This is a genomic window from Brachybacterium sp. AG952 (assembly GCF_004362645.1).
Lineage (GTDB): Bacteria > Actinomycetota > Actinomycetes > Actinomycetales > Dermabacteraceae > Brachybacterium > Brachybacterium conglomeratum.
On record NZ_SNXV01000004.1, the window covers coordinates 55127 to 167528 of the forward strand.

Sequence of the window (112402 nt, forward strand, 5' to 3'; positions counted from 1 at the left end):
CCGTCGGCGTCGAGCAGGCAGTGCGCGAGACGCACCTCGGTCGGGGCGGCGGCGGTGGGCAGCGACATGCCCCGACTCTACGGCCCCGCCGGGTCAGCCCCGCTCGCGCAGCGTCACGGTCCGGGTCTTCCCGTCGGCGGTGGTGATCTGCGCACGCACCTCGGGGTGGGGGTCGGAGTCGTCCTCGATCGGCCACCAGGCGGCGAAGCGACCTTCGGCGAGACTCGCCTCGACCGGCCCTGCGCCGGTCTCGAGCACCACCCGTGTCACGTCCTCCCCGACGTCGCCGGCGACCGACGTGGATCCGTGGGCCTGCCACCCGTTCTGCAGCATGGCCTCCTGGAACGTGGTCATCACGACGGTCACGGCGACGTCTCCGGCCGCCGGGGGCGCAGCACCCGGCTCGGTCAGCGAGGTCATCCCTCCGGTCGGCTCCTGCCCGTCGGTCAGGGTCGCGGTGCACAGCAGCTCGCGGCCCTGGTCGTCGACGCCGAGGACCAGGGTGGTGTCCCCGCGCCGCTCCTGCAGGACCGGTCGGAGCGCGGAGGACTCGACCTGCCACCACTGCACGCACTGCTGCGCCCCGGGAGCATCGGCGGGAACGGCATCCCCGACCGGTGTCCATGTCGCGGAAGCCGTCGTGGGCCGCAGGATGTCGATGCCGACCACGCCCGTCGTCACCACCAGAGTCGCCGCGGCGACGGCGACCAGCCCGGCGCGCCATCGCGTACGTCGAGGACGGCCGACGAGCGGGCGGGCCCCGACGGCAGGACGGTCGCCGACAGACGGGTGATCGGAGCGGTCGCCGCTGTCGCGCGGGGTGGCGAGGATCCTCCGGAGATCCGCATCGGCCCGTGCCGGGAGTCCGTCGCCTGTCGGCGGTGCTGGGTCGAGCTCTCGCAGGGTGTTCTCGAGCATCGTGGTCCTCATGAGGTCGCCTCCCAGGCGGTATCGGCACGGTGTGCGGTGCGGTCAGCGGCGGTACGGGGGCTCGACGGCGGGCCGTCCTCCACGAGGCGACGGAGCCGTCGCCTCGCCCGCGACAGTCGCAGCCGGTAGGCGACGGGGGTGATGCCGAGGACCTGAGCAGCCTGCGCCGAGGTGAGTCCGTCGAGGACGGCGAGGGCGATGACCTCCTGCTCGGTCGCCGGCAGGTGCCGCCAGGAGCGGCCGACGTCGAGCCGCAGGGTCGCCGAGTCGTCGTTCCCCTGCCCGAACCGCGCGCCATGGTCCGCGAGCCGCACACCGAGCGCATCGCGGCGACGCACTCCGCGCCGCGAGTTGGCGAGCGTCCCCCGGGCGATGCCGAACAGCCAGGCCCGGGCGTCGCCGGCGTCCTCAGGCAGGTCCTCGAATCGCCGCCAGGCGACCAGGAAAGCCTCCGCGACGACGTCCTCCGCACCCTCGTCCCCGTGTCGGCGGCGGACGAAGCGGAGGACGTCGCAGTACGTGCCGTCGAACAGGGCGGTGAATCGCTGCTCGGGATCATGACTCTGCGGTGTGCTCACGTCCCTCTCCTGTCCGGCACCGGCGCCGGTGTGTCAGAGCCCGACCCTACGACTGCGCCGCCCTCAGCTTTTGTGAGACCACGACTCATATCGGGGCGCACATGAGTCCTCACGGCAGCAAAAGCTCCGCGGCCGGGCTCGTGGAGGCGGCCAGGCGGCGAGGGCATCGACCTGACGGCGAGAGCGACGGCCGGCCGACGGACGGCGTCACCCCGGCGGCGGAGCCGACCTCGTCGGAGCTCGCCCCGCGCGACGACGCGCCGCGCCTCCCGTCAGGGAGACGCGGCGCGTCGTCGTGTGCGGCGGGGTCGCGGCCGTACGGGTCGAGCTCAGGCGCCCTGGTGACCGGCGAAGGTGTCGGGGTCCGGGCCCTGGCGGCCGGGGGCGCCCTTGTCGAGGGCGGCGATGTTCGCGATCTCGTCATCGGTGAGCGTGAGCTCGAGGGAGGCGAGGTTCGCGGCGATCCGCTCGGGGGTGACGGACTTCGAGATCACCACGTTGCCGAGCGCGAGGTTCCAGGCGAGCAGCACCTGGGCGGCGCTCACGCCGTGCGCCTCGGCGACGGCGGTGACCACGGGGTCCTCGAGCTCGCCGCCGCCCTGGCCCAGCGGCGACCAGGCCTCGGTGACGATGCCCTTCTCGGCGTGGAAGGCGCGCAGCTCAGCGTTGCCGAGGTACGGGTGGACCTCGATCTGGTTGAGGACGGGCAGCACGCCGGTCTCGGCCTCGATCGTCTCGAGGTCCTCGCGGCGGAAGTTCGAGACGCCGATGGAGCGGATCCGGCCCTGCTCCTTGAGCTCCACGAGCGCCTTCCAGGTCTCCAGGGCCAGGCCCTTGGAGGGGGCGGGCCAGTGGATGAGGTAGAGGTCGAGCTCGTCGAGGCCCAGGTCCTCCATGGTCGCGTCGAAGGAGCGCAGGGTCGCGTCGCGGCCCTGGTCCTGGTTGGGGACCTTCGAGGTCACGAAGACCTCGTCGCGCGGGAGGCCGGCGGCCTTCAGGGCCTGGCCCACGCCGGCCTCGTTGTTGTAGCCGCGGGCGGTGTCGACGTGGCGGTAGCCGGCCTCGAGGGCCTTGACGACGACGTCGGCGGCGACCTCGTTCTCGACCTGCCACACGCCGTAGCCGAGCTGCGGGATGGAGCGGCCGTCGTGGAAGTCGATGCGGGGCGAGGTGGTCATGCTGCTCCTTGCTCTCGGGTCGCGGCGGACTCGACCGCCGCTGGACACTCCTACCAGGCTATCGCCCGCTCAGCCGCGGCACACCCCGAGGCTGAACGGCCGGGAGCCGGGGTCCTGCTCGAGCCAGCGGGCGAGCTCGGGCGGGTGGACGACGTGCTCGCCGAGCCGGTCCAGCGCCAGCCAGGCGGTGCCGGCCTGGCCGGGGTCCGGCTCGGTGCCCTCCCCGGGCTCCTCCCCCTCGGCCAGGCCGCACCAGTAGGCGACGTTGACCTGGTGGAACGGCGGGATCGGGGAGCCGTCGACCATGCGTCGGTCCATCATGATCTCGAACAGGCAGGCGGGCTGGTGCACCTCGACCTCGGCGCCGATCTCCTCGCGGCACTCGCGCACCATCGCCGCGGCCTGGTCCTCGCCGTGCTCCTGACCGCCGCCGGGCAGGGCGAACACCTCCTGACCGTCCGGTTCCAGGTAGCGGTTCATCAGCACCTGCCCCTCGCGGACGATCAGCGCCTTCACTCCCAGCCTGGGGCTCCTCATGCGAGCTCCTCCTCGTCCTCGGCCCGTCCCAGCAGCGCCTCGGCCCGTGCCCTCAGCGTCTCGGCGTCCTCGGCCTCGAGCAGCGCGGCGACCGCCTGCTCGTCCTGCAGCAGGGCCATCAGGCGCTGCAGGGCGGCGAGGTGCTCGCGCGCGTCGGTCAGCAGCGGCATGGCCAGCAGCTGCACCGGGACCTGGCCGCCGCCGGCCCCCATCTCCCCGAAGGCGACGGGGCGGGCGAGGGTCGCGAGCGCCAGGCCCGGGACGAGCACGTGCTCGGGGTCGGCGTGCGGGATCGCGGTGGGGATCGGGGTGGGCAGGCCCGTCGGGTAGCGCTGCTCGCGCGCCTGCAGCGCCTCGGGGAAGCCCTCGGTGACGGCGCCGTCGTCCAGCAGGTGCCCGGCGAGGGTGCGCAGCGCGTCGGCCGCGTCGGCCGCTTCGAGACGGGCGAGGACGAGGCTCAGCGCGAGCGGTGCGCGGGGCGTGCGCGGATCTGTGCTCATGGTTCCTCCCGGACGGCGACCCCCTGATTCTGGCACCCGTCGGCGCTCGCCTGCGTACGCTGGGCTCGTTCCGTCCGGCGCGTCCCGCGCCGCCGCCCGCCAGGAGAGACCATGCCCGCCCCTCGAGACACCGCCCTCGTGGTGCGCGCGGCGCGCCTCTATCACGAGCAGGGCCGCTCGCAGACGGAGGTGGCGAAGGAGCTGGGGCTGTCCCGCTCGAACGTCTCGCGGATCCTCTCCCAGGCCCGGGAGCGCGGGATCGTCGAGATCACGATCCACGACCCCGACGGTCCGCCGCGCCGCGACGAGGCGCTCGAGGCGGCGCTGCGGGCGACGTTCTCGCTGCGGGAGGCGCATGTGGTCTCCGCGCCGCGGGCCTCGGCGATGGAGTCCGTCGCGCGGCAGGGCGCGGCGCTGATCGCGGAGCGCGCGGGACGGGTGCGCAGCCTCGGCGTCTCCTGGGGGCAGACCGTCCAGAGCGTCGTCGCCGCCCTGGACTCCCTCCGCCCCCGGCCGACGCCGACGGTGCTGCCGCTGGTGGGCGGGCACAGCGCCCTGGACCAGTTCGACTCCGGCGAGTCCGTGCTGCGGGTGCTCGCCTCCCGACTCGGGGCGACGCCGCGGACGCTCTACGCCCCGGCGGTGCTGGAGTCCGCGACGGCGGTCGCGACGCTGCGGGCGGAGTCCTCGATCCGCACCGTGCTGGAGGCGGCCGCGCAGGTCGAGCTCGCGGTGGTGGGCATCGGCTCGCTCGGCGTGCACTCCTCCCCGCACGTGCTGGACCTGATGGCGCTCGGCGAGGAGGAGCGCGAGGCCTTCGAGGCGCAGCGCCCGGTGGGCGACGTGTGCGGCCGGTTCGTGGACGCCGAGGGGATCCCGCTCGGGGCGCCGACGGATCAGCGGGTGCTCGCGGTGACCTTCTCGGAGCTGCTGCGGATCCCGGAGGTCCTCGGCGTCGCGGCCGGGGAGGAGAAGGCGCCCGGGGTGGTGGGGGTGCTGCGCAGCGGCGCGATCCACACCCTGGTGGTGGACGTCGACCTCGCCCGCGAAGTGCTCGCGCTCAGATCCCGCTCCTGATCAGATCCCGCCCTTGAGCACGCGCTCGAAGCGGGCGGTGAGCTCGGCGTCGACGGGCAGCTCGTGCTCGTCGAGGTGGGTGATCGGGGCGGCGAGTCGGGTGGAGGACAGCAGCCAGGCGCCATCCGAGCCCTTCACGTCCTCGATGGTCATGAGCTCCTCGCCGGAGGCGAGGCCCTGCTGCTCGCGCAGCCATGCGAAGAGGGTCGCGACGGCGGTGCCGGCGAGCACGCCGGCGCTCGCGGGAGTGGTGAGGAAGGTGTCGCCGCGGCGCACGAGCAGGGTGGAGGTGGGGCCCTCGAGGGCGTAGCCGTCGCTGGAGACGAAGAGGACGTCGGCGGCGCCGCGTCGCTTCGCCTCGCGCACCGCGGCCATGTTCACGGCGTAGCTGAGGGTCTTCGCGCCCTGCAGCAGCCAGGGGCTGGTCTCCGCGGCGGTGGTGGCCAGGCCCCGGTCCAGCACGGCCACCTTCATCCCGGCCCGGTACGGGCTCCAGTCGTCGGAGGCCTTGGCGTGGATCCAGCAGGTGGGCGTGCCGGTGCCCTCGACGCCGCGGGTGTACATGACGCGCACGCTGAGCTCGGCGACGCTCTCGTGGGCGGCGATCGCGGCGTCGACCGCCTCGGCGAGCAGCGCCAGGTCCGGGGCGGGCAGGTCGATCATCTCGGCGCTGCGGGCGAGGCGGGCGAGGTGGGGGCCGACGTTGACGGGGCTGCCGTCGAAGGCGCCGATGGTCTCGAAGACGCCGTCGCCGCGGGTGGCGACGAGGTCGGTGACGGAGAGCTGCGGGACCGTGGGGTCGGCGAGGCGGTAGCCGGGTCCGCCGCCCGACGGGTCTCCGGTCGCGCCGGGGACGAGCACGAGCACCGGGGCGGGGGTACGGGGGCTGGTCGCGGTCATGTCACTGCTCCTTCACGGGGCCCGCCGGGGTGCGGAGCCGTCTCACCAGGGTAGACCTGCCGCGCCGACGGCTCAGTCCCAGCCGATCCCCTCGCCGATCGCCGAGGCGCCGCGCGGGCTCGACGCGCCGCCGCCGGTGCCGCCGCCGAGCATCTCCCCGATCATGGCCACCAGCCGCTCGAACAGGGTGCCCGGCTCCTCCGCGCCGGGCGCCTCGAGCCGACCCGCGGGCAGCGCTCCGGCGGTCTGCGCCGGGCCGTCCACGAGGCCCTGCAGGCCCATCGCACCACCGGCCGCGACGCTCTCACCGGCGCTCTCGCCGGCACCGCCGCCCGAGGCCTCCGCACCGCCGGCCCCCTCGGCGCCGCCGCCGGACCCGCCGCCCGACGACGACCCGCCGCCGGCACCGCCGCCGGACTCACCTTCGGCCCCACCGGACGCGGACTCCCCCGCACCGCTCGAGGCCCCGCCGGAACCACCAGTGCTCTCGGAGCTCGCGCCGGAGTCGCCGGCGCTCTCGGAGCCGGACTCGGCACCAGCACCCCCGCCGGCCTCCCCGCCGCCGGACCCCTCACCCAGACGCCCCTCCTCCCCGATCAGGTTCCCGAGCCCGCCGCCGGCGCCGAGCCCGGCCAGCAGCTCCTCGAGGAGCATGCCGAGGGCGAGTCCGCGCAGGACGAGATCGGCGAGCAGCCCGCCGAGCAGGCTCCCGAGGAAGGCGCCGAGCAGCGCGGCCCGCCCCTCGAGGGTGGCGAGCGCCTCGCGCAGCAAGTCGGCGAAGCGGCCCGCGGGCCCGCTCCCGCCGCCGAGCAGGTCCCGCAGCATCCCCTGCGCCATCCGCGCCATGTCCGCGAGGAACTCTCCGGGGCTCGACCAGGGGCCGCCGAAGCTGTCGGGGCTCGAGGCGGCCTCCTGCTCCTCGGCGTGCTGGGCGAGGCGTCGCGCCTGCTGGCGCAGCTCGAGGCCGCGGTCCTGGAGACCGGGGCGCACGCTCCCGGACCAGTCGGCGCGGAACCGCTCGGCGTCCTCCCCCACCCACTCGACGGTGTCGATCACCGCGGAGAGCCGCCCCTCGAGCTCGTCGAGCAGCTCCGCGCGCCGGGCGCAGACCGCGCCCATCGTCCGCAGGGCCTCGGCGTCCGCCCCCCAGAATCCGTTCATGCCTCCCCGTTCCCCTCGCTGTCCCCGTGTCGCAGTCCCCGCCTCGTGCCTCCCCGGGCACGCCCCCGAACCTATGCGTCCCGGGGCTCCCCCGCCATGGGGAGGACTCCCCATCCCGGCCGGGATCAGCGGGGGCACCACCAGGACTCACTCGCCGGCGGCGAGCTCCCGCACCCAGTCCGGGACCCGGTCCGCGCCCACCCGTCCCACGAGCGCGCAGGCGTAGTCCGCGTCGATGCCGCCGAGCCCGTCGAAGTCGCCCGGGTCGTGGTCGTAGACGAGGTCGGCGCCGAGCGCGATCCTGTCGGGGTCCTCGGGCGGTCGCGTGGCGTCCAGGCGCAGGGACACGAAGGCCTGGCGCTGCTCGGCGGTGCAGTGCTGGAGCGCATCCAGCAGCAGCGTGATCTGCGAGTCGGCGGCGAAGACGCTGTCCCCGCCGCGGGAGGTCCCGTCGCGGTCGGTGATCACGAGGCGCCCGGCCCACTCCTCGCCGTGCGGGAGGAAGGCCGCGCCCACGTGCCGCCACTGCTCGGTGAGGTCGAGCGAGCTCAGCAGCACGGTCGCGAGATCCCGGGTCAGGGCGCCCTGGCGCTCCATCGGCGAGGGCGCCGACGGGGGCTGCGCGGCCGGGTCCTGCGGGGTGGGCGGCTGGCTCATGGTGCTCCTTCTCGCGTCGACGGCCCCGCTCAGCGGGGGAAGGTCGCGCCCTCAGGGTAGTTGGGCAGGTGGTCCTCGACGATCTGCTCGCCGTCCTCGTGGAGGCGCACGTCGTAGCCGGAGGGGACGTACTCCCACGGCTCGCTGTCGTGCTCGGGGCCGACGCCGGCGGGCTGCTCCTCGCCCCAGTCGATGCGGGTCTCGTAGGAGTAGGAGCGGTCCTCGTCGGAGATCCCGTCGGCCATGAGGCTCTCGTAGGTGTAGATGGTGTCCTGGCCGCTGCGGGCCTGGTTCACCTCGTCCCACTGGCGGGTGTAGTTGATCTCCTCGCGGATCCCGCCGAGCTGCCGGGCCAGGACGTGCCCGGCGTTGAACTCGACCGGCTCGGAGGTGCCGTCCCCGCTCATGTCCCAGCGCTCGGCGATCGTGGACTGGATCGCCTGGGAGCGGGCCATCTCGCGGTCGACGACGACGTCGGGCACGTACAGGTGCTCGGTGCGGCCCAGCTCGTCGGTGCGGTAGTAGGCCTGCTCGTTGACGTGGTACGTCGCATCCGGCAGGGTCTCGCGCAGGTTCGGGTTCATCGTCTCGCCGCCGCCCTCGGCCTCGACGTACTCGATCCGTCCCTCGTCGTCGGTGTAGTAGGTGCCGTGCTCGCCGACGTCGTAGCGGGTGTCGGGCTCGAGCGTGATCGGCGTGCCGTCCTCGTCGAGGCCGAAGGGCTCGTCCGCGCCGTCGGGGGCGAGGGCGTGGTCCGCGTCGACCTCGATGCGGTGCGCGGTCTCGGGCGGGGCGAGCTCCATGCCCGTCTCCGGGAAGGCGAGCGGGCTCTCCCCGACGGCGGCGGAGGCGTCGGCGGCGCCGAGCGGCGCATGCGCCGCCATCAGCCGGATCCCGCCCTCGGCCCCCGGCAGCGGTCCCTCGGAGAGGCCCCCGGCCAGGCCCGGCGGCGGAGCCGCCCCTGCGCCGCCCGGGACGCCCGGGCCACCCGGGCCGCCCGACGCCCCGTCCTGCTCCTCGGCCTGCCCGGCGAGCTCCGCCGCCTCGCCGCGCAGCGCGCCGATGCGGGCGTGCAGCCCGGTGCGCACGTGACCGGCCCAGTCGGCGCGGAAGGCGTCGGCGTCCGGGCCCTGCCAGCGGGCGCCGCCGACGATCCCGTCGAGCTGCGCGGTCAGCTGCTCGAGCCGCTCCGCACCGCCGCCGACGGCGCGGCCGAGGGCGCGCAGCGCCTCGGTGTCGGCCCCCAGGAATCCCGCCATGTCGTTCCCCGCTCCCCCGCCGCTCCCCTGGTCGCCCTCACGCTAGGGACGGGGGTCGGGGGCGGGAATGGGGAGTTCTCCCCATCGTGCGCGGGGAGGCGAGATGTTCGCCCGGCGGTCACCTGGGCGTCATCGCGCGCCCGGCTCAGCCGCCGTGGACGGCGAGCACGAGGCCGTGCTCGCGCCAGCCCAGGTGCATCTCGAGCGGGTCCCCGTCGGTCTCGACCTCCATCGGGTCCACGCGGGTGCCGAGCGCGGCGCCGCGCAGGTCGGCGAGCGCGAGCGCATCGTCCGCCTCCCCCGCGGCGGGGGCGACGAGCTCCGCCTCGGGCACGTCCTCGACCATGCCGAGGATCGCGGCGAAGAGGTGGGCGTCCATGAGCTGCTCGGCGGCGTCGGTGCGCGCGGTCTCCGTGTCGTCCTCGGCGGGGCCGCGGGAGGAGAGCTCGGCAAGGGTCGCCTCGAGCGCATCGGTGAAGAGGCCCAGGTAGGTGGGCAGGTCCGGGGCGGCGAGCTGCAGGGCGAGGTCCTCGCCGATGCCGTAGACCGCACCGGGGGTCCCGTTCTCGTCGAGGGTCAGCACCACGGCGGTGTCCGGGGTCTCGTAGAGGGGGTAGTAGCTGGTCGCCTCGCCCAGCAGCGTGTACGGGCCGACGTCGGTGCGGTTCTCGACCAGCAGGGTCAGCACAGGCAGGTCGCGCAGGGTGATCCCGCCGAGCTCGTCGACGAGCTGCTCGAGGGCGGGCGGCGGATCGGCGGCGACCTCCTCCTCGGTGACGGCGAGGCCGGGCACCATGGCGACGTCCTGCTCGTGGACGGTGACGAGGGAGGCCAGGCGGTCCAGGACCGGGCGCAGCGGGGCGATCGGCAGCACCTCGGCGCCATCGGGCCAGGGCAGGGAGGTGTTCATCGGCGTGCTCACCCGCCCAGTCTGTCACGCGCCGCCGGGCCGGATCCTGCTCTCGAGCGCGTCGATGTACAGGTCACCGGCCTGGGACTGGGCGATCAGCTCCCGCGCGGCGGGCACCGAGTCCCAGGTGTTCCACAGCAGCACGCCCTCGACCACGCCCTCGTCGAGGTAGTGGACCACCGCGGCCCGGTGCTCCTCGTCCCACACCTCGCGCATCTCGAGGGAGCTGTCCAGGCGGCCCACCGCCTCGTAGCCGTCGTCGAAGAGGTCGGAGAAGAACAGCGGGGTGTGCGTGTACTCCTCCCGCTCCTCCTCAGGGCGGGTCATGTTCGCGCCCGCGACCGCGCCGGAGGCCTCGGCGTGGTCGACGTGCTCGACGTGGCGCCGTCCCAGCAGCGCGTCGTCGTAGAGCACCACGTCCCCGGCCGCGAAGACGTCCGGGGAGCTCGTGCGCAGGTGCGGGTCGACGACCACGTACCCGCGGTCGGTGAAGATCCCGGCGTGCTCGGCGAGGGTGGTCGCGGGCTGCGCGCCGAGGCCGAGCACGACCGCGTCGGCCGTGAGGGTCTCGCGGTTCGCGGCGTGCAGGGTGAGGGTCGCGTCGGCGGAGATCCCGGCGAGGCGGAAGCCGCCGACCAGCTCGATGCCGTGCTCGGTGAAGACCTGCTCGAGGTGGGAGGTGAGGGAGTCCGGGAGCATGTGCTCGAGGATCCTGGTCCCGCCGTGGGCGAGGGTGACCTCGGCGCCGGTGCGGGTGAGCGCCGCGGCGATCTCGGTGCCGAGGAACCCGCCGCCGACGACGACCACGCGGGCGCCGTCGGTCGCGAGGGTGCGCAGGTGGCGGTAGTCGCCGACGGTGCGCAGGCTCAGCACGCGGGAGTCGTGCACGCCGGGCAGGTGGCGGTGCGAGGAGCCGGTGGCCAGCAGCGCCTTGCGGTAGTGGACCCGCTGGCCGCGCGCGGTGACCGCGGTGTGCGAGGCGGGCAGCAGCTCGGTGACGAGGGTCGAGGTGAACAGCTCCGCCCCGGTCGCCGCCGCGGTGCCGAGGTCCTGGCTGTCCGGGTCGGGGTCCTCGCCGGTCCACAGGTCCTTGGAGAGCGCCGGCCGATACACGGGGGCGTGCGGATCCGCGGAGAGGATCGCGATGCTCGCGTCCTCGTCGGCCTCCCGGATCGCCCGGGCGGCGGCGTCCGCGGCGATGCCCCCGCCGATGATCAGGTGGTCGTAGCTGTCCTTCAGGTCCGACATCGGAGCCTCCTTCGGCGGGCGCTCCTCGATGAGCGCTGGTCTCGCTGTCCACCACGGTAAGCCCGTCCCCGGATGTGCGCCATCTCCCGCGGGGCGGATGGGCCCTGCCGCACCGCGCCCGCACGTGCTTGGATGAGCGGGCACACCCGTCAGGACCGGAGGTCACCCCATGGGACGCGAGATCGGCAGCACCGAGTACACCCGTTCCCAGCGCACCCGCTATCGGCGGGAGCTGCGCCGGAATCTCGACCTCTTCGAGACCTTCCTGGACACGGCCGAGTTCGTGGACGAGGGGACGGTGGGCGTCGAGCTGGAGATGAACCTCGCCGACCGCGACTCGATGGCCCCGGCGCTGATCGCGGACACCCTGCTGGAGGACCTCGACGACGAGCAGTACGTCCACGAGATCGGGCGGTTCAACCTCGAGGCGAACCTCCCGGTGACCCATCCGGAGGGGACTGGGCTGCGCGAGCTGGAGACGGCGCTCGGCGCCGCCGTCGACCGGGCCGACGCGGCGGCGCAGGCCCGCGGGGCGCGCGTGGTGCCCGTCGGCCATCTGCCCACGATCTCCGAGGATCTCTTCGCCGACGAGGCGTGGCGCGCCCCGGGTGCCCGCTACGAGGCGCTGGAGTCCAGCGTGATGGAGGCCCGCGGCGAGGAGATCACCCTGCGGATCGAGGGCGAGGGCCGGGGTGTGGACACCACCTTCGACTCGATCGCGCCGGAGAGCGCGTGCACCTCGATGCAGCTGCACCTGCAGGTGCCGCCGGAGCAGTTCGCGGCCGCCTGGAACGCGGCGCAGGCGATCGCCGGACCGCAGGTCGCGCTCGCCGCGAACTCCCCGTTCCTGCTGGGCAGGCGGCTGTGGCACGAGACCCGCATCCCCACCTTCGTGCAGGCCCTGGACACGCGCCCGCCCGAGTACGCGGCGCAGGGAGTGCGGCCGCGGGTGTGGTTCGGGGAGCGCTGGATCACCTCGATGTTCGACCTCTTCGAGGAGAACGTGCGCCTGTTCCCGGCGCTGATCCCCGAGTCGCGGGAGATGGCGGAGGAGCCGCTGCTGACCGAGGGCCACTCCCCCCGCCTGCACGAGCTGATGCTCCACAACGGCACCGTGTGGCGCTGGAACCGACCGATCTACGATCCCGGCACCGACGTGCCCCACCTGCGGCTGGAGAACCGTCTGCTGCCGGCCGGCCCGACCGCCGCGGACATGGCCGCGAACGCCGCGTTCTTCTACGGCATCGTCCGCTCGCTGGTGCACGAGCGGCGGCCGCTGTGGTCGCGGATGAGCTTCGAGCAGGCCGACGAGTCCTTCCAGCAGTGCGCCCGCTGGGGCCTGGAAGCGCGGGTGCGCTGGCCGAAGGTGGGCCGGGTGCGGGTCGCGGACCTCCTCCAGGAGCACCTGATCCCGCAGGCGATGCAGGGGCTGCGCGAGCTCGGCGCCGACGCGCAGGTGATCGCCCGCTACCAGGAGATCCTCACCGAGCGCGCCCGCACGGGCCGCAACGGCGCCCGCTGGCAGATCGACACCGTCACCTCGCTCGAGCTGCGCGGCGGCACCCGCGAGCAGGCGCTCGCGGAGATGACCCGCCTCTATCGCGCCGCCGTCGACTCGGGCGAGCCGGTGCACGCCTGGCAGGTCCCGGCGCGCCAGCGGGGCTGACGGCCGGCACGACCACCAGGCGTCCACATCTCGGACGGCCGTCTCACAGGGCAGTACAGTGCTCCCATGAGCACCCAGACCCCGTCCCCCGCGCCCGCGAGCACCGCGCGCGCCTCGGAGGACCGCTCCGCGCGCATCGCGGTGACGATCTTCCCCGCCCTGATCCTCGTCGCCGCGGCGATCGGCTTCTTCGCCCCGCCCGTCGGCCAGGCCCTCGCGCCGTTCACGAGCATCTACCTGGGCATCATCATGTTCGCGATGGGGCTGACGCTCACCCTCCCGGACTTCGGGCTGGTCGTGCGCCGCCCGCTGCCGGTGCTCATCGGCGTGGTCGCCCAGTACGTGATCATGCCGCTGATCGGGCTCGGGGTCTCGCTGCTGCTGCAGCTGCCGCCCGAGCTGGCCGTCGGCGTGATCCTCGTGGGCTGCGCCCCCGGCGGCACCAGCTCGAACGTGATCTGCTACCTCGCGAAGGCGGACACCGCCCTGTCGGTGACGATGACCTCGATCTCGACCCTGCTCGCCCCGCTGTTCACCCCGCTGCTGACCCTGTGGCTCGCCGGCTCGTACCTCCCCGTGGACGCGGGTTCGATGGCGCTGTCGATCGTGCAGATGGTGCTGATCCCGGTGATCGGCGGCCTGGTGGTGCGCCTGATCGCCGGGAGGCTCGTGGACCGGGTCCTGCCGGCCCTGCCGTGGGTCTCCGTCGCCGGCATCTCGCTGGTCGTCGTCTCGGTGGTCTCGGGCTCGACCGAGGCGATCGTCTCCGCCGGCGCGATCGTGCTGCTGGCCGTGGTGCTACACAACGGCCTCGGCTACCTGCTGGGCTACTGGGGCGCCCGCCTGCTGCGCCAGGGCGAGCGCGCCGCCCGCACCACCTCCGTCGAGGTCGGGATGCAGAACTCGGGCCTCGCCGCGACGCTCGCCGCGGCATCGTTCAGCCCCGCCGCCGCGCTGCCGGCCGCGATCTTCTCGATCTGGCACAACCTCTCCGGCGCGGTGCTGGCGATGTACTACCGCCGCAGCGCCGATCGCCACCAGGTCGACCCGGCCTGATCCACGGGCGGGTCGAGCGTCTCAGCGCGACTCGTCCCGCAGGTCCTTCGGCAGCGTCGCCCGTGCGCTGCCGGTGCGGGCCGGCAGCGTCCCGGCATCGGGCGCCGTGTCGGGCTCGACCTCCTCGACGTCCTCGTAGATGTCGCTCATGACCGGCACCTCGGAGGTGTACGTCGGCTCGACGACGTAGTCGTCGGTGTCGAACTCGTCGTCCTCCTCGCGCCGCTCGTACTCCTCCGGCGGCAGCACCTGCGCCCATTCGCGGGTGCGGATCTGCGGCAGCTCGCCCGCGTCCTCCCGCAGCGCGCGCAGCAGGGCGTACATCTGGAACCAGCCCATGACGAAGAACGGCAGGCCCACGAGGATGATCGTGGACTGCAGTGCGGTCAGCCCGTCCTCGCCGGAGAACACCAGCAGCGTCGCGGTGATCAGCCCGATCGCGACGCCCCAGAAGATGCGCTGGCCGAGCGGGTTGTAGTCCTCGTGGCCGTTGGCCATCGAGTCGGTGACCAGGGCCGCGGAGTCCACGGAGGTGACGAAGAAGATCACCACCACGATGATCGCGATCACCGAGACGAAGAACGCGGCCGGGTAGTTGTCCAGGAACGCGAACAGCGCGCCGGGGATGTCCCCGTCGCCCACGACGCGGTCCACGAGCCCGCCCTCGCCGCGCAGCTCGATGTCGAAGCTCGCGTAGCCGAAGATCCCGAACCAGATCACGGAGAAACCGGCCGGCACCGCGAGCACGCCCGAGACGAACTGGCGGATGGTGCGGCCCCTGGAGATGCGGGCGATGAAGATGCCCACGAAGGGCGACCAGGTGATGGTCCAGGCCCAGTAGAAGACGGTCCAGGTGTTCTGCCAGCCGGAGTCGGCCTGGGTGTCGTTCCACAGCGCCAGCTCGGGCAGAGCGACGAGATAGTTGCCGAAGGACTCCAGGGTCCCCTTCAGGATGAACAGGGTCGAGCCGCCGGCGACCAGCACGAACAGCAGCAGCAGCACGGCCATGACGATGTTGAGGTTGGAGAGGACCTTGATCCCCTTCTCCAGGCCGAGGGACACGGAGATCAGCGCCAGCCCGCTGACCACGCCGATGATGACGAGGTTCCAGACCGCGTTCTCCGGGACCCCGAACAGCTGGTTGAGGCCGCCGTTGATCTGCAGGGTGCCCAGGCCCACCGAGACCGCGACGCCGAAGACGGTGCCGATGATCGCGATGATGTCGATGATCTTGCCGATCGGCCCGTGAATGCCCTCGCCGAGCAGCGGCTGGAAGATCGAGCTCACGCGCGGGGGCAGGTTCCGCTTGTGGATGAAGTAGGCGAAGCACAGGGCGGGCAGGGTGAAGATCGCCCAGGTGTGCAGCGTGAAGTGGTAGTACGTGAAGTTCATGGCGTCCCGGGCGGCGGCCCAGGTGCCGGCCTCGAGGCCGAGCTCGGTGGCGCGCGGCGGGTCGCCGAAGTGGCTGATCGGCTCGGCGACGCCCCAGAACATCAGGATCGAGCCGATCCCGGCGGCGAAGAGCATCGCGAACCAGGCCGTGCCGGAGTGCTCGGGCGGCTCGTCGTCGGGGCCGAGCTTGACGCGGCCGAAGCGACCGGCCGCGATGAAGATCAGGAACGCCAGGAACACGGTGACGCCCAGGATGTAGAACCATCCGAGGTTGGTCATCAGCCATTGCGAGGCGCTGTCGGTCGCCGCCCCCATCGGCTCGGTGAAGGCGATCGTGGCGATCACGAAGGCGAGGATGATCGCCGCCGAGCCGAAGAAGATCGCGGGGGAAGTGCGCAGTCGCAGCGCGTCGTGGAGTCTCGTCAGCACTGTGCTCGTCTCCTCGTCGGACGGCACCGTCGCTCGGATCTCGCTCATCGGTCGTGCCGCCGCAGGGTGGGCTGGTCGTCGGACGCTCACCAGTATGGCGGAGCCACTGGCCCCGGGGGCGATTTCCCGCAGCGCCCTCGCAGCGTCCGCAGCCTCGGGTCCGACGGGGAGTCCTCCCCATCGCGCCCCGCCCGACCCCGGGATAGCGTGGTCCACGACGCTCCCGGCAGAGGTGGAGGACCTTCATGAGCACCCCGTACGGCATGCCGCCGACCCCGCCGACCGGAGCGCCCCCGCTCCCGCCGGCGAAGAGCCGGACCCCGCTGTACATCGCGCTGGCCTGCGGCTGCGTGCTCGTGCTGCTCCTCGTCCTCGGCGGCGCCGGACTCGGCTTCTATCTCCTCGGCCAGGACGGCGGCGAGGAGCCGACATCGCCCCCGAGCTCGATCGTGGACCCTCCCCCGAGCGAGGACCCCTCCGACGATCCGACCGACGACCCGAGCTCGCCCACCTCGGAGGCGCCCACCGAGATCGAGACCGACCAGCCGGTGGACAAGCCCACCGAGGGCCCGTCGGCCGATGCCACCTCGCCGAGCGACGAGATCTTCACGCTGACGGTCTCGAAGCCCGAGGAGGGGACCACCCTCGAGCTGGGCGGCGAGACGAAGACACCGGAGAACGACAAGTTCATCGGCGTGGCGGTGACGATCGAGAACAGCAGCTCCACGTCCATCGGGCTCGACACCGACCGCTTCCGCCTCTACGACGACTCCGGCACGGAGATCAACATCCGCTACGGCGCCTTCTCGACCTCCGGCCCGGAGATCCCTGCCGGCGAGGAGGCCGAGGCGCAGCTGTACGCCGACGTCCCCGAGGACACGGTGCTCGCGGAGATCAGCTACACCGACGAGGTCGGCACCGGCGGCCAGGAGTTCCGCGTCCCCGTCGGCGGCTGAGAGCGCACCACCGCCACCACCACGACCAGCGGCGCGCGGCGAGCATTCCGCGATCGCCTTCGACCGACTGGTCCGACTGCTGCGTCTGCTCGGGCACGCCAGCTTCTCGATCCTGGATGCGACGCAGGTCAGCGAGGACTCCGGGCCGCCCGGAGCCCCGATTACCAGGGAATGAACAGCCTCGGCACAGTGCTTTTCCCGGCAGCGCGTGTTCACTGTTCTCAACGCGTCACCGGAGGACCCGCTGACTGAGGAGGAGGCGGGATCCGCTGATCCGGGACGCGGGGGAAAGGGATGGCCCCGGCTCGTGGGGACGAGCCGGGGCACTTTCCTGTCCGGGGGTATTCCGCTCCGGCGCCGCCCTCGCCGTGAGCGCTCTCAGCGCCGCAGGTCGATGCCGAAGACGCGTCGTATCTGCGCGACGGCGTGTCGGGTGAAGCGGCGGTCCGAGGGGGTCGAGGCGAAGGGCAGCACGAGGCCGGGATGGTCGGGATGCGTGACGCGGCCGTGCGTCGCCCCGGGGGTGATGACGAACCCTGCCTGCTGCATGCGGCCCAGCAGCTCGCGGCGCGAGGTGGGGTGGCGCGTGCCCTGCCCGCCGCGGGTGGAGGGGCCGGCGGCGTCCTCGGCGATGTCGAGCGCGGGCTCGTACTCGTCGGGGCGCACGCTGAGCGCGTAGCGGGCGGAGAACAGGCCGATCACGGCGTTGTCCGCGCGGCGCACCTGCACGACGAGGTCGCCGCGGAGGAAGTGGTCGCTGGTCCCGGCGTCGGCGGTCCAGGCGTCCTCGGGGTCGGCGACGGCCTGCACGATCCGCTCGCCGTCGGCCCCGGTCACGCCGACGGCGCGGATGTCCTCGTCGCGGATCCGCAGGGGCCGGGGCAGCGGTCGCGGATCGTCCGCGTCGAGCGTGTGCACGGCGTCGCTCGGAGCGGCCGACGCGGCCCGCGGCAGCTCGACCGTCCGGGCCCGTCGGCGCGGCAGCGGGGCGGAGGGCAGGTCGGCCCGCTCGGGCCGGGCGCCCGGCTCGGGCCGGCGCCCCGGCACGGCGGTCCAGTCCACGGGCCGCACGGAGCGGGCGGGGTCCCTGCGTCCGGCGAGCGCCTTCGGACTCGGGACGGGTCGCTCGGGCCTGCTCGCCATCTCGTCCCCTCCCCTGCGCGCTCGTGACCGCCCGACTGCCGGGCTCCCCCGATGGTGCCACGAGGGCGCCGGTCCGCTAGCGTGTCGCCCGTCTCGTCCCGTCCTGCCGTGAGGATCCCCGTGGCCGTCACCGTCGCCCGCCGTTCCCGCTCCGCACGCTTCGCCGCCGTGCTGGCCGCCGTGCTCCTCGCCGCCGGGTGCAGCGGCTCCCCCGAAGAGGAGGGCTCCTCCCCCGCCGCCCAGGGCACGACCGCCGAGGAGCCCGCCGCCTCGGACGGGGACGACTCCGCCGGGGACGACTCCGCCGGGGGCGCCTCCGACGAGGGCGGGAAGACCGCGGCCGTCGTGCCGCAGGAGTCCTATGAGGTCACGCCCGCACCGGAGGGCTTCGTCCCGCCGGAGCCCTGCACGGGCGAGGGCGCCTTCTACGCGGAGCTGGGAGGGGAGGCGAACCCCGGCATGCCCGAGCGCGGCGGGGAGTCCCTGACCGTCTCCCTCGAGAGCATCGAGGGCGACAGCGCGCAGCTCATGGCGCAGGTCGGCGACAGCCCCGCCCGGGAGATCGGACCGATCACCCTGGGCGAGACCGTCGCCGTGGACCTGTGGACGCTGTCGGTGACGAGCGTGTGCGCCGACTCCGAGCAGGTCGAGTTCGACCTGATCGACTGAGGCTGGATCTCGTCACCGGTGGATGATGGGGGCATGACGGACCGCTCCCCTGCCCCGCACCGCTTCGACCTGGACGTCGTCGGGGCGGGGCTGCCCGTCACCGCGGCACGGGAGGAGCTCGGGGCCGCGGCGCGGACGGGCGCGATGGTGGTCACCGCCCCGCCCGGCACGGGCAAGACGACACTGGTGCCGCCTCTGGTCGCGAACCTCGTCGGCGGACTGACCCTGGTCACCCAGCCGCGCCGGGTGGCGGTGCGCGCGGCCGCCCGCCGTCTCGCCTCCCTCGACGGCAGCCCGCTCGGCGGCCCCGTCGGCTTCACGGTCCGCGGCGGGCGGACGGTCGGGAAGGGCACGGCCGTCGAGATGCTCACCCCGGGCGTGCTGCTGCGACGCCTCCTGGCCGATCCGGAGCTGCCGGGCGTCTCGGCGGTGGTGCTCGACGAGGTCCACGAGCGCTCCCTGGAGACGGACCTGCTGCTGGGGATGCTCGCCGAGACGCGGCAGCTGCGGGAGGACCTGCTGGTCGGGGCGATGTCGGCGACGCTCGATGCGCGGGCGGTCGCGGAGGTGCTGGACGGCGCGGCGATCGTGGAGGTGCCGAGCGCCCTGCACCCTCTGCGCACCGAGCACGCCCCCTCCCCGTCCCCGCGCCTGGACGCCCGCGGCGTCACCCGCGAGTTCCTGGACCATCTCGCCCGCACCGCGGCCCGCGCGCAGCGGGAGGAGGGCTGCGACGCGCTGGTCTTCGTGCCCGGCGGCCGCGAGGTCGACGAGACGGTCGCCCGCCTGCAGGGACTCGTCGACGGGGTCGAGGTCCTCCCGCTCCACGGCCGGCTGCCCGCCGCCCAGCAGGACCGCGCGACCGGCGGCCGCCGCCCCGGGGAGCCGCCCCGGATCGTGGTCTCCACGGCGCTCGCGGAGTCGTCCCTCACGGTGCCCGGGGTGCATCTGGTGGTCGATGCGGGGCTGTCCCGCGAGGTGCGGCGGGATCGCGGGCGGGACATGTCGGGCCTGGTCACGGTCAGCGCCTCGCGGGCCGCGATCGAGCAGCGCGCCGGCCGTGCCGCCCGTCAGGGCCCGGGCCGGGCGGTGCGGGTGTTCTCCGAGGCGGAGCTCGCGGGGATGCCGGCCCAGTCCCCGCCGGAGATCACCGCCGCGGACCTCACCGATGCGGCGCTCTGGCTCGCCTGCTGGGGGACGCCGCGCGGGCAGGGCCTGCCGCTGCTGACCCCGCCGCCGGCCGCGGAGATCCGCGCCGCCGAGGAGACGCTGCGGGCGCTGGGCCTGGTCGACGAGGAGGGCCGCCCCACCCCGGCCGGTCGCCGCACCGCGAAGCTCCCGGTCGGGGTGCGCGAGGCGCGGGCCCTGCTCGCGGGCGGGCCGTCGGCCGCCGAGGTCGTCGCCGTGGTCTCCGACGACCACCGCCCCACGGGCGCCGATCTCCCCCGCCTCCTCGCCGATCTCCGCGCCGGCCGAGCCCCCGGCGCCGAGCGCTGGCGCCGAGAGCGCGACCGCCTGACGCGCCTCGCCGGCTCCTCGGGCGGGAGCGCCTCCCCCGGCGCGGTCCTCGCCCTCGCCCGCCCGGAGCGGATCGCCCGCCGGGTGGGCGACGGCTCGCGATCCTATCTCCTCGCCTCCGGCACGCGGGCGGCCCTGCCCGAGGGCAGCGGCCTGCTCGGCGCGCAGTGGCTCGCGGTCTGGGAGGTGCAGCGCGCGGAGGGGCGGGCCGCCGACGGTACGGGCGCGGTGATCCGTGCCGCCGCCCCGCTCACGGAGGACGAGGCCCTCGACCTCGGCGCCGGTCTGCTCGTCGAGGAGCGCACGGCGAGGCTCGAGAACGGCACCGTCCGTGCCCGCCGCCGGCGTGCACTCGGCGCGATCGAGCTGTCCTCCACCCCGGTCGCGACGACGGCCGAGGACACGGTCCCCGCGGTGCTCTCCGCGGTCGGCGAGAGGGGCCTGGAGGCGCTGACCTGGTCGGACACCGCCCGCAGCCTGCGAGGCCGGCTCGCCCTGATCCACCGCGAGCTCGGTGACCCGTGGCCGGCGATGGACGAGGACGCACTCCTGGCCACCCTCGAGACCTGGTTCGCCCCGCACGTGCGGACCCGCCTGGACGGCATCGACCTGGTCTCGGCGCTGCGCACCCTGCTGCCCTGGCCGGAGGCGTCCGAGCTCGACGCCCTCGCCCCCGAACGGCTCCCCGTCCCCTCAGGATCCACCGCCCGGATCGACTATCCCGCGCCGGATGAGGAGGGCGGCCGGCCCGTCGTCGCGGTGAAGCTGCAGGAGCTGTTCGGCCTCGCCGAGACGCCGCGGCTGGTGCGGGGCAGGGTGCCGGTGCTCTTCCACCTGCTCTCCCCGGCCCGTCGGCCGCTCGCCGTCACGGACGACCTGCGCTCCTTCTGGGACGGGCCGTACCGGGAGGTGCGCAAGGAGATGCGGGGCCGCTATCCGAAGCATCCCTGGCCGGAGGATCCGTGGACGGCGCCGGCCACCGCGCGGACCACGGCGCGGCTCAGGTCGAGCTGACCGTAGTGACCACGGTGGCCGCGGCGAGCGCCGCGGTCATGTCGTCCACGACCCGCTTCACGGCCGTCGCGGCGGGGCTGTCGATCTCGAGGGCCTCGATCCGCTGATCGAGCTCACGACGGGAGAGGCCGGGCAGGTCGTCCTTGAGGATCCGGTGGGCGATCCCGAGGGCGCGCAGGATCTCCAGCAGCAGCCCGTCCTGCAGGGAGGCGCGGGAGGGGTCCTCGACGGCGGCGGCGAGACGGGCGCGCAGCGCGGTCTCGAGCTCGTCGTCGTGCGTGGGCCAGGTGGTGGTGAACCAGCCGTCCTTGCGCTGCACGGCGCCGACGGCGGCGTAGCCCTCGCCGATCACCTCGGTGAGGTTCATCATGCGGTGGCCGATCGCGGACTTCAGCGACTTCCCCTCGAGCTCGGCGAGCGCGCCCAGGGCCTGGTCGAGGACGGGCAGGTCGGTGGGCTCGGTGGAGAGCACCTGCACCTTCGGACTGCGCTCCTCGGTCAGCGCGATCCGCTCGCGCAGGGCGAGCTCGGCGATCGCGGCGGCGGCGAGGGCCTGGGTGCGGTACGAGGTCGAGTCCTGCCGACCGGCGTCGTTGGTCAGCAGCAGGAACAGCTCTCCGGGGATCGTGTGCGTCGTCATGACCCCACCCTTCCAGGCGCGCCGCCGCACCGGATCCGACGATCGTCGCACCCCGCCCCTGCTCCCGGGTGGGATCCAGCGGGCCTCTGGCACCATGAGGACCATGCGTCTGATCCGGACCCCGTCCCGCCTGTACCGTCTGCTGGCCCTGGCCGAGATGGTCACCTGGACCCTGCTGCTGCTCGGCATGCTGCTGAAGTACGCGCTGCAGGTCACCGAGGTGGGGGTGCGGATCGGCGGGAGCCTGCACGGCTTCGTGTTCCTGTCCTATGTGGTGGTGACGGTGCTGGTCGCGGTCGATCAGCGCTGGAGCCTCGGGCGCCTGGCGATGGGGCTGGGCTCCGCCCTGGTCCCCTATCTCACCGTCCCCTTCGAGCGCTGGGCGCACCGGAAGGGCATGCTCGGGGACAGCTGGCGGCTGCGCGAGGACGCCCCGCGCTCGTTCCCGGAGAAGGTGGTCGCCCTCGCGCTGCGCCGGCCGCTGCTCGCGGGCCTGATCGCGATCATCGCGGTCGCGGTGGTGTTCTCGGTGCTGCTGCAGCTGGGCCCGCCCACGGAGTGGTTCGCCTGATCGGCGCGGCGAACGGGGTCAGCGCGGCCTGATCAGCGGGTCGATCTGCACGCTCCCGCCGCCGCGGAGGTGCAGCCGGCCAAGGTGCGTGACGGGCGTCGCCTCCGCCAGGCGCGGCACCTGCGGCTGATCCGGCTCCGGCGGCAGCGCCTCCCCGAAGCACACCCCGCAGCCCAGCATTCCGACGGCCTGCGCACGCCGCGCCTCCCAGTCGAGCTGCGCCTCCTGCGAGGCGCGGATCCAGGGGCCGCCGACGGGCCGGCAGGGCCCGCAGCCGTCCTCGCCCTGCAGCGGGCACTGCGCGGGCCGGGCCGTGACCTGCAGCGGGAGCCCCTCCAGCACGGGGACCCGCGGGTCCGCGCCGGTGGGGTGGACGTCGAGCCCGTCCGGCCCGATCCGCAGCACCGCCACCTGTCCGAGCTCCCGCGCGGCCGCCAGCGCGCTCTCGAGCGCCTGGTCGGGATGTGCGCCCAGCAGGTCCTCGCGCGTCGCGACGGCCGGCTCGAACCACTCCCGGCGAGGGCCGACGAGCGCTCCGCGCCCCACGATCCCGCCCCTCGCCCGCAGCGCCGCCGCCACGGCGGGGACGCGGAACCAGCCCCAGCGCGGGGAGAGCGGACGCCGCCGAGGAGCGCCGATCGGAGCCCCGACCTCCGCCCCTTCCCGGCTGGGACGGGCCGGCGCAGCGCTCTCGCCCTGCACCGCCTCGGCCGGTCGCCGGCCGGACAGGTCGCCGACCAGCCCCACGCCATCTCCGTCCACCGGCAGCACGGGCCCGAGAGCGGGCACCACCAGCCACGCGTGCTCGAGCTCGAGCGGCGGACGCGCGGCGAGCGTGCGGCGCACCGTCTCCCGCGCCGGCGGCACCGTCGGCTCCCTCCGCCGGAAGCCGGGCTCGTCCTCCGAGACCTCGACCGCGGGCGACCCGTCTTCCACCCGTGCCGTCACCGCCCCGACCCCGGGCAGGGACAGCTCGATGAGCTGGTCGCGCCAGGTCGCCGCGTGGTCGTCGAGATGCATGCGAATCACCTTCCGAGAAGGGCCCGCAGAGGACCCGAGCCGTCTGACCGGATGGGCGGACGCCCCCGGCCGGGTCTTCCTCGACGGGCACCGGGTTCGGTTCCGGTTGCCGCGCGGCCTCTGTCGAGGGAGTCCGGCCGCGTCTCGTGACCCGTCGGCGACGGTAGCGCGGGGGTGCGACAGCCGACGGCCGGGCTCGTAGACTCCTGGGGTGCGGTGCCACCACTTCGACTCCGGCGCGTGCAGGTCCTGCACGCTGCTGGACCTCCCCCGCCCGCGGCAGCTCGCCCGCGGCCGTGAGCGCGTCGAGCAGCTGCTCGCCCCGCATCTCGCGCCGGGCACGATCTGGTCGGAGCCGATCGTCGGCGCGGAGCAGGGCTTCCGCGCCCGCGGGAAGATGGCCGTCGGCGGCACGGCCCAGGCACCTCTGCTGACCCTGCCCGGGCAGTCCGCGGGCACCGACCTGTGCGACTGCCCCCTCTACCCGGACGGGGTCGAGGAGGTGCTCGAGGGGGCGAAGGCCCTGATCCGTCGGGCGCAGATCCCGCCCTATGACGTCGCCCGCCGCCGCGGCGAGATCAAGAACGTGCTGGTCACCAGCTCTCCGGACGGGGAGCACCTGCTCCGCTTCGTGCTGCGCAGCACCGCGGCGCTGGAGCGGCTGCGCGAGCACCTGCCGCGGCTGCTCGAGGCGCATCCCTCGGTCGTGTCGGTCAGCGCGAACATCCACCCCGAGCACACCACGCGCGTCGAGGGCGAGGAGGAGATCCCGCTGGCCGGGGCCGGTCGTCTCGCCGTGCGCACCGGGGACGTCACGCTGTACTCCCGCCCGCAGTCCTTCCTGCAGACCCACACCGAGGTCGCCGGCGCCCTGTACCGCCAGGGCGCGGAGTGGGCGGGCGAGATCGCGGGGACGCAGGAAGACCAGGAGACGGGCCCCGGCCTGCGGATCTGGGACCTGTACTGCGGCCTCGGCGGCTTCGCCCTGCATCTCGCCCGCGCCCTCCCCGCCTCCCGGGTCACCGGGGTGGAGGTCTCCGCCCAGGCGATCGACGGGGCGCGCGAGGGGGCGGAGGCCGCGGGCGCCGACGTCCGCTTCCTCGCGGCCGACGCGACCGCGTGGGCGATCGAGGAGGCCGCCGGTCCCGCAGGCCCGCCCGATATCGTCGTGGTGAACCCGCCGCGCCGCGGCCTCGGGCCGGAGCTCGCCGGCTGGCTCGAGCGCTCCGGGGTCCGCGACGTCCTCTACTCCAGCTGCAATCCGGCGAGCCTGGCCGACGACCTCGCCACGATGCCCTCGCTGCGCATCGTCGCCGGCCGCTACGTCGACATGTTCCCCCACACCGAGCACGCCGAGGTGATCGTGCGTCTGCGACGCATCGCCCCCGGCGAGGAAGGCCTCTCATGACTCCTACCCCCACCGCCCAGCTGACCGCCGTGACCCGCACCGTCACCCCTGCGAAGAACGGGAACACGGTCGCGCTCTCCCAGACCCTCGACGCCGCCCCGGAGCAGCTGTGGGAGGCGCTGACCACGGCCGAGCGGCTCGCCCGCTGGTTCGGCACCGCCAGCGGCGACGTGGTCCCCGGCGGGCGCTACGAGCTGCCCGAGATGGAGACCAGCGGCCGCCTGGTCGAGGTCGAGCCGCCCCGCCGCCTACTGCTGACCTGGGAGTACGGGAAGAGCTCGAGCGATCTGGAGCTGCTGATCACCGCTGCGGGAGAAGGCGCGGACGGCGGGGGCAGCATCCTCACCCTGCGCCACACCGTCCCCGCCGACGCGCACTGGGCGACCTTCGGCCCCGCCGCGACCGGCTGCGGCTGGGATGCGGCGCTGTACGCGCTGGCCCAGCACCTCGAGGATCCGGGCAAGGACCTGATGCGTCGCCTGGGCAGCTTCGCCGGCTCCCCCGAGGGCGCGGAGTTCACGCGCGCCACGGCGGATGCCTGGTACGAGGCGCACGTCGCCGGGGGCGCGGACCGCAAGCCCGCCCGCAAGGCCTCGGTGCGCACCGCCGCCGCCTATCTCGGCGAGGAGATCGAGACCGAGTGAGCGCCTTCGTGGAGGTGCTCTCCCTCGGCGGCACCATCTTCATGACCGAGGACGCCCGCGGCGAGAGCGCCCGCCCGGACGACGACGCGGGGGCGCGGCTGCTCGCCGCCGTCGGCGGGGACGTCGAGCTGCGACCCCGAGCGCTCGCGAACATCTCCTCCTCCGATGTGCGCCCCCACCACCTGCGCGCCGTGCTGGAGAGTGCGCGAGCCGCGGTCGATTCCGGCGCGGCCGGCGTGGTGCTCACCCACGGCACCGACACCCTCGAGGAGACGGCGTTCCTGCTCGACCGGTTCTGGGACCGGGAGGCGCCGCTGGTGGTGACCGGGGCGATGCGTCCGGCGAGCGCGCCCGGCGCCGACGGGCCCGCGAACCTCCGCGACGCGGTCCGCGCGGCGACCGCCCCGTCGGCCCGCGGCCTGGGCGTGCTGGTCGTGTTCGACGCCCACGCGCATCTCGCGGACCGGGTCGTGAAGGCCTCCTCCCGCGGGGTCTCGGCCTTCGCCTCGGAGCCCTCGGGGCCGCTCGCGATCGTCGGCGCGGAGGACCTGCGCCTCCTCCATCTCCCCCTGCCGCGTCCGACCCGTTCCGGCGGACTCCCGCCGGACCGCTTCCCGGCGGTGCCGCTGCTCACCGCGGGCCTCGACGAGGACCTCGCGCTGCTGGACCATCTCCCCGCCGAGGCGCTGGCGGGACTGGTGGTCGACGGGGTCGGGATGGGGCACGTCTCCCCCGCCGCGATGCCGCGTCTGCGCCGTCTGCTGGGCGAGGGGGTGCCTGTCGTGGTCGCGGCGCGGCCCTTCGGCGGCGGCACCTCCACGCACCACTACGGCTATCCCGGCTCCGAGGTGGACCTGCTGGACGCGGGCGCCGTGATGGCCGGGCTGCTGCCCGCCCCGAAGGCCCGCCTGCTGCTGCAGGTGCTGCTGGCCTCCGGGGCGTCGGCCGACGGGATCCGTGCGGCCTTCGAGGCCTACGCCTCCTGAGGCACCGCCTCCTGAAGCACAGGCGCCGGCCGCAGGATCTCCTCGACCACGCGTCCGTCGGCGTCCGGGATCTCGAGGCCGAGCAAGTGCGCGAAGGTGACGGCCTCGTCGGTGACGGTGCAGCGGGTGATGCGGCGCCCGGTCTCGATGCTGGGCCCGGTCATCGCGAACACGGCCTGGATGTCCTGCTCGGGGAGGTGTCCGTGCTGGGAGAGCAGGAACTCGTACTCGGCATCGAAGCGGTCGATCAGCCAGCGGCCGTCCCAGAGGTTCTGGAAGGCGGTGCCGCTGACCCCTTCGAGGATGCCGAGGAAGGGGCCTGACCAGCCGTAGTCCTCGTGCATATCGGTCAGCGGGTGGAAGGCCTGGACGGGCACCTCGGGGTCGGCGACCCAGTCCTCGACCAGGGCGAGCACCTTCTCGCGAGTGGTCTCGTCGGCCTCGGGGTGCAGGTGGAGCTGGCCCGTGAGGCCGCAGCCGTGCACCCAGGCGTCCCAGCTGCTGACCTCGCCGTCAGCGTCGAGGCGCACGAAGCCCTGCCGGGCCAGGAGCGCGTTGGCACGCAGTACGCGCCCCACCTCGACGTGGCCGTGGTCGGAGACGATCGCGATGTCGGTCTCGGCGGCGGTGCCGGCGTCCTCGAGGGCGGCGAGGAGCTCGCCGAGCCAGCCGTCGACCCGCTCGAACGCCTCCTTGACCTCGGCGGTGAAGCGGCCGGTGGCGTGCCGGGCGGAGTCGACGTCGACGAGGTGGAGGAAGAGCACGTCGGGAGCGTCGGTGCGGAGGATGTCGGCGGCGACGGCGGTGTTGAAGCGGCCGAAGCGGTGCTTGCGGTCCCAGCCGATCTCTTGCGCATGGCGGTCGACGTACTCGCGGCCGCGCGGGGTGGCGGCCTCGCGCAGCACGGCGAGGGTGGGCTCGAGGCCGGCGCGGTCCCAGATCTCGGGGACGGCGATGTCGAGCGAGGGCGACCAGCCGGTGGCGGGCCAGCCGACGGCGGCGGTGCTCAGGCCCTGCTCCTTCGCGAGGTCGAAGAGGGTGGGGCAGGCGATGTCGCGGGCGTCCCAGAACCAGTCGGGGATCCGCTCCCCGGGAGTGACCTTCTCGTTGGCGTAGATGCCGTGGCCGTCGGCGGTGCGGCCGGTGGTCTGCGAGGTGTGGTTCGGGTAGGTGACGGACGGGTAGATCGCCTCGGCGCTGCCCCAGCTGCCCTCGAGGATCCGGGCGAAGTGCGGGAGGGTGCGGGCGAAGGGCACGTCCACGACGCTCATCGCGTCGACGGAGATGACCAGGAGGCGTCGTCGGGGGCGGGCGGTCTCGGTCATGGCGGGGCTCCTCCGGGCAGGTGATCGTGGCGCCCTCACGCTAGGAGGCGCTCGTCTCCGCCTCCGGTCGCGGCGGTGAACCGCGGGCGAACAGCACGGTCGGCGCCGTTCATGGTCGACCTGGCGCCGCGGCGGGAGCGGCGCCGTCAGAACGGCGGGTGGTCCACGTCGAGCGGCGGCCCTGGCGGGATGATGCGGCGCTTCGTCCGCACCCTGGTGAACTCGTCCTCGAGCTGAATCTCGGCGAGATGGTCCTCGGCCTCGTCGAGGGCTCGACAGCGGGGCTCGTCGGGTCCTCGCTGCCTGGCCTCCCGGGAGCGGCGGTGGGTCCGCTCGGCCTGGGCGAGGCGGCGGGTCATGCGCGGGGTGAGCAGATCGGTGTTCTCCGCGGTGCGCACCCGGAGGTCCTGCTCGAGCTGCCAGGTCGTGACCAGCGGTTCGGCGCTGGTGCTGCGGTCCCCGCGGTCGGGGTCGTCCTGGGGATCCCTGGCGGGGTCGATCAGCCCGGCGGTCTTGAGCTGGTGGTGGCGCCGGCACAGCCGGTGGAGGTTCCAGAGGGAGGTCGGGCCGCCGCGGGCGGGATCGTGGTGGTCGTACTCGATGATGTGGTCGTCCTCCGCGGCGAGCGCGGTGGGGCGGGTGCATCCGGGCGCCGCGCAGACGGGGTGGCGCAGCCGCAGCTGCATGCGCTGCTGCGCGTCGGGCCGGTAGGTGTCGATCCGGGCGGGGAGGTGGGTGCCGCAGACCGGGTCGGTGAGGATCCGGTACCAGACGGAGGAGGTCGCGGCGAGGTCCCGGGCGAGGTCGGCCGGGATGGGGGTGAGCCCGTCGAGCATCGCCGGGGAGTCGTCCATCCCGAGCAGGGTCGTCACGGGCACGGTGACGAGGATCTTGAACGGCTGCGCGGTCTCCTCGACCGGGTCGAGGTCGAGCATGGTGCGGGTGAGGATCGCGTAGCGCAGGGCCGACAGGCTGAGGGGGCGCTCCCGGTCGCGGACGTCGCCGTCGAGGTCGAAGGGGATCGGCTCCTCCTCCCCTGCCTCGAGCGCGACGCGCTGGGCGCGCTGGACGGCGCGGGCGCTCGCGTCGAGCCGCAGTCCGAGGCTGCGGATCTCGGGGATCGGGCCGGTGATCGTGATCCAGGCGACGCCCTGCTCGGAGTCGACCCCGTCGATCCGCACCTCGCGCGCCTCGCGCGGCGGCTTCAGCTCGTTCCCGACGGAGGCCACGGCCAGTCGCACCTGGGCCTCGAAGGTGCTGCGGGGGATCGAGGGGATCTCCACGCCGGCCAGGTGCTCGTCGACCAGGCGGATCTGGTCCGCGTCGAGCCGTCGCACCTGGCGCAGCAGGAAGCGGTGGTAGTCCTCCGGCAGATCGCCGGCCTCGAGATGCGCGAACATCCTGGGCAGGTCGACGACGGCGTGGTGGGCGTCGCGGATCTGTGAGGTGGCCTGCGTGATGGAGCAGCGCAGTCCCACGGCGACCTTCATCGCGGTCATGTCCGCGTCGATCAGCGAGCCCGCGTTGTCCGGGTCGATGGCGAAGAAGTCCGCGAGATGGCGGAGGCGGCGGGCGTGGAGCTGCGCCTCCTCTCGCATGAGGGAGTGGAGCGCGAGCACGCGGCCGGCGTTCTTCCCCTCGATACCGCCGACCTCCTCGAGGATCAGCTCCTCGGTGAGCTCCCGCCGGGCGCGCAAGCGCCATTCGCGCGCGGGACGGGCGGGAGCGGTGGGGTCGGCGGCCGGGTCGACGGCGGGGCGGTTGTCCGGGTCGGCCGCAGGACCGGCGGTGGGGTCAGCGGCGGGGTCAGCGGCGGAGCTGGGGCTCGACGGGCCCGGCACCGAGGAGGCATCGCTCGACGAGGACTGTCGCGCGGTCTCGGACGATGATGCGTCGCGGCGCGCGTTCTCGTCCTCGATGTCGTCGAACTCCCCCACTGCCGCCACCTCCCTGCTGTCCGGGCACTCACCGATGAGCGCTTCTTCGAATACCTCGACACTACCGCCTGCATGTCCACTTCAGAAGCCCCGGAGAAAAATGGGGATCAATCTGTGGATAACCACCCCGTGGGGAGGCAAGGTCACTGTGGATCAGCCCTCCGCGCGACGATCGAGCAGGGACTCATCCACCGGAACAGGCCTCTTCGTGGACGGTGGCGTTCGCATGTCACACCCTCCTGCTAGGCGCACTACCTGCACGATCCCCGGTTCGACGGCGACCGAGCCGGCGCCGAGGGCGGACCCTCGAGACGCACCGAACGTCATGCGCCTGGAGCACGGGAGGGCAGGCGACGGGCTGAAGGAGGCGGCGAACAGAAGGAATGGACGACAATCCCGCCGAATACACCGAAATCTCGACTGAACCAGCGAGCTGACATTCATCGATTCTCGTCAACTCCACCTGACGTCGTGACGAAAGTCGGATCCCGAGGACGCAGACAGGGTCCTCGGCGGTGCCGGCGCAGCACGGCGTCGACCGCTCCCGGCATCAGCGGATCGTCGTCGGCCGCACATCCCCGTCGGCCTCACCGCGCCGAGCCCCTCCACGACGCAGAGCGCCCCTCCGTGATCACACGGAGGGGCGCAGGGGCGAGACCCGGCGACGCCGGCTCGTCAGTCAAGCGGTTGTCACACGGACCCAGCCCTCAGGCCGAAAGGCACAGGCAGAAAGGGTGTCCCGCAGGGTCGAGGTAGACGCGGAAGCTGCCGGAGGCGGAGGGCTGGTGCTCGTGGACGGTCGCGCCGAGGGCGAGTGCCCGGGGTTCGGCGCGGTCGATGTCGGTGACGGAGAGGTCGAGGTGGAACTGCTGGGGGTGGTCGCCGTCGGGCCAGGTGGGGCGGCGGAAGTCCGCCACCTTCTGGAAGGCGAGGGAGGCCTCGCCGTCGGGGTCGTCCTCGCTGCGACGGCCGCGGGGCGGCACCAGCTCCGCCCAGTCGGAGTCGCTGCCCTCCTCGACCCGCCAGCCGAGCAGCTTCGCGTAGAAGGTGGCCAGTTGGAGGGCGTCGGGGCAGTCGAGGACGGTGAGGTCGAGGGTGGGGATGACGGGCTCTGTGTCCAGGTCTTCCATCATGGGGCCACCGTAGGAGCACGGGCCCCGTAGGGGAAGCACATCGCGCGTGTCCGCGCGGTCTCCTCCCGCGTGTCCGCGCACAGCGTCATCGCCGGATCGCCACTGCGCGCACGACGGTGACAGACTGGGGGCATACGTCGTGCGATATCGACCGTCGAAAGGTGAACTGATGACCATTCCCGCCGATCCGGCTCCTTCCCTGCAGGACTACTCCCACCCCGAGCGGCTCGTGACCACGCAGTGGCTCGCGGACCGGCTCGCCGCGGGCGAGACCGAGGGGCTCGTGGTCGTCGAGTCCGACGAGGACGTGCTGCTCTACGAAACCGGGCACATCCCCGGCGCGGTGAAGATCGACTGGCACCTCGACCTCAACGACCCGGTCACCCGCGACTACGTCGACGGCGAGGGCTTCGCGAAGCTCATGGACGCCTCCGGCATCACCCGCGAGACCACCGTGGTGATCTACGGCGACAAGTCGAACTGGTGGGCCGCCTACGCGCTGTGGGTGTTCAGTCTGTTCGGCCACGAGGACGTGCGCCTGCTCGACGGCGGCCGCGCCGCCTGGGAGGCCGAGGGCCGCGAGATGACGACCTCGACCGAGGGCCGCCCCGCTCCGACCAGCGGCTACCCCGTCATCGAGCGCGAGGACGCCCCGATCCGCGCCTACCGTGAGGATGTGCTGGACTTCCTCGGCGGGCCGCTGATCGACGTGCGCTCCCCGCAGGAGTACTCCGGTGAGCGCACCCACATGCCCGACTACCCGCAGGAGGGCACCGTGCGCGGCGGCCATATCCCCACCGCGCGCTCGGTGCCGTGGGCCCGCGCCGCCGCGGAGGACGGCCGCTTCAAGCCCCGCGCGGAGCTCGAGGCGATCTACCAGGGCGAGCTCGGCTTCGAGACCGGGACGCCGACGGTCGTGTACTGCCGCATCGGCGAGCGCTCCGCGCACACCTGGTTCGTGCTCACCCACCTGCTCGGCTTCGACTCGGTGCGCAACTACGACGGCTCCTGGACCGAGTGGGGCAACGGCGTGCGCCTGCCGATCGCGCAGGGTACCGAGCCCGGCGAGGTCCCCGCCCGATGAGCCCGACGCACAGCGCCGACGCCGCGACCTCCGCGCTGCCCGAGGGCTTCGCGGAGATCGCCGACGACTTCCACGCGCTCGGCGGGAAGGATCGCCTGCAGCTGCTGCTGGAGTTCTCGCAGGGCCTGCCCGAGCTGCCCGAGCGCTACTCCGAGCACCCGGAGCTGCTCGAGCCGGTGCCCGAGTGCCAGTCCCCGATCTTCCTGGCCACGGAGGTGGAGGGGCAGGGTCGTGAAGCGACCGCGCACCTGTTCTTCTCCGCCCCGCCGGAGGCGCCGACGACGCGCGGCTTCGCCGCGATCCTCGCCGAGGCCCTCGACGGGCGCACCGTGGGCGAGGTGCTGGACACCCCGGACACGGTCACCGGCGAGCTGGGCCTGGCCGAGGTGGTCAGCCCGCTGCGCCTGAACGGCATGTCGGGGATGCTCGCGCGGATCAAGCGCCAGCTCTCCGAGAAGGCCGGGGTCTGAGCCGGCCCCTCCCACTGCACTGCGGCGCCGTCCCCGAGGGGGCGGCGCCGCAGTGCGTCGAGGGGGACGGCGCGCCGGCTTGCCGACGGGCTCGACCGATGGGTCCGGCCGGTGGACCCGGCCGACAGGGCCGGCCGATGGGCCCGACCGACGCCCGATCAGTCCGATCGCGGGTCGTGCACGGTCTGCTCGGCAGCGCGGTGCTCGCCGGACTGCTGCCCGCCCGAACGCTGGTCCCGGGCCCGGTCCGCGGCGCTCCGCGCCTCCCCGCCCCGCACATCCTCGCCGTCGGCCCCTCGGCCGTAGCGCTCGAAGGCGCGGCCGGCACCGCTGCGCAGGGCGCCGAGGGCGGCACGACCGGCCTCGGCGCGGGCGTGGTCCATCGCCGAGCGGGCGCGCTGCGAGAGGGCCTCGCGGGCAGCGGCGCCGACACCGCTCGCGCCGCTCCCCGCCCCACCGGCCGTCCCGGCACCCGTCCCGGCTCCGTGCGCGGTGCCCGCGCGTTCGGGGGCGAGGCCGCTCGCGATCCGGTTGTGGCGCTCACGGGCGCTGCGCAGCTCGAGCGGCACCCGCACCAGGCGCACCAGCGCGCTGCGCATGTCCTCGCGGATCTGCCTCTCGTGCCGGTCGAGATAGGCGTCGAGGTCGCGCTCCTCGTCGCGCAGCAGGAAGGCGCGGCCCAGCAGGTAGGACGCGAGATCGGAGGCGACCTCGGGCGAGAGGCCGTAGGCGTCGGACGAGGCACGGGCGTCGCGCAGCGCGACCGCGTCGTCACTCTCCAGCGGGCTCGGCACGATCTCGACGGCGCTGAGCACGTCCTCGACGACCGCGTGGAAGGCCGCGTCGGAGGCGAGGTCGGCGCGGCGCAGCTCGGCCCGTCCGGTCGCCTCGGGGACGGGGATCCTCGTGATCCCCTCGCGGGCGAACTCGTCCTGCGCGGCGCGCCGCACCAGGCGTCGGGCGGCCCGCTCGAGGTGGCCCGCATCAGCGTCGCGCGGCAGCTCGGGGACCACGGCCCGCGCCTGGGCGAGGACGTCGGCGCGGGCACCCGCGATCTCAGCGCGTCGGCGCGCGGCGTGGAGCCGGTCGCGCAGCTCGTCGACGGGTCTCATGGGCGCTCCTTCCGCAGGGGACGCTGACGGGGCCATCGTACGGGGCAGGGGGGAGGTCCCTGTCGGCGGCAGGGGGTCGATGAGAGGATGGAGGGGAAGGATCCGTACGTCCCCGGCGCCGCCGCCCGGCCGCCGGGACCCGACCACGACAAGGAGCACTCATGACCGACCTCAGCTACACCGTCCCCGGCCTCGGCACCGACGACTCCCGCCGACTCGTGGAAGCGCTGCAGGACCGCCTCCACGCCCTGAACGACCTGCACCTCACCCTCAAGCATGCCCACTGGAACGTGGTGGGCCCGCAGTTCATCGCGGTGCACGAGATGCTCGACCCGCAGGTGGAGCTCGTGCGCGGCTACGCCGACGAGGTCGCCGAGCGGATCGCGCAGCTGGGCGCCTCCCCCGTCGGCACCCCGGGTCGCCTCGTCGCCGAGCGCGGCTGGAGCGACTACGAGCTCGGCAGGGCCGGCACCCAGGAGCACCTCGCCGCGATCGACCAGGTCTACGACGGCGTCATCGCCTCCCACCGCAAGGCGATCACCCTCGCCGGCGAGCTCGACCCGATCACCGAGGACATCCTGATCGGGCAGTCCGCCGAGCTGGAGAAGTTCCAGTGGTTCGTGCGCGCGCATCTCGAGCGTTCACAGTCCTGAACCTCTCCCGTCGGGGCCGGGTACGGTGAACGGACCCGACCCCGAGGAGGACCCGGTATGCCGATCGCCGCCCCCACCGCCGACGAGCTCGCCCTGCTGCAGGACGAGGCCGTGCGCTTCACCCGCGAGCTCATCCGGATCGACACCACGAACTTCGGCGGGAACGACCCCGAGACCTGGGGGAAGGGCGAGACCGAGGCGGCGGAGTACGTCGTCGAGCGGCTGTGCGAGGTGGGCCTCGAGCCGCAGGTGGTCGAGTCGCACCCCGGCCGTCCCAGCGTGCTGGTGACCGTGCCGGGCGAGGACCGCGAGCGCGGCGGCCTGATCCTCCACGGCCACCTCGACGTGGTCCCGGCTCGCGCCGAGGACTGGTCGGTGGACCCCTTCGGCGCCGAGATCATCGACGGCATGATCTACGGCCGCGGCGCCGTGGACATGAAGGACATGGTCGGGATGATCCTGGCCGTCGCCCGTCACCTGGCCCGCAGCGGGCAGGCCCCGCCGCGCGACCTCATGTTCGTCTTCTTCGCCGATGAGGAGAATGCGAGCGTCTGGGGCGCCCAGTGGCTGGTGGAGAACCACCCCGAGCTGTTCGACGGCATGACCGAGGCGATCAGCGAGGTGGGCGGCTACTCGATCACCCTGCCCGAGGAGTCCACCGGCGAGGACGTGCGCGCCTATCTCGTCCAGACCGCCGAGAAGGGCCTGGCCTGGGGGCGGCTGCGCGCCACCGGCCGCGCCGGGCACGGCTCGGTCCCCAACGACGAGAACGCCATCGTGCGCCTGGCCCGCGCGATCACCGCGATCGACGAGCACGAGTTCCCGATCGAGTACATCGCCAGCGTCCGCGCGCTGTTCGACGGGATCACCGAGATCACCGGGCAGGGCTGGGACGAGCAGGACATCGACCGCTTCCTGCCCCTGACCGGCGGGGCCCGCCACTTCGTCGCCGGGACCCTGCGCGACTCGGCGAACCTGACGATGCTCGAGAGCGGGTACAAGGTCAACGTCATCCCCCAGACCGCGGAGGCCGGCTTCGACTGCCGCTTCCTGCCCGGGCACCAGGAGGAGCTGCTGGCCCTGCTGGACGAGCTGGCCGGTGAGCACGTCGAGGTGGTCGTGGACCACATCGGCGTCTCCGTCGACTCCCCGCGCGAGTCCCCGCTGGTGGACGCGATGACCGCGGCCGTGCAGGCGGAGGACCCGGGCTCGAAGGTGCTGCCCTACTGCCTCAGCGCCGGCACCGACAACAAGCCGCTCAGCCTGCTCGGCATCGCCGGCTACGGCTTCGCGCCGCTGCAGCTGCCCTCGGACCTCGACTTCGCCCCGCTGTTCCACGGCGTGGACGAGCGGGTGCCGGTGGACGCGGTGCGCTTCGGCGCGCGGGTGCTGCTGCGTCTCGTCGCGACCTGCTGAGCCCGCCCCTGGGTGGCGCTCAGTGCTGGTCGGCCGCGTCCTCGCCGTAGGTGCGGGTCGAGGACAGCAGCTCCGCGGCCGGGATCGGCTCGTCGGGCCCGAGGCCGACGTACCAGGACGGCGCGGACGCGAGCATGACCTCGAGCAGCTCGGTCGCATCCAGCGCCTCCCCGGCCCTCGCCGCCTCCTCGGTGGCGACGAGCCACTGCTCGGCGTGGACGAGCTCCCCGCCGACGATGGTGAGGGCGAGTGCCTCGATGCCGGGACGGGGCGGGAGCCTGTCGGGCATGCGCTTGAGCGCCTCGACGTGCAGCGCGGCCATCGCCCCGGTGAGGATCATGTAGGTACGGTGGCTGGACTTCCAGTCCAGCGCGCCACGGAGGAAGGCATGGTGCCGCTCGATGTAGGCGGCCATCATCGCGTAGCCGTGCTGCACGTGCTGCACGATCGTGTAGCCGGCGGCGCCGTTGGTGCGTCCCCGCTCCCAGGCGGCATCGAACATCTCCTGGAGCATCGCGCCCATCAGGTCGTCGAGCCCGGTGAAGTGGCTGTAGAACGCCGCGCGGCTGACGCCGGCGCGCTTGGCCAGGGCGTTGACGGTGACCTCGCCGTCGCCCGCGCTCAGCTCGCGGGCGGCGGCGAAGATCGCGGCGCGGGTGCGGGCGGGACGGGGATCCGGGGCGCGTTCGCCGGACGGCGTCGATGAGGTCATTGCGTCATCGTAGTCCAGCACCCGGGCACCGACCGGCGAGCCGCGCGGCGGCCGGAGCGTGCGGCAGGATGGGTGCATGCGCGCCTTCCTGTCCGGCCTGGCCGGATCTCCCGGCCCCGACGGCCGACGGGCCCACGGGCTCCCCGCCCCTCTCGCGGACCTGATCGGGCAGACGATCGTGCACACCCGGGTCGCCGCCCGCGGCACCTGGACCGTGACCGCCCGCGGCAGCGTGCTCTCCTCCCGGGCCCAGCTGCTCGAGGGAGCGCACGACCTCGAACGCGGCGTCGCCCCCGGGACCGACCCGGCCGTCGGCCTGCGGGATCCGCGCGTCCTCGGCGCGCAGGTCCTCGACGCGCAGCTGCAGGAGGACGGCGCGGTGCGCCTGGCCCTCCGGAGCACGCAAGGCCCCACAGCGCTCCGCACCGCGGCGCCGTGGCGGCTCGAGGGCCCGCGGGGCGCGCTCGTCGTCGCGGACGAGGAGGGCGGGATCCGCGCGGAGCCGGCCGGGGCACCCGTCCATGCGACCGAGGCGGCGCTCGCCGCACATGCGGCCTCCTCCCCCTCGGGCATCGAGCGCCGCCTGCTGGGCCTGGCCCGGCGGCGGGCCCTGCATCCCGGGGACGTGGTCGAGGAGATCTCCGCCTCCGGCGCGCTCGAGGACGAGGAGTTCGCACGGCGCGGACCGGTGCTGCTGGCGAGGATGCTGGTGCGCGGCGAGCTGGCCGCGGGCTTCGTGGTGGAGGGCCGCTTCCGGCCGTGGACGATGCCGGTCGCAGAGGTGGTGGAGCACGTGGGAACCACCTGGCAGGCGATCGGCGGACGCACGCCCGGCCCGGACATGATCGGCTGGTTCGCGCTGACGGAGGCGGGCCGGGCGGCGCTCGGACCCTCCGGTGCAGAGGCCCTGCCCCCGGGGATGTCGGGCTACGACTCCCCCGGGGTCGTGGGGCCGTTCCGCTGAGACGGCCCGGGACGCGGCTCCCCCGAGCGCGTCGCCGCTCCGTCACCCCTGACGGCCCGCACCACCGTAGCGCCCGCCGACGACCCCGAACGCACTTCTCGGACGGATGTAAGGGGGATCTCCACCTGTCGGAAACCTCTGTGAACGGCGCGGCAACACCGGATGAACGCCCGCGAGGGCACTCCGCGGCGCTACCCTGGGGCGACCATGTCGAGAAAGGCCTGCCAGATGTCAGCACGAACCGTGAAGGTCGCGAGCGCGAGCGGCCTCCATGCCCGCCCGGCGGCCCTCTTCTCGCAGGCCGCGTCCGAGCAGCCTGCCGCCGTCACCATCGAGACCGCGGACGCCGGCCCTGTGAAGGCCTCGAGCATCCTCATGCTCCTCACCCTCGACGTCGCCTTCGACGACGAGGTCACGCTGCGCGCCGAGGGCGAGGGCGCCGAGGAGTCGCTGGACGCCCTCGCGGCGCTGCTCGAGACGAACCTCGACGAGGAGTTCCAGGAGAGCTGATCGCCCCCGCCCGCCGCACGCACGAAGGCCCCCGCCGGATCGGCGGGGGCCTTCGTCGACCGGGAGCAAACTCCAGGTCAGGGGCGGTAGCGGCGGGATTTGAACCCGCGGTGGCTATGAACCACACATCATTTCGAGTGATGCACCTTCGGCCGCTCGGACACGCTACCGTCGAGCAGAATAACCGCACGGACACCCTGCGTTCAAACCGGTGAGCGTCGGACGCGAGTCACGTCACGTCCTCGTGCGCCGCCGCCGCCCAGCCCTCGGAGGCGTGGCGGACCACGGTGACGTTGCCGGTGGCGTGCAGCACCGTCGCATGGGCGGTCGAGCCGAAGCGGCCCCGACTCAGCCCGCGGTGGCCGAGGACCAGCATCCGCGCACCGGCCGCCGCGTCCAGCAGCCCCTCCGCAGCGGTGCGGGCGTCGAGCATCCGCGACTGCACCTCGACCCTCGCCTGACGGGCGCGCGCCCGGGCCACGCCCTCGTCGAGCACGACACGGGTGCCCTTCCCCGCCTCCCAGGCCTCCCCGCCGCTGCCGTAGGGAGCGTGGGGGACGGTGCGCACGTGCACCACGCGCAGCGTCGATCCCCAGGCCGCGGCGAGGTCGGCGGCGACGTCGACCGCCTCCCCGGCGGTGTCGGAGCCGTCGTAGGCGACCAGCACCGGGCCCGCTCGGTGCTGGTCCGAGCGGATGATCGCGACGGGGCAGCCGGCGTCGTGGAGCAGCCCGCGGCTCACGGAGCCCAGCAGCGTCCCGAGCACCGCGCCGAGCCCACGGGTCCCGACCACGAGCAGGTCGGCACCGGCGGAGGCCTCCTCCAGCACCTCGCGCGGCATGCCGGCGACGAGCTCGGCGGTGACCGGGACGTCGGGGTGGCGGGCGGCGATGCGCTCGGCCGCGTCGTCCAGCAGGCGGCTGGCCTGGTTGCGGGGACCGGCGGGGTCGAGCACGGGGATGCCGGCGAGGCCCTGTCCGAGCAGCGGCCAGGTCCAGGCGTGCAGGAGGCGGATCCCAGCGCCGGTGTCATGGGCGAGCTCGGCGGCCCAGCGCACGGCGGCCATCGCGGCGCTGGTGTCGTCATATCCCACCAGGATGCTCCGAGCGGACGGCTCCATGTCCCGCACCTCCCCGTGCGACCGTGCTGTCGCCTCAGGATACGCCGTGGTCACCCGGTCAGTACAGGTCGTCGAAGTCGTCGTCGAAGCCGTCATCGGCGCCCCAGGACCAGCGCAGGCCGAAGGTGCCGGGCCCGAAGCGCGCCTCGCTGATCTGGAGGCGGTCGCGGTGGTCGAGCCGCAGGGAGGAGACCGTCTCCCCGGCGTCCGTGCGCCGGTAGCGCTCGCAGTCCAGGGGGCGGCGCGGGCCGCGGAACTCGACCTCGAGCAGCACGTCGTTCGCGGGTCGGGGGACGGAGTACATGCTGCCCGTGACGTCGGTGGCGCTGGCGTGCATCTCGACCCGGTAGGCGAAGGTGGCGACCTGGCCCGCGTCGAGGCGCCCGTCGAGCAGGAACTCGACCCCGTAGGCGCGGCGGCGGGGCCAGGCCACGCGCCTCCCGATGGTGCAGCCCTCGGTCGCGGTGTAGCGGGGAGCGATGTTGGGCTCGTTCTGCCCCAGCACGTGCACCGCCGGGAGCCGGCAGGTCCCCGACTCCAGCGCACGCACGGTCATGCGGTGCTCGAAGCGCTGCACCGACTGGGTCGAGTCGATGATCGCGAGCTGGTGGATGACGCGCTCGTGCGCGTACTGCTGCGCGCTCGCGAAGCCGAGCTCCTCGAGCGCCTCCTGGAAGACCTCGCGGCTGGACGGCCGCCCGACGAAGCTCATCTCCCGCACCGCGCGGCCCCGCAGCCGCGGCCCGCCGACGAGTTCCGCGAGCGAGTCCGGGGGCCGCCCGAGCAGCTCCTCCAGGGCGGCGACGACGCCGAGGGACTGGTCACCGCTGGGCAGGCTCCGACCCGACTGCCAGTTGCTGAGCGTCGCGACGCTCACGGGACGGTTGCGCGCGCGCAGACGCTGGGAGATCACAGTGAGGGTCAGCCCGCTGCGCTTGATCGCCGCGCGCAGCTCAGGAGCGAACCTCCCGTGGTCATCCGTCGCCATCTCGTCTGGTCCTCCTCCAGCCGCACTCCATCGATCATCCCCCGCCGAGGGTGCGCGCGCTCATTTTCAGGACTTTTCACATACCTGTTAAACACTGAGGGTAGCGTCCATGGCGCATGTCACAGAACGACGTTTCAGCACGGCCCTGCGGCCGTCGCACCAGCTCCGAGAAAGGGGAGGGTCCCCACCATGAACGGCACGCCGGCGCACCGGGCGCTCTCCGCTCTCCACCACGTTCCCCCTCGCCGCGGTCGAGTCCGTGCGCGCGGGCGTCCCGATCACGGCGGCGCCGTCTCCGCCGACCTCCTCGATCGGGTCCCGACTCCGGAGAGCTGATCACCCGCAGTGCCCCGCCGTGACCCGTCCGGCCGAGACGCCACGGAACCGGGATCCGCCCCCACCGGCCACCTCGAGAGGAACACCGCTCCGATGACCGATCACCTCGTCCCCGCCGCCCCGCACCCCCCGCTGCACGCCGCGGAGACCCTCCTCGCCCCCCGCCCCGAACCCCGCCCCGTCCAGCGCATCCTCTTCGGCGACGCCGCCGAGCTGCCCTTCCGCTGGCTGCGCAGCATCCGCACCGCCGAGGTGCGCCAGCACCTCGCCGCCGAGAACGCGCACACCGACCGCGCCACCTCCGCGCTCGCGCCGCTGCGTGCCCGCCTCGCGGAGACCCTCGCGGACGAGGTCCCGCAGGAGCTGTCGGTGCCGGTGCTGCTGGACGGCTGGTGGTACATCGACCGCACCCACCCGCTGGACGGCGTCACCTTCTCCCGCGTCCGCGACTGCGAGGCCGTGCGCGGCCCGGCCGGCGTCCCCGTCCCCGTCCCCGGGCAGCTGCTGCCCGGCGAGAGCGTGCTGGTGGAGGACTGCCGGAGGGTGCTGGGCATCGCCCTCTCCCCCGACCACCGCCTGCTCGCCCGGGCCGAGGCCGCCGCGGCCGGCTGCCGCCTCGTGGTCACCGACACCGAGACCGGCGTGGTCGTGGACGACTCCGTGCACGGCGCGGGGCCGGATGCCGTGTTCTCGGCGGACTCGACCGCGCTGCTCCACACCCGTCTGGACGATCTCGGGCGCCGCGCCGAGGTGCGCCGCCACGTGCTGGGCAGCGCCCCCTCCACGGACCCGGTGCTGCTCGAGGAGCCCGACCACTGGTCCGAGCTCACCCTGAGCCGCTCCCGGGACGGGTCCGCCCTGATGATCCGCTCGACCTCGCCGGTCGCCGCCGAGGTGTGGACGCTGGACCTCGCCGCACCGACGGCGACGCCCGTCCAGGTCACCGACCGCCTGGCCGGCAGCTCCACGGTCGTGGAGCATGCCGGCGACCGGCTGCTGCTGCTGCACGCGGACCCCGTCACCCATCGCTGCGTGCTCGCCGAGGCGCCGCTCGGGCCGGGGACGCTGCCCGAGGGCGCGACCCCCCTGCTGCACGCGCAGGAGGGCGAGAGCTTCGAGTCCGTGGAGGCCTTCGCCGGCTTCGTCGCGCTGCAGCTGCGCGTCGGCGCCCTGCCGGCGGTGCGGATGATCCCGCGCCGGTCCGACGGCTCCCTCGACGTCGGCGCCGTGCGGGAGATCGTCACCGGCGGACCGCTGGATGCGGTGCGCCTGGAGCACACCCCCGACTGGGAGCAGCGCTCGATCCGCTGCAGGGTGGACAGCTTCCTCACCCCGCCGACGATGATCGGCGCGTCCCTCGACGGCGGCGACCCGTTCGTGCTGCAGCGCGTCGAGGTGCCCGGCCTCGACGCCTCGCGGTACGTCGAGAAGCGGCTGTGGGCGACCTCGCCCGACCGCACCCGCGTCCCGATCTCGGTGATCGCCCGGGCCGACGTGGTCGCCGACGGCACCGCCCCGGTGCTGCTGCACGGCCACGGCGTGTTCGGCCAGTGCCTCGACCCGCTGCTGCAGCCCGAGGTGCTCGCGCTGGCGGACCGCGGCGTCGTCGTGGCCGTCGCGCACGTGCGCGGCGGCGGCGAGCTCGGGCCGCAGTGGCACCACGACGGCCGTCGCCAGCGCCGGGTGCACTCGGTGGACGACCTCGTCGCCTGCGCGGATCATCTGGTCGCCTCCGGGTGGGCGGCTCCGGACCGGATCGGCGCCGTGGCCACCGGGGCGGGTGCGATGGTCGTCGGCGCGGCCGCGAACCGGGCGCCGGAGCTGTTCCGGGCCGTGCTGGCGGAGACCCCGCTGGTGGACCCGCTGGAGACGCTGCTGGCCCCGGAGGTGATGCTCACCCTCGAGGAGTGGACCGAGTTCGGGGATCCGGCCGAGGACGAGACCGCCTACAGGACCCTGCGCGCCTGCAGCCCGGCGGAGAACATCCGCGAGACCGAGTACCCCGCCGTCTACGCGTTCACCGCGCTCGAGGGCACGGACATCCCGCCGGCCTGCGCCGCGATCTGGGTGGCGCGGCTGCGAGAGCGGGTGACGACCGATCCTGCCGAGCGGCCGGTCCTGCTGCGGGTCGCGGACTCCCTGGAGGGCGGCGAGGACCTCCGCGTCGAGGGAGTCGCCTGGCTCCTGGACCAGCTGGGCGCCGCCGACCTCGAAGGATGACTAGTCTCGAGGGATGACGAGCCAGCACCCGGACGCCCCCTCCCCCGAGCGACGCCCCACCGAGCGGATCCACCACGGCGATGTCGTGGTGGATCCGTACGAGTGGATGCGCGACAAGACCGATCCCGAGGTCATCGCGCACCTCGAGTCGGAGAACGCCTACGCCGACGCCCGCACCGCGCACCTCGGCGCGCTGCGGCAGCGCCTGGTCGAGGAGTTCGTCGGCCACACGCAGGAGACGGACCTGTCGGTGCCGGTGCGTCGCGGGGACTGGTGGTACATCACCCGCACCACCGCCGGAGACGACTACCCGAGGTTCACCCGCGTGGCCGACACGGGCGCGATGCCGCAGGTCGAGCCCGGGGTGATGCTCGCGGGCGAGCAGGTGCTGCTGGACGCCCAGGCCGAGGCCGCGGGGCACGAGTTCTACTCCCTCGGCGGGCTGACCCTCTCCCCCGACCACAACCTGCTCGCCTATGCGGTGGACACCGCCGGGGACGAGCGGTTCACGCTGCGGGTCCTGGACCTCTCCGCCGGCGAGGTGCTCGACGAGTCCGTGACCGGCACCGGCTACGGCATCGCGTTCTCCACCGATCAGCAGTGGCTGTTCTACGCGCGGGTCGACGACGCCTGGCGGCAGCACCAGGTCTGGCGCCATCGGATCGGCGCCGATCCGGCCGAGGACGTGCTCGTGCTCGAGGAGGGCGACGAGCGGTTCATGATCGGCTTCGAGCGCTCCCGCGACGAGACGACCCTCGTCATCCAGTCCGCCTCCACCACGACGGCGGAGGCGTGGCTGCTGGACCTCGCCGCGCCCGAGTCCGCGCCCGTTCCCGCGGGCGGGCGGCGCGACGGCGTGGACTACGCGGTCGAGCACGCCGGGGACCGCCTGCTGGTGGTGCACAACGACAGACACACCGGCTTCGCGCTCGCGCAGGCACCGCTGGCGGCCCCGGAGCAGTGGGAGGAGCTGCTGGCCGCCGGCGAGGGCGAGCGGCTGCTGGCGGTGGAGTCGTTCGCGGGCTTCGTCGCGCTCGAGCTGCGCGCCGGCGGGCTCGCCTCGGTGCGGATCATCCCGCGGGCGGCCGACGGGTCGCTGCGGCTCGATCAGGCGGAGGACCTCACCCACGGCGGGGAGCTGGACACCGTCGAGCTCGACGCGAACCCGAACTGGGACCAGCAGGCGGTGCGCTACGAGCTCACCAGCCTGCTCACCCCGCCCACCGTCGCCGAGCGGGAGGTCGCCACCGGTGCGACCGAGATCCTGCGCGTCACCCCGGTGCCGCGCTACGACCCCTCGCTGTACGTGGAGCGTCGGGAGTGGGCGACGGCGGCCGACGGGACCGCGATCCCGCTCTCCGTCGTCGCGCGGAAGGAGGTCGCGGCCGATGGGACCGCGCCCGGGTATCTGTACGGCTACGGCTCCTACGAGGTCTCGGTCGACCCGTCCTTCGTGCCGACACGGCTCTCGCTCCTGGACCGCGGGGTGGTCATCGCGATCGCGCACGTGCGCGGCGGCGGCGAGATGGGCCGCGACTGGTACGACCACGGCAAGCTGCTGGAGAAGAAGAACTCCTTCAGCGACTTCGTCGCCGCGGCGGAGCACCTCGGCGCGAGCGGCCTCGTGGACCCGGCCCGGCTCGGGGCCGAGGGCCGCAGCGCGGGCGGGCTGCTGATGGGCGCGGTCGCGAACCTCGCCCCGGAGCGGTTCCGGGCGATCATCGCCGGGGTGCCCTTCGTGGACGCGCTGACCACGATCCTGGATCCCTCGCTGCCGCTGACCGTCGGTGAGTGGGAGGAGTGGGGCGACCCGCTGCACGACCCGTCCGTGTACGAGTACATGAAGGAATACACGCCCTACGAGAACGTGCAGGCGGTGGAGTACCCGGCGATCTTCGCCTCGACCTCGTTGAACGACACCCGCGTGTTCTTCGTCGAGCCCGCGAAGTGGGTGGCCCGCCTGCGCGAGACGGTCACCTCCGACCAGGCCGAGCGCCCGATCGTGTTCCACTGCGAGATGGTCGCCGGGCACGGCGGCCGCTCGGGCCGCTACCGCAAGTGGGAGCAGCGGGCCGACGAGCTGGCCTGGCTGCTGGATCAGCTGGGGGCGACGGAGCTGCTCTGACGGGCCCCGATCGGACGCTCGGCGGGCGCAGCCAGGACGGCGCCGTCGCGGGCGGTGAGCACCAGATCGGCGCCGGCCGCCGCGCAGGCGCGGGCGATATCGGCGCCGATCCCTCGACTCGCTCCCGTGATGAGGGCCTTGCGGCCGGACAGGGGACGCTGGTGCTGGTCGGGGCTCATCGCCCCAGGCTGCTCAGCCGGACTGCTCAGAAGGCGGGGATGACCGAGCCGTCGGTGTAGGTCTCCTCGATGAAGGCGCGCACCTCGTCGCTGTGGAGCAGCCCGTCGAGCTTCACGAGGGCCTCGTTCTCCGCGTCGGCGGTGCGCACCACCATCATGTTCGCGTTCGGGTTGCCCTCGCCCTCCTCGATGACGATGGCCTCCTCGGAGGGGTTCAGGCCCGCCTCGAGCGCGTAGTTGCCGTTGACGACGGCGACCGCGAAATCGGCGAGGGAGCGCGGGATCTGCGCGGCCTCGAGCTCGGTGAACTGCAGGTTCTTCGGGTTCTCGGCGATGTCGCCGGTGGTGGCCGAGGTGGGGGCGACGCCGTCGGCGAGGGTGATCACGCCGTTGGCGGCGAGCAGGTCCAGGCCGCGGCCGCGGTTGGTGGGGTCGTTCGCGATCGCGACCTCGTCCCCGTCCTTCAGCTCGTCGAGCGAGGTGAGGGTCTCGGAGTAGACGCCGAGCGGCTCGACGTGGACGCCCTCGAAGGCGTGGAAGTCGTAGCCCTTCTCCGACATCTGCCCCTCGAGGAAGGCGGGGGTCTGGTAGAAGTTCGCGTCGAGGTCGCCGTCGTTCAGCGCCTGGTTGGGCAGCTGGTAGTCGGTGTACTCGCTGATCTCGAGCGCGAGGCCCGCGCCCTCGGCGAGGTTGTCCTTCACGAAGGTGAGGATCTGGGCGTGCGGGGCCGGGGAGGCGCCGATGCGGATCGTGGTCACGCCGTTCTCCTCCGTCGGTCCCTCGGTGCCGCCGGCGCCGCAGGCGGCGAGGGCGAGCGCGGCGAGGCCCGCGCCGGAGGCGAGCAGAGTGGTGCGGCGGGAGATGTGGGTCATGGGGATGTCCTTCTCGACGAGGGTGGGATGAAGCAGGTCAGCGGGCCGCGGCGCGGTGGTCGACGGCGCGGGAGAGGGCGGAGCCGAGCGCCTGGACGGCGATCACGATGACCACCAGCACGACCACGGTCGCGACCATGACCACGTTGTCGTAGCTCTGGTAGCCGTTGCGGATCGCGAGGTCGCCCAGGCCCTTGCCGCCCACGGTGCCGGCCATGGCGGTGTAGCCGATGACGGCGATCGTGGTGGTGGTCAGCGAGCCGATGATGCCGGGCAGCGCCTCCGGCAGCAGGACCTGTCGGATGATCTGCCAGCGGGTGGCGCCCATCATCTGCACCGCCTCGACCTTCCCGGCGGAGATCTCGCGCAGGTTGATCTCGATGAGACGGGCGAGGAACGGGATCGCGGAGATCGCGAGCGCGAACATCGCGGCGTTCGGCCCGGTCACGCGGCCCACGATGAAGCGGGTGACGGGGATCAGCGCGATGATCAGGATGATGAACGGGAAGGACCGCCCGACGTTCACGACGAAGCCGACGACGCGGTTCACCCAGCGGGCGAGACCGCCGCGGGCGCCGGAGGTCTCGAAGAGCAGCAGGCCCAGCGGCACCCCGATCAGGGTGGAGAACAGCATGGTCCCCACGGTCATGTACAGGGTGATCAGAGTGTTGGACCACAAGGACGTGTTCGAGTCCCAGGTGGTGAAGACGGGGTTGTCGAGCCACTCCATCATGCGGTCACCTCCTTCGCGACGACGCCGGCGCTCTCGAGCTCGGCGAGGAAGTCATCGAGCCCCTGGCGGGAGATCGGCTGTCCGGAACGGTTGCGCAGGGCGAGCTGGACCCGCCCCACTTGGCGGCCGCCGATGGTCTCGATGGTGCCGGCGACGAGGGTCGCCTCGGCCTCGTACGTCTCGGCCAGACGGATCAGGTCATCTGTGGTGCGGAAGCGCTCGGAGTCGCCGTAGTCGCAGTTCACGACCAGCGCCTGGATGCCGGTAGGAGCCGGCGGCAGCGGGATCAGCTCGGCGCTGAGGGGGCCGTGCGGATCGGCGGCGACCTCGAGCAGGTCGCCGCTCTGGGTGATCCGCCCGTCCTGGAGCAGGGTGACGGTGTCGCACACCTCGCGCACCACGCCCATCTCGTGGGTGATGATCACCACCGTGATGCCGAGGCGCTCGCGGAGATCCGCGAGCAGGCGCAGGATCTGCCGGGTGGTGGTGCCGTCCAGGGCGCTGGTCGGCTCGTCGCACAGCAGCACCTTCGGCTCGGCGGCGAGGCCGCGGGCGATGCCGACGCGCTGGATCTGCCCGCCCGAGAGCTGCGCGGGGTGGTTGTGCTCGCGGCCGGTGAGCCCCACGAGCTCGACCAGCTCGGCGACGCGGCGCTCGCGCTCGGCGCGGGGCACCCCGGCGATCTCGAGCGGGTGGGCGATGTTCTGGGCGGCGGTGCGGGAGTCCAGCAGGTTCGCGTGCTGGAAGACCATCCCGATGTTCCGCCGGGCGGCGCGCAGCTGGGCGCCCTCGAGCGCGGCGATGTCGGTGCCGTCGATCTCGACCCGGCCCGAGGTGGGCTTCTCCAGCCCGGTCAGGCAGCGGATGAGCGTGGACTTGCCCGCCCCGGAGCGACCGACGATCCCGTGGATGCGGCCCGGCTCGAGGTGGAGGTCGATCCCGTCGAGCGCGACGACGGGGTCTCCGCCGCCGGGTGCGGGGAAGACCTTGCGCAGAGCGTCGAGAGTGATCACCCCGGAATTCAAGCATCGAGCGCCCCGCACGCCGAGCACGCGTTCATCTGCCGCAACAAACGTCACAGACCTGCAGGTCCCCATGTGGACGCGGTCACGCCGTGCGGTCTGACATCTGTCATGGGCGGGCCGTGACAGACGCATCCCGGTCGATGACACCGCGCCCTGCCGCACAGCGCCGTGCACGGGGAGGCTGGAACCATCATCCACCCGGAAGGACCCCACCCATGTTCCAGGACCTCCTCGTCCAGCTCCACGACCTCGTCTCCGGCCTCGAGCCGTGGCAGCAGGTGCTCGCGCTCGTCCCCGCCGGTGCGGTCCCCTTCATCGAGAGCTATCTCGGCTCCTTCCTGGGCACCACCCTCGGCATCCACCCGGCCCTCGCGATCCCCGCAGCGGTGCTGGGGAATCTGGTGGCGACCTTCGTGGTGATCGCGCTGGCCGGCCGCACCCGGGACGCGATCGCCCAGGGTCGTCGGAAGCACGGGGGCCGCTCCGTCGAGGAGCCCAGCCCCTCCCGCTTCCGAGCCAAGGTCGCCGCGGCGATGGAGAAGTACGGAGTGCCCGGGGTGTGCCTGCTGGGGCCGTTCGTGGTCGCCTCGCAGATCTCCGGCCCTGCACTGATCGCGCTCGGCGCCGCGCGCGGCCGGGTCTACCTCTGGATGGGCGTCTCGATCGTCCTGTGGGGCATCGTCTTCGGCGCCTTCGGCGGCCTGTTCCTCGCCGCGATCGGCTGAGCGGATACGCTTCGCCCCAGCTCGTCGACCGTTCCCGCGCCGAGGGGAGGACCGCTGTGGAGACCCGCACCGCACGCCAGTGGAGCGTGTTCTACGCCTACACGGCGTGGTCGGTCGTGCTCATCCAGGCGATCTTCCCGCTGGGCGTCCTGCTCGCGTTCGGCACCCCGGTGCCCGCGCTGCTGGCCGAGGCCCCGGCGGCGACCGCGGTGCTGATCGTGCAGATGGTGGTCGGCGCCTGGTCCGGGCACCGGGCGCTCGCACTGTGGTCGGCGGCCGCGCTGCCCGAGGCGCGGGACCGCTGGGACCTCCCGCAGGTGGGCAGCATCCCGGCGGACCGCTCGCTGCTCGCCACCGCGGTGCCGTCAGCCGCCATCGTGCTGCTGCAGCTGCTCGGCCTCTCCGCGGCCCCCGTGCTCGTCGCCTCGCTCACGCTGCTCGCCGCCGCAGCGCTCCTGCGATGGCGCTGGCAGATCGGGGCGGCGGTGGCGGTCGCGACGACGGTGATCGCGATGGCGTTCGGGCTCTCCGCCCCCGTCGCCTTCCCCACCGGCGCGCTGCTGCTCGCCGTGGTGCTCACGGTGCGGATCTCCCTGTGGCTGGCGGCGATGGTGCGCGAGCTCGACGACGCCCGCGAGGCGCAGGCCCAGCTCGCCGTCGCCGAGGAGCGGCTGCGCTTCGCCCGCGACCTGCACGACGTCACCGGTCGCGACCTCTCCGTGATCGCCGTGAAGACCGAGCTGGTGGCGCAGCTGGCCGAGCGCGGCGACCCCCGCGCCGCGGAGCACGGCCGGGAGGCGGCGCAGATCGCCCGCACCTCGCTCGCCGAGATCCGCTCGCTCGTGCGCGGCTACCGCGAGGCGGATCTCGCGACCGAGCTGCAGGGCACTGCATCCCTTCTGCGGTCCGCGCACGTGGAGGTCACGGTCCACGGCGCGGCCGAGGACGTCCCCGCGGCCCGGGCCGGCACCGCCGCCTGGGTGCTGCGAGAGGGCGGGACGAACATCCTGCGCCATGCCGACCCGTCGGCCGTGGAGATCACCCTCCGCGCGGACGGCGTCACGATGGTCAACGACGGCGCGCCCGAGGAGGCCGAGATCCGGGAGGGCAGCGGGCTGACCGGGATGCGGGAGCGCCTCGAGGACGAGGCGACCCTGGAGGTTCGCCGCGAGGACGGCACCTTCACCCTCGACGTCCGCTTCACCCCGACCGGAGGATCCCGATGACCGATGCCCCTGCTCGCCCGCTGCGCGTGGTGCTCGTCGACGACGAGCACCTGATCCGCTCGGCGCTCGCGACGATGCTGTCCCTCGAGGAGGACCTCGAGGTGCTCGGCGAGGCCGGGACGGTCGCCGAGGGCGCGCGGCTGATCGCCGAGACCACGCCGGACATCGCCGTGGTGGACCTGCAGCTGCCCGACGGCGACGGGCTCGAGCTGTGCGAACAGATCGCGGAGGCCTCCCCCGCGACCCGCTGCCTGATCCTCACCTCGCATGCGCGGCCCGGCTATCTCAAGCGCGCCCTCGCCCAGGGCGTGCTGGGCTTCCTGCCGAAGACGACCTCGGCGGAGCAGCTCGCGCGTGCGGTCCGGGCCGTCGCCGCGGGGCGCCGCGCGATCGACCCCGAGCTCGCCGCGGAGACGATCTCCTCGGGCGACTCCCCGCTCACTCCGCGCGAGGCGGACGTGCTCGAGTTCGCGGCCGACGGCGCCCCGGTCGAACAGATCGCTCGCCGCGCCCATCTGGCCCCGGGGACCGTGCGCAACTACCTCTCCAGCGCCCAGGCGAAGCTGCAGGCCGCGAACCGGCACGAGGCCGCCGCGATCGCGCGGCGCCAGGGCTGGATCTGAGGCCCGCGGAGGCGACTCAGCCCGCCGTGTTCTCCGCGAAGCTCGCGTCGACGATGCCGGCGATGTCCAGCGGCTCCGTGTAGGTGATCTGCTCGGCGTCGATCCACACGGCCTGCATGGCCTCGAGCTGATCGGCCTGCGGGGCGAGGTCGGGGAGGTAGGTGTACATCGGGGAGGCCTTCAGCACCTCGATGTCCTGGCCGAGGGTGTCGGCGAGGATCTGGTAGACCTCGTCGGTCTGCTTCCCGTCGGCCGAGAGCTCCTGGGCGCCCTTGGCGAGCGCGGTGAAGAAGCCCTGCGCCTGCTCGGCGCCGACGAAGGTCTCGGAGTACATCACGCCCGTGCCGGTGGTGCCCTTGGCGGGGACCGCGAGCGGGGAGGCGATCCCGGCCTCCTCGATCGAGGAGGAGAAGGGGGCCGACGGGGTCGCCGCGTCGACGGAGCCGTTGGTGAGCGCCGGCTCCTGGTCGGGGGTGGCGAGGTTGGAGATCTCCACGTCGTTCAGGGTCAGCCCGCCCTCCTCGAGCATCGCCGCGAGCAGGTAGCCGCCGGTCGCGCCGGGCCCGCCGGCCACCCCGATGGTGCGCCCCTTGAGGTCCGCGATCTCGCTGACGGTGCCGTCGTCCAGGAGGTCCTGGCGCACCTCGAGCGCGGTGGGCGAGTTCTCCGGGTCGCCCGGGGAGATGCCCATGGAGCCGACGACCTTGAAGGCCACGCCCTGCTCGAGGGCGTTGAACATCCCGGCGCTGAATCCGGCGACCATCACGTCGAGCTGGTCGTTGGACAGCATCGGCACGCCGTCCTGGCCGGACTTCAGCGGGGTGAGCTCGAGGGTGACGCCCTCCTCCTCGAAGTAGCCCATCGCGTCGGCGACGTACAGCGGCGCGAACAGCGCCGAGGGCAGGTGGCCCACGCGCACGGTGCCGGCGGCGCCGCCCGAGCCGCCGGAGGAGTCCTCGCCGGTGACGGCGGAGCCGCAGGCGGTCAGGGCGCCGCCGAGGGCGGTGGCGGCGGTGAGGGAGAGAAGGGTGCGTCGTCGCATCGGTGCTCCTGGGGGTGCAGGTGGTGGGTGGGAGGTGGGGGTCAGCGCTCGCGGCGCCAGGGCAGCAGCAGCTTCTCGGAGCGGCTCAGGACCGTGGTGACCAGGGCGCCGATCAGTCCGATGACGACCAGGCCCACGTAGAGCTTCTCCGGGATGAACAGCTGCCAGGAGTTCCAGATCAGGTAGCCGAGCCCGGTGGTGGTCGCGCCGGTGAACTCGACGGCGGTGACCACCACGACGGCGGTGCCGGTGGCGGTCTTCAGCCCGGAGAACACGAAGGGCATCGCCCCGGGCAGGATCACGTGGCGGAAGCGGGAGAGGCCTGTGGCGCCGTAGGCGGCGCCGGCCTCGAGCAGCTTGCGGTCGATCGCCCACACGCCGGAGACGGTGTTGATCTGCATGATGAAGAACGTCGTGATGAACACGGCGATGATCTTCGGCAGCTCGGTGGGCCCGAAGATCATCAGCAGGATCGGGAAGATCGCGATCTTCGGCAGCGGGTAGAGCGCGGAGAACAGCGGGCCGAGCGCGGCGTTCAGCGCGCGGGAGGAGCCCATCAGCAGGCCGACGACGATCCCGGTGAGCGCGCCGAGGCCGCCGCCGACGGCGAGTCGCATCAGGGTGGGCGCGGTGTGCTGCCACAGCTCGCCGCTCATCAGCATCTCCCCGCCGGCGGCGACGATGCGGGTGGGCGGCGGGAAGAAGCGCGGGTCGATGATCTCCACGCGGGCGCACAGCTCCCACAGCACCAGCAGCAGGATCGGCGTCGCGATCGAGAGGACCAGGTCACGGGTGGCCAGGCGCCGGTCGCGGGCGCGCTGCTCCCGGGCGGCGACGAGGGTGCGGTGCTCGCGGTCGTCCGTCGTCGTGGTGCGGGCGACGGGTGCGGTGCTCATGCGGTCTCCTCGGCGGTGCGCGCGTCCTCGCGCAGCAGGTTCCAGATGCGCGAGCGCAGCGCCGCGTACTCGGGGTCGCGCTCGATCTCGAAGGAGCGCGGACGGTCGAAGGGGACGGTGATGTCCTCGCGGAGGGTGCCGGGACGGCCGGACATCACGATCACGCGGTCGGAGAGGACGATCGCCTCGTCGATGTCGTGGGTGACCATGAGGACGGTCTTGCGCTCGGCCTCCCACAGGGCGATGAGCTCCTCCTGCATGAGCATGCGGGTCTGGGCGTCGAGCGCGCCGAGCGGCTCGTCCATGAGCAGCACCGGGGAGCCGGTCGCGAAGGCGCGGGCGATCGCGACGCGCTGGCGCATGCCGCCGGAGAGCTGATGGGGGTAGGAGCCTGCGAAGTCGGTCAGGCGCACCCGGGCGAGCCAGTCGTCGGCGATGCGTCGGCGCTCGGCCGTGCCGGTGCCGGTCATCCGCAGGCCGAAGGCGACGTTCTCCCGCACCGTCATCCAGGGGAAGACGCCGTGCTCCTGGAACACGAAGGCGGCGGGGATCCGGTGGCCCTCGTCCGGCATCGTCACGGAGCCGACGGTGCGCTCCTCGAGCCCGCCGAGGATGCGCAGGAAAGTGGACTTCCCGCAGCCGGAGGGGCCGACGATGCAGGTGAAGGAGCCGGGCTCGAGGGTCAGGGAGAAGTCCTCGAGCGCCCAGACGGGGTCGGTGCCGGAGAAGAAGACCTTCGAGACGTCCTCGGCGGCGACGGCGCCGGGCGGGGCGGCGGAAGAGGCGGTGTGCATGCGTGCTCCTGGTCCCGGGTCGGGCGGCGGCGACCGGCGGGCGTGCGGGATCGATCGGGGCGGGACGGTGCGAGCGGGCCCGCGAGGACACTCTAGACGGCCGTCTCGGAGTTCGGACCCTCGATCTCGCACGATGGACCTCTCGAGGTGGCGACGACATGCAGTCTGCGGCGGATCCGCTCTCGCAGGGGCGTCAGCGCTTCCGACGGGCGCGGAAGAAGTCGCGCAGCAGGTCGCCGCACTCCTGCCCGCGCACCCCGGTGGTGAGCTCGACGCGGTGGTTCAGCCGCGGCTCGCGCACCAGGTCGTAGAGGGAGCCGGCGGCACCCGCCTTCGGATCCATCGCCCCGACGACCACCCGCTGCACACGGGAGAGCACGATCGCGCCCGCGCACATGGTGCACGGCTCGAGGGTGACGACGAGGGTGGCGCCGGTGAGGTTCCAGCGCCCGGTCGCGCGTGCCGCGGCGCGCAGGGCGAGGATCTCGGCATGGGCGGTGGGGTCCTCGTCGGCCTCGCGCCGGTTACCGGCGGTGGCGAGGACCTCGCCGTCGGCCCCGAGGACGACGGCGCCGATGGGCACGTCGGCGGGCTCGCGCTCGGCGGCGGCACGGGCCTCGGCGAGCGCGAGCACCATCAGCTCGTCGTCGCGCGGCGCACTGTCGTCCAGGGGTGCGGTCATGGGGCCATTGTCCCGCCTGCCCCGTCAGCGCCGCTCCCCCACCACCTCGTAGCGCGCCTCGAGGAAGGCGCCGCTGCGGCCGAGCTCGCGCAGCTCGAGGTCGAAGCGACCTCCCATCAGAGGCCTGCCCGTGCCGAGGGTCACCGGAGCGATGGAGACGCAGACCTCGTCGAGCATCCCGGCGCGCGCGAACTCCGCCGCCAGGTCGCCGCCGCCGACGATCCACACGTCCTTCCCGTCCGCGGCCACCTCTATCGCGCCGCGCTGCTCGGCCGGCGGCCCGGAGACCGCGGTGACGCCCTCCCGCTGCTCCACGGCGCGGTGGGTGAACAGGAAGGTGGGCTGGGTGAAGACCCAGGCGCCCTCCACGTCGCCGTCGTGCTCGAGCACCCAGTCGTAGGTGGTGCGGCCGGTGACGATCGCGCCGACCTCGGCGATGAAGTCGTCGTAGGGGAGGATGCTCTCCTCCCCGGTGGGCTGGAAGAGGAGCCAGTCGAGGCTGTCGTGCTCGTCGGCGAGGAAGCCGTCGAGCGAGGTCGCGGTGAAGAAGCGGTAGCGGGTCATGGCTGGTCTCCTGCACGCAGGATGGTTCCGCGGCGGTCGCGGTCCGGGAGACCATCCTCTCCCCTCGGTCCGACGGGCGACGGCCCGGGATGCGCTCCGGTAGATTCCCTCCCATGCGCGTTCTGGAGATCGACCACCCCCTCGTCGCCCACAAGCTGTCGGTGCTGCGCAATCGCGCCACCCATTCCTCGGTGTTCCGCCAGCTCGCGGACGAGCTGGTGACCCTGCTGGCCTACGAGGCGACCCGCAACGTCGCCGTCGCACCGGTGGAGATCGAGACGCCGGTGACCACGATGACCGGCACCCGCCTGACCAACCCCAAGCCGATGGTCGTGCCGATCCTCCGCGCGGGCCTGGGCATGCTGGACGGCCTCACCCGCCTGCTGCCCACCGCCGAGGTGGGCTTCCTGGGCATGGTCCGCAACGACGAGACCCTCGAGGTCACCACCTACGCGAACCGTCTGCCCGAGGACCTCTCGGGCCGTCAGTGCTTCGTGCTGGACCCGATGCTCGCCACCGGCCACACCCTCATCGCCTCCTGCGAGTACCTCCACGAGCGCGGCGCGAAGGACATCACCTGCGTGACCCTGCTGTGCGCGCCGGAGGGGCTGAAGGCGCTCGAGGAGCAGCTGGACCCCGCGATCGACCTCACCGTGGTCACCGCCGCGATCGACGAGAAGCTCGACGAGAAGGGCTACATCGTGCCGGGCCTCGGCGATGCCGGCGACCGCCTCTTCGGGGTCGTCGACTGAGAACGCGGCCACTGACCTGCACGAAGGCCCTCCGCGAGGGCCTCGACGCAGGACCCTGACGCCCCGTCGCCGTCCCGGAATGTGAACAGCCGCTTGCTCCTCGGGACGGGGCGGGGCATCCTCGTGTCATGACCTCGATCGCCGCGCACCGCGAGACCGCCCCCCGGGTGGTCCGCTCCGCCATGCGCGCGATGATGTTCATGATGATGATGCCGATGATGCATCGTCAGCCGAGCCTCTGAGCGCTCACGACCTCTCCGAGATCGGCTGACAGGAGCCGGCCGGAGGGCGCGGGCTCCAGGTGCCACCGGGAGCACACCCCTCACCGATCCGCCTCAGGCGTCGATCACCCAGGGATCCCGGGCCCACCGCCCGCCGCGCAGGACGCGCCGCATCTCGGAGAACTCGCATCATGACCATCGCCCTGGATCGCCCCACCACCAGCACCACCAGCAGCACCGCCGCGCATACCCGGTCCGCGGCTCCCCGCCTGCAGCGGGTGGGCGGGACCGCCTCGCGCCCCGTCGCCACCGAGGACGCCGTCACCATCACGGTGTCGGTCTCCCTGCCCGCCGGGACCGGCGACGTCGAGGCCGCGCTCATCGCCGACGAGCTGCGCACCCGGGCGCAGCGCCTGGTCGCCGCCCGCGATGGCCGCACCACGGTCTCGGTGGACAGCCCCCGCCCCTTCGCCGCGACCGGCCGCGGCACGACCCGCCCCCTGCCGCCCCGCGCCCAGGGCGCCGCCGCGGTGAGCCCGCTGCGACCGCGCCGCAAGGGGATCGTCTCCCCGAACTCGCCGGCGCGCCGCGACGCGGAGGCGGCCCGCCGCCGCCAGCTGCAGGCCACGGCCGTCAGCCCCGCGAGCCCCTCGCTGGCCCCTGAGGACTCGCTGGTCATCGACCTGTTCGGCCGTCGGGTGCGGATCGACGGGCAGGACGTGGACTTCACCCACAAGGAGTTCGAGCTGCTGGCCAAGCTGGCCCGCGACTCGCGCCGCACCATCTCCCGCACCGAGCTCATGGAGTCGGTCTGGGCCGATGCGCCCGAGGACACCGGTGAGCGCACGGTCGACGTGCACGTGCGCCGCGTGCGCACCAAGCTCGGCCGCTACCGCCGCCTGATCTCGACGGTGCGCGGCGCCGGCTACCGCCTGGACCCGGGCAGCGACGTCGCGGTCCTGGGGTCCTGAGGCGCCGGGCCGGGCGGGGTCGTCCCCGCTCCGGGCCCGGCGCGCTCCGGCCGCGTCCGCTGCGCGCCGACCGGGTCTGCCGTGCTCCGGCTGGGTCGCCGGTCGCGCGTGCCGTGCTCCGGCCGCGCCGTCGGCCGTGCGGGACCGGCGGGGAACTGCCATGGAATGCGACGAGCGGCCCGGAGCTCTCAGCCGACAGTGTCGGGGGCTCACGGACCGCTCGTCAGGCCTGTCGTCCGTCAGGGGTGGGTGCGGGCGAACAGGCTGGACGGGCTGCCACAGGTGGGGGAACCTGGCATTGTCGCCCGTCCGGCCGCTCCCCATGAGGGGGGTCTTGAGGAACGGCACATCTCTCAAATTTTCAATGTCTTCCGACGCTCGGAACACTACCAGCCGAACGCGGGGGTTTCATCCCCCGAAGACCGACTCCGTCCGTTCTTCACGTCACGCTCCCCGCTGGGGCTCGCAACGCCTTTCCGAACGACGTCGTGACACCGAGTCTAGGCCCTGGATCGCCGTCTGTAAACGCACGGGGATGCCCTGTTCTTGCAGGTGACGTGCAGGAAACATAGCTCGAACGACACGCCGGGAAAAGGTCGAGCGATCCCCATGAAAGCGTCAAGAGACGCGGTCGGAAGGCACTTCGCGGACGCGGCGCCGTCGCCCGGCCGGATGGTCGGCGCTCCGGTCACCCTCGACGTCGGCTCCGCGCTCCCACCGTGCATGCACGGTTCTCCCAGCCGCACCTCAGGGGCGATTGGTCCGAGATGCCCGATCCCCCGTGGTGGGCGCTCGGAGATGGAGGGTGAGCGAGGTCGCGTCGTCGTGGCGCTTGCGCGGTGCCCGCTCCGGGTCCAGCGCATCCTCCGCTCGCCGGATCGAGGAGATCACCGCCCGCGGATCCGCGCAGAGGGCGCGAGCGAGCGAGACGTCGTCGTGCAGCCCCAGCAGCTCCACCGCCCGGGTCACGCCGTCGCTGAGCAGATGGACGGCCGCGAGGTCCGCGAGCGGGACCCGGCCCGTCAGCGCCTCGTCCGCGGCCGCCGGCTCGTGACGGGCGACCCAGAAGCCGCCGGGGGCGTTGCGGCACGCCTCGATCGCCTCGGCGCCGCGCTCGCGGCGCACCACCTCCTCGATGCGCCGGTCGGTCAGGCGCACGACGGAGCCGTCCCGATGCTCCAGGAGCAGGGAGGCGTCGCAGAGCACGAGGTGCTCGAGGTGCGTCCCGGTGCGGCGCACGGCGGCCACGGTGGCCGAGGGACCGCCCGCCTCGAGGTCGCACTCGTGCTCGTGCAGGGAGCGGACCTCGCCGATCGCGGCGGCGAGGGCGCCGGCGAGCGGGAGGGAGGGGTCCTGGGCGCGGGCGAGGAGGCGGGCGGCGAGGGTGTGGGAGAACCAGGCGACGCCGTGGCGGCAGCCGGAGCGGAAGCGGGCGGGCACCCCGGCCCCGTCCAGGACCACGGCGACCTCGCCCAGCACCCCCGCCGCGTCCTCGTCCGCGCCGGGCACGGCCGGGTCGCTGAGGGACGTGATGTGCACGCCGCCACTGTAGGCGCGGGAGGGTGCCGCCGCGCCCGTAGAGTGGTCCCGGACCTCTGCCGCGGACCCCGTCCGGCGGCGCTCAGCATGGAAGGGATGACCAGATGATCGCGCAGGCGCGCATCACCTCCGAGACGACCGCCACGGTGCATCTCGCGGACGAGTCCGTCGAGGTCTCCGGGGCCGACCTCCCCGAGATCCGGGACCGGGTCAAGCAGGTCTTCATCACCTCCGCCAAGAGCGCCGACGAGGAGCTCGACGTGGTCATCGTCGAGCCCGACGTGCGTCACCACCTGCGCGTGGAGCCGAGCGGCCGGATCTCCCCGCGCGAGGCCGACGACCGCCCGCTGTTCGGCCCCGGGGCCGACGATCCGCTGATCGCGCCGCCGCTCATGGTCACCGGGGAGCATCCCGCGGTCGATGCCGAGGGCGCCCCTGCCGCGCGTCCGCACCGCGCGCGCCGGCGCCGGGCCGCCGCGAAGCCGCCGAGCACCGTACCGGGCTCCGCGAGCGGCTCCGCCGAGTCGACCGGGGAGCATGCGGCGGTGACGACGGGCGAGCACGCCCGCATCTCGCCGTTCGCTCCCGAGGCCGGCGACGTGCCGGTGGCCGGTGTCGCACCGTCAGCAGCCGCGTCCTCGGCGTCCGCACCGTCGGCTGTCGCGTCCGCCTCGAGCTCCGCGGCCTCGGCCGCCTCCGCCTCCTCGGCGGCCTCCGCGCCGTCGGCCCGCTCGGCCCGTTCCGCCCCGTCCGCGCCCTCGGCCGTCTCCGCGCCGTCGGCGCCGTCGGCCACCCCTGCGCCGTCCTCCCCCGGGGTCTCCGCCCCTGCGCCGTCCGCCGCGTCGTCGACCCCCGCGGCGAAGCGGCCGCTGCCGTCGCGCGCGACGGTGCCCGCCGACGGGCGCCCCACCCTGCAGGACCTGCAGTCCTCGACCGCGAAGCACCGGAAGGTGAAGGCCACCCGCGGGTTCCGCGGCGTCATCACGCGCGCCACCCGCGGGGTGATCTCCCCCGGCCCCGGGAAGAAGGAGCGTCTGGAGATCGAGCGCCTGGAGCGGATCCGTCGACCCCTGGACGGCCCGCGGAACATCGCGGTGGTGAACCTCAAGGGCGGCGCCCACAAGACCACCGCCTCCCTCATGATCGCCGCGACCCTCGGCGTGAGCCGCGGCGGCAACGTCCTGGCCTGGGACAACAACGAGACCCGCGGCACCCTCGGCTGGCGCGGCGTGCCCACCGAGCACCACCGCACGGCCGTGGACCTGCTGCACGACATCGAGTCGCTCCGCTCCCCCTCGGCGAGCAACGCGGACCTCGACCCGTACGTCCGGCCGCAGGGCGAGATGCGCTTCGACATCCTCGCCTCGGACGAGGACCCGGGCTCGGCCGCGCTGATCGACGACCACGCCTTCGGCGAGCTCGACGAGGCGCTCTCGCGCTTCTACCGCATCAAGGTGATCGACACCGGCAACAACGTGCGCGCCTCGAACTGGCTCGCCGCCGTGAAGAGCGCCGACCAGCTGGTGATCATCTCCACCGTCCGCGAGGACACCTTCAACGCCGCGGCCTGGATGATCGACGAGCTGCGCGCGACGGGGCTGGGCGAGCAGGTCGACCACGCGGTGACGATCCTGTCCCACTCCTCCAAGGGGAAGTTCGATCCGACGCTGCGCTCGCGCCTGCTCGCGCACTTCGGCGCGCACACCCGCGCGGTCGCCGAGGTGCCCTACGAGCAGCAGTTCGTCGACGGCACCCACCTGGACTGGAGCCGGGTCTCCAAGGCCACCAAGAAGGCCTGGCTGGACGCGACCGCGCTCATCGTCGACGGGCTGTGAGCCGTCGGGCGGTGAACGGGCGGGCGGTGGACGGGCGGGCCGCGAGCAGGTCGGCCGAGCGCGGTCGGGCCGCGCCGGGGACGTCCCCGCGGCCGTCCGGACCGTTCCTCCCCAGCGTCCCGCCCCGCGCGGCCGTCCACAGCGCGGCGCCGACCGGCTCGTCCGTCGGCGCCGACGCCTAGGGTGGGCGCCATGCCCGATCGCCGCCTCCACCTCGTCGTCGACGAGGACCTCGGGCCCGCACTGTGGGTGGCCGAGCAGACCGGCCCGCGCCGTTCCCGCGCCCTGGAGGACCTCGCCGGCCTGCGCGCCGACGCCCCCGCCGCGATCGCGGCGGCGCTCGAGGACGCCCCCGACCAGCTGCGCCACCGCGTGCGGATCCCCGGTAAGGACGGGGACCGTCGCCTGCCCGCCCTGCCGCTGTCCGGCACGGGCCTGACGGGCCTGGTCGGCGCCGCGACCGCCCTGCTCGAGGCGCGCTTCGGGGACGAGCTGACGGACCGGCTGGCCGAGCTGCTCGCCGACGGGACCGCCGCCCGCCTCGCCGACGCCCTGATCGCGATGCCGAACCTGCTGGCCGCCTGCGTGCTGGACCTCCGCGCCCAGGAGCTGCTCGCCGCACGGCACCTGCGCGCCCGCGCGACCGAGCGCTACGGCCGGCCCGTCATGCAGTGGCGCGCCCCCGATCCCGCGGCGCCGCCGCTGCTGCACGCGCTGGTCGACGGCCATGCCCGCACCGCCTTCGCCGAGCACCTGCGCAGCGCCCCGCCGCCGTCCGCCGATCCGACCGGGGTGCTGTGGGCGCTGGCCGACGACGGCGAGCTGCGCGCCGACCTGCCCGCCCAGCGCCGCCTCACCACCGCCTTCGACGCCTTCGTCGACTCCGGCCGCCCCGGCGTGCGGCTCGGCCCCGGGGACAGCGAACTGGTGGTGCGGCTGTTCCAGCCGCCGGTCGGCACGGCCTGGCCGCTGCAGACCTGCCTGCGCGAGGACGACGGGACCGTCCACCCCGTCGCGGACCTCCGCGCCGTCGGCGACCTCACCGCCGCCGGCGCCGCCGAGGCCTCCGCCGCCGTGCTGCGACTGGCCCCCACCGTGCGCACCGCCGCCGTGGACGACACCGGCGTGGACTGGCTGCTGACCACCGAGGAGGCCTCCGCCTTCCTCGCCCTGGACACCCCCGCGCTCGAGCAGGCCGGGGTGACGGTGCTGCTGCCCCGCGACTGGACCGCCCAGCGCACCACCCTGCGCCCCCAGGAGGCCGAGGAGGAGCCCGGCGAGCGCAAGGGCTCCGGGGTGGGGCTCGGGGCGATGGCGTCCTTCCGCTGGCGGGTCGCCGTCGGCGACACGGAGCTCACCGAGGAGGAGATCGCGCAGATCCGCGAAGCGCAGGCCGAGATCGTGCAGCTGCGCGGCCAGTGGGTGCGCCTGGACCCCACCACCCTCCGCGCCGCCGAGCGGTTCCTCGACGCGTTCAGCCGCCGCACCCGCAGCAACCGGCTCGCCACCGGCGAGGACGGCGAGGTGCGGGAGGGGCACCGCGAAAAGGCGGAGCGAGCCCGCGACGCCCGGCGCAGGCCGGACCACCCCGCCGCACCGTCGCTGCCGCCGCCCGCGCCGGTCCCCGCCGAGATGGAGGGGCGCGCGCCGTGGATCGAGATGTTCTCGATGATCCTCTCCCCCGAGGTCGCCGACGTCGACTTCGGAATGTCCGCCCTGGTCTCCGGCGGCAGCCGGGGCCTCGCCCGGCTGCTGCCCGGCGCGGAGGGCCCCTACCCCTATCCGCAGCCCGAGACGCTGCAGGCCACGCTGCGGCCCTACCAGCTCGACGGGCTGAACTGGCTGTGGGCGCTGGACGAGCAGTCCCTCGGCGGGATCCTCGCCGACGACATGGGGCTCGGCAAGACGATGCAGGTCCTCGCGCTGCTGTGCCGGGAGCGGGAGGGGGTACGCAGGGAGCGCCTGGTGGACAGCCCGCTCACGGACCGACGCGAGATCCCGCCCATGCCCGTCGGCCCCACCCTGCTGGTGTGCCCGATGTCCGTGGTCGGGGCGTGGCAGCGCGAGGCGGAGAAGTTCGCGCCCTATCTCTCGGTGCACGTGCACCACGGCGGGGACCGGCTGCGGGACGAATCCTTCGTCGACGGCGCCTCCGACCTCGACCTCGTGATCACCACCTATTCGCTGCTGGCCCGGGACCTGCCGCTGCTGCAGGCCGTGCCCTGGCACCGGATCGTGTTCGACGAGGCGCAGCACGTGAAGACCCCCGGCACGCAGGTCACGCAGGCCGCCCGCGCGCTGCAGGCCCCGCACCGCCTGGCGATGACCGGCACCCCGGTCGAGAACCGGCTCGGGGACCTGCACTCCCTGATGGAGGCGGTGAACCCGGGCCTGCTGGGCAGCGCGGCGAGCTTCCAGGAGCGGATCGCCACCCCGATCGAGGAGGACGGCGATGCGAGCGCGATCAGCCGCCTGCGCTTCGTGACCTCGCCGTTCATCCTGCGACGGGTGAAGACGGACCGCTCGATCATCCAGGACCTGCCCGAGAAGATCGAGCTGCAGCGGGTGGTGAACCTGACCCCCGAGCAGGCCGGGCTCTACGAGGCGATCGTGAACGAGCTGATGGTCCAGCTCGACGGGGCCGAGCAGAACAAGCGCCGCACCCTCGTCGTCTCCGCGATCACCCGGCTGAAGCAGGTGTGCAACCACCCCGCCCACTATCTCGGGGACGGCTCGCCGCTGGTGCGCGGCGGCGAGCATCGCTCGGGCAAGCTGGAGCTGGTGGACGACCTGCTCACCTCCGCCTTCGAGAAGGGCGAGAAGGCGCTGCTGTTCACGCAGTTCACCACCTTCGGGCACCTGCTGGTCCCCTACTGGACCGAACGCTTCGCCGAGCTCGGCATCGACTCGGTGCCCTTCCTCCACGGCGGGGTCGCCAAGCGCGACCGGGACCAGATGGTCGCCGAGTTCCAGGAGCAGCGGGACCGGCCGGGGCTGATGCTGCTGAGCCTGCGCGCCGGCGGCACGGGCCTGACCCTCACCGCTGCGAACCATGTGGTGCACCTGGACCGCTGGTGGAACCCGGCAGTGGAGAACCAGGCCACCGACCGTGCCTTCCGGATCGGCCAGCGCCGCGACGTCACCGTGAACACGCTGGTCAGCGCCGGGACGGTCGAGGAGAAGATCGACACCGTGCTCGAGGACAAGCAGGCCCTGGCCGATCTCACGGTGGGTCACGGGGAGGACTGGCTCGCCCAGCTCGACGACGACCGCCTGCTGGATCTGCTCTCCCTGGACGAGACGGACGAGGACCGAGGGGACGGGACCCGATGAGCATCCAGCTGCGCTCCCGCCGGGGACCGATCGGCACCGCCTGGCAGGCGGTCGCCCTGCGCGAGGCTGCCGAGCGGCTCCTCGGACCTGGCCGCGCGAGCCGCGGGCGCACCGATGCGCGCGCCGGCCGCGTGCAGTGGCTCGAGGTCGAGCCGGGCGCCGCCCGCGCCGCGGTCGAGGACCCCGATGGCGGTTTGCACCAGGCCCGTCTGGACCTGCCCGCCTATCGCGACGGGGACCGGGAGGTGTTCCTGCAGGTCGCTCGCGCCCATCCCGAGCTGCCCGCGCGCCTGGCCGCCGGCACCTATCCCGAGCAGATCGAGGCCGAGCTCGCCCCCTCGATGCTCTCGCTTCTGCCGCGGGACGCCGCCGAGCTCTCCCACGACTGCGATTGCCTGGACTGGCCCGGTCCCTGCCGTCACGTCTCCGCGCTGGTGTACGTGCTGGTGGAGGCGGTGGACGAGCATCCCGTGCACCTGCTGACCCTGCGCGGGATCCGGCTCGAGGAGCTCGTCGCGCCGGTGGCCCCGGCAGCGGGCGCCGCGGGCCCGCCCCGCGGCGAGGACGCGCACGGCTCCGGCGAAGGGCCGCCCGACGCGTCGGACGAGACGGAGGCGGCGCCGGAGCCTGCGCCCTACGACCCGCGGCACACCGATCCCGCGCGCCTGGCCGAGGTGGTCGGCGAGGAGGTGGCCGCGATCATCGCTGCGTTCTACCACGCGGGGACCGCGGAGGCGTCGAGCGGAGGCCCGGCCGGGCACCCGGGTGGGGAGCTGGTGGACGGGTCGGGCGGGGAGCCTGTCGACGGGACGGGCGGAGGCCCGGAGCGGGGCTGAGCGCCCGCAGCGCGGTCCACGATCGGGCCGTCCACAGCGGCAGCGCATCCGGTCGGCGCGGTCGCCGCGCCGCACTACAGTGGAATCCATGCCGTCCAGCGCCGAGAGCCCCCGTCCCCACGTCCCCGCGGAGGCGGTCACCGCCATCGCCGCCCTCGCCGAGAACGCCGTCGCCGAGCACCGCACCTCGGGCGTGACCTGGGCGATCATCGGCGGCCACGCCCACGATCAGGCGATCCTCGCCCACGGCGCGGCCGGGCACCGCGAGCTCGCGGACGGCCGCCCGGCCCCAGGCTCCTCCCCGATGGACCGCGCGACCGTCTCCCGCATCGCCTCGATGACGAAGTCCTTCACCGCCGCGACGATCCTCGCCCTGCGCGACGAGGGCCGGCTGTCCCTGGACGACCCGATCTCCGCCCACGTGCCCGAGGCGGAGGGTGCCTTCGAGCTCGCGGACGACGACCGCGAGCCGACCCTGCGCCGCCTGCTGACCATGGACGCCGGGCTGATCACCGACAACCCCTGGGGCGACCGCCAGGAGGCGATGACCCGCGAAGGGTTCGCCGCCGTGCTCCGCGGCGGGCTCGGCCACGTGCACCGGCCCGGCGACGGGTTCGAGTACTCCAACACCGGCTATGCGCTGCTGGGCCGGGTGATCGACGAGGTCACCGGCTCGGACTACGCGGCCGAGATCCGTCGCCGCTTCCTGGACCCGCTCGGCCTCACGGCCACGGGCTGGTCTTCCGGCGAGATCGACACCGGCCGCCTCGCGACCGGGCACCGGCTCGCCGACCGCACCGACGCGACCCGCTTCGAGGCCGTGCCGCTGGACTCCCCCGGCGTGTACGGGGCGATGGCGGGGCTGTTCTCGAGCGTCGACGACGTGGCGACCTGGGTGCGCTTCCTCGCCGCCGCCGACGCCGAGGGCAGCGCCTCGCGCGGGACGGGACCGCTCGCGACCGCCTCCCGCCGGGAGATGCAGCAGCTGCACCGCCATCAGGCGCTCGCGCCGCTCCCCGCCGGACAGGACGGGGTCTCCCCCGGCTTCGACCGGGTGCGCGGCTACGGCTTCGGCCTGGTGATCGAGCACTTCCCGGATCTGGGCGAGGTGATCTCCCATTCCGGCGGCTACCCGGGCTACGGCTCGTTCATGGTGTGGCACCGCGACTCCGGCGTGGGCGTGGTGGCGCTGGCGAACTCGAAGTACGCCCCGGCCACGCCCCTGTCGATGCAGGCGCTGCGGATCCTGCAGCGCGAGGCGCCGGAGCTGCTGGCCCGTCGTGCGCCGGAGGCGGCGCCGCGCACCCTCGAGGCGGCCCGCGCGGCGCTGGACTGGCTGCGCACCGACGAGGATGCCCTGGCCGACGCCTGGTTCGCGGACAACATGGACCTGGACGTGCCGCGGGCGGAGAGGCGCCGTCGGCTGGAGAAGGCGCTGGCCGCGACCGGGCTCGACGCCTCGGCGCTCGAGGCGCTGCGGGTGGAGGACGCCCAGGTGCTGAGCCGGGCACGGATGCGCTGGACGGTGCCCGCCCGGAGCGGTGCGGGCTCGGCGGGGAGCGCGAGCGGCGGCGGAGCGGCGGCGGGTGGAGCCGGGGCCGCCGGAGGTGCCACGTCCGCCGCCGGCGCCGCGACGGCGCCGTCGGCGCTGCAGGTGGAGCTGCTCATGGACCCGCGGCGCGAAGGGCTCGTGCAGTCCCTGGACACCATCGCGCGCTGACCGGGGCGCGGGGACGGGTGGTCAGGCGGCGGGGTGCCCGTCGGCGGCGGGGAGATCCCCTGCCGCCTCGACCGGGGTCCCAGCCTGGGCGATGACGGACACGTCGGCCGCCGGCCCCTCCGGAAGAGCGGTCGCGTTCCCGTCGAAGATCACCAGCAGCACGATCGCGACGATCACGCCGAGCACCAGCGCGGAGCCGGCGCCGAGCCCGATCGCGATCATGGTGCTGCGGTCGCGCGGCGGGCGTCCGCCCGTCGTGCCGCCGGTGGTCGTGGTGGTGCCGGCGAAGGTGTGGGGCGAGGTGCCCGGGCCGGGCTGGCCGGGGCGGGTGCCGGGACCGCCCGCGCCCGGTCCCTGACCACCCGCGAGGCCTCCGCCGACGGGGCCCTGGCCGCCGGGGCCCTGCCCCTGCGCCCACTGCGGGCCCGTCTGCGGCGAGGCCGAGCCGACGGAGAAGCCCTGCTGGACCTGACCGGCGCGGATCGCCTCCATCGAGGAGGGCGCGACCTGGGCGGCGGGCCGCTCGGGACGGACCGCGCCCGGGGCGTTGGGCGGCAGCGGGTCCAGAGTGTCCTGGAAGGTCAGCGGCGCGCCGTCGGCGTGGGTGAGCGGGTAGCCGGGCGGCACGCGCGGGAGATCGCGGCGCACCGCGTCGGCGTCCTGGTAGCGGTCCTCGGGCTGGGCGGCGACCAGGCGGCGGATCACGGCGGAGAGCTTCGAGGTGACGCCGCGCAGCAGCTGGGTGAGCTCGTCGGGGCGGAAGGCGCCGTCGTGCAGCTTGATCGGCCCGTTCAGCGCGACCAGAGCGACCACGCCCGCGGCGTAGAGGTCGTGGGAGGGGGCCGGCTCCGCCATCGCGAACAGCTCCGGCGCCATGTAGCCGGGGGTGCCGTTGACCATGCCGACATGCGTGAAGCGCACGTCGGTCTCGTGGACGGCGATCCCGAAGTCGGCCAGGCGCGAGACGGGGAACTGCCGCCCGCGAGGCTCGAACATGATGTTCGCGGGCTTCACGTCGCGGTGGATCCAGCCCTCGGCGTGCACATGGGAGAGGCCGTCCAGCAGCTGGTCGAGGATCACCACGACGGCGGGCTCGGCGAGCTTACCGCGGGTCTTGACCACCGACTCGAGGGTCCCGCCGGAGACCAGCGGCATCGCGATCACGACGTGCTCGTCCTCAGCACCCCAGCCGTAGGGGGTCAGCAGGTGCGGATGGTCGAAGCTGACGCCCTTCTCGCGCACGAAGCGCATGAGGTCGGCGGAATCGCGTTGGCGCAGGACCTTCGCGGCGCACAGCTCCTGGGTCTTCGAGTCCCAGGCGCGCCACACGGACCCGGACCCGCCCTTGGCGATCAGGTCGATGAGCGCGAAGCGCCCGACAATAACGTCAGCCATGATTTTCCCAGCATAACCTCAGCGCTCCGGCCGAGGTTATGCTGACGTGGATCCCTGCCGTCCGGGCGCCTGCCCGGCCCGACCGTCCCGACCTGAGGGGGTGCCCGTGGACGCGCTGCTGCTCGCCGCCCCGTCTCACGCAGCCCCGGCGGGAGGCTCGTTCTGGGACCCCGTCGCGGCGACCTGGCCGCTGATGGCACTGCTCGGCGCGGGCTGCCTGCTGCTGACCATCGGCTTCGTGGTGTGGCTGGTGCTGCAGCCGGACGAGCCCGAGCATGACACCACGCCGCTCGTGGACAAGGCCGTCGACGGCGACCGCGGCCGTGCCGCGCTGATCCGGCGCCGCCTCGACGCGGACTCCGGCCGCGCGGACGTCTCGGACCCCGAGCTGCGCTGACCTCCTCGGTGCGGCCCGCACCGTGAACCCCGGCGTGACCTGCCGCACGGGTCGCCTCCTGTTCACCTCTCGGTGACCGCCTGCTCATCCACCCCCCGCACCGCGGCCAGACTGCACCCCTAGGGTTCCCGGCACGGCGACGGACGACACTCGGGGGTGCACATGGATTCGGGACGGACCCTGATGATCGCGGTCGACGGGCTCGACGAGCAGGACCTCGCCGACTGCGCACGCACCGGAGAGGGCACGCGCGGTCCACTGGTGGCGCTCGCGGCCGCCGCCTCGCCGCTGCGGATCCGGCCGGGCGGCCCCTCGGAGCCCGCCCCGGCGCTCGCGACCCTGGTCACCGGCACCACCGTCGCGCACACCGGCGTCGCGACCGAGCAGCCCTTCGACCCCGAGCGACCAGAGAGCCGTTCCACCTGGTACGCCGAGGCGATGGCGACGCCGAGCCTCTTCACCGCCGCGCGGCAGGCCGGGCTGCGCACCGCAGCGCTGCAGTGGCCCGCGACGGCCGGCGGCGACATCGACCTGTGCCTGCCGCTGGTCGAGGACCTGCGCCGCTACCGCAACCGCTGGGACATGGCCGAGCGCACGAGCTCGCCGCGGATGGTCGCCGACCATCTCGCGCCGCGCCGCGAGATGGGCGTGCAGCTCTCCCAGGCCGTCCCCGACGAGCTCGTCTCCGAGATCGCCGACGAGGCCCTGGCCCGCGACCGCATCGACCTGCTCGCCGTGCGGCTGAGCGGTCTGGGGATCGCGCGCCGCGCCGCCGGGCTCGACGCCCCCGCCGCGACGCGGGCGCTGCGCGATGCGGCCGAGGAGATCGAGGCGATCCTCAGCGCCTTCTCCCCCGGTCCCGAGGACCGCGTGCTCCTGGTCCCGGGGCGCCGGCTGGTCCCCGCCGCGCTGCTCGTGCACCCCAACGCCGTGCTCGCCGCGGAGGGGCTCGTCCGCACCGAGGGCACCCGCCTGAAGGACTTCCGCGTCCTGGTCTGGCCCGACGGGCCGCGCGGCGTGGTGCACGTGCGCCGCGGCCAGGGGACGGCGGTGCGGGACCTCGCCCTCGAGGCCCTCACGGGGCTCGCCGCGCACTCGCGCCTGCAGCTGCGCACGGTGGACGACGGGGTCGGCGCGACCGCCGAGACCGACGTGGTCGCGGTGCTCGAGGGCACCTCGGGCACGGTCTTCGGCCTCTCCGCCACCCATCGTCCGCTGGTCGAGGGCGATGACCCCTACTACGCGGGGCCGCGCGCGGTCAGCGACCCGTCCGCCCCGGCGGTCGCCCTGGCGCAGGGGCCCGGGCTGCCGCCGGCCGGGGTCGAGGGCTCCTGGGCGGATCTCGGCGTGACCCTCGCCGCGTCGATGGGGCTGACGCTGCCGGGTGCGACCGCGGCGGGGATGTGCCCGGGCGCCGACGCGGACGGGACCGGCACGGCCGGGACCGGCACGGGCGCCTCCGCAGCGGTCATCGAGAACAGCTGACGGGGAGAATCAGGCCCCGGAGCACCCGGCGGCGCCTGCGCGCATCAGGCACCTCGGACCGACAGACGTCCCGGGGCCTCAGAGCCTCGGCGCGTCAGGCGCGTCGGTGCGCGAGGCTCTCGCGCATCCGGCCCAGCACGCGTCGCAGCGGGCTCGGCGCCGGCTCGGCGACACGGTCGCGCAGGTCGTCGAGCGCGGGCGCGTGGTGATGGATGTGGAAGTCGCCGTCGTGCAGGGCGGCGGGGGCGGGATCGTCCTCCAGCTCGCCCGGGGAGACCTCGACCTGCAGCAGCAGCCGCACCTCGCGGCGGCCGTCGCGGTCCAGCACCACCTCGAGCGAGTCGACCGCAGAGGTGAGCTCCTCGGCGATGCCGGCCCGCAGCTGGGCCAGGGCGCCGTCCAGCGCGGCGGAGGCGGCGGCATCGGCCCGCACCGCCTCCCGCACCGGATAGGCGACGAGGTTCCCGCCGACGTCGACGATCGCGTCGATGACCTCGTGGACGCCGGCCTCGCGCCCTTCCTCGTGGAGGGCGAGCTGCTGGAGGACCAGGCGCAGCGTCCCGGTCGCGGCATGCCCGACCACCGCATCGCGCACCCGCGCGACCGCCCGCGGACTGCTGTCCCAGATCACGTACCCGCCGACCCCTCGGTCTGCTCCGCTCATGGCGAGAGGATAACCCCTCTCCCGCCCGCAATTCTGAACAGCGTCATGTATTGAGCGGACGCCCTGGAGCACGGCGTGCACCCCCGGCCCGGCGGGTGCTGTCGCGGCAGGTCAGCGGGCGGCGCGCTCGTCGATGCCGAGGGCCGCGCGGACGGCGGCGATCTGGAAGCGTCGCGCCTCCTGCGCCGCGGGGCCGTCGGCCGCGACGGCGGCCTGGTGGCCGCTGCCGGGCAGCTCGAGGACCTCGTGCTCGGCGCCGGCCGCGGCGAGGGCGGCGATCAGACGCCGGCCGTCGTGGACCAGCGGATCGCGGTCCCCGCCGACGAGATGCACCGGCGGCAGACCGGTGAGGTCCCCGAGCGCGGGGCTGAGCCGCGACTCGGTGCGGGGCACGGCGCCGGCGTAGAGGCGGGCCGCGACCTTCAGGCTCTCCTCCCCGTGGTCCTCGCGCGAGAGATCCGACCAGGGCGACTCGAGCAACAGCGCGGCAGGGGCCTCGCCCGCGGTGGCGGCGAGGGTCTGCGCGACGGCGAGCGCGAGCCCGGCCCCGGCGCTGTCCCCGGAGAGCACCCAGCGGCCCGGGCGCAGCACGGCTCCGCGCTGCATATCGGCCAGGGCTCGCAGCACGTCGTCGACAGCGGCGGGATAGCGGTGGCGGGGCGCGAGGCGGTAGTGGATCATCGCCGCGGCGGTGCCCGCACGGCGGGCGACCTCCTCGAGCCACTCCCAGGTCTGCCGGGACTCGCCCTGCACGTAGGCGCCGCCGTGCAGGTGCACGATCGCCGCGGTGCTCGCGAGCTCGGGATCGATCCAGGTCACGGGTACGTGGTCGTGGCGCACACGGCGCACCCGCGAGGGGTCGGCGATGGAGCGAGGGGGCAGGGACGGCCGCTGCGAGGCCAGGATGCGCAGGGTGCGGACGAGGCTCATGGGGGCATCTTCCCACGGGATCCGCGGCGGCGCGTCGGAGCCTCGCGAGTCGCCGGGCGCACCGGCGCGCGGGCGACCCGTCGGCCGGCGCTCAGCTTGCCAGCTCGTCGTCGACGATCCTGGGCAGCCCGGCGCGGAAGCCCGCGATCGCGAGCAGCACGCCGGTGCCGGCGAGGAACCACAGCACCACGGCCGCGGAGCCGGTCGCGTCCAGGAGCACGCCTGCGAGGATCGGGCCGATCGCGGCGAGGAGATAGCCGACGGGCTGGGTCGCGCCGGAGAGGCGGGCGGTGATCTGCGGGGAGCGGGTGCGGGCGGGCAGCAGCGCGATCGCGGTGGGGAAGGCGAAGCCGCCGACCCCCAGCACGCACGCCCACAGCAGGGGGCTCGCGGTCGGGGCGAGCAGCAGGCCGAGATAGCCGATCGTGGTCAGCGCGCCGAAGCTCGCCACGACGAAGCGCAGGCCGGGGGCGCGCGCGATGACCGTCGGCATCACGAGGCCGCCCACGAGGCCCCAGCCGGCGATCACGCCGACCAGCATCCCGGCCCTCGCGAGGCTGATCCCGGCGTCGGAGAGGATCTGCGGGAGCATGCCGAACTGGGTGTAGGCGTTCAGCGACTGGAGCGCGAACATGAAGGTCAGCGCGATCGCGGTGGGCGAGCGCAGGAGGGAGGCGCGGGGGCCGCCGGCCCGACCGGCGCTCGGCGGGGCGGGCGGGAAGTCGTGCCCGGTGCGGGTGAGGGCCACGGCCCACACCACGATCGGCAGCGCCATCACCGCGCCCCAGAACAGCAGGGAGCCGCGCCAGCCGTCGGCGGCGCCGCCCGCGAGCGGCACGGCGAGGGACGCCCCGGCGGAGCCGCCGATCGCGAGGACCACGCTGTACAGGGTCATCAGCCCCACGGTGCGGCGTCCGCCGTGCAGCTTGATCCACGCCGGCACCAGCACGTTCCCGAGCGCGGGCCCCATCAGGGCCAGCACGGACAGCGCCACGAACAGCCAGAACACCTCGGCGCCCGGCCGCAGCAGCAGCGCGACCCCGGAGAGCACGAAGGCGGCGACGATCGAGCCGGTCAGGCCCAGGCGGCGCGAGATCGGCACGGCGAGCAGGCCCAGGGCGCCGAAGGCGAGGCAGGGCAGTGCGGTGAGCAGGCCGGAGGCGGCCGGTCCCTGCCCGTAGGCGGCGACGATCGGCTCCATCAGCGGTCCGACGCCGGTCGCGCCGGGCCGCAGGTTCACCGCGATCGTCGCGACCGCGAGCACGGCGAGCACCGCGCCGACGACCCGGCCGCCCCGGCCGACGTGGGCGGCGGTCGCGGCAGGCGGCTCGGTCACCACGGCGGCGGGCGCGGCGGTGCCGGGCACGGCCTCGCCGGGCACGGCGGTGTCGGGCTGGGCGGTCTCGGGCGCGGCGCTCCGGGGAGCAGGGACGTCGACGCGGCCGACGGGGTCCTCGGGCGCACAGGCCACGGAGGTCGTCGAGGTCGGGTCGTCGGACTGCTCAGGGGTGCTCACCCCTCCCTTGTACCCCTCCCCGCCGCGATCGGCCAGGGCGTTCCATCCGGTGCCACCGATCTCACGTCGGCCCTCGCCGCGCCGGTCAGGGGCCCGTTCGGCCCTCGGAAGGGCGGGTCGCAAGCCGAACGGGGAGGCCCCGGCCGCCCGCCCCGGCCTACGCTGGTGCGCGGCCCGGTGCGCCGGGCCCGCCCCCACCCCTGCGTCGGCCCCTCGCCCGACGGATCCCTAGGACGCCCATGACCTCCGCCGCCGCCCCCGCCCCGGACGCGACCGCCCCGCGCGCCGTGCACCCCGTCGACCAGGTGCCGCCGCCCGGCCGGCTCACCGTGCTCTCGATACAGCACGTGCTCGCCTTCTACGCCGGCGCCGTGATCGTGCCGCTGCTGATCGCCTCGGGCCTCGGCCTCACGCCCGAGCAGACGATCCACCTGATCAACGCGGACCTGTTCACCTGCGGCATCGCCACCCTGATCCAGTCCGTCGGCTTCTGGAAGGTGGGCGTGCGCCTGCCGATCATCCAGGGCGTGACCACCACCGCCGTCTCCCCGATCATCGCGATCGGCCTGGCGGCCACCGGCGGCGAGGGCGGCGCCGAGGGTCTGCCGATGATCTACGGCTCGATCATCGTCGCGGGTCTGTTCACCTTCCTGGTCGCACCGTACTTCGCGAAGATCCTGCGGTTCTTCCCGCCGGTCGTGATCGGCACCGTGCTGACCACCATGGGCATCACGCTGCTTGGCGTCTCCGCAGGTGACATCACGAACTACGCCGAGGGCGTCCCCGCCACCCGCGACATCCTCTACGCGCTCGGCACCCTCGCCGTGATCGTGCTGGTCCAGCGGTTCTTCCGCGGCTTCCTCGGCACGATCGCGGTGCTGCTGGGCCTGGTGATCGGCACCGCCGTGGCCGTGCTGCTCGGGGACACCTCCTTCAGCGGCGTCACGGAGGCCTCCGCCTTCGGGGTCACCACCCCCTTCTACTTCGGCATCCCCACCTTCTCGCTCACCGCGATCATCTCGATGATCATCGTCATGCTGATCACGATGGTGGAGACCACCGGCGACGTCTTCGCCGCCGGCGAGATCGTCGGCAAGCGCATCCGGCCGAGGAACATCTCCGAGGCGATCCGCGCCGACGGCCTGTCCACCCTGCTCGGCGGCGTGCTGAACTCCTTCCCCTACACCTGCTTCGCGCAGAACATCGGTCTGGTGCGCCTGACCCGCGTGAAGTCCCGCTGGGTCGTCGCGGGCGCCGGCGTGATCATGATCGTCCTCGGCGTGCTGCCGAAGGCCGGCGCGGTCGTCGCCGCGATCCCCTCCCCCGTGCTCGGCGGCGCCTCGCTCGCCCTGTTCGCCTCGGTCGCGCTGGTGGGGATCCAGACCCTGTCGAAGGTCGACCTCACCGACAACCGCAACTCCGTCATCGTCGGCACCTCGCTGGGCCTGGCGATGCTGGTGAGCTTCAAGCCCGACATCGCGGGCGTGTTCCCCTCCTGGGCGCAGGTGTTCGTCTCCTCCGGCGTGACCGTCGGCGCACTCACCGCGATCGTGCTGAACATCCTGTTCTTCCACCTCGGCCGCCAGCGCGGCGCGAACGTCGCGACCGACGCCGCCGGCCGACGGATCGGCATCGAGGACGTGAACGCCATGGACCGCGACGAGTTCGTGGGCACCTTCGGCACCCTGTTCAACGGCGCGACCTGGCCGCTCGAGCGGGCCTGGGAGGCGCGCCCCTTCGCCGACGCGCCCGCGCTGCGCGCGGCGATCGAGGACGCGGTGCTGACCGCCGAGCGGGAGGAGCAGGACGCCCTGGTGCGCGCCTATCCGGACATGGCCACCCTGGTCACGGCCGACGAGGAGCAGGCCGGCACGATCAGCCAGGACGTCGGCTCCCTCGCCCTGGACAGCCTCGCCGAGGAGGACGTGGAGGCGCTGCGCGACCTCTCGGCCCGGTACGAGGAGAGGTTCGGCCTGCCGTTCGTGGCCTACCTGGGCCGCACCGACTCCTTCCGCAAGATCCTCGAGGACGGGGTGCGGCGCCTCGCCCACTCCCCCGAGCACGAGCGGCGCGTGGCCCTGACCGAGGTCGCCGAGATCGCCGGGGACCGCTTCGGGATCATGGTCGCCGATGCGAACCCCATCGGCTCCGCCTGGGCGCGGAAGTTCGAGTCGCTGCAGTGAGACGGCTCCGGGGACCGGCTCAGCCCGGCCCCCCAGCGACGCATACCCGCAGCGCATGGTGGCGGAGACCGACCCTGGCCCTGCGTGCGAGTCCTGCGCCGTCCCCGTCGAGCTGCACCGCGCAGGGGATCTCGAAGCGGGCCTCGAACTGCCGCCCCTGGGCGTAGACCAGGGCGCGCAGCCCGGGGGCGAGTCGCAGCATGCTCCGGCCGAGCCGCGACCGGTGGGCGATCCCCTGGGCCGTCAGACGGGTGGCGATCCGTGCCCATCCGAGCCGTCGGGCGGGCCGCAGCATGACCACATCGAGGAGCCCGTCGTCAGGAGCGGCCCCCGGCAGCAGGAGCATGCCGCCGGTCAGCGTGCCGCAGTTCCCGATGATCACCGTGTGGGCGCGCGCCGCCCTGGTGCGACCACCATCGATTCGGTACGTCAGGCCGAGCGCGCGATTCGCGAGGAGCGACCGAGCGATCGGCGGCACGTAGGCCAGCCAGCCGATGATCCGCTTCGCCAGAGGGCTCGTGGTGCGGGCCATCTCCGCGTCGAGGCCGATCCCGGCCATCACCAGGAAGACCCGGGTGCTCCATGTCCCCTCCTCGTCCTGGATCTCTGCGACCCCCACATCGACCGGGCGCGTCTCGCCGCCGAACGCCGCCGCGACGGACACGGAGAGCTCCCCCAGTGGCAGGCCCAGGTTGCGCGCCAGCAGGTTCCCCGTCCCGAACGGCAGCAGTGCGATCGGGATCCCGCTCCCGAGCGCAGCCCCTGCGACGACTCGAACGGTCCCGTCGCCCCCCGCCACGACGATCACCGAGGGAGCCCCGGCGAGCGCGCGGAGCGCGGCACCGCGCCCCGAGTCCCCCCGGTCCGTCGCGAACCACTGCGACGACGCCCAGCCGCGTCGGCGCTCCTCCGCCTCGACGGCGACGCGCACGCGGTCGAGGGGGACCGCAGCCGGGTTGAAGATGACCGCTGCGTGGCCGACGGAGGACCTGTCGGGGGACATGCTCGGAGCGTAGTCTCCGGAGCATGTCGACGTCCCCCTCCTCGCACCCGACCTCTCCGGACCGGCATGCGACGTCGGGCAGCGCCGGACCTGCTGGGCCCTGGACGGACTCGCTGGGGCTGATCGCGACGCGCTGCGCGCAGATCCTGCTCGTCGCCGCCGTGGTCGGTGGCCTGCTGTGGCTCCTCGCCCGGGTCGGTCTCGTCGTGATCGCTGCGATGGTTGCGCTCATCCTCGCCGCGGCGGTGCACCCGCTGGTGGACTGGCTGGTCCGCAGACGCTGGTCCCCGCTGCTGGCCACGATCGCCGCCTTCCTGGGCACCCTGATCGTTCTGGGCGGGGCGGTGACCGGGATCGTCTTCGCCGTACGCGGCGACTGGGACGAGCTGTCCCGCTCGGCGGTCGAAGGCTGGGAGGAGCTCCAGCGCGTCCTGCGGAACAGCCCCGTGCCGGTCGATACCGCGTCCATCGACGCCACGCTCCAGAAGGCCGTCGCGTTCGTCACCAGCGGGACGTTCCTCGGCGGCGCGCTGAGCGGCCTCGGTGCGGCCACCGGCTTCGTCACCGGGACGGTGCTCATGATCGTCGTCCTGTTCTTCTTCCTGAAGGACGGCCCGATGCTGTGGAGCTTCACGCTTCGGTGGTTCCGCGCCGGGACCCGAGCGAAGCTGGCTGAGTCCGGAGACCGGACCGTCCAGCTGCTCGGCGGGTATGTCCGCGGCACCGCGGCCATCGCCGCGATCGATGCCCTCTTCATCGGGGTGCCGCTCGCGATCCTCGGGGTGCCGCTCGCAGTGCCCCTGGCCGTCATCGTGTTCGTCGGAGCTTTCGTCCCGATCGTCGGAGCCACCGTCACGGGAGCCATCGCCGCCCTGGTGGCGCTCGTGACCAGTGGTCCCGTCATCGCCCTGGTGGTGATCGCCATCGTCGTCCTCGTCAATCAGCTCGAAGGCAATCTCCTCCAGCCGATCGTCATGGGTCGCGCCCTGAGCCTCCATTCCCTCGTGGTGCTTCTGGCGCTGGCCGTCGGCACGATCGTCGGGGGCTTCTTCGGCGCCGTGCTCGCCGTCCCCCTCACCGCCGTCGCGTGGTCGGTCATCCAGATCTGGACCGACACCTACCAGGTCGGCGATGACCCGGTCCTCGGGAAGGACCCGCTCTCCGCCACGGACCGCACCGCGGCGAAGGCGACCATCGGGGAGCGCTGGAAGTACCAGCGAATGCGCCACGGAGCTGCGCCGACAGCACGGACCCCGCCCGTCGACACGGCCGACGCAGCGCAGGACGAGCCCGTCGAACGACCCGGCCGATCGGACGAGCGACCCTATCGGCGAGGCACGAGCCGGAGCTACGGTGGCCAGGAGCGCCCCCGCCGTTGCAGAGGGCGATCCGCCAACGAAGGAGTCACCATGCCCCGCACCGTCGTCAGCACCGCCTCGACCGCCTGGAACGGCGACCTGATCTCCGGCTCCGGCAGCACCACCCTGGAGACCTCGCAGCTCGGCACCATGGACCTCAGCTGGAAGGCCCGCGCCGAGGACGCCGAGCAGGGCACGACCTCCCCCGAGGAGCTGATCGGGGCCGCGCACAGCGCCTGCTACTCGATGCAGTTCTCCAACATGCTGGCCGAGAACGACACCCCGCCCACCTCGATGAAGACCGCCGCGAAGGTGTCCTTCAACGCGGGCGAGGGCGGCATCACCGGGATCGCCCTGACCGTCACCGCGCAGGTGCCCGGCATCGAGGACGCCGACTTCCAGCGCCTGGCCGAGGAGGCCAAGCAGACCTGCCCCGTCTCCAAGGCGCTCGCGGGCGTGGACATCACCCTCGAGGCCTCGCTCGGCTGAAGCCCCTCCCGGCGGGCGGCCCGTGGCGGGTACGGTCGGCTCCATGCAGCCGATCCCCCGTCACTGGGCCGCCGTCCGCGCGACGCACACATTCCCGGGCCACGGCCCCTTCGCGCTGACGATCCACGGCTCCTCCGACATCTCGGTCGAGGACGCCCGACGCGATGCCCGCGAGCGCATGGACGCGCTCGTCGCCGCGGGCGGCCCCGAGCAGGAGCACGACTCCGGCCTCGAGTACTACCCGAGCCGGCGCCTGCCGGAGGAGCTGCTCAAGGACGTCCACAGCGAGGACGGCACGCTGATCGCCGCGATCACCCGCAACCGCTACGGCGCGGCCGTGCTGAACACCGATGCGCTGCTGATCTGCGACGTCGACCTCCCCCAGGAGGATGTCGGCCGGTCGCGGTCGAGTGGCGGCCGGGCCGGGAAGCGGCCCGGCCTGCTCTCGCGGCTCCTCGGCGGCGGCGCGAAGCACGACGCCGCGCGAGAGACCTCCCCCGGCGAACCCGCATCCCGCGGAGCCGACATCTCGACCGGCAGTGTCGGCGGGGCGGCCAACGGGAGTCACGACGCGGCAGCTCTGCCCGACGAGCTCGGCGGACCGGGCTCCGGCGAGCGCGGCCGCGTCCACGCCGAGCTCCTGACGAGCATCCGCGATTTCGGGGCGCGGCATCCCGAGCTGGGCGTGCGCGCCTATCGCACCCGCCACGGCTTCCGCCTGCTGGTCTCCGGCGCGGATGCCCATCCTGCGAGCGAGCGTGCCCGGGCGCTGATGCAGGAGGTGCGCAGCGATCCGCTGTACATGCTGCTGTGCCGGGTCCACGACACCTACCGCGCCCGCCTCACCCCGAAGCCGTGGCGGGTGGAGATCGACCGCTTCGAGTCGCTCGGCACCCGCACCGCCACGGCCCCCGAGCACCAGGACTGGGTGCGGCGCTACCGCGACGCCTCCGCGCAGGTCGCGGTGTGCCGCCTGCTCGAGGTGACCGGCGCTGCCCCGTCGGCCGAGGAGCGGCGGATCATCGACCTGCACGACCGGGCGACCCGCCCGGAGTTCGGGCTGCCGCTCGCCTGAGCGCGGACGGCAGGCGCCCGCACCATGTCATGTGACGCCCTGTTCCATGGGTGGAACAGGGCGTCACATGACATGGCGGCACCGGGAAGAGGAGCCGGGGCCGGGTCGCCGCTCCTCCGGTCCGGCTCCCCGGCTCAGTGCGCCTGGGTCGCCTTCTCCGCGCCGGCGCCGGTCATGGAGCGGACCTCCATCTCGGCCTGCTTGAGCTCGTCGTGCTCCGAGGAGGTGACCGAGCCGAGCCAGCCGAGGAAGAAGCCCAGCGGCACCGAGATGATCGCCGGGTTCGTCAGCGGGAACCAGGCGAAGTCGGCGCCGGGGATCATCGCCGTCTCGGAGCCGGAGACCACCGGGGAGAAGGTGATCAGGATCAGCGCGCTGCCGAGGCCCCCGTAGATGCTCCACAGCGAGCCGCGGGTGTTGAACCGCTTCCAGTACAGGGAGTACAGGATCGAGGGCAGGTTCGCGCTGGCCGCGATCGCGAAGGCGAGCGAGACCAGGAAGGCGACGTTCTGCTCGGCGGCGAGGATGCCGCCGATGATCGAGACGCCGCCGATCACCACGGCGGTGCGCCGGGCGACCCGGACCTCCTGCGCCGAGGTGGCGCTGCCCTCCTTGATCACGCCGTTGTAGATGTCGTGCGCGAAGGAGGCGGAGGCGGTGATCGTCAGGCCCGCCACGACCGCGAGGATCGTCGCGAAGGCGACCGCGGAGATGATGCCCATCAGCACGGTGCCGCCGAGGGCGTAGGCGAGCGCCGGTGCGGCGGAGTTCGAACCACCGGGCAGGGTGCCGATCACGTCCACGCCCACCATGTACGCCGCGGCGAAGCCGAGCACCATGGTGCACAGGTAGAAGAAGCCGATCAGCCCGATCGCCCAGACCACGCTGCGGCGGGCCTCCTTCGCCGTCGGCACGGTGTAGAAGCGCATCAGCACGTGCGGCAGCCCGGCTGCGCCGAACACCAGCGCGATCGCCAGGGAGACGAAGCCGAGCTTGGACGCGCCGGAGGTGCCGTACTGGTGCATCGGCTCGAGGATGGTGGCGCCGTCGGGGTGCTCGGCGACGGCCTTGCCGAGCACCTCGGAGAGGTTGAAGCCGTTGAGCGCCAGGATCCACACCGTCGAGACGCCGACGGCGGTCACCAGCAGCACCGCCTTGATGATCTGCACCCAGGTGGTGCCCTTCATCCCGCCGATGAGCACGTAGGCGATCATCACGACGCCCACCACGGCGATCACGATCGACTGGCCCACTCGGCCCTCGATGCCGATCAGCAGCGAGACGAGCGCGCCGGCGCCCGCCATCTGCGCGAGCAGGTAAAAGAAGGTGACGGCGAGGGTTGAGGTCGCCGCCGCCGTGCGCACGGGGCGCTGACGCATGCGGAAGCTCAGCACGTCGGCCATCGTGTACTTCGCGGTGTTGCGCAGCGGCTCGGCGACCAGCAGCAGCGCCACCAGCCAGGCGACGAGGAAGCCGACGGAGTACAGCAGTCCGTCGTAGCCGTAGAGCGCGACGGCGCCGACGATGCCGAGGAAGGAGGCGGCCGAGAGGTAGTCGCCGGCGATGGCGATGCCGTTCTGCCGGCCGGAGAACGCGCGGCCGCCGTGGTAGAAGTCGCCGGCGGTGACGTTCTGCTTGGAGACGCGGATGACCACGACCAGGGTGATCACCACGAAGGCGAGGAAGATCGCGATGTTGAAGAGCGGGTTGCCGAACTCCATCAGTGCTCCCCCTCCAGCTCATCGCGCAGCTTCTCCGCGATCGGGTCGAGGTTCCGGTTCGCGTGGCGGATGTACAGCCAGGTGATCAGGAAGGTCATCAGGAACTGGCTGATGCCCATCAGCAGGCCGAGGTTGAGATTGCCCAGCACCGGGGTGGACATCAGGCCCTCGGCGTAGGTGGACAGCAGCACGTAGGCGAAGTACCAGACCAGGAACGCGACGGTCATCGGGATCGCGAAGCTGCGGAAGCTCGAGCGCAGGCGGCCGAACTCCTCGGACTTCTGGACGGCCTGGAACTGCTCGGGGGTCGGGGAGGGCGCGGCGCCGGGAGGCGACGCCGGGCCGCGGTCCGGCGAGAGGCCCGGCTCGGGCGAGGGGCCGGAGGCCGCAGGGGGCGGGGTGGTCACGGACACAACTCCTTCGTTCTGTTCACCGCCCCGGCCCGGCGAGGAGGACCGACGCTCCCGGAGACCGTAGCAGGTGTGACCCCGGTCATAGGCAGAGTCCGCGATGACCCGCCGGCCGATCGAGAGGTCGGGACCGTCGTGCCGGTCCGGGCCGCCGCATAGGGTGAGGAGGTGCTCGACATCCTGGACCGCGCCCGGGAGCGCCTCGCCTGCGCCTCCGATCCGGTTCCCTGCGCCGTGGCGACCATCGTCTCCGCTCAGGGCTCCGTGCCGCGGCCCGTGGGCACCTCGATGCTGGTGGGCGCCGATGGCGAACTGCACGCCTCGCTCTCCGGCGGCTGCGTCGAAGGGGCGGTGCTCGAGGCCTGCCGCGAAGCGCTCGAGACTGGGAGGAGCAGCGTCCGGAGCTTCGGGTTCAGCGAGGAGGACGCCTTCGCCGTCGGGCTGATGTGCGGGGGCTCGCTCGAGGTGCTGATCCAGCCGTTCGCTCCCCCGCCCCCGGGGGCGCAGAGCCCCCTCGGCACGGTCGACGACCCCGCCCCCGCCGCCTACGTGACCCGGCTGCCGCACGGGTCCGACGCACCACGGACGGTCGCTCCCGAGGGCGACGACGCACGGCGCCCGGCCCGGCCCGAGGGCGACAACGCCGACGGCCCGCGCGCTGTCCTGCTCACGGGCGACGGCGCCGACGAGGTCCGCGGCGCGCTCACGACCCTGCTCCCCCCGGAGATGCTCGAGGCGGGGAGCGCCCGGGTCGCCGCCATGCTCCGCGAGGCGCGCACCGGCACCCTCCGCCTCCCCGCGGGCGCCTCGACGATCGCTCTCTTCGTCGAGTCCCGCATCCGGCCCGCGCACCTGGTGGTGTGCGGGGCGAACGCCTTCGGGCAGGCGCTGGTGGAGGCGGCGCGGCCGCTCGGGCTGAGGATCACGCTGTGCGACCATCGGCCGGCGTTCACCGATCCCGCGGCGTTCCCGGGGGCGGAGGTGGTGCGTGCCTGGCCGCACCGGTTCCTGGCCGCGGCCGCGGAGCGCGGTGACCTCGATGCCCGCAGCATGGTCTGCGTGCTCACGCACGATCCGAAGGTCGACGTGCCGGTGCTCGCCACCGCTCTGCGGCTGGACGTCGCCTACGTCGGTGCGATGGGGTCCCGGCGCAGCGACCACGATCGGCGCATGGCGCTGAGGGAGGCCGGGGTGGGCGAGGAGGCGCTGTCGCGGCTGCGCTCCCCGATCGGCCTCGATCTGGGGGCGGGGAGCCCGGCGGAGGTGGCGGTCGCGATCCTCGCGGAGATCCTGGCCGTGCGGGCCGAGCGCCGCACCGTGGAGCCGCTGCGCGACGGCAGCGGTCCGCTGCATGCGCGCACTGCTGCGAGCGGCTGAGAGGTCAGCCCCGCACGTCCAGCCGCCACAGGTCCTCGGGGAGGTCGAGGTCCGCACCGTCGTCGAGATCGGTGCAGTCCACGAGCTGCACCTGATCCCGTCGGGCGCGGAGCAGGTCGCGGGCGCCCATGTCCGCGTGGGCGGCCTCCGCGGCGGCGGCGGTCCAGGCGGCGTCGAGCAGCACCGGATGGCCCCGTCGGAGCCCGCCGGAGGCCTCGCGGTGGGCGGCGGCGGTGATCCCGCCGCGGCGGTGGGCGACCAGCACCCGGGCCACCTCTGCCGCGCACGTCCCGGGGCGGTCCACCGGCGTGACCAGCACGTCGCGGCCCGGGCCGATCGCGGCCAGGCCGGTGCGCAGCGAGGTGCCCATCCCCTCGCGCCAGCGCGGGTTCTGCTCCGTGCGCACCCACGGCATCCCGTCCACGACGGCGCCCACCCGCTCGGCGCCCGCGCCGGTGACCACCACGACCTCGCCGCAACCGCCCTCGCGCAGGGCGCGGGCGACGTGCTCGACCAGGGTGGTGCCGCGCAGGAGCAGCAGCGCTTTGGGGCCGCGGCCCAGGCGCCTTCCGGCGCCCGCGGCGAGGATCAGGCCGACGGGAGGCGCGGCCGCCGGCCGGGGGCCGTCGAATGACGCGGCGCTCACCGTGCCAGGAGGTCGCTGCCGAACACGGGCAGGTCCCGCACCCTCACCCCGGTGGCGTGGTGGACGGCGTTGGCGATCGCCGCGGCGGCGCCGACGGTGCCGATCTCGCCGATGCCGCGCGCGCCGAGCGGCCCGGCGTGGGGGTCCTCCTCGTCCAGCCAATGCACCTCGAGGGAGCGGATGTCGGCGTTGACGGGCACGTGGTACTCGGCGAGGTCGTGGTTGACGACGTGTCCGAAGCGGGGGTCGAGCTCGCCCTTCTCGTGCAGCGCCATCCCCACCCCCATGGTCATCCCGCCGAGGAGCTGCGAGCGGGCGGTGCGGGGGTTGATGATCCGTCCGGCGGAGAACACCCCGAGCATGCGGTCCAGACGGATCTCGCCGGTCTGCTCCTGGACGCGGACCTGGGCGAACTGGGCGCCGTAGGAGTGCATGGCGAACTGCTTCTCGGCAGGGTTCTCCGCCGCCTCCCCGATCGCCTCGACGCCGTCGGCCGGGGCGGTGCCGTGCTCGCGACGGAAGGTGTCCGCGGCGGCCAGCACGGCCGCGCTCCAGCTGGCGAGCCCGGTGGAGCCGCCGGCCACGGTCGCGTTCGGCAGCGCGGTGTCGCCGATCCGCAGCGCGATGCGGTCCGGGTCGACCTCGAGGGCGTCGGCGGCGACCTGGGTGAGAGCGGTCCAGGTGCCGGTGCCGAGGTCGGCGGCGCCGATGCCCACCTCGTAGACCCCCGCCTCGTGACGGATCCGGGCCTTCGAGCCGGGCTGCCGGGATGCGGGGTAGGTCGCCGAGGCGACGCCGGTGCCGATCAGCCACCCGCCCTCCCGGCGTGCGCGGGGCCTCGGGTCGCGTTGGGCCCAGCCGAAGCGGGCGGCGCCCTCGTGCAGGCAGTCGATCAGCCGGCGCCGGTTGAAGGGCATCCCGGTGTCGGGGTCGCGCTCCGGCTCGTTGCGCACCCGCAGCTCGATCGGGTCCAGCCCGCAGGCCTCGGCGAGCTCGTCCATCATGATCTCCAGGCCCACCATCCCCGGTGCCTCGCCGGGGGCGCGCATCCAGGAGGGGACGGCGATGTCCAGCGGGAGCACGCGCTGGGTGATGCGACGGTGCTCGCCGGCGTACATCTGTCGGGAGGGTTTGATCGCCACCTCGGGGAACTCCTTGGTGCGCGAGGAGCTGGAGACCGCCTCGAGCCCGAAGGCGGTGATCGTGCCGTCGGCCCGGGCTCCGATCCGGAAGCGCTGGGAGGTGGCGGGCCGGTACCCGGTCAGCGCGAACATGTGCTGGCGGGTGACGGCATGCTTCACCGCGCGGCCGGGCACGGCGTGCGCGGCCAGCGCCGTGAGCATCATGTCCGCATGGGGCAGGCCCTTGGAGCCGAAGCCTCCGCCCACGTGGGGACTGATGATCCGCAGCTGCTCGGGGTCGATGCCCAGCATCGGGGCGAGGGTCTGTCGCGCGGGGTGGACGCCCTGGGTCGAGGTCCACAGCGTGAGCTGCTCGCCGTCCCAGCGGGCGATGGTGGTGTGCGGCTCCATCGGGTTGTTGTGCTCGAGAGGGGTGGAATAGCGCTGGTCCACCACGATCTCCGCGGCGGCGAGCGCGGCCTCGAGGTCGCCGGTGTCGATGTCGTCACCGCCGCCCTCGGGTTCGCGCACTGCGGGGTGGTCGTGGCGGAAGTCGGCGTCGTGCGGTGCGGCCTCTGCGGTGACCACGACGAGGTCGGCGGCGTGGCGGGCGGTCTCGGGGGTGTCGGCGAGGACGGCGCCGAGGTACTGGCCGCGGAAGCCGATCCGGTCGTCCTGGAGGATCGCGAGCTCGCCGTCCTCGGTGTCGGCGAGCCGGAGGGCGTTCTCGTGGGTGATCACGCGCACCACCCCGTCGAGCGCGAGCGCGGCCGTGGCGTCGATGGCGGTGACGCGGCCGAGCGCGATCGTCGAGCACAGCGGGAAGAGATGGAGCGGATCCTCGACCGGGTGCTCGTAGGCGTAGGGGGCGAGGCCACGCACCTTGTCGGGTCCGTCCAGACGCACCCGCGGGGTGCCGATCGAGGAGGCGCGCAGGAGGTCACTCATCATGGGGCTCCTCGTTCTCCTCGCCCAGGCCGGCGAGCTCGGCGAGCACGCTCACCATCACGCCACGGGCCATCGTCACCTTGAACTCGTTGCCCTCCACGGGCCGGGCCTGCTCGAGCTCGGCCGCCGCGGCCCGGCGGAAGCTCTCGCGGGTGGCGGGGGCGCCGGCGAGGAGCTGCTCGGCGCGGCGGGCGCGCCAAGGGGCGTGGGCGACGCCTCCGAGGGCGATCCTCGCGGAGCGGACCGTCGGCTGCGCGGCGTCCGGGTCGAGGTCGAGCACCGCGGCGACGGAGACCAGCGCGAAGGCGTAGGAGGCGCGGTCGCGGATCTTGCGATACGTCGATCGTGTGCCGCTCGCCGGCGGGGGCAGCTCGACGGCGGTGATCAGGTCGCCGTGCTCGAGGACAGTGTCGCGCTCGGGCTCGTCGCCGGGCAGGCGGTGCAGCTGCGTGACCGGTATCCGCGTCTCGCCCCCGGCGCCGAGCACGACCACGGTGGCGTCCAGGGCGGCCAGCGCTACGGCCATGTCGGAGGGGTGGGTGGCGATGCACGCGTCGGAGGCGCCGAGGATCGCGTGGTAGCGGGTGTATCCGCCGAGCGCCGAGCAGCCGCTGCCCGGGGCGCGCTTGTTGCAGGGGGTGGTGGGGTCCTGGAAGTAGACGCAGCGGGTGCGCTGCAGCAGGTTCCCGCCGGTGGTGGCGGCATTGCGCAGCTGGCCCGAGGCGCCGGAGAGGAGGGCGCGGGAGAGCATCGGGTGGTCGCGGCGCACGCGCGGGTCGGCGGCGAGATCGCTGTTGCGGACCATGGCGCCCACGCGCAGGCCGCCGTCCGGCAGCTCCTCGATGTCCGCGAGGTCGAGACGGCCGAGGTCGACCAGGAGATCGGGGGCGGTGATCCCGAGCTTGAGGTGGTCGACGAGGTTGGTGCCGCCGGCGAGGTAGGTCGCACCGGGCCGCTCGGCGACCGCGGCGACGGCGCCGGCAGGATCGTCCGCGCGTGCGTAGTCGAAGGGTCTCATCGGTCCGTCCCCTCGCTCGCGGTGCTCGCCCCGGCCGCCTGCTGGACGGCGGCGACGATATTGACGTAGGCGCCGCAGCGGCACAGGTTCCCGCTCATCCGCTCGCGGATCTCGTCCTCGGTGAGCTCGATCGGCTGGTCGTGGACGTGGTCGTCGGTGACCATGCTGGGGCGCCCGTCGGCCGCCTCGCGGAGCACGCCGGTCGCGGAGCAGATCTGCCCGGGGGTGCAGTAGCCGCACTGGAAGGCGTCCTGCTCGAGGAAGGCGGTGTGCAGGGCGGAGAGCTCGCCGTCCGGGGCGAGGCCGTCCGAGGTGAGCACCTCCGCGCCGTCGAGGGACACGGCCAGCAGCAGGCAGGAGTTCAGCCGCCTGCCGTCGACCAGGACGGTGCAGGCACCGCACTGGCCGTGGTCGCAGCCCTTCTTCGGGGACATGTTCCCCAGGTGGTCCCGCAGCGCGTCGAGCAGGGTGGTGCGCGGGTCGACGGTCAGGTCGTGCGGCTGACCGTCGATGACGAGGTGCACTGGATGGCCCATCGGGCGCCTCCGGATCAGGTCGGGACTCGAACGTACTGGCCGCCCGAGGACTCGGCAACCGGATCCGCCGGCCACCGACCGATCGTTCGCCTGCGCCGAGGGGGACGGTCTCCGCAGTGGCAGGACCGGCGCGGCCGCGTTCGCGGCTCCTCCATCGACCCGCGGGTGTTCACCCGGTACCGCCGGGCCGAGCTGCTGGACGGGGCCCGCTCCCCGGAGGCGGCGCTGCGGGACCTGCTGCGGGGGTGAGGGGAGGTCCTCGACGTCGCCGCCCGTGTCGTCCCCGCCGGGTCGGCGCCGCGGTCCGGTCGTCGCTGCGAGACCGTCGGCGCCGCGGGTCAGCCGCTGAAGCCGCCGGAGTGCGCCATGTCCTTGAACCGCGAGTAGTGGCCCTCGAAGGCGACGGGGATCGTCTTGGTCGCGCCGTTACGGTGCTTGGCCACGATCAGGTCGGCCTCGCCGGCGCGCGCGGACTCCTTCTCGTAGTAGTCCTCGCGGTGGATCAGGAGGATGACGTCGGCGTCCTGCTCGATCGAGCCGGACTCTCGCAGGTCCGACATCATCGGGGTCTTGTCGGTGCGCTGCTCGCTGCCTCGGTTCAGCTGCGAGATCGCGATGACGGGGCAGTCGATCTCCTTGGCCAGCAGCTTCAGGGCTCGGGAGAACTCCGAGACCTCCTGCTGACGGGACTCGACCTTCTTGCCCGAGCTCATCAGCTGCAGGTAGTCGATGACCACGAGCCGGAGGTCGTGCTTCTGCTTCAGGCGGCGGCACTTGGCGCGGATCTCCATCAGCGACATGTTCGCGGAGTCGTCCATGAACAGCGGAGCATCGGCGATGCGGCTCATGGCGCGGGCCATGGACTGCCAGTCGCGGTCGTCCATCGAGCCGTCGCGCATGCGGTTCATCGGCACCTGCGACTCGGCCGAGAGCAGACGCATGGTGATCTCGGTCTTGTCCATCTCCAGGGAGAAGATGACCGAGGTCTGGCCGTTGTGGATCGAGGCGGAGCGCAGCACGTCCATGCCGAGGGTCGTCTTGCCCATGGCGGGGCGGCCCGCGAAGATGATCATCTGCCCGCCGTGGAGGCCCTGGGTGAGCTCGTCGAGCTCCGCGAAGCCGGTGGGCACGCCGGTGACCTGGCCGCCGCGGTTCTGGGTCGCCTCGATCGCGTTGAGGGTCTCGTCGATCACCTCGCCCAGCGGCAGGAAGTCGTCGCTCTGGCCGCGCTCGGTGACCGCGTAGATCTGGGCCTGCGCCTCGTTGATGACCTCGTCGACCTCGCCGCCGTCGGCCGCGTAGCCGAGCTGGACGATGCGGGTGCCGGCCTCGACGAGGCGTCGCAGCTGGGCGCGCTCGACCACGATCTCGGCGTAGTAGCCGGCGTTCGCGGCGGTGGGGACCATGTCGATGAGGTCCGCGAGATAGGCGCCACCGCCCACGCGCTGCAGCTCGCCGCGCTTGGAGAGCTCGTCGGAGACGGTGACCAGGTCCGCGGGCTCGCCGCGGCCGTACAGGTCGATGATCGCCTCGTAGATCATCTCGTGCGCGGGGCGGTAGAAGTCGTTGCCGCGCACGGTCTCGACGACGTCGGCGATCGCGTCCTTGGACAGCATCATGCCGCCCAGCACGCCACGCTCGGCGGCGAGGTCCTGGGGCGGGGTGCGCTCCAGCGCGCGGTCGGATCCGGCTTCGAAGGCTTCGGTGGATGTCACCGATCCAGTGTAGGAAGTCCGGCGGACGGGCGGGACGTGATCCTTCCGTCGGTGGAGGACGCCCCGATGGGGAGGAGAGGTCGGGCGGCGGATCGGCCGACGGGCTCGCGGCGCGCTGACCGCTCCCGGTCGGTCCCCGTCGGCGCCGGTGGGTTCCGGTCGCTTTTCGGATAAGCCCCCGCCACAGCGGCCCCGGATCCCGCGAGGGAATGAGGCGCATCCCTCGCCGGGTCACTCAAACCTTGAAGTCAGGGCTGCTCCTCCTCTACGTTCGCCGGGCACTCTCCCCCGACGGAAGGACCCCCATGGCCGCCTCGTCCCGCACCGGAACGGCCTCTGACCTCGGCCTGCTCGTGGCCCGCATCCTGCTCGGCGCGATCTTCGCCGCGCACGGCTACCAGAAGCTCGTCACCTTCGGCCTCGCCGGAGCGACCGAGAGCTTCCGCGGCATGGGGGTGCCGGCCCCCGAGATCGCCGCTCCCGTCGTCGCGATCGTCGAGCTCGTCGGCGGCATCGCGCTGATCGCCGGCGCCTTCACCGGCATCGTCGGCCTGCTGCTCGCGATCGACATGCTCGTCGCCGCGCTCCTGGTGCACCTTCCCCAGGGCGTCTTCATCGACGCCGGCGGCTGGGAGCTGGTCGGCGCGCTCGGCGCCGGCGCGCTCGCGGTCGCCGCGGTCGGGGCGGGGCGCTTCTCGCTCGACGCCCTGCTGCGCGGCCGACGCGGCTCCCGCAGCCGCGCCTCCTCCGCCGCCGCAGCGGCGGCCTGACCCGGGAGGGTCCCGCTCCGGCGTCTCCGGCCGCCTTCACCTGTTCCCAGCACCGGCCCCTGACGGGGGCGGTGCCGGGCACAGTGCGTTCGGCTCGGGCTCAGCCGCGCTGGGGCATCCCGAGCACGTAGGAGGCCTGGGCGAGGTGCTGGATCGCGTCGTCGACGATGCTCACCAGGCGGGCGCCGCGGGAGACGGGCGGGTCCCAGGCCTCGTCGACGATGTCGCCGAGGTCGAAGGCGGCGAGCTCGTCGAGGTAGTACTCCAGCGCATCGAGGGAGGCGAGGACGTAGTCCAGCAGCGCCTCGCCGTCCTGGACCTCGATCGCGCGGGCCTGTTCGGGGCTGTGGCCGTAGCCGACGGCGGCCCCCTCCGCGCCGAGCCCGAGGCGCTCGCCGAAGTCGCCCCTGGCCCACACCTCCTCCTGGCCGGTGAGCGCGGCGAGCTGTACGTCGATCTCGCGCCCGGTGTGCCACAGCAGCCAGGCGACGGAGTTGGGGTGCCCGCCGGGGTGGGCGGCGAGCTCGAGGGGCCCCAGTCGGCCGCGCAGCGAGTCGGCCACGTGACGGGGGCGGGAGGCGAGGTCGCGGAGCAGGTCGATGGCGTCCATGGTCCGACGGTACCCGTCGGCGCGCCCCTCGGTCCGCCGGTCGCCGAGGATGGCCTCAGCAGGTGCGGGCTCCGCGCCAGGACCAGGACCCGGGTCCGGCACATCAGGATGCCTGCGGGCCGGAGTGCCGGAGGGCCGGCGGGCCGGCGGGCCGGCGGGCCTGCGGCGTGGTCAGGTCACGGCGCATGGCGTGCCACTACGGCTATATAGGCATACAGGTACGCCATACGCCACTACTCGACCAGGGTCCCCCGCGGCGGGGCGAGAGCAGGGCCGGGAGGGACGGGGCCAGGCGAGAGCCGCGCTGGGCCGGGCGAGCAGAGGCGGGGTCAGGCGAGAGCCGGCGTAACAGGTCCGTGCGAAGGCGAGCGGGGCAGGTCCGAGCGGGAGCCGAGCGGGCGCAGGAGCCTGCTCGGGAAGGCGCGGCGCAGGTGGGGCGCGGCCCGTGCGGTGTTCAGTCCTCGGCGATGACGCCGACGGCCTGATCGGGGTGGCGCTGCAGCCAGCTCTCGAGGAAGGGGCAGATCACCAGTACGGGGAGGGCGGCGGCCCGCGCCTCGGCGAGCACGGTGCGCACGAGCACGGAGGCGACGCCCTCGCCGCGGTGCTCGGGGTCGGTGACGGTGTGGATCAGCTCGATCCGGCGCCGTGTGCGCTCGTAGATCATGATCCCGACGACCTCTCCGCCCCGGACCGCCTCATAGCGTCCGGCCCGGGCGTTGTCCCTCACGGCGATCGTCTCCCCGGGCCCATGCGCGTGCGCCTCGGGGAGGCCGTCGGCTCCGATCGTCATGGCGGGGCCCCCTTTCGGCCGGTGTCTCCACGCTACGCCAGGCGGACGTCCCTGTCAGGACGCGCAGGCGGGTCGCCCCGCCCGGCCCTCCCGTCGGCCGCGCGCGTGCGACGATGCTGGACGTGATCCAGGACCCCGCGCAGCCCCTCACCCCCTCCCCCGCTCCCGACGCACCGGCACCGCAGAGCACGGCCCCGACCGCGGAGGACTCCGCCTTCTCCCGCGCCGCGGACGCGCTGCAGCGCCATCGCGAGCCCTCGGAGGTCTGGGGCGACGAGCGGGAGGCCGTGAGCCTCGCCCTGCGCTGGGCCGCCGCGCACACCACCGTCGCCACAGACCCCAAGACCACCGCCCGCAGCGCCGAGGAGCTGCAGGCCGAGGTGGGCGCGACCATCACCGAGGACGGCATCGGCGCCGCCCGCGCGATGGAGCTGTTCGACGAGGTGCTGCTGCCGGCGACCCGCTCGAGCGAGGACCCGATGAACCTCGCCTACATCCCCGCCGCGCCGACGCGGGCCGCGGTCGCCTTCGACACCGTCGTCTCCGCCGCGAACGTGTTCGGCGGGATCTGGGAGAACGGCGCCGGCGCGATCTTCGCTGAGAACCAGGTGCTGCGCTGGCTCGCGGACCTGCTGGGCTGGCCGGCGGACGCCGCCGGGGTGTTCGTCTCCGGCGGCACCCAGGGGAACCTCTCGGCGCTCGCGACCGCGCGCGACCACGCGCTGCGCGAGCGGGGCCGACGCCCAGGCGGCGGCTGGGCGCTGGCCTGCGCCTCGACCGCCCACTCCTCGGTCGCCTCCGCCGCGCGACTGCTGGACATGGACGTGGTCACGGTCCCGGTCGACGACCGCGGACATCTCACCGGCGCCGCGCTCGAACCGCTGCTGGCGGAGGATCCGCGGATCTGCGCGGTGGTCGCCTCGGGCGGCACCACGAACGCCGGGATCGTCGACGACCTCGCCTCGGTGGTCGAGGTCGCGCACCGCCACGGCGCCTGGGTGCACGTGGACGGCGCCTACGGCGGCGCGGCGCTGGCCTCGCCGAGCGCGCGGGAGCGCTTCGCGGGCATCGAGCAGGCCGACTCCTTCATCGTCGATCCGCACAAGTGGCTGTTCGCGCCCTACGACTGCTGCGCCCTGCTGTACCGGGATGCGCGCCCGGCGGCGGCCGCGCACTCCCAGCACGCCGCCTATCTCGACTCTATCGACCGCGGCGAGTCCAACCCCTCGGACCTCGCCGCCCATCTCTCCCGCCGCACCCGCGGCCTGCCGCTGTGGTACTCGCTGGCCACCCACGGCACCGCCGCCTATGCCGCGGCGGTGGACCGCTGCCTGGACTCCGCCCGCACCGTCGCGGAGGCGATCCGTGCGAGCGAGCACCTCGAGCTGCTCATGGAGCCGGAGCTGTCCGTGGTGGTGTTCCGTCGGCCGGGATGGACGCCTGCCGCCTATCGCCGCTGGTCGCAGCGTCTGGCGAAGGACGGGACGATGCTGTGCGTGCCCACCGCGTTCCGGGGCGAGATCGCGCTGCGGCTGGCCTTCGTGAACCCGGCGACGGATCCGCGGGCCGTGATCGCGGTGCTCGAGGAGACGATGCGAGAGGCCGACGGGAGCTGAGCGCTCAGGCGCTCCCCGCCCGATCGTCGCCGTCGCCCTCGGAGTCGCGCCCGGCCCGCGCGTCGGCGTCGCCCTCGGCTCCGTGCCCTGCCCCGTGCCCGGCCCGCTCGGCTCCGCCCTCGGCCTCGCGAGCCGCCTCCAGCTCCGTCACGAGCCTCGCGACGCGGGCGGCGTCCTCGTCCCGGCCCAGCGCCTCGTAGGCGGAGCGGGCCCGGCGGGCGGCGCGGCGCGCGGCCGCGGTCTCGCCGCGCCGGGCGAGCAGGTCGGCGTGGCGGTCGTCGAGATAGGCCGCCCAGTAGCGGGCGCGCGCGTCGTGCCCCTCGGGCATCCGCCCGATCGCCTCGAGCACCTCGCGGCGGCGGGCCTCGTAGCCGGTCTGGTCGGTCCCCTGCTCGCCGCGGGCGAGCGCGTCGCCGGCGACGATCAGCACCCCCATCCGGGCGTCGACCAGGTGGTCCCACAGCAGCTCGGGCGGCAGGTCCCAGCCGGAGTCGGGGCGGGTGCGGCGCTCGATCTCGCGGGCGGCGACGTGCACCGCCCCGGGGCGCCCCAGGTCCAGCGCCCGCCGCATCGCCAGGGCGTTCGCGCTCAGCTCGGTGCGCAGCCTCTCGGAGCGCTCCTCGCGCGGGGTGTCGAGGTCGTCGACGAGCCAGCGCGCCGCCGCGGCCAGACGCTGCAGCTCCCCGAGGGAGGCGGCGTGGTCGCCGACGCGCTCGTGGAGGCTCGCGGCCAGCCGCGCCGCCTCGAGCAGGGAGCGGTGGTCACGGTGCTCGTGGGCGAGGGCGCGGGCCTGTTCGAGCGGCACCCACGCCGCGTCCAGCCGTTCGGCCTGGAGGCGCTGGGCGGTGACGGCCAGGAGCGGGGCGATCCGCAGCCGGTCCTGCTCGAGGGTGCGCTGCAGGGAGAGCAGGCGTCCTGCGGTGAAGCCGGCGAGATCCGTCGCGCCGGCCGCCATCAGCGCCTGCAGCAGCGAGGTGATCAGCCCGATCCGCAGCGGGGGGTCGTCCACGTCGGCGAGCCCGCCGAGCGCCTCGAGGGCGTGGTGCGCGGCGACGACGGGCCGCTCCTGCCGGAGCAGGCGGGCGAGGAGGGCGTGGGCCCCGGCCTCCAGGCGCCACGGGTCCGCGGGGGCCTCGCCGCGCTCCGTCGCCTGCTGCGCGGTCAGCTCGAGCACGTCGAGGGCGAGGCTCACGGCCCCGTCGACGTCGCCGACGGCCTCGAGGGCCTGCGCGAGGCGGAGCCGCAGCTCGCGCTCGGGGTCCTCGAGCAGCGCCTCGCGCACCTCGGGAAGGGCGGCGAGCGCGGCACGGAGCCGGGCCACGGCGCGGCGCGGGTCGACGGTGCCGCCCCGTCCCCCGTCGGGCCCGGGCAGGGAGCTGGCCTCGAGGGCGCGCACGACGGCGAGCATCGGGGCGGAGGCGCGGAGGGCCTCGCCGCGGCGTCGGCCCCGGGCCCCGGTGCCCGTCCGCTCGGGCGCTTCGGCGAGGGGGCCGCGCTCGAGCAGGACCTGCACCACGGCCGCGGCCTGCTCGGTGCGGCCGCTGCGATGCAGGAGGGAGACGAGGTCCGCGGAGTCGCTCTCGGCCTGCGCGGCGTCCTCGCTCCGCAGCGCGCCGCGCAGCGCCGCCCGCAGCAGCGAGGCGCGGTCCGCGGGGCGGGCGGTGCGGCGTCGGAACTCCGCGGCGAGGCGGCGCGCCTCCCGGAGGCGACCGGCCGATATGAGATCGCTCACCCGGGCGGCCGCCTGCGCCACGTCCCGGGGGTGGGCGAGCGGCAGCTCGGCGGGATGCAGCGCGATGCGCAGCGCCTCGGGTCCGGGCAGGTCCCGCCCGGCGCGGTCGTCGCCCGGCACCGGCAGCGAGGCGGCACCTGAGGTCATCACACGACGAAACCTACCAAGCCGGGCATCACCCCGCCTGACCTCGCGCTCGGGCATCCTCCAGGGCTTCTCCGTACACTGTTCCCGGTCGCGCCGCCGCGGTGCGGGGCTCCGCGCCGCGCGCCGACCCGATCCTGAGAGAGAGGTGGAAGGTGACCGTCGACCTCACCGCGGACCCGTCGGCTCATGCCGACGACGACAGGGACCGGACCACGAGGGCACGGAGCGCAGAGGCTGCCTCCCCCGAGGCCGCCGCGTCCCCGGGCCCCGTCGGGACCCCGGATCCGCACGCGTCGATGCCGACCACCGGCCGCTACGCCGGCCATCTCCACTTCGACGAGACGATCACCCCCGTGCTGCGCACCGACTTCGACGTCGAGGCGTACACGAAGCGCGGCACCAGCCGGATCGCCGTCGACACCGAGCTCCTCGGCTCCCAGGAGCCGCTGCGCGACCAGGAGCGCCTCGCCCTCGGCGTGCTGCACCGCATGGAGTCCTCCGGGCTCGCCGAGGCGCGGACGATGCTCTCGACCGTCACCGCGAACGAGGCCCGGATCACCGCCTTCCTCGCGACCTGGCTGGTGGACCGCCACTGGCAGGCCCGTGCGCTGCGCGATCTGCTCACCGGCGACCACCCCGTCGAGCGCCCCGCCCCGTCCCGTCGGCCGAGCCGCGTCGCCGCGCTGCGCCGGATCCACGTGGACCGCGTCCAGCCGCTGCTGACCCCGCTGTGGAACGCCGCGGCCGGGGAGCCCGTCGCCGCCGGCCATATGGCCCGCATGGCGATCCAGGAGGCCTCGCTCGTGGCGGGGCTCGACGCGATCGCACGGCGCCTGGGCGGCGAGGCCGAGCGCGTGGTCCGCACCGTGCGCGCCCGCCAGGAGGCGGCGGTCGACTTCTTCACCCAGGAGGCCATCGGCCGCATCACCCGCTCGCGCAAGGAGGCCGTCGTCGCACGGCTGGTGCTGAGCCTGAGCTCCCCGCTGCACGGCGGCGGGGTGCCCGATCCCGATCTCGACGCAGCGCTGCAGGTGCTGGGCGCGGATCCCCGCGACCGCGCCGGTCTCCACCGCGCCCGACGGGAGATCACCCGGCTGCTGCCCGGCCCGGACCTCCCCGACGCCCACCTGCTCTCCCTGCCCCGTTCCGGAGCGTGACATGGCCTTCGACATCGATCATTTCGCCGAGACCTCGCTGCCCGTCAAGTACGCGGATCTCGACTTCGACCTCTTCGACGAGCAGCCGCTGGACGCGCAGACGCTGCGGTCCCTGCGCTACATGTGCGACGTCGAGTACCACACCTCCTGCTTCATGCGCGATCTGCTGGTGACCCCCTCGCACCGCGAGGAGGAGGCCGGCGGCTTCATGACCGTGTGGAACCGCGAGGAGTACTGGCACGGCGAGGCCCTCGCCCGGGTGCTCGGCCGGCACGGCATCGTCGTGGACTACGACGAGGTCAAGGCCAAGCGCGTCAAGCTCGGCTGGCGGGCCGCGCTCGGTCCGATGAAGCAGTCCTCGCTGTCGAACCTGGTCGGCAAGGACTTCCTCGCGGTGCACATGACCTGGGGCGCGGCCAACGAGCTCTCCGCCGTGGCCGCCTACCGTCGGCTCTCCGCCATGGTCGACCACCCGGTGATGTCCCCGCTGCTCAAGCGGATCGCGCAGCAGGAGACGCGGCACGTCGCCTACTACACGACCTCGGCGCGGAGGTACCTCGAGGCCTCCGAGCGGGCGCCGAAGCTGGTGCGCCTGGTGATGTCGAAGGTGTGGAAGCCGGTGGGCAGCGGGATGATGGACGAGTCCGAGGTGCGCCACGTGATGAACCACCTCTTCGCCCATCAGGGCGACGAGCTGGACAAGCTCGACAAGCGGGTCCAGAAGATGCACGGCCTGGACGGGCTGACGATCTTCCGCAGCGCCTTCGCGCGCCTCGGCGTGCCCGCCTGACCTGCGGGTTCTTTCCTGAGATCCGTCTCATCATCGGTTCATCGACGCTTCATCCGACGTCGGTTCACTGCTCCTCGTACGGCAGGCCCGCTCCAGGGTCCGCCACGGACCCACCCACCGAGGAGCCCCGAGATGACGATCCTGCACCCCGAGACCACCGCCGCGCCGCTCACCGCCACGAGCCCCGCGAGGGCGCCGCAGGACGTGCGCTCCCGCATCGAGCGCGCCAAGCACGCCTTCTCCACCCGCACCGTCGGCGCCCACCTGCGCCGCGCCCGCGAGGTCGAGCTGATCACCGGCGAGCACGTCCCGCAGCCCGGCGAGGTGCTGCTCGCCCGGGTGACGAAGGTCGGCCATCACAAGCGTCTGGAGAGCCCCGTCTCCCGCCGCCAGATCCTCTTCCCCGGCGACGAGATCGTCGTCGCCTACGGCAGCCGCTACGCCGCCGACCAGTTCCTCGCGATGGTCCCCGCGGACCTCGGCCCCGCCCATCTCGCGGCCGCCGGCGGTCTGGCCTCCCGTGTGCTCGAGCAGCACTCCGGCGTCGGCTCCCCCACAGAGATCGAGCCGATCGGCGTGATCCGCGACGAGCACGGCCCCCTCACCCTCGCCCGCACCGCCCCCCACCAGGTGCTGCGCTCGATCACCGCGCGCACCGACCGTCCCGCCCATTACGTCCCCGTGATCGCCGTGCTCGGCACCTCGATGAACTCCGGGAAGTCGACGGTGCTGGCCCATCTCGCGCACGGCCTCGCCGCGGCCGGGCTGCGCGTGGCCGCCGGGAAGGCGACCGGCACCGGCGCGGGCAACGACTACAACCTCTTCCTCGACGCGGGCGCGCACCGCGTCCTGGACTTCACCGACTTCGGCTACTCCTCCACCTTCCAGGTCGACGTCGAGGAGGTGCGCGACCTGTTCCTGTCGATGGCCGACGAGCTCGCCGGCGGCGCCGCCCGTCCCGACGTGGTGCTGCTGGAGATCGCCGACGGCGTCTACCAGGGCGAGACCGCGCGCCTGCTCGCCGACCCCGAGGTCGGAGCGGTCGTGGACCGGGTCGTGTTCGCGGCCGGCGACGCGCTCGGTGCCGTCGGCGGCGTCGCGGCGCTCGCGGAGCTCGGCCGGACCCCGTCGGTCGTCTCCGGCGTGGTGACCAGCTCGCCGCTCGCGACCGCGGAGGCGCGCCGCGCCCTGGACGTGCCCGTGGCCGGCACCTTCGACCTCACCGAGGCGGAGGTGGCGCGCGGTCTGGTCGAGGATCTGCTGGAGGAGCGCCTCGCCGATGCGTCGTGACCGCGAGCCGGAGCTGCAGGCGAACGGCCTGCTGAAGAACCCTCCCCCGCTGCCCCCGCTGATGCGGGGACGGCGCCGGCTGTGGCTCGCAGGGCTGGTGCTGCTGGGGTTCGGGCAGGCGGCTCTCGGCGCGCTGTCCGCCTGGGCGCTGGTGACCATGCAGGGCGCACCGGCGGGCATGTCCCCGATCCTGCCGCGGGCCCTGCTGCTGCTGGTGCTGACCGCGCTGGCGATCGGGGCGCTGACCGTGCATCAGCGCGTGCTCGCCGAGAAGCTCGGCCAGGACTACGTCCACCAGCTGCGACTGACCCTGCTGGGCGATGCGCTCACTCCCGGGCACTCGACCTCGCTCGGCGTGACCGTCGCCCGCACCACCAACGACCTCTCCGGGGTGCGCAACTGGGTCTCCCAGGGCATCGCCCCGCTGACCGTCGGGGTGCCGCTGATCCTGGGCAGCCTGGGAACCCTCGTCGTGCTGCATCCGCTGCTCGCCGTCGCGATGGCGGTTCCGCTGGTGGTGCTCGGGCTGTGCCTGCTGGTGTGGGCACGGACCGCGCTGATCAAGACCCGACGCATGCGCCGCACCCGCGGCCGCCTCGCCTCCCGCATCGCCGACACCGTCACCGCCTCCGAGGGGATCCTCGCCGCGGGCGGGTCGAAGCGGGAGCTGCGCAACCTGCGCGAGGCCTCCGGGAGCCTGGTGGAGATCGCGGTGGACCGCGCCGAGACCGTCGGCACCCTCCGCGCCGGCGGCGTGGTCGCCTCGACCCTGACCACGCTGCTGGTCGCCGCGGCCGGGATCTACCTGGGCCAGTCCCCGGGCGTGACCATGGCGGCGATGGCCGTCGCCGGGATCGCCTCCTCGCCGGTGCTCGAGATCGGGCGGATCGTCGAGTACCGGCAGACCCATCTCGCGGCCCGGATGGTGCTGGGCCCGGCGCTGGCCGGGGCCGCGCAGCGCCGCCGCCGCGCCGAGGAGCGCCGTCGGCTCTCCGCCGAGGTCCAGGCGCCGCATCCGGTCGGGTCCGGGGACGCGCTGGTGCACCTGCACCTGCCGGGTCTCACCGCGGGCGACTCCCCGCTCGTGGCCGGGCCCCGGGACCGGGTGCGCCTGGTCTCCGAGGATCCGCGCGCCCCGCAGGAGCTGCTGCGCCGGGTGCTGGAGCTCTCCCCCGGCCCCGAGCTCGCCGCGCCGGACTCCGTGTGGGTCGACGGGCAGAACCTGCGTGCTCTCGGCCCGAAGCGGGTGCGGCGGCTGGTGGGCCATGCCGCCGCCGGCACCGTGTTCGAGCGCGGCACCGTGGGCCGGGCGCTGCGCTACCGACGCCCCGACCTCGACGCCGCCCACGACCAGGAGATGCTGGACCTGGTGGGGCTGGACGTCGACTCCCTCCCCCGCGGGGGTCGCACCCCGCTGCGCCGCGGCGGCGAGCCGCTGGACCGCTCGGACCGGGCCCGTCTCGTGCTCGCCCGCGCGATGTACGGCACGCCGCCGCTGCTGCTGATCGACGGCCTCGAGGGCGACCTCGACGACGACGGCCGGCGCATGCTGGACCGGGTGCTGAGCTCCTATCCGGGCGTGGTGGTGATGGCCGGCTCCGGGCAGCTCGCGCAGCGGCTGGGCGCGCGGGAGCACCCCCTCCACGCCCTGCAGGCCGGGACGATGCCGCAGCACGAGACGGTGGGCGGCCGCCCCGACGGCGAGGACGACGACTGAGGGGACGACGAGAACCCCGAGGCCACCGCAGGAGAGAGCCCGGACGGCGCCATTGCCGTCCGGGCTCGATCTGTGCGGGGACTGCGCCTGTGGGGCGGGCTCAGCCGTCCGCCGTGGGGCGGCGCCGGCCCGGGTCAGTCGTCGTCCTCGCCGTCATCGTCATCGTCATCATCATCCTCGTCATCATCGTCGCCGCCGTCGTCGTCGCACTCGAGCTCGCCGTCGTCCCACTCGCAGACGCCGGAGGGACGCTGCGGAGGTGCCGGTGCGGGCTTCGCGGGCGCGGGCCTCGAGCCCTCCGAGGAGGACCCGCCCGACGAGGAGCCGCCGGAGGACGAGCCGCCGGTCGAGGGGTTCCCGTCGGCCGGGGCGGCGGGCGCGGGGGCCGGAGCGGGCGCCGGGGCGGGTTCGGGCGAGGGCTCGGACTCGATCGCGCCGATGCCGGTGTCGGAGTGGATCCCGCCCACGGGCTGCTCGGTCGCGCTCGGGCGCGGCAGCGCCACGGCGGCGCCGTCGGCCGACGGATCCGCGCCCGCGGCGGCCGGTTCGGTCCCGTCGGCGGAGCGGGGATCCTCCCCGCCGGCGCCACCGCCGGCGCGTGCGTCGCCGCCGGCATCGGAGGCGTCGCCGATCGTGATCCCGGCCCGCTCCTGCGGGCCCTCCTCCTCGACCGAGGGCAGCACGGCGAGCGCGGCCGCGGCGAGCGCGACGGACACGATGATCCCGGTGGTGCGAAGAGCCTTCATGTCGGCGAGGCTCCCAGCACGCGATGAGACCCCTGTGAAGGGTCGATGAGAGGACTCTCATGGACCCACTTCGTGGGCCGTGGCCTGCGGCGACGCGCCGTCGAGGGGGGGCGGCCGGCGAGAGACGCGGCCGGACCGCGGACGCGGCCGGAGAGGTGCGGCCGGAGAACGGGTGGGGTCTGCGGGGGCGCGGCCGACGGGGCTTCGACCCGCGAGGGCTCGGCCGGCGGGGGCGCTCAGGCGGCGGGGGCGCTCAGGCGGCGGGGTCGACCATCTTGTAGCCCGCTCCGCGCACGGTCACCAGGCGGGGCGCGCCGAGCTTGCCGCGCAGGTAGCCGACGTACACGTCCACCACGTTCGAGGCGCCGTCGTAGTCGTAGCCCCACACCTTCGACAGCAGCAGGTCGCGGGTGAGGACCTGTCCCGGGTTCTCCAGGAACACGCGGGCCATGGTGAACTCGCGCGAGGACAGCTCCACCTCGCGCGAGGCGCCGTCGACGGTGCACTCGGCGATACGGCTGCGCAGGTCCAGGGACAGGTCCCCGAGGGTGAGCACGTCGGCGCTGACGGCGCCGGCGCCGGCGGTCGCCTCCCGGGCGCGCAGCTTCACCCGCGCCAGCAGCTCCTCGAAGCGGAAGGGCTTGGCGATGTAGTCGTTCGCACCGCTCTCGAGCCCCTGCACCGTGTCCTCCACGCCGGTGCGGGCGGTGACCATGAGGATCGGGATCTGCACGTCCATGTCGCGCAGCGCCTTCAGCACCTGGAAGCCGTCCATGCGCGGCAGGCCCACGTCGAGGATCAGCAGGTCGAACTCCCCGCCGGAGGCGAGGTCGAGCGCGGCGATGCCGTCCTCCACCACGGTGGTCGCGTAGCCGTTGGCCTTCAGGCCCCGCTCCATGAAGCGCGCGATCCGCGCCTCGTCCTCGGCGATGAGGATCCTCATCCCTGCTCCCTCCGGGGTGGCTCGTCCATCTCGTCGTCGGGGCGGTGCGTCGCCCGCGTCCCAGTATGACCGCTCCCGGGCTCCGCACCCTCGCCGACAGCCCTGGGGGCCTCGGCGCTGAACTGCGGGAACACGATCGTGAAGGTCGATCCCCTGCCGAGCCGGGAGAGCAGCCGCACCGCCCCGGCGTGGCCCTCCGCGATCGCCTGCACGATCGGCAGGCCCAGCCCGGAGCCGGCGCCGCGCGCGCCCTCGGCCCGGGTGAAGCGCTCGAAGACGCGCTGCTGGTCCTCCTCGGCGATGCCCACGCCCTCGTCGCGCACGCTGACGTGGATCTCCGGTCCTTCGGGCCCGAGCACCTGGTCCACGCCGAGCCAGATCCGGGTCCCCTCGTCGCTGTAGCGCACCGCGTTCGCGGCCAGCTGCACGACCGCCTGGGTGAGGCGCTGCTCGTCGGCCTCGGCGACCACGTCGGCCGTGCGCTCGAGGATCCACTCCCGCTCCCCGATGTGCTCGATGCGGGCGAAGGCGGAGCGGGTGAAGGAGGCGAGGTCCACCGGGCGGAGCGTCACGTAGTCGGGGCGGCTGGAGGCGGCGAGCTCGGAGAGGTCCCCGACCACGCGGCCCATCCGGTCCAGCTCCTCCATCGCGATCTGATGGGACTCGACGACGTCGTCGGGATCCTGCACGTCGGTGGTTTCCAGGGTGCCGCGCACGATGGTCAGCGGGGTGCGCAGCTCGTGGCCGACGTCGCTCATGAAGCGGCGCTGCTCGGCGAAGCCCTCCTGGATCCGCTCGAGCATGCGGTTGAAGTTCTGGGCGAGCGCGGAGATGTCGTCCCCGCCGTCCGGGACCTGCACCCGGTGCTCGAGATCCGTGACCGTGACCTGCTCGGTCGCACCGCGAAGGTCCACCAGCGGCCGCAGCAGACGCCCGGTGACGACATAGCCCACCCAGCCGGCCAGCAGCAGCACCAGCACGGACATCCCCGAGAACAGCGCCACGCTCTGCCACAGCTCGCGTCGCTGCGCGCCGATGTCGTTGGCGACCACGAACATGCCCTGCTGCTCGTCGCCGGCCACCGAGACCGACGCGATCAGCACGCGCAGGTCCCGGCCGTGGGCTTCCATCGGCACGATCACCGTCCTGTCCGGCACCTGCGCGTCGAGGATCTCGGCCAGAACCATCTCGGACTCGGCCGTGACCGCGGCGGCGTCCGCGTGCGAGGCGTCCTCGGGCGGTTCGGGCAGCAGCGCGAAGTCCTGCTGGCGGGGCTGGTAGCGCGGCTCCCCGTCGATCAGGGCGATCACCGACTCGTGGTCGGAGGGGGCGGCGGAGTCGGTGGCGTTGACCAGCACGCTGTCGACCGTCGTGTGGATCGTCCGGCCGTCCGCGTCGGTGGAGTTGGCGATCAGGGACAGCTCGCTGTGCTCCTGCCACAGCTCGGCCTCGACCCGCTGGTCCAGGGCCCGGAACTGCGCGGCGAAGGTGAGCACGCCCGTGACGGCGAGGCCCCCGGCGATGAAGGCGAGGAGGGTGGACAGGACGCGGGTGCGGACCGTCCAGCGGCGAGGGCCGCGCCGGGTGCGGGGGCGGGAAGTGCGGTGCTCAGTCCGAGAGCGGCGCGGGGAATGGGGGCCGCGCTCGGCGCGGGAACCGCGCTCGGACCGGGCGCGGCGCTCGGCGCGGGAACGGCGCTCGGCCTGGGAGCGACGCTCGGCGCGGGGCCGTGGTTCGGCGTCAGTGCGGGGGCCGCGGGGGCGGGTCTCGTCGGCCACCATGTGCTCCTCCCGCTCGTGCTCCGATTCCCACCCGGTCCCGGAGCGGGACGGCGCAGGGCCATGGTCGACCGATGGCGTATACGGCACCACTATGCCAATAACGGCATAGAGGTACGACATGCGCCATCACCTGACCATTCCCGGTCCGATGCGGCCGACGGGGACGGAAGGGACAGGCAGGGAACGGCCGGGCCGGGCCACGCCGGGCCGGATCGGGCCTGGCCATGTCGGGCCGGGTGGGCCGAGCTTTGCCGGGCCGGGTGGACCCGGTGGACCGAGACGGGAAGGGGCCGGGCGACGCGTGGTCGCCCGGCCCCTCGTGGGTCCGCCCCGTGGATCAGTCGCGGCCCAGGCGCCGCTTCACGATCCCGACGATCCCGCCGCGCTCCTTGATCGACCGGCCCTTCCGGCCCTGGCCGGCGGCCCCGGAGCCGGAGCTGCCGCGCAGGTCGGGACGCCGCTGGGCGAGGTCCCGCTGCTGGTCGGTGGGCGTCGCGCGACGGCCATGGGTCGCCGACGTGCTGCCGCTCGCCCCAGTGCCGCTGCTCGACCCGGTCCCGCCGTTCGCTTCGCCGCCGGTCGGGCCGCTGCCGGTCTGGCCGCCGCCCGCCGCGGTCCTGCCAGCTGCCGCACCGCCGGAGGTCGCCCCGTGGGCCGTCGTGGCGCCGGCCCCGGCCGCACCGCTGCCGGACACGGCCGCGCCGGTGCTCGTCCCGGCCCGGCCGACGGACGCGCTCTGTACGAGGCGGTCGACCGGGGCATCGCCCTCGGCCTCGCGCCGCTCGGCCTCCGGCCGGCGGGAGCGGCCGCTGCGGCGCTCCGCGGTGCGGGCCTCCTCGCGCAGTCGGCGTCGCTCCCCCGGGCCCTCCGCCATCCGGTACAGCACCGGCACGATCACGAGGGTGAGCAGGGTCGAGGAGATCAGACCGCCGATGACCACCACGGCCAGCGGCTGGGCGATGAACCCGCCGTTGCCGGTGATGCCCAGCGCCATCGGGACGAGCGCGAAGATCGTCGCCGCCGCGGTCATCAGGATCGGGCGCAGACGCTTGGAGGCGCCGAGGTGCAGCGCCTCGTCCAGGGCCATCCCGTGGCGTCGGTACTGGTTGACCAGGTCGATCAGCACGATCGCGTTGGTGACCACGATGCCCACCAGCATCAGCAGGCCGATCATCGAGGGCAGCCCCAGCGGCACGCGGGTGATGACCAGCAGGCCCAGCGAGCCGATCGCCGCGAAGGGGATGGAGACCAGCAGGATCAGCGGCTGGATCAGGGACTTGAAGATCCACACCAGCAGCACGTACACCAGCAGGATCGCGGCGACCATGGCGATGCCGAGCTGTCCGAAGGTCTCGTCGATGTCCGCGGCGGTGCCGCCCACGGTCGCCTCGACGCCCTCGGGCAGGTCCGCCGCGGCGATCGCGTCGTTCGCGGCGCGGGTCGCGATGCCCACGTCCTCACCGGCCGGCGTCACCGAGACGGTCACCGTCTCGAGCCCGTCCTGGGTCGAGATGGAGGGGCGGGAGAGCTCCTCGTCGACCGAGGCGACGTCCGTCAGCGGGATCGAGCCCATCAGCTCGAGGTCCTGCAGCTGCGCGAAGGTGTCCACGCTCTCGCCGCCCTCGACGTAGATGTCCAGCTCGTCGTCCTCGAGGGTGATCGTGCCGATCGCGCCGGGGAACATCTGCTGGGCGACCAGGCCGACCACGGCCTCCTCGGTCAGCCCCATCCGCGCCGCGGCCTCGCGGTCCACGGTCACCACGGCCGTCGGCTGGTCGCCCTCGAGGTCGCTGGTGACCTCGGAGACCCCGTCCGGCAGCGGGTCGAGCTCGGCCAGGATCGCGTCGTTCGCGGCCTGACGGTCCTCCGCGGTGGGGCCGGTGATCATGATGTCCACCGAGTTCGAGCCGGTGGGCGAGGCGACGTCGGCCGCCTCGACCTCGCCGGGCTCGGGCAGGGCCTCCAGCGCCTCGACCATCTCGTCGCTCAGCGCCTCCTGGTCCGCGTCGGCGTCGGTGGTGATGGAGAAGCTGACCTCGTTCTCGCCGCCGCCGCCCATGCCGAACTGGCCGCCGCCGATGGTGGTCTGCACGGTCTCGACCCCGTCGATCTCCAGCAGCGCGTCCTCCGACTCGGCCGCCTTGTCGGAGGCCTGCTGGAGGTTGGTGCCGGCCGGGAGGGTCTGGGTGATCGAGGCGATGTTCTGCCCCGTGTCGCCCAGGAAGCTGACGTTGACCAGCGGGATCAGCAGCACGCTGCCGATCAGCACAATCACCGCGCCGCCGAGGGTGAGCAGGCGGCGCGGCAGCGTGTCCAGCGTCGCCCGCAGCACGGGGGCGTAGAGGCGGTGCAGCCAGGTGCGCTCCTCCTTCGCCTCGGCGTCCTCGCGGATCGCCGCGACCTGCGCGGCGTCATCGGGGTCGATGTCCCCGTGGCCCTTCGGAGGCTTCAGGAACCAGTACGCGAGCACCGGCACGATCGTCAGCGCCACCAGCAGCGAGGACAGCATCGCGATGCCGACGGTCAGGGCGAAGGGCCGGAACAGCTCCCCGGCCATGCCCGCGACCACCGCGATCGGCAGGAACACCACGACGGTGGCGAGGGTGGAGGCGGTGATCGCGCCGGCGACCTCGCCCACCGCGTCGAGGATCGCCCGACGCTTGGTCTTGCCGTAGGCGAGGTGGCGCATGATGTTCTCGATCACCACGATCGAGTCGTCCACCACGCGGCCGATGGAGATCGTCAGCGCCGCCAGGGTCAGCATGTTCAGCGTGTACCCGGTGACGTACATGCCGATGAACGCGATCAGCAGCGAGGTCGGGATCGAGATCGCGGTGACCACGGTGGGCCGCACCCGGCGCAGGAACAGCAGGATCACGCCGACGGCGAAGAGCAGGCCCAGCAGGCCCTCCTCGGCCAGCGCCAGGATCGACTCCTGGATGAAGGGCGCCTGGTCGAAGACGACGTCGGCCTGGGCGTCGCCGCCGACGCCCGCGAGGGTGTCGTCCAGGACGCTCTCGACGTCCCCGGAGATGTCCACGACGTTGCCGTCGACGGTCGCGGTCACCATCACCACGAGCGACTCTCGACCGTTGGTGCGCGAGACGGAGGTGGGCTCCTCGGTGGTCTGCTCGACGGTGGCGACCTCGCCCAGGGTGACCGGCTCGGCGGGCTGCTGCGGGTCGGTGCCGGGCTGGGTCTGCTGCCCGTCGGCCCCCTGCGCGCCCTGCTGGTCGGCGCCCTGCTGGCCGCCCGCGGCCTGTCCGTCGGCGCCCTGCTGGCCGGCGCCCTGCGCGTCGTCGCCGCCGGAGCCTGAGGCCCCGTCGGACGGCATCAGCACGATCCCCTCGAGGCTCTCGAGGCTGTCGATGCTCTGCCCGAGCACGACGTCCATCGTGCGGTCCCCGTCGGTGACGGAGCCGCCGGGCAGGGACAGGCCGCTCGCGTCCAGGGCGGTGGAGATGTCGTCCTCGGTCAGGCCGTTCTCAGCGAGCGCGGCCTCGTCCGGGGTGATGCGCACGATCTGCTCGGGGGCGCCGATCACCGCGACGGAGGAGACCCCGCCGATGCGCTCGAGCTCGGGGGTCACCGAGGCGTCGAGGCGGGAGGCGAGGTCGGAGGGGTCCAGGTCCGAGGAGACCGACAGCACCACGGCGGGCAGGTCGCTGGTGCCGCCGGAGATGACCTGCGGGTCCGCGTCCGAGGGGAGCTGCTCCTCGATGCGGCTCAGCGCCGCGTCGACCTGGTTCGAGGAGCGGGCTACGTCGGTGCCGTAGGTGAGCTCGACGGTGACCATCGACAGCCCCGCCTGGGAGGTCGAGGAGGTGGCCTCGACGTTCTCCAGCCCCTGCAGCGACTGCTCGACGGGACTCGTGATCCGGTCCCTGACCTGCTCGGACGAGGAGCCGGGAGCGGTGGTCATCACCTGGATCTGCGGCAGGGAGACCGAGGGGATCAGCTCCTGGCGCATCGTGGTCATGATGAACGCGCCGATGATCGACACGGCGATGCACACCAGGGCGATGAAGGACCTGTTGTTCAGGCTCAGGCGGGCGAGGCGGTTCATCCTGCTCCTCGGGAAGGCGGTCCGACGGGGTGGGTCCCGCCGTCCGGCGGGGCGTGGGCCCCGTCGCCGCGCCGGGGCGCAGGGCGGAGTGCTCCGCGGGAACTGTCTCACGCGCACCTGTGCCCCCGGCACCGACGATGGTCGGGTGCTCGTCGCACAATGGTGGGGTGCCCACCCCTGCCTCTTCTCCCGACGAGCCCGACGAGCTGAGGGACGACGGACCCTCGGGGCCGACAGCCGGAGACCGCGAGGAGCGGACGGGCGGCGACCGCGAGGAGCCGACGGTCGAGCCGCGGGAAGCGCCGATCGCCGAGCCGCGCGAGGAGCGGGCGCGGCGCACCGTCGACCGCGACATCCTGCGCCTGGCGATCCCGAGCCTCGGCGCGCTCGTGGCCGAGCCGCTGTTCGTCCTCGCCGACTCCGCGTTCATCGCCCGCGTCTCGACCACCTCGCTCGCGGGCCTGGGCCTGGCCTCGACCGTGCTGACCACCGTCGTGGGCCTGGCCGTGTTCCTCGCCTACTCCACCACCGCCGCGGTGGCCCGCTCCTTCGGCGCTGGCCGCCGCCGCGAGGCGATCTCCCGCGGGATCGACGCCTGCTGGCTCGCCCTGCTCGTCGGCGCCGCCGCGGCGCTCGTGCTGGTGGTGGCCGGGGAGCCGTTGCTGGCCCTGTTCGGCCCCTCCCCCGAGGTGCTCGCCGAGGCGACGATCTACCTGCGCATCAGCGCTCTCGGCCTGCCCGCCATGCTCGCCGTGCAGGCAGCGACGGGGCTGGTGCGCGGGCTGCAGGACGCGACGCTGCCGCTGGTGGTCGCCGTCGGCGGCGCGATCGTGAACATCCCGCTGAACGCGCTGCTGATCTTCGGCGTCGGCCTCGGCATCGCCGGCTCCGCGATCGGCACGATCATCGCGCAGTGGGGCATGGCGCTGGTGCTGCTGGCGGTGATCGTCCGCCGCGCCCGGCGAGAGGGGATCGGGCTCGGGCTGCAGCCGGCGAACCTGGTCGCCGTGGGCCGGGACGCCGTGCCGATGTTCGTGCGCACCCTGTCGCTGCGGGTGGTGGTGATCGCCTCGACCGTGGTCGCCACCGGGCTCGGGGACGTGCAGCTGGCCGCGCACCAGCTCACCACCACGGTGTTCACGGTGCTGTCCTTGGCGCTGGACTCCCTCGCGATCGCGGGGCAGGCCCTGACCGGCCGGTATCTCGGCGCCTCGGACCCGCGCACCGTCCACGCCGTGACGCGGCGGCTGATGGTGTGGGGCGTGGGCGGCGGCGCGGTCGTGGCGGTGCTGCTGATGGCGGCGAGCTACGTGGTGCCCTCGCTGTTCACCCCGGACGTGGCCGTGCAGGAGAGCCTGCGCGCGGCGCTGTGGGTGCTGGTGATCACCCAGCCGATCGCCGGGTACGTGTTCGTGCTTGACGGGGTGCTGATGGGCGCCGGGGACGCGCCCTACTTGGCGAAGGTCGGCTCGCTCATCGCGGTGCTGGTCCTGCCCGGCGCGATCGCGGTGGCGCTGTGGGCACCGGGCGGCCCGCTGGGGCTCGCACTGCTGTGGCTGGCCTGCAACTTCTTCTTCATGGTGCTGCGGGCGGTGAGCCTGGGGCTGCGGGTGCGGACCGACGACTGGATGCGGCTGGGCTGACGAGACGCCACACCATCCGGGCCGCGCATAATTCTGCGCTCCCTGCGTGACCTCAACGCCATATAAGGGCTGAGGTCACGAAGGGAGCGCAGTTTCATTCGGCCCACCCGGCCGGACGTCCGCGGCCGAGCGCGAACCGTCGGCTCGGGGCCGCCGTCCTGCCGTCGTCAGCCCGCCAGCACGGCCTCGCGGGCGGCGACGAAGGCGCGCACGGCCGCCTCGATGTCCTCCTCGGTGTGCGCGGCGGAGAGCTGCACGCGGATGCGCGCCTGCCCCTTCGGCACCACCGGGTAGGAGAACGCGGTGACGTACACGCCCTGGTCGAGCATGGCGTCGGCGATCCGGGCGGCGAGCGCCGCGTCGCCGAACATGACCGGCACGATCGCGTGCTCGCCGTCCAGCAGTTCGAAGCCCTCCTCGCCCATCCGCCGACGGAACAGCTCGGCGTTGCGGAACAGGGTCGCGCGCAGCTCGGCGCTGCCCTCGACGAGCTCGAGCGCGGTGAGCGTCGCGGCGGTGATCGAGGGGGCCAGCGAGTTGGAGAACAGGTACGGGCGGCCCTTCTGGCGCAGCATCGCGACGATCTCGCGCCTGCCGGAGACGTAGCCGCCGCTCGCGCCGCCGAGCGCCTTGCCGAAGGTGCCGGTAAAGATGTCCACCCGGTCGGAGACGCCGAAGTGCTCGGGGGTGCCCGCGCCGGACTCGCCCATGAAGCCGACGGCGTGGGAGTCGTCGACCATGACCAGCGCGCCGAACTCGTCGGCGAGGTCGCAGATGCCGGGCAGCGGGGCGAGGTAGCCGTCCATCGAGAACACGCCGTCGGTGACGATGACGGTGCGCCTCGCGCCCTTGCCGTCGTGCAGCGCGGCGGCGGCCTCGAGCTGGGTGCGCAGGTCGTCGAGGTCGGCGTTGGCGTAGCGGAAGCGGGCGGCCTTGGACAGGCGGATCCCGTCGATGAGGGAGGCGTGGTTCAGCGCGTCGGAGATGATCGCGTCCTCCGTGCCGAACAGCGGCTCGAAGACGGCGCCGTTCGCGTCGAAGCAGGAGGAGAACAGGATCGTGTCCTCGGTGCCGAGGAAGGCGGACAGCGCCTGCTCGAGCTCGAGGTGGAGGTCCTGGGTGCCGCAGATGAAGCGCACCGAGGCCATGCCGAAGCCGCGCTCGTCCAGGGCGCGCTTGGCGGAGGCGACGAGCCGTTCGTCGTCGGCGAGGCCCAGGTAGTTGTTGGCGCAGAAGTTCAGCACCTCGGCGCCGTCGCGGCCGACGGGTCCGGCGATGATGCGGCCGGACTGCGCGGTGGAGATCACGCGCTCGTGCTTGAAGGTGCCGGCCCGCTCGATCTCGTCGAGCTCGGCGGTCAGCTGGTCCTTGAGGTCGGTGTACATGGGTGTGGGTCCTTCGGGTGGGGGTGAGGTCGCGGGATGTCGTGCGGGCGGCGGGGCGCGCGGATCGGGAAGTGCGGCCGACGGGTCAGTCGCCGACGTCGCTCCAGTCCAGGAGCACCTTGCCGGCCTTCCCCTCGCGGGCGAGGGCGAAGCCGTCCTCCCAGTCCGCGGCGGACAGCACGTGGGTGATGGTGCGCTCGATGGCGGTGCGCAGGGTGCGGGAGGTGGAGAGCATCGCGGACATCGCGTTCCAGGTCTCGTACATCTCGCGGCCGTAGATGCCCTGGAGGGTGAGCATGCGGGTGACGACCGCGGTCCAGTCGATCTCGAACTGCCGCGAGGGCAGGCCCAGCAGCGCGATCTTCCCCCCGTGGTTCATGTTCTCGATCATCTCCTGCAGAGCGCGGGCCTGGCCGGTGATCTCCAGGCCCACGTCGAAGCCCTCGCGCATGCCGAGCCGGCGCTGGGCGTCGAGCACGCGGGTGGTGGAGACGTCCAGGACGACGTCGGCGCCGCAGTCCTCCGCCATCGCGAGGCGCTCCGGGGAGATGTCGGTGATGGTGATGTAGCGGGCGCCGGCGTGGCGGGCCACGGCCGCGGCCATCTGCCCGATCGGGCCGGCGCCGGTGATCAGCACGTCCTCGCCCACCAGCGGGAACTTCAGTGCGGTGTGGACCGCGTTGCCCAGCGGGTCGAAGGCCGCGCCGAGCTCGGGGCTGATCAGCTCCTGCCCGCCGTCGTGCTCGTGGACCCACACGTTCTCGTGCGGGACGGTCACGTACTCGGCGAAGGCGCCGTCGCGCTGCACGCCGACGGAGCGGACGCGATTGCACATCTGGCGCCGTCCGGCGCGGCAGTTGCGGCAGGTCCCGCACACCACGTGCCCCTCGCCGGAGACGCGGTCGCCGACGCGCACGTCGTCGACCTCATCGCCGACCTCGGCGATCTCGCCGTAGAACTCGTGGCCGGGGGTGAAGGGGACGGTGTCGCACATCGCCTCCGCGGACGAGTCCCAGGCGAGGATGTGCAGGTCGGTGCCGCAGATCCCGGTGCGCAGCACGCGCACCTTCACGTCCCAGGGGCCGCAGTCGGGCTCGTCGACCCTCGTCCATTCCAGGCCCGCGCCGGGCGCGACCTTGCGCAGTGCGCGCATCAGACCTCCTCGTCCTGCTCCGCGCGGGAGCCTCCTGCGGCCTCGCCCGAGGGGCGATGCGGGGTGGGCATCGTGCCGGGGCCGGCCGACGGTCCGGGGTGTGGACCGACGCGACGAGGATACGGTGGTGCGGACGGCTCCGCACACCGCGGAACCGTCCGCCTCACCGAACGGAGCTCCAGCATGACCTCCCAGCGAATCCTCGTCGTCGGAGCGAGCGGACTGATCGGCGGCGCGGTCGCCGAGCTGCTCGAGCGGCAGGGCCACGAGGTGGTCCGCGCCTCGCGCTCCAGCGGCGAGCGGGTGGACCTCACCGACGAGGCATCTGTCGCCGCGCTCTACGAGCGGGTCACGGCCGACGGTCCGCTGCACGCCGTGGTCGCCGCCACGGGGAACGTGCCCTTCGCCCCGGCCGCGGAGCTCACCGTCGCCGACTACCGCGCAGGCCTGCTGGACAAGGCGCTGGGACAGATCGCCCTCGTCGTCCACGGCGCACCGCTGCTGGCCGAGCGCGGATCCTTCACGCTGACCAGCGGGATCCTCTCCCACTCCCCCGTGCCCACGGGGGCGGCCGCCTCCGCGGCGAACGGCGCGGTGGACGGCTTCGTCCGCGCTCATGCGGCGACGCTGCCCGGTGGGGCGCGGATCAACGCGGTCAGCCCGAACGTGCTCGCCGAGGCGGAGGGCTACCACTCGAGCTTCCCCGGTTTCCTGCCGGTGCCCGCGGCCGATGTCGCCGCGACCTACCTGCGCAGCGTCGAGGGCGTCGAGACCGGGCAGGTCCTCTCGGTCTGATCAGCGCCGCCACAGCTCCCGCGGGTCGGCGCCGGGGCGGAAGCCGGCCCAGTCCGCCAGCGCCATCGCCTCGGGGAAGTTCGCGGCGATGTCGAGCGCGGTGTGCGAGTCGCTGCCGAAGCTGATCGTCCGGCCGCCCTCCTCGGCCCACCACTGCGGAATCCAGGGGCGCAGGCGGCGCGTGTTGATCTCGAGCGCCCTCCCGCTGTCGGCGATGGCGCGCATCGCCCCGCGCAGCTCCTCCTCGAAGCGCCGCGGGTCGAAGGGGCCCTCCGCCTCCTCGGGCCAGTAGCGCACGGCGTAGTCGATGTGGGTGACCACCTCGTGCGGGCCGTCGGCGGCGACGACGGCGGGGACCTCGGCGAGGTACCGGCGGATCACGTCGCCCGCCGTGAGGCGGCGGAACATCGTGTTCGGCTCGACGCGGTGGTCATCGAGCTCGAGGGTGTGGAGCGAGCCGGTGATCCGGTCGAAGGCCGTGAGGTCCAGCTGGGCGCGGGCCGCGTCGGTGCGCAGTCCGGGCTGGCCGAACTCGAGGCCCGTCCCGATCGCGAGCTCGGGGAAGGCGGCGCGGCAGCGGTCGATCTCCTCGAGATAGCCCTCGACGTCGAAGCGCGGCACCGAGACCACGCCGTCCTCGTCCAGCAGATGAGCCTCGTGCTCGTCGAAGTCCTCATGGTCGCTGACCCAGGCGTCCTCGAGATCGAGGTGCTCGGTGAAGAACAGCCCGGGCAGTCCGATCCGGACGGCCCGTTCGCAGGTCGCGCGCATCGTGCCGCGGGCGGCGGAGGCCGGGCCGCCGGTGTCCCAGGAGAACTCGCTGTGGACGTGACTGTCGGCGGGGAGGGAGGTCATGGGGCCAGGGTGGCACACAGGGGAGCAACCAGACTCGGCTCCAGGGACTCGGCCTCCGGACAGGCCTCACCAGGACTGCCCGGGGGCCGTATGTCACGTCCACCGTCCACCTCCCCACCAGCACGAAGTCCATTTCGTACCACTTGTGGCTTTTAGGGCATTTCGGACATACACTGCGATCTCACACATCCGTGGTGAGCGACGCACGGGCGCCATCTGCCCGCCGACCGGGGATGCACCCCGATAGCGCTCGCCGGAACGGGCCGAAGCACCACAGAGGAGGAGACGATGACGCACGGAGTCCTCAGTCCGTCGCCAGCCTCCGTCGACGTGCTCGGAGTCCCCGTCACGGCGCACACCGAGCAGACCCTCGTCACCCAGGTGCTCGAGATGGCACGGACGGAAGGAGTCGACGTCGTCGTCGGCGTGAACGCGTCGGTGTGCACGATGGCCCGGCGCGATCCTGCCTTCAAGGAGCTGGTGTCGACGTCCCACACCTATGCCGACGGCCAGTCGGTCGTCTGGGCGGGCCGCCTGCTCGGCGTGCACGTCCCGGAGCGGCTGGCCACCACCGACGTCGCCCTCCCCATCCTCTGTGAGGCAGCGGACAGCTCGGTGCCGGTGTTCTTCCTCGGAGCCGCCCCGGGCGTGGCCGAGACGGCGGCGGCGGCGATGCGACAGCGGTTCTGCGGGCTCGACCTGCGGACGCATCACGGGTACATCCGTGACGAGGAGGTGCAGGACGTGCTGGAGGAGATCCGTGCGCACCGCACCGGCATCCTCTTCGTCGGCATGGGCGACCCCGCCCAGCAGCTCTGGATCGACGCCCACCGTGACCAGCTCCCGCCGGCCGTGCTCACGTGCGGAGGCCTCTTCGACTGGTTGAGCGGCACCAATCGACGAGCGCCCCGATGGATGATCTCGGCGGGCCTGGAGTGGCTGTGGCGGCTGGGACTGGAGCCACGACGCCTGTGGCGCCGCTACGTCATCGGCAACTCCGAGTTCATCGCCGGCGTCCTGATGCAGAGAGTCCGCAGGGGCTTCGGATGACACAGGTGGTCACCCCCGGTCCCGTGACGACGTCTCGCGGCTCCCTCGCACGGAGCAGTGCGATCAGCTTCGCGGGCTCGGCCATCAGCGCCGCCATGGGACTCGTCCTCATCGTCGTCCTGGGGCGGGCCCTCGGCGATGCCGGAAGCGGCGTCGTGCTCCAGGCGATCGCCGCGTTCACGATCGCCCTCGGCATCGCCCGACTGGGAATGGACTCGGCCGCGCTCTGGCTGCTCCCGCGCCTGTCGGACAGCGAGCCCGAGTCCGTCAGACCGACCTGCTGGTACCTGCTGGCGGTCTCCGCCGCCGGCGGCGTGCTGGGCGCTGCGGGGCTGCTGATCACCGCCCACCTGCTCGACGGCACGGCGGCGGGCAGCGTCACTGCGCAGACGCTTCGGTCGATCGCGCTGTTCCTCCCCACCGCGTCCGTCATGCTCACAGCACTCGCCGCGACCCGTGCACTCGGCCGGATCACGACCTACGTCCTCATTGGGAACGTCGCCCTCCCGACCCTCCGTCCCGCGCTGGTCATCGCCGTCGTCGCGCTCGGCGGAGGCGCTGTCGCCGCAGGCCTCGCATGGTCGGTCCCCACCCTGCCGGCCGCCGCGGCCGCAGTCCTGGTCCTCGCTCTCCAGACCCGTCGCACAGCGCCGTCG

General features: G+C 73.7%; 98 protein-coding genes and 1 tRNA gene (2 of these 99 cut by a window edge). 43 read left to right on the top strand and 56 right to left on the bottom strand.

All coding sequences use genetic code 11. The features are described from left to right. The 6 genes from DEU31_RS10665 to DEU31_RS10690 all read right to left on the bottom strand — a co-directional run. A protein-coding gene (locus DEU31_RS10665; RefSeq protein WP_133677091.1) for a serine hydrolase crosses the window boundary here: on the bottom strand, window positions 1–68 show its start. The gene continues 724 nt to the left of window position 1, outside the view; only the first 68 of its 792 coding nucleotides appear in the window; it begins with the start codon at window positions 66–68; its stop codon lies beyond the left edge, outside the window. 25 nt (window positions 69–93) lie between these two features. Continuing rightward, on the bottom strand, window positions 94–930 hold the full coding sequence (locus tag DEU31_RS10670) for a hypothetical protein (RefSeq protein ID WP_133677092.1): 837 nt from the start codon (window positions 928–930) through the stop codon (window positions 94–96). Beyond that, complete coding sequence (locus DEU31_RS10675; RefSeq protein ID WP_133677093.1) at window positions 927–1508, bottom strand: sigma-70 family RNA polymerase sigma factor; 582 nt, start codon at window positions 1506–1508, stop codon at window positions 927–929. Before DEU31_RS10675 ends, DEU31_RS10670 begins: the two co-directional genes overlap by 4 nt. Before the next feature lie 329 nt (window positions 1509–1837). Continuing rightward, window positions 1838–2686 (bottom strand): aldo/keto reductase, encoded by an 849-nt coding sequence (locus DEU31_RS10680; RefSeq protein ID WP_133677094.1) that lies wholly within the window; start codon window positions 2684–2686, stop codon window positions 1838–1840. A 69-nt stretch (window positions 2687–2755) separates the two neighbouring features. Further along, window positions 2756–3223 carry an NUDIX domain-containing protein gene (locus tag DEU31_RS10685; protein WP_133677095.1) on the bottom strand — a complete coding sequence of 156 codons (468 nt, stop codon included), beginning with the start codon at window positions 3221–3223 and terminating at the stop codon, window positions 2756–2758. Further along, entirely contained in the window at window positions 3220–3723 is a 504-nt protein-coding gene (locus tag DEU31_RS10690) for a PTS sugar transporter subunit IIA (RefSeq protein WP_133677096.1), read from the bottom strand. The genes DEU31_RS10685 and DEU31_RS10690 overlap by 4 nt, the downstream gene beginning before the upstream one ends. Window positions 3724–3834: 111 nt before the next feature. Here DEU31_RS10690 and DEU31_RS10695 point away from each other — a divergent pair, with 111 nt between their 5' ends. Further along, a complete protein-coding gene (locus tag DEU31_RS10695; RefSeq protein WP_133677097.1) occupies window positions 3835–4800 on the top strand; it encodes a sugar-binding domain-containing protein in 966 nt (321 codons plus the stop codon). Here the strand turns inward: DEU31_RS10695 and DEU31_RS10700 are convergent, their stop codons facing one another. The 6 genes from DEU31_RS10700 to DEU31_RS10725 form a co-directional block, all read right to left on the bottom strand. Continuing rightward, complete coding sequence (locus DEU31_RS10700; RefSeq protein ID WP_133677098.1) at window positions 4801–5700, bottom strand: aminodeoxychorismate lyase; 900 nt, start codon at window positions 5698–5700, stop codon at window positions 4801–4803. 72 nt (window positions 5701–5772) lie between these two features. Then, on the bottom strand, window positions 5773–6861 hold the full coding sequence (locus tag DEU31_RS10705; RefSeq protein WP_133677099.1) for a hypothetical protein: 1089 nt from the start codon (window positions 6859–6861) through the stop codon (window positions 5773–5775). A gap of 147 nt (window positions 6862–7008) precedes the next feature. Further along, window positions 7009–7518 carry a hypothetical protein gene (locus tag DEU31_RS10710; protein WP_133677100.1) on the bottom strand — a complete coding sequence of 170 codons (510 nt, stop codon included), beginning with the start codon at window positions 7516–7518 and terminating at the stop codon, window positions 7009–7011. 29 nt (window positions 7519–7547) lie between these two features. Further along, window positions 7548–8777: a DNA/RNA non-specific endonuclease gene (locus DEU31_RS10715; RefSeq protein ID WP_133677101.1), complete on the bottom strand. Its 1230-nt coding sequence runs from the start codon at window positions 8775–8777 to the stop codon at window positions 7548–7550. 145 nt (window positions 8778–8922) lie between these two features. Further along, window positions 8923–9699 (bottom strand): hypothetical protein, encoded by a 777-nt coding sequence (locus DEU31_RS10720; protein WP_224765295.1) that lies wholly within the window; start codon window positions 9697–9699, stop codon window positions 8923–8925. 12 nt (window positions 9700–9711) lie between these two features. Continuing rightward, on the bottom strand, window positions 9712–10935 hold the full coding sequence (locus DEU31_RS10725; RefSeq protein ID WP_126988033.1) for an FAD-dependent oxidoreductase: 1224 nt from the start codon (window positions 10933–10935) through the stop codon (window positions 9712–9714). A 169-nt stretch (window positions 10936–11104) separates the two neighbouring features. Here DEU31_RS10725 and DEU31_RS10730 point away from each other — a divergent pair, with 169 nt between their 5' ends. Beyond that, window positions 11105–12601, top strand: coding sequence for a hypothetical protein (locus DEU31_RS10730; RefSeq protein ID WP_010550756.1), 1497 nt, complete (start codon window positions 11105–11107; stop codon window positions 12599–12601). A gap of 66 nt (window positions 12602–12667) precedes the next feature. After that, window positions 12668–13657: a bile acid:sodium symporter family protein gene (locus DEU31_RS10735; protein WP_133677102.1), complete on the top strand. Its 990-nt coding sequence runs from the start codon at window positions 12668–12670 to the stop codon at window positions 13655–13657. Window positions 13658–13678: 21 nt separating this feature from the next. Here DEU31_RS10735 and DEU31_RS10740 read toward each other — a convergent pair whose 3' ends face one another. Further along, entirely contained in the window at window positions 13679–15478 is a 1800-nt protein-coding gene (locus DEU31_RS10740; protein ID WP_133677103.1) for a BCCT family transporter, read from the bottom strand. Between the two features lie 245 nt (window positions 15479–15723). Between DEU31_RS10740 and DEU31_RS10745 the strand changes: the two genes are divergently transcribed. Then, window positions 15724–16434, top strand: a complete 711-nt coding sequence (locus DEU31_RS10745) for a DUF4352 domain-containing protein (protein WP_133677104.1) — start codon at window positions 15724–15726, stop codon at window positions 16432–16434. A gap of 378 nt (window positions 16435–16812) precedes the next feature. Here DEU31_RS10745 and DEU31_RS10755 read toward each other — a convergent pair whose 3' ends face one another. Further along, complete coding sequence (locus DEU31_RS10755; RefSeq protein WP_126988025.1) at window positions 16813–17577, bottom strand: hypothetical protein; 765 nt, start codon at window positions 17575–17577, stop codon at window positions 16813–16815. Between the two features lie 108 nt (window positions 17578–17685). Between DEU31_RS10755 and DEU31_RS10760 the strand changes: the two genes are divergently transcribed. Together DEU31_RS10760 and hrpB are read left to right on the top strand one after the other, a co-directional pair. Beyond that, a complete protein-coding gene (locus DEU31_RS10760) occupies window positions 17686–18246 on the top strand; it encodes a hypothetical protein (RefSeq protein ID WP_243733806.1) in 561 nt (186 codons plus the stop codon). 33 nt (window positions 18247–18279) lie between these two features. Beyond that, the gene (gene hrpB, locus DEU31_RS10765) at window positions 18280–20778 is read left to right on the top strand and encodes an ATP-dependent helicase HrpB (RefSeq protein WP_133677105.1); all 2499 of its coding nucleotides are present in this window, start codon (window positions 18280–18282) and stop codon (window positions 20776–20778) included. On the opposite strand, the gene DEU31_RS10770 is transcribed toward hrpB, so the two are convergent. Beyond that, complete coding sequence (locus DEU31_RS10770) at window positions 20765–21418, bottom strand: GPP34 family phosphoprotein (RefSeq protein WP_133677106.1); 654 nt, start codon at window positions 21416–21418, stop codon at window positions 20765–20767. The two genes, hrpB and DEU31_RS10770, sit on opposite strands and share 14 nt — an antisense overlap. A 103-nt stretch (window positions 21419–21521) precedes the next feature. Between DEU31_RS10770 and DEU31_RS10775 the strand changes: the two genes are divergently transcribed. Further along, window positions 21522–21989 carry a DUF3817 domain-containing protein gene (locus DEU31_RS10775; RefSeq protein ID WP_133677107.1) on the top strand — a complete coding sequence of 156 codons (468 nt, stop codon included), beginning with the start codon at window positions 21522–21524 and terminating at the stop codon, window positions 21987–21989. Window positions 21990–22007: 18 nt separating this feature from the next. Here the strand turns inward: DEU31_RS10775 and DEU31_RS10780 are convergent, their stop codons facing one another. Continuing rightward, window positions 22008–23009: a hypothetical protein gene (locus DEU31_RS10780; protein WP_133677108.1), complete on the bottom strand. Its 1002-nt coding sequence runs from the start codon at window positions 23007–23009 to the stop codon at window positions 22008–22010. A 211-nt stretch (window positions 23010–23220) separates the two neighbouring features. On the opposite strand from DEU31_RS10780, the gene rlmC reads away from it, so the two are divergent. The 3 genes from rlmC to DEU31_RS10795 are packed head-to-tail and all read left to right on the top strand — an operon-like array spanning window position 23221 to window position 26047. Then, window positions 23221–24417: a 23S rRNA (uracil(747)-C(5))-methyltransferase RlmC gene (rlmC, locus tag DEU31_RS10785; RefSeq protein ID WP_133677109.1), complete on the top strand. Its 1197-nt coding sequence runs from the start codon at window positions 23221–23223 to the stop codon at window positions 24415–24417. After that, a complete protein-coding gene (locus DEU31_RS10790) occupies window positions 24414–25061 on the top strand; it encodes an SRPBCC domain-containing protein (protein ID WP_133677110.1) in 648 nt (215 codons plus the stop codon). The genes rlmC and DEU31_RS10790 overlap by 4 nt, the downstream gene beginning before the upstream one ends. Next, window positions 25058–26047, top strand: a complete 990-nt coding sequence (locus DEU31_RS10795; RefSeq protein ID WP_133677111.1) for an asparaginase — start codon at window positions 25058–25060, stop codon at window positions 26045–26047. Before DEU31_RS10790 ends, DEU31_RS10795 begins: the two co-directional genes overlap by 4 nt. Here DEU31_RS10795 and DEU31_RS10800 read toward each other — a convergent pair. The 3 genes from DEU31_RS10800 to DEU31_RS10810 all read right to left on the bottom strand — a co-directional run bounded on the left by DEU31_RS10800 (window position 26035) and on the right by DEU31_RS10810 (window position 30439). Next, on the bottom strand, window positions 26035–27372 hold the full coding sequence (locus tag DEU31_RS10800) for an ectonucleotide pyrophosphatase/phosphodiesterase (protein WP_133677112.1): 1338 nt from the start codon (window positions 27370–27372) through the stop codon (window positions 26035–26037). The genes DEU31_RS10795 and DEU31_RS10800 overlap by 13 nt on opposite strands. A gap of 146 nt (window positions 27373–27518) precedes the next feature. Continuing rightward, window positions 27519–29309, bottom strand: a complete 1791-nt coding sequence (locus tag DEU31_RS10805) for an HNH endonuclease signature motif containing protein (protein ID WP_243733807.1) — start codon at window positions 29307–29309, stop codon at window positions 27519–27521. Window positions 29310–30016: 707 nt separating this feature from the next. After that, on the bottom strand, window positions 30017–30439 hold the full coding sequence (locus DEU31_RS10810) for a VOC family protein (RefSeq protein ID WP_133677370.1): 423 nt from the start codon (window positions 30437–30439) through the stop codon (window positions 30017–30019). A gap of 172 nt (window positions 30440–30611) precedes the next feature. On the opposite strand from DEU31_RS10810, the gene DEU31_RS10815 reads away from it, so the two are divergent. Both DEU31_RS10815 and DEU31_RS10820 read left to right on the top strand, forming a co-directional pair. Continuing rightward, window positions 30612–31526: a sulfurtransferase gene (locus DEU31_RS10815; RefSeq protein ID WP_133677113.1), complete on the top strand. Its 915-nt coding sequence runs from the start codon at window positions 30612–30614 to the stop codon at window positions 31524–31526. Continuing rightward, window positions 31523–31996, top strand: a complete 474-nt coding sequence (locus tag DEU31_RS10820; protein WP_133677114.1) for a SufE family protein — start codon at window positions 31523–31525, stop codon at window positions 31994–31996. The genes DEU31_RS10815 and DEU31_RS10820 overlap by 4 nt, the downstream gene beginning before the upstream one ends. 158 nt (window positions 31997–32154) lie before the next feature. On the opposite strand, the gene DEU31_RS10825 is transcribed toward DEU31_RS10820, so the two are convergent. Continuing rightward, window positions 32155–33108 (bottom strand): hypothetical protein, encoded by a 954-nt coding sequence (locus DEU31_RS10825; RefSeq protein ID WP_133677115.1) that lies wholly within the window; start codon window positions 33106–33108, stop codon window positions 32155–32157. A gap of 161 nt (window positions 33109–33269) precedes the next feature. On the opposite strand from DEU31_RS10825, the gene dps reads away from it, so the two are divergent. Together dps and DEU31_RS10835 are read left to right on the top strand one after the other, a co-directional pair. Further along, a complete protein-coding gene (dps, locus tag DEU31_RS10830; protein WP_010550777.1) occupies window positions 33270–33761 on the top strand; it encodes a DNA starvation/stationary phase protection protein Dps in 492 nt (163 codons plus the stop codon). Window positions 33762–33818: 57 nt separating this feature from the next. Beyond that, a complete protein-coding gene (locus DEU31_RS10835) occupies window positions 33819–35177 on the top strand; it encodes a M20/M25/M40 family metallo-hydrolase (protein WP_133677116.1) in 1359 nt (452 codons plus the stop codon). Between the two features lie 19 nt (window positions 35178–35196). On the opposite strand, the gene DEU31_RS10840 is transcribed toward DEU31_RS10835, so the two are convergent. Beyond that, a complete protein-coding gene (locus DEU31_RS10840; protein WP_133677117.1) occupies window positions 35197–35889 on the bottom strand; it encodes a TetR/AcrR family transcriptional regulator in 693 nt (230 codons plus the stop codon). A 76-nt stretch (window positions 35890–35965) separates the two neighbouring features. Here DEU31_RS10840 and DEU31_RS10845 point away from each other — a divergent pair, with 76 nt between their 5' ends. Together DEU31_RS10845 and DEU31_RS10850 are read left to right on the top strand one after the other, a co-directional pair. Further along, a complete protein-coding gene (locus DEU31_RS10845) occupies window positions 35966–36853 on the top strand; it encodes a hypothetical protein (protein ID WP_133677118.1) in 888 nt (295 codons plus the stop codon). 228 nt (window positions 36854–37081) lie between these two features. Further along, window positions 37082–37363: an HPr family phosphocarrier protein gene (locus DEU31_RS10850; protein ID WP_029360494.1), complete on the top strand. Its 282-nt coding sequence runs from the start codon at window positions 37082–37084 to the stop codon at window positions 37361–37363. Between the two features lie 84 nt (window positions 37364–37447). Here DEU31_RS10850 and DEU31_RS10855 read toward each other — a convergent pair. From DEU31_RS10855 to DEU31_RS10865, 3 genes are all read right to left on the bottom strand, one after another. Continuing rightward, a tRNA-Ser gene (locus tag DEU31_RS10855) sits at window positions 37448–37533 on the bottom strand. 59 nt (window positions 37534–37592) lie between these two features. Continuing rightward, window positions 37593–38483: a universal stress protein gene (locus tag DEU31_RS10860; protein WP_133677119.1), complete on the bottom strand. Its 891-nt coding sequence runs from the start codon at window positions 38481–38483 to the stop codon at window positions 37593–37595. A 58-nt stretch (window positions 38484–38541) separates the two neighbouring features. After that, on the bottom strand, window positions 38542–39471 hold the full coding sequence (locus DEU31_RS10865) for a helix-turn-helix domain-containing protein (protein ID WP_133677120.1): 930 nt from the start codon (window positions 39469–39471) through the stop codon (window positions 38542–38544). 429 nt (window positions 39472–39900) lie between these two features. Between DEU31_RS10865 and DEU31_RS10870 the strand changes: the two genes are divergently transcribed. Then, window positions 39901–42027, top strand: coding sequence for a prolyl oligopeptidase family serine peptidase (locus DEU31_RS10870; RefSeq protein WP_133677121.1), 2127 nt, complete (start codon window positions 39901–39903; stop codon window positions 42025–42027). A 13-nt stretch (window positions 42028–42040) separates the two neighbouring features. Continuing rightward, window positions 42041–44152: a S9 family peptidase gene (locus DEU31_RS10875; RefSeq protein WP_133677122.1), complete on the top strand. Its 2112-nt coding sequence runs from the start codon at window positions 42041–42043 to the stop codon at window positions 44150–44152. Here DEU31_RS10875 and DEU31_RS10880 read toward each other — a convergent pair. From DEU31_RS10880 to DEU31_RS10895, 4 genes are read right to left on the bottom strand one after another with little or no spacing between them, the layout of a single operon-like run. Next, window positions 44125–44331 carry an SDR family NAD(P)-dependent oxidoreductase gene (locus tag DEU31_RS10880; protein WP_243733808.1) on the bottom strand — a complete coding sequence of 69 codons (207 nt, stop codon included), beginning with the start codon at window positions 44329–44331 and terminating at the stop codon, window positions 44125–44127. The genes DEU31_RS10875 and DEU31_RS10880 overlap by 28 nt on opposite strands. A 26-nt stretch (window positions 44332–44357) precedes the next feature. Beyond that, entirely contained in the window at window positions 44358–45203 is an 846-nt protein-coding gene (locus tag DEU31_RS10885; protein ID WP_133677123.1) for a MetQ/NlpA family ABC transporter substrate-binding protein, read from the bottom strand. Between the two features lie 37 nt (window positions 45204–45240). Further along, the gene (locus DEU31_RS10890; protein ID WP_133677124.1) at window positions 45241–45936 is read right to left on the bottom strand and encodes a methionine ABC transporter permease; all 696 of its coding nucleotides are present in this window, start codon (window positions 45934–45936) and stop codon (window positions 45241–45243) included. After that, a complete protein-coding gene (locus tag DEU31_RS10895; protein ID WP_166649475.1) occupies window positions 45933–46949 on the bottom strand; it encodes a methionine ABC transporter ATP-binding protein in 1017 nt (338 codons plus the stop codon). Before DEU31_RS10895 ends, DEU31_RS10890 begins: the two co-directional genes overlap by 4 nt. A gap of 227 nt (window positions 46950–47176) precedes the next feature. On the opposite strand from DEU31_RS10895, the gene DEU31_RS10900 reads away from it, so the two are divergent. Genes DEU31_RS10900 through DEU31_RS10910 form a run of 3 tightly spaced genes read left to right on the top strand, consistent with a single transcriptional unit; the run spans window position 47177 to window position 49535 of the window. After that, the gene (locus DEU31_RS10900) at window positions 47177–47686 is read left to right on the top strand and encodes a hypothetical protein (protein WP_133677126.1); all 510 of its coding nucleotides are present in this window, start codon (window positions 47177–47179) and stop codon (window positions 47684–47686) included. 56 nt (window positions 47687–47742) lie between these two features. Continuing rightward, complete coding sequence (locus DEU31_RS10905) at window positions 47743–48912, top strand: histidine kinase (RefSeq protein WP_133677127.1); 1170 nt, start codon at window positions 47743–47745, stop codon at window positions 48910–48912. Further along, entirely contained in the window at window positions 48909–49535 is a 627-nt protein-coding gene (locus DEU31_RS10910; protein ID WP_010550792.1) for a response regulator transcription factor, read from the top strand. Before DEU31_RS10905 ends, DEU31_RS10910 begins: the two co-directional genes overlap by 4 nt. A 16-nt stretch (window positions 49536–49551) precedes the next feature. On the opposite strand, the gene DEU31_RS10915 is transcribed toward DEU31_RS10910, so the two are convergent. From DEU31_RS10915 to DEU31_RS10935, 5 genes are all read right to left on the bottom strand, one after another. Continuing rightward, window positions 49552–50577, bottom strand: a complete 1026-nt coding sequence (locus DEU31_RS10915) for an ABC transporter substrate-binding protein (protein ID WP_133677128.1) — start codon at window positions 50575–50577, stop codon at window positions 49552–49554. Between the two features lie 41 nt (window positions 50578–50618). Next, window positions 50619–51473 (bottom strand): ABC transporter permease, encoded by an 855-nt coding sequence (locus DEU31_RS10920; protein ID WP_133677129.1) that lies wholly within the window; start codon window positions 51471–51473, stop codon window positions 50619–50621. After that, a complete protein-coding gene (locus DEU31_RS10925) occupies window positions 51470–52267 on the bottom strand; it encodes an ABC transporter ATP-binding protein (protein ID WP_133677130.1) in 798 nt (265 codons plus the stop codon). The genes DEU31_RS10920 and DEU31_RS10925 overlap by 4 nt, the downstream gene beginning before the upstream one ends. A gap of 193 nt (window positions 52268–52460) precedes the next feature. Beyond that, window positions 52461–52949, bottom strand: coding sequence for a tRNA adenosine(34) deaminase TadA (gene tadA / locus DEU31_RS10930; RefSeq protein WP_133677131.1), 489 nt, complete (start codon window positions 52947–52949; stop codon window positions 52461–52463). Between the two features lie 24 nt (window positions 52950–52973). Then, a complete protein-coding gene (locus DEU31_RS10935; protein ID WP_133677132.1) occupies window positions 52974–53513 on the bottom strand; it encodes a dihydrofolate reductase family protein in 540 nt (179 codons plus the stop codon). Between the two features lie 113 nt (window positions 53514–53626). On the opposite strand from DEU31_RS10935, the gene upp reads away from it, so the two are divergent. Then, complete coding sequence (upp, locus tag DEU31_RS10940; protein ID WP_010550798.1) at window positions 53627–54265, top strand: uracil phosphoribosyltransferase; 639 nt, start codon at window positions 53627–53629, stop codon at window positions 54263–54265. Between the two features lie 412 nt (window positions 54266–54677). After that, on the top strand, window positions 54678–55457 hold the full coding sequence (locus DEU31_RS10945; protein WP_133677133.1) for a winged helix-turn-helix domain-containing protein: 780 nt from the start codon (window positions 54678–54680) through the stop codon (window positions 55455–55457). 747 nt (window positions 55458–56204) lie between these two features. Here the strand turns inward: DEU31_RS10945 and DEU31_RS10950 are convergent. After that, window positions 56205–56996 carry a protein phosphatase 2C domain-containing protein gene (locus DEU31_RS10950; protein WP_133677134.1) on the bottom strand — a complete coding sequence of 264 codons (792 nt, stop codon included), beginning with the start codon at window positions 56994–56996 and terminating at the stop codon, window positions 56205–56207. A gap of 104 nt (window positions 56997–57100) precedes the next feature. On the opposite strand from DEU31_RS10950, the gene DEU31_RS10955 reads away from it, so the two are divergent. From DEU31_RS10955 to DEU31_RS10970, 4 genes are all read left to right on the top strand, one after another. Further along, complete coding sequence (locus DEU31_RS10955; protein WP_133677135.1) at window positions 57101–58831, top strand: chromosome partitioning protein; 1731 nt, start codon at window positions 57101–57103, stop codon at window positions 58829–58831. A gap of 192 nt (window positions 58832–59023) precedes the next feature. Further along, entirely contained in the window at window positions 59024–62164 is a 3141-nt protein-coding gene (locus DEU31_RS10960; RefSeq protein ID WP_133677136.1) for a DEAD/DEAH box helicase, read from the top strand. Then, on the top strand, window positions 62161–63000 hold the full coding sequence (locus tag DEU31_RS10965; protein ID WP_133677137.1) for a hypothetical protein: 840 nt from the start codon (window positions 62161–62163) through the stop codon (window positions 62998–63000). The genes DEU31_RS10960 and DEU31_RS10965 overlap by 4 nt, the downstream gene beginning before the upstream one ends. A gap of 88 nt (window positions 63001–63088) precedes the next feature. Continuing rightward, window positions 63089–64720, top strand: a complete 1632-nt coding sequence (locus tag DEU31_RS10970; RefSeq protein ID WP_133677138.1) for a serine hydrolase domain-containing protein — start codon at window positions 63089–63091, stop codon at window positions 64718–64720. 21 nt (window positions 64721–64741) lie between these two features. Here DEU31_RS10970 and DEU31_RS10975 read toward each other — a convergent pair whose 3' ends face one another. Continuing rightward, complete coding sequence (locus DEU31_RS10975) at window positions 64742–66115, bottom strand: serine/threonine-protein kinase (RefSeq protein WP_133677139.1); 1374 nt, start codon at window positions 66113–66115, stop codon at window positions 64742–64744. Between the two features lie 106 nt (window positions 66116–66221). Between DEU31_RS10975 and DEU31_RS10980 the strand changes: the two genes are divergently transcribed. After that, window positions 66222–66512: a hypothetical protein gene (locus DEU31_RS10980; protein ID WP_133677140.1), complete on the top strand. Its 291-nt coding sequence runs from the start codon at window positions 66222–66224 to the stop codon at window positions 66510–66512. A 162-nt stretch (window positions 66513–66674) separates the two neighbouring features. Further along, window positions 66675–67997, top strand: coding sequence for an alkaline phosphatase family protein (locus tag DEU31_RS10985; RefSeq protein ID WP_243733809.1), 1323 nt, complete (start codon window positions 66675–66677; stop codon window positions 67995–67997). Between the two features lie 94 nt (window positions 67998–68091). Here the strand turns inward: DEU31_RS10985 and DEU31_RS10990 are convergent, their stop codons facing one another. The 3 genes from DEU31_RS10990 to DEU31_RS11000 form a co-directional block, all read right to left on the bottom strand. Next, the gene (locus tag DEU31_RS10990) at window positions 68092–68661 is read right to left on the bottom strand and encodes a hypothetical protein (protein ID WP_133677141.1); all 570 of its coding nucleotides are present in this window, start codon (window positions 68659–68661) and stop codon (window positions 68092–68094) included. A 111-nt stretch (window positions 68662–68772) separates the two neighbouring features. After that, entirely contained in the window at window positions 68773–69591 is an 819-nt protein-coding gene (locus DEU31_RS10995) for an alpha/beta hydrolase fold domain-containing protein (RefSeq protein ID WP_133677142.1), read from the bottom strand. A gap of 91 nt (window positions 69592–69682) precedes the next feature. Beyond that, on the bottom strand, window positions 69683–71107 hold the full coding sequence (locus DEU31_RS11000; protein ID WP_133677143.1) for an MFS transporter: 1425 nt from the start codon (window positions 71105–71107) through the stop codon (window positions 69683–69685). A gap of 239 nt (window positions 71108–71346) precedes the next feature. Between DEU31_RS11000 and DEU31_RS11005 the strand changes: the two genes are divergently transcribed. After that, window positions 71347–73290, top strand: a complete 1944-nt coding sequence (locus DEU31_RS11005; RefSeq protein WP_133677144.1) for a solute carrier family 23 protein — start codon at window positions 71347–71349, stop codon at window positions 73288–73290. A 19-nt stretch (window positions 73291–73309) separates the two neighbouring features. On the opposite strand, the gene DEU31_RS11010 is transcribed toward DEU31_RS11005, so the two are convergent. After that, entirely contained in the window at window positions 73310–74293 is a 984-nt protein-coding gene (locus DEU31_RS11010) for a diacylglycerol kinase family protein (protein WP_133677145.1), read from the bottom strand. A gap of 23 nt (window positions 74294–74316) precedes the next feature. Here DEU31_RS11010 and DEU31_RS11015 point away from each other — a divergent pair, with 23 nt between their 5' ends. Together DEU31_RS11015 and DEU31_RS11025 are read left to right on the top strand one after the other, a co-directional pair. After that, window positions 74317–76140, top strand: coding sequence for an AI-2E family transporter (locus tag DEU31_RS11015; RefSeq protein WP_243733810.1), 1824 nt, complete (start codon window positions 74317–74319; stop codon window positions 76138–76140). A gap of 43 nt (window positions 76141–76183) precedes the next feature. Next, window positions 76184–77215 (top strand): hypothetical protein, encoded by a 1032-nt coding sequence (locus DEU31_RS11025; RefSeq protein ID WP_133677146.1) that lies wholly within the window; start codon window positions 76184–76186, stop codon window positions 77213–77215. 134 nt (window positions 77216–77349) lie between these two features. Here DEU31_RS11025 and DEU31_RS11030 read toward each other — a convergent pair whose 3' ends face one another. Together DEU31_RS11030 and DEU31_RS11035 are read right to left on the bottom strand one after the other, a co-directional pair. Continuing rightward, on the bottom strand, window positions 77350–78936 hold the full coding sequence (locus tag DEU31_RS11030) for a cation acetate symporter (RefSeq protein ID WP_133677147.1): 1587 nt from the start codon (window positions 78934–78936) through the stop codon (window positions 77350–77352). Next, a complete protein-coding gene (locus DEU31_RS11035; protein WP_010550815.1) occupies window positions 78936–79343 on the bottom strand; it encodes a DUF485 domain-containing protein in 408 nt (135 codons plus the stop codon). Before DEU31_RS11035 ends, DEU31_RS11030 begins: the two co-directional genes overlap by 1 nt. Before the next feature lie 171 nt (window positions 79344–79514). Here DEU31_RS11035 and DEU31_RS11040 point away from each other — a divergent pair, with 171 nt between their 5' ends. After that, window positions 79515–80723, top strand: a complete 1209-nt coding sequence (locus tag DEU31_RS11040) for an XdhC/CoxI family protein (RefSeq protein WP_133677148.1) — start codon at window positions 79515–79517, stop codon at window positions 80721–80723. A gap of 4 nt (window positions 80724–80727) precedes the next feature. On the opposite strand, the gene DEU31_RS11045 is transcribed toward DEU31_RS11040, so the two are convergent. From DEU31_RS11045 to dnaB, 5 genes are all read right to left on the bottom strand, one after another. Beyond that, window positions 80728–81369 carry a nucleotidyltransferase family protein gene (locus DEU31_RS11045; RefSeq protein WP_133677149.1) on the bottom strand — a complete coding sequence of 214 codons (642 nt, stop codon included), beginning with the start codon at window positions 81367–81369 and terminating at the stop codon, window positions 80728–80730. Next, entirely contained in the window at window positions 81366–83441 is a 2076-nt protein-coding gene (locus DEU31_RS11050; protein WP_243733811.1) for a xanthine dehydrogenase family protein molybdopterin-binding subunit, read from the bottom strand. Before DEU31_RS11050 ends, DEU31_RS11045 begins: the two co-directional genes overlap by 4 nt. After that, a complete protein-coding gene (locus DEU31_RS11055) occupies window positions 83431–84456 on the bottom strand; it encodes a xanthine dehydrogenase family protein subunit M (protein ID WP_053918121.1) in 1026 nt (341 codons plus the stop codon). Before DEU31_RS11055 ends, DEU31_RS11050 begins: the two co-directional genes overlap by 11 nt. Continuing rightward, a complete protein-coding gene (locus DEU31_RS11060) occupies window positions 84453–84992 on the bottom strand; it encodes a 2Fe-2S iron-sulfur cluster-binding protein (protein WP_133677150.1) in 540 nt (179 codons plus the stop codon). Before DEU31_RS11060 ends, DEU31_RS11055 begins: the two co-directional genes overlap by 4 nt. Window positions 84993–85330: 338 nt before the next feature. Then, window positions 85331–86707 carry a replicative DNA helicase gene (gene dnaB, locus DEU31_RS11065; RefSeq protein ID WP_010550821.1) on the bottom strand — a complete coding sequence of 459 codons (1377 nt, stop codon included), beginning with the start codon at window positions 86705–86707 and terminating at the stop codon, window positions 85331–85333. Between the two features lie 305 nt (window positions 86708–87012). Between dnaB and DEU31_RS11070 the strand changes: the two genes are divergently transcribed. Next, window positions 87013–87477 (top strand): DoxX family protein, encoded by a 465-nt coding sequence (locus tag DEU31_RS11070; RefSeq protein WP_133677151.1) that lies wholly within the window; start codon window positions 87013–87015, stop codon window positions 87475–87477. Window positions 87478–87577: 100 nt separating this feature from the next. Here DEU31_RS11070 and DEU31_RS11075 read toward each other — a convergent pair whose 3' ends face one another. Both DEU31_RS11075 and DEU31_RS11080 read right to left on the bottom strand, forming a co-directional pair. Beyond that, window positions 87578–88087 carry a DinB family protein gene (locus DEU31_RS11075; RefSeq protein WP_133677152.1) on the bottom strand — a complete coding sequence of 170 codons (510 nt, stop codon included), beginning with the start codon at window positions 88085–88087 and terminating at the stop codon, window positions 87578–87580. A gap of 454 nt (window positions 88088–88541) precedes the next feature. Continuing rightward, window positions 88542–88880 carry a GNAT family N-acetyltransferase gene (locus DEU31_RS11080; protein WP_133677153.1) on the bottom strand — a complete coding sequence of 113 codons (339 nt, stop codon included), beginning with the start codon at window positions 88878–88880 and terminating at the stop codon, window positions 88542–88544. Between the two features lie 113 nt (window positions 88881–88993). On the opposite strand from DEU31_RS11080, the gene DEU31_RS11085 reads away from it, so the two are divergent. Beyond that, window positions 88994–90496: an aminotransferase class V-fold PLP-dependent enzyme gene (locus DEU31_RS11085; RefSeq protein ID WP_243733812.1), complete on the top strand. Its 1503-nt coding sequence runs from the start codon at window positions 88994–88996 to the stop codon at window positions 90494–90496. A gap of 4 nt (window positions 90497–90500) precedes the next feature. On the opposite strand, the gene DEU31_RS11090 is transcribed toward DEU31_RS11085, so the two are convergent. Further along, complete coding sequence (locus DEU31_RS11090) at window positions 90501–92375, bottom strand: hypothetical protein (RefSeq protein WP_133677154.1); 1875 nt, start codon at window positions 92373–92375, stop codon at window positions 90501–90503. A 296-nt stretch (window positions 92376–92671) separates the two neighbouring features. Between DEU31_RS11090 and DEU31_RS11095 the strand changes: the two genes are divergently transcribed. From DEU31_RS11095 to DEU31_RS11110, 4 genes are all read left to right on the top strand, one after another. Continuing rightward, on the top strand, window positions 92672–93532 hold the full coding sequence (locus DEU31_RS11095; protein WP_243733813.1) for a hypothetical protein: 861 nt from the start codon (window positions 92672–92674) through the stop codon (window positions 93530–93532). 1 nt (window position 93533) lies between these two features. Continuing rightward, a complete protein-coding gene (locus DEU31_RS11100) occupies window positions 93534–94322 on the top strand; it encodes a ferritin-like domain-containing protein (protein ID WP_053916374.1) in 789 nt (262 codons plus the stop codon). Window positions 94323–94454: 132 nt separating this feature from the next. After that, on the top strand, window positions 94455–95612 hold the full coding sequence (locus DEU31_RS11105; RefSeq protein WP_133677156.1) for a DUF1611 domain-containing protein: 1158 nt from the start codon (window positions 94455–94457) through the stop codon (window positions 95610–95612). Next, window positions 95602–97329 carry an ABC transporter transmembrane domain-containing protein gene (locus tag DEU31_RS11110; protein ID WP_133677157.1) on the top strand — a complete coding sequence of 576 codons (1728 nt, stop codon included), beginning with the start codon at window positions 95602–95604 and terminating at the stop codon, window positions 97327–97329. Before DEU31_RS11105 ends, DEU31_RS11110 begins: the two co-directional genes overlap by 11 nt. A gap of 134 nt (window positions 97330–97463) precedes the next feature. Here DEU31_RS11110 and DEU31_RS11115 read toward each other — a convergent pair whose 3' ends face one another. The 4 genes from DEU31_RS11115 to DEU31_RS11130 form a co-directional block, all read right to left on the bottom strand. Then, the gene (locus DEU31_RS11115) at window positions 97464–98075 is read right to left on the bottom strand and encodes a hypothetical protein (RefSeq protein ID WP_133677158.1); all 612 of its coding nucleotides are present in this window, start codon (window positions 98073–98075) and stop codon (window positions 97464–97466) included. A 253-nt stretch (window positions 98076–98328) separates the two neighbouring features. Continuing rightward, a complete protein-coding gene (locus tag DEU31_RS11120) occupies window positions 98329–99018 on the bottom strand; it encodes a response regulator transcription factor (protein WP_053916370.1) in 690 nt (229 codons plus the stop codon). After that, complete coding sequence (locus DEU31_RS11125) at window positions 99015–100799, bottom strand: HAMP domain-containing sensor histidine kinase (protein WP_133677159.1); 1785 nt, start codon at window positions 100797–100799, stop codon at window positions 99015–99017. Before DEU31_RS11125 ends, DEU31_RS11120 begins: the two co-directional genes overlap by 4 nt. 337 nt (window positions 100800–101136) lie before the next feature. Then, complete coding sequence (locus tag DEU31_RS11130) at window positions 101137–104865, bottom strand: efflux RND transporter permease subunit (RefSeq protein ID WP_133677160.1); 3729 nt, start codon at window positions 104863–104865, stop codon at window positions 101137–101139. Between the two features lie 167 nt (window positions 104866–105032). Between DEU31_RS11130 and DEU31_RS11135 the strand changes: the two genes are divergently transcribed. After that, window positions 105033–106508, top strand: coding sequence for an MATE family efflux transporter (locus DEU31_RS11135; RefSeq protein ID WP_243733814.1), 1476 nt, complete (start codon window positions 105033–105035; stop codon window positions 106506–106508). A 167-nt stretch (window positions 106509–106675) separates the two neighbouring features. On the opposite strand, the gene DEU31_RS11140 is transcribed toward DEU31_RS11135, so the two are convergent. Then, window positions 106676–107893, bottom strand: a complete 1218-nt coding sequence (locus DEU31_RS11140) for a glycine C-acetyltransferase (protein WP_133677161.1) — start codon at window positions 107891–107893, stop codon at window positions 106676–106678. Between the two features lie 85 nt (window positions 107894–107978). Then, window positions 107979–109046 carry an L-threonine 3-dehydrogenase gene (tdh, locus tag DEU31_RS11145; protein ID WP_133677162.1) on the bottom strand — a complete coding sequence of 356 codons (1068 nt, stop codon included), beginning with the start codon at window positions 109044–109046 and terminating at the stop codon, window positions 107979–107981. A 183-nt stretch (window positions 109047–109229) separates the two neighbouring features. On the opposite strand from tdh, the gene DEU31_RS11150 reads away from it, so the two are divergent. Beyond that, complete coding sequence (locus DEU31_RS11150; protein WP_133677163.1) at window positions 109230–109841, top strand: short chain dehydrogenase; 612 nt, start codon at window positions 109230–109232, stop codon at window positions 109839–109841. On the opposite strand, the gene DEU31_RS11155 is transcribed toward DEU31_RS11150, so the two are convergent. Then, a complete protein-coding gene (locus DEU31_RS11155) occupies window positions 109842–110696 on the bottom strand; it encodes a PHP domain-containing protein (protein WP_133677164.1) in 855 nt (284 codons plus the stop codon). It lies immediately after the preceding gene. A gap of 288 nt (window positions 110697–110984) precedes the next feature. Between DEU31_RS11155 and DEU31_RS11160 the strand changes: the two genes are divergently transcribed. Next, window positions 110985–111746 carry a WecB/TagA/CpsF family glycosyltransferase gene (locus DEU31_RS11160; protein ID WP_133677165.1) on the top strand — a complete coding sequence of 254 codons (762 nt, stop codon included), beginning with the start codon at window positions 110985–110987 and terminating at the stop codon, window positions 111744–111746. A gap of 23 nt (window positions 111747–111769) precedes the next feature. Continuing rightward, window positions 111770–112402, top strand: partial view of a polysaccharide biosynthesis C-terminal domain-containing protein gene (locus DEU31_RS11165; protein WP_166649476.1) — the 5' end (the start) only. The gene runs 909 nt beyond the window's last position; 633 of the gene's 1542 nt are visible here — the first part of the coding sequence; its start codon is at window positions 111770–111772; its stop codon lies beyond the right edge, outside the window.

Bases quoted from the DNA above. Each gene is read 5' to 3' on its own strand.
- DEU31_RS10670 (WP_133677092.1), bottom strand. From the start codon at position 930: ATGAGGACCACGATGCTCGAGAACACCCTGCGAGAGCTCGACCCAGCA.
- DEU31_RS10680 (WP_133677094.1), bottom strand. From the start codon at position 2,686: ATGACCACCTCGCCCCGCATCGACTTCCACGACGGCCGCTCCATCCCG.
- DEU31_RS10685 (WP_133677095.1), bottom strand. From the start codon at position 3,223: ATGAGGAGCCCCAGGCTGGGAGTGAAGGCGCTGATCGTCCGCGAGGGG.
- DEU31_RS10690 (WP_133677096.1), bottom strand. From the start codon at position 3,723: ATGAGCACAGATCCGCGCACGCCCCGCGCACCGCTCGCGCTGAGCCTC.
- DEU31_RS10695 (WP_133677097.1), top strand. From the start codon at position 3,835: ATGCCCGCCCCTCGAGACACCGCCCTCGTGGTGCGCGCGGCGCGCCTC.
- DEU31_RS10700 (WP_133677098.1), bottom strand. From the start codon at position 5,700: ATGACCGCGACCAGCCCCCGTACCCCCGCCCCGGTGCTCGTGCTCGTC.
- DEU31_RS10705 (WP_133677099.1), bottom strand. From the start codon at position 6,861: ATGAACGGATTCTGGGGGGCGGACGCCGAGGCCCTGCGGACGATGGGC.
- DEU31_RS10710 (WP_133677100.1), bottom strand. From the start codon at position 7,518: ATGAGCCAGCCGCCCACCCCGCAGGACCCGGCCGCGCAGCCCCCGTCG.
- DEU31_RS10715 (WP_133677101.1), bottom strand. From the start codon at position 8,777: ATGGCGGGATTCCTGGGGGCCGACACCGAGGCGCTGCGCGCCCTCGGC.
- DEU31_RS10725 (WP_126988033.1), bottom strand. From the start codon at position 10,935: ATGTCGGACCTGAAGGACAGCTACGACCACCTGATCATCGGCGGGGGC.
- DEU31_RS10730 (WP_010550756.1), top strand. From the start codon at position 11,105: ATGGGACGCGAGATCGGCAGCACCGAGTACACCCGTTCCCAGCGCACC.
- DEU31_RS10735 (WP_133677102.1), top strand. From the start codon at position 12,668: ATGAGCACCCAGACCCCGTCCCCCGCGCCCGCGAGCACCGCGCGCGCC.
- DEU31_RS10745 (WP_133677104.1), top strand. From the start codon at position 15,724: ATGAGCACCCCGTACGGCATGCCGCCGACCCCGCCGACCGGAGCGCCC.
- DEU31_RS10755 (WP_126988025.1), bottom strand. From the start codon at position 17,577: ATGGCGAGCAGGCCCGAGCGACCCGTCCCGAGTCCGAAGGCGCTCGCC.
- hrpB (WP_133677105.1), top strand. From the start codon at position 18,280: ATGACGGACCGCTCCCCTGCCCCGCACCGCTTCGACCTGGACGTCGTC.
- DEU31_RS10770 (WP_133677106.1), bottom strand. From the start codon at position 21,418: ATGACGACGCACACGATCCCCGGAGAGCTGTTCCTGCTGCTGACCAAC.
- DEU31_RS10775 (WP_133677107.1), top strand. From the start codon at position 21,522: ATGCGTCTGATCCGGACCCCGTCCCGCCTGTACCGTCTGCTGGCCCTG.
- DEU31_RS10780 (WP_133677108.1), bottom strand. From the start codon at position 23,009: ATGCATCTCGACGACCACGCGGCGACCTGGCGCGACCAGCTCATCGAG.
- DEU31_RS10790 (WP_133677110.1), top strand. From the start codon at position 24,414: ATGACTCCTACCCCCACCGCCCAGCTGACCGCCGTGACCCGCACCGTC.
- DEU31_RS10800 (WP_133677112.1), bottom strand. From the start codon at position 27,372: ATGACCGAGACCGCCCGCCCCCGACGACGCCTCCTGGTCATCTCCGTC.
- DEU31_RS10810 (WP_133677370.1), bottom strand. From the start codon at position 30,439: ATGGAAGACCTGGACACAGAGCCCGTCATCCCCACCCTCGACCTCACC.
- DEU31_RS10815 (WP_133677113.1), top strand. From the start codon at position 30,612: ATGACCATTCCCGCCGATCCGGCTCCTTCCCTGCAGGACTACTCCCAC.
- DEU31_RS10820 (WP_133677114.1), top strand. From the start codon at position 31,523: ATGAGCCCGACGCACAGCGCCGACGCCGCGACCTCCGCGCTGCCCGAG.
- DEU31_RS10825 (WP_133677115.1), bottom strand. From the start codon at position 33,108: ATGAGACCCGTCGACGAGCTGCGCGACCGGCTCCACGCCGCGCGCCGA.
- dps (WP_010550777.1), top strand. From the start codon at position 33,270: ATGACCGACCTCAGCTACACCGTCCCCGGCCTCGGCACCGACGACTCC.
- DEU31_RS10835 (WP_133677116.1), top strand. From the start codon at position 33,819: ATGCCGATCGCCGCCCCCACCGCCGACGAGCTCGCCCTGCTGCAGGAC.
- DEU31_RS10840 (WP_133677117.1), bottom strand. From the start codon at position 35,889: ATGACCTCATCGACGCCGTCCGGCGAACGCGCCCCGGATCCCCGTCCC.
- DEU31_RS10845 (WP_133677118.1), top strand. From the start codon at position 35,966: ATGCGCGCCTTCCTGTCCGGCCTGGCCGGATCTCCCGGCCCCGACGGC.
- DEU31_RS10850 (WP_029360494.1), top strand. From the start codon at position 37,082: ATGTCAGCACGAACCGTGAAGGTCGCGAGCGCGAGCGGCCTCCATGCC.
- DEU31_RS10860 (WP_133677119.1), bottom strand. From the start codon at position 38,483: ATGGAGCCGTCCGCTCGGAGCATCCTGGTGGGATATGACGACACCAGC.
- DEU31_RS10865 (WP_133677120.1), bottom strand. From the start codon at position 39,471: ATGGCGACGGATGACCACGGGAGGTTCGCTCCTGAGCTGCGCGCGGCG.
- DEU31_RS10870 (WP_133677121.1), top strand. From the start codon at position 39,901: ATGACCGATCACCTCGTCCCCGCCGCCCCGCACCCCCCGCTGCACGCC.
- DEU31_RS10875 (WP_133677122.1), top strand. From the start codon at position 42,041: ATGACGAGCCAGCACCCGGACGCCCCCTCCCCCGAGCGACGCCCCACC.
- DEU31_RS10880 (WP_243733808.1), bottom strand. From the start codon at position 44,331: ATGAGCCCCGACCAGCACCAGCGTCCCCTGTCCGGCCGCAAGGCCCTC.
- DEU31_RS10885 (WP_133677123.1), bottom strand. From the start codon at position 45,203: ATGACCCACATCTCCCGCCGCACCACTCTGCTCGCCTCCGGCGCGGGC.
- DEU31_RS10890 (WP_133677124.1), bottom strand. From the start codon at position 45,936: ATGATGGAGTGGCTCGACAACCCCGTCTTCACCACCTGGGACTCGAAC.
- DEU31_RS10900 (WP_133677126.1), top strand. From the start codon at position 47,177: ATGTTCCAGGACCTCCTCGTCCAGCTCCACGACCTCGTCTCCGGCCTC.
- DEU31_RS10910 (WP_010550792.1), top strand. From the start codon at position 48,909: ATGACCGATGCCCCTGCTCGCCCGCTGCGCGTGGTGCTCGTCGACGAC.
- DEU31_RS10915 (WP_133677128.1), bottom strand. From the start codon at position 50,577: ATGCGACGACGCACCCTTCTCTCCCTCACCGCCGCCACCGCCCTCGGC.
- DEU31_RS10920 (WP_133677129.1), bottom strand. From the start codon at position 51,473: ATGAGCACCGCACCCGTCGCCCGCACCACGACGACGGACGACCGCGAG.
- DEU31_RS10925 (WP_133677130.1), bottom strand. From the start codon at position 52,267: ATGCACACCGCCTCTTCCGCCGCCCCGCCCGGCGCCGTCGCCGCCGAG.
- tadA (WP_133677131.1), bottom strand. From the start codon at position 52,949: ATGACCGCACCCCTGGACGACAGTGCGCCGCGCGACGACGAGCTGATG.
- DEU31_RS10935 (WP_133677132.1), bottom strand. From the start codon at position 53,513: ATGACCCGCTACCGCTTCTTCACCGCGACCTCGCTCGACGGCTTCCTC.
- upp (WP_010550798.1), top strand. From the start codon at position 53,627: ATGCGCGTTCTGGAGATCGACCACCCCCTCGTCGCCCACAAGCTGTCG.
- DEU31_RS10945 (WP_133677133.1), top strand. From the start codon at position 54,678: ATGACCATCGCCCTGGATCGCCCCACCACCAGCACCACCAGCAGCACC.
- DEU31_RS10955 (WP_133677135.1), top strand. From the start codon at position 57,101: ATGATCGCGCAGGCGCGCATCACCTCCGAGACGACCGCCACGGTGCAT.
- DEU31_RS10960 (WP_133677136.1), top strand. From the start codon at position 59,024: ATGCCCGATCGCCGCCTCCACCTCGTCGTCGACGAGGACCTCGGGCCC.
- DEU31_RS10965 (WP_133677137.1), top strand. From the start codon at position 62,161: ATGAGCATCCAGCTGCGCTCCCGCCGGGGACCGATCGGCACCGCCTGG.
- DEU31_RS10970 (WP_133677138.1), top strand. From the start codon at position 63,089: ATGCCGTCCAGCGCCGAGAGCCCCCGTCCCCACGTCCCCGCGGAGGCG.
- DEU31_RS10975 (WP_133677139.1), bottom strand. From the start codon at position 66,115: ATGGCTGACGTTATTGTCGGGCGCTTCGCGCTCATCGACCTGATCGCC.
- DEU31_RS10985 (WP_243733809.1), top strand. From the start codon at position 66,675: ATGGATTCGGGACGGACCCTGATGATCGCGGTCGACGGGCTCGACGAG.
- DEU31_RS10990 (WP_133677141.1), bottom strand. From the start codon at position 68,661: ATGAGCGGAGCAGACCGAGGGGTCGGCGGGTACGTGATCTGGGACAGC.
- DEU31_RS10995 (WP_133677142.1), bottom strand. From the start codon at position 69,591: ATGAGCCTCGTCCGCACCCTGCGCATCCTGGCCTCGCAGCGGCCGTCC.
- DEU31_RS11005 (WP_133677144.1), top strand. From the start codon at position 71,347: ATGACCTCCGCCGCCGCCCCCGCCCCGGACGCGACCGCCCCGCGCGCC.
- DEU31_RS11010 (WP_133677145.1), bottom strand. From the start codon at position 74,293: ATGTCCCCCGACAGGTCCTCCGTCGGCCACGCAGCGGTCATCTTCAAC.
- DEU31_RS11015 (WP_243733810.1), top strand. From the start codon at position 74,317: ATGTCGACGTCCCCCTCCTCGCACCCGACCTCTCCGGACCGGCATGCG.
- DEU31_RS11025 (WP_133677146.1), top strand. From the start codon at position 76,184: ATGCAGCCGATCCCCCGTCACTGGGCCGCCGTCCGCGCGACGCACACA.
- DEU31_RS11030 (WP_133677147.1), bottom strand. From the start codon at position 78,936: ATGGAGTTCGGCAACCCGCTCTTCAACATCGCGATCTTCCTCGCCTTC.
- DEU31_RS11050 (WP_243733811.1), bottom strand. From the start codon at position 83,441: ATGATGAGTGACCTCCTGCGCGCCTCCTCGATCGGCACCCCGCGGGTG.
- DEU31_RS11055 (WP_053918121.1), bottom strand. From the start codon at position 84,456: ATGAGACCCTTCGACTACGCACGCGCGGACGATCCTGCCGGCGCCGTC.
- DEU31_RS11060 (WP_133677150.1), bottom strand. From the start codon at position 84,992: ATGGGCCATCCAGTGCACCTCGTCATCGACGGTCAGCCGCACGACCTG.
- DEU31_RS11070 (WP_133677151.1), top strand. From the start codon at position 87,013: ATGGCCGCCTCGTCCCGCACCGGAACGGCCTCTGACCTCGGCCTGCTC.
- DEU31_RS11075 (WP_133677152.1), bottom strand. From the start codon at position 88,087: ATGGACGCCATCGACCTGCTCCGCGACCTCGCCTCCCGCCCCCGTCAC.
- DEU31_RS11080 (WP_133677153.1), bottom strand. From the start codon at position 88,880: ATGACGATCGGAGCCGACGGCCTCCCCGAGGCGCACGCGCATGGGCCC.
- DEU31_RS11085 (WP_243733812.1), top strand. From the start codon at position 88,994: ATGCTGGACGTGATCCAGGACCCCGCGCAGCCCCTCACCCCCTCCCCC.
- DEU31_RS11090 (WP_133677154.1), bottom strand. From the start codon at position 92,375: ATGACCTCAGGTGCCGCCTCGCTGCCGGTGCCGGGCGACGACCGCGCC.
- DEU31_RS11095 (WP_243733813.1), top strand. From the start codon at position 92,672: ATGCCGACCACCGGCCGCTACGCCGGCCATCTCCACTTCGACGAGACG.
- DEU31_RS11100 (WP_053916374.1), top strand. From the start codon at position 93,534: ATGGCCTTCGACATCGATCATTTCGCCGAGACCTCGCTGCCCGTCAAG.
- DEU31_RS11105 (WP_133677156.1), top strand. From the start codon at position 94,455: ATGACGATCCTGCACCCCGAGACCACCGCCGCGCCGCTCACCGCCACG.
- DEU31_RS11110 (WP_133677157.1), top strand. From the start codon at position 95,602: ATGCGTCGTGACCGCGAGCCGGAGCTGCAGGCGAACGGCCTGCTGAAG.
- DEU31_RS11115 (WP_133677158.1), bottom strand. From the start codon at position 98,075: ATGAAGGCTCTTCGCACCACCGGGATCATCGTGTCCGTCGCGCTCGCC.
- DEU31_RS11120 (WP_053916370.1), bottom strand. From the start codon at position 99,018: ATGAGGATCCTCATCGCCGAGGACGAGGCGCGGATCGCGCGCTTCATG.
- DEU31_RS11125 (WP_133677159.1), bottom strand. From the start codon at position 100,799: ATGGTGGCCGACGAGACCCGCCCCCGCGGCCCCCGCACTGACGCCGAA.
- DEU31_RS11130 (WP_133677160.1), bottom strand. From the start codon at position 104,865: ATGAACCGCCTCGCCCGCCTGAGCCTGAACAACAGGTCCTTCATCGCC.
- DEU31_RS11140 (WP_133677161.1), bottom strand. From the start codon at position 107,893: ATGTACACCGACCTCAAGGACCAGCTGACCGCCGAGCTCGACGAGATC.
- tdh (WP_133677162.1), bottom strand. From the start codon at position 109,046: ATGCGCGCACTGCGCAAGGTCGCGCCCGGCGCGGGCCTGGAATGGACG.
- DEU31_RS11150 (WP_133677163.1), top strand. From the start codon at position 109,230: ATGACCTCCCAGCGAATCCTCGTCGTCGGAGCGAGCGGACTGATCGGC.
- DEU31_RS11155 (WP_133677164.1), bottom strand. From the start codon at position 110,696: ATGACCTCCCTCCCCGCCGACAGTCACGTCCACAGCGAGTTCTCCTGG.
- DEU31_RS11160 (WP_133677165.1), top strand. From the start codon at position 110,985: ATGACGCACGGAGTCCTCAGTCCGTCGCCAGCCTCCGTCGACGTGCTC.